General features: G+C 50.8%; 87 protein-coding genes, 1 tRNA gene and 3 pseudogenes (1 of these 91 running past the window's edge). 28 read left to right on the forward strand and 63 right to left on the reverse strand.

The window, feature by feature from the left end; all coding sequences use genetic code 11:
- From M3087_RS01485 to M3087_RS01510, 6 genes are all read left to right on the forward strand, one after another.
- Positions 1–663 (forward strand): protein kinase family protein (locus M3087_RS01485; protein WP_249093251.1); only part of this gene is annotated, 663 nt, incomplete at its 5' end.
- A 3-nt stretch (positions 664–666) separates the two neighbouring features.
- The gene (locus M3087_RS01490) at positions 667–2,937 is read left to right on the forward strand and encodes a DEAD/DEAH box helicase family protein (RefSeq protein ID WP_249093253.1); all 2,271 of its coding nucleotides are present in this window, start codon (positions 667–669) and stop codon (positions 2,935–2,937) included.
- 7 nt (positions 2,938–2,944) lie between these two features.
- Positions 2,945–3,178: a hypothetical protein gene (locus tag M3087_RS01495; protein ID WP_084135282.1), complete on the forward strand. Its 234-nt coding sequence runs from the start codon at positions 2,945–2,947 to the stop codon at positions 3,176–3,178.
- Positions 3,175–5,349, forward strand: coding sequence for an AAA family ATPase (locus tag M3087_RS01500; protein ID WP_249093256.1), 2,175 nt, complete (start codon positions 3,175–3,177; stop codon positions 5,347–5,349). Before M3087_RS01495 ends, M3087_RS01500 begins: the two co-directional genes overlap by 4 nt.
- Positions 5,350–5,922, forward strand: coding sequence for a glycoside hydrolase family 15 (locus M3087_RS01505; protein ID WP_394801734.1), 573 nt, complete (start codon positions 5,350–5,352; stop codon positions 5,920–5,922).
- Between the two features lie 288 nt (positions 5,923–6,210).
- Positions 6,211–6,519 (forward strand): hypothetical protein, encoded by a 309-nt coding sequence (locus tag M3087_RS01510; RefSeq protein WP_249093258.1) that lies wholly within the window; start codon positions 6,211–6,213, stop codon positions 6,517–6,519.
- A gap of 489 nt (positions 6,520–7,008) precedes the next feature.
- Here the strand turns inward: M3087_RS01510 and M3087_RS01515 are convergent, their stop codons facing one another.
- The 12 genes and pseudogenes from M3087_RS01515 to M3087_RS01570 form a co-directional block, all read right to left on the reverse strand.
- Positions 7,009–8,217, reverse strand: coding sequence for a relaxase (locus tag M3087_RS01515; protein WP_249093261.1), 1,209 nt, complete (start codon positions 8,215–8,217; stop codon positions 7,009–7,011).
- A complete protein-coding gene (locus tag M3087_RS01520) occupies positions 8,217–8,633 on the reverse strand; it encodes a plasmid mobilization protein (RefSeq protein WP_249093263.1) in 417 nt (138 codons plus the stop codon). Before M3087_RS01520 ends, M3087_RS01515 begins: the two co-directional genes overlap by 1 nt.
- 316 nt (positions 8,634–8,949) lie before the next feature.
- Positions 8,950–10,020 (reverse strand): AAA family ATPase, encoded by a 1,071-nt coding sequence (locus tag M3087_RS01525; protein WP_249093604.1) that lies wholly within the window; start codon positions 10,018–10,020, stop codon positions 8,950–8,952.
- A 2-nt stretch (positions 10,021–10,022) separates the two neighbouring features.
- Positions 10,023–10,397, reverse strand: coding sequence for a helix-turn-helix domain-containing protein (locus M3087_RS01530; protein WP_021891432.1), 375 nt, complete (start codon positions 10,395–10,397; stop codon positions 10,023–10,025).
- 101 nt (positions 10,398–10,498) lie between these two features.
- Positions 10,499–11,341: a hypothetical protein gene (locus M3087_RS01535; RefSeq protein WP_249093265.1), complete on the reverse strand. Its 843-nt coding sequence runs from the start codon at positions 11,339–11,341 to the stop codon at positions 10,499–10,501.
- 168 nt (positions 11,342–11,509) lie between these two features.
- Positions 11,510–12,627 (reverse strand): annotated as a pseudogene (locus M3087_RS01540) (tyrosine-type recombinase/integrase).
- A gap of 117 nt (positions 12,628–12,744) precedes the next feature.
- Positions 12,745–13,623, reverse strand: coding sequence for a helix-turn-helix domain-containing protein (locus M3087_RS01545; protein ID WP_249093268.1), 879 nt, complete (start codon positions 13,621–13,623; stop codon positions 12,745–12,747).
- A 270-nt stretch (positions 13,624–13,893) separates the two neighbouring features.
- Positions 13,894–15,279: a tRNA uridine-5-carboxymethylaminomethyl(34) synthesis GTPase MnmE gene (gene mnmE / locus M3087_RS01550; RefSeq protein WP_249093607.1), complete on the reverse strand. Its 1,386-nt coding sequence runs from the start codon at positions 15,277–15,279 to the stop codon at positions 13,894–13,896.
- 26 nt (positions 15,280–15,305) lie between these two features.
- Entirely contained in the window at positions 15,306–16,619 is a 1,314-nt protein-coding gene (locus M3087_RS01555; protein WP_022385445.1) for a UDP-glucose dehydrogenase family protein, read from the reverse strand.
- Positions 16,620–16,726: 107 nt separating this feature from the next.
- The gene (locus M3087_RS01560; protein WP_249093271.1) at positions 16,727–17,119 is read right to left on the reverse strand and encodes a hypothetical protein; all 393 of its coding nucleotides are present in this window, start codon (positions 17,117–17,119) and stop codon (positions 16,727–16,729) included.
- A gap of 948 nt (positions 17,120–18,067) precedes the next feature.
- Positions 18,068–19,492 carry an ATP-binding protein gene (locus tag M3087_RS01565; protein WP_234395735.1) on the reverse strand — a complete coding sequence of 475 codons (1,425 nt, stop codon included), beginning with the start codon at positions 19,490–19,492 and terminating at the stop codon, positions 18,068–18,070.
- 24 nt (positions 19,493–19,516) lie between these two features.
- Positions 19,517–20,203, reverse strand: coding sequence for a response regulator transcription factor (locus M3087_RS01570; RefSeq protein ID WP_106484879.1), 687 nt, complete (start codon positions 20,201–20,203; stop codon positions 19,517–19,519).
- 360 nt (positions 20,204–20,563) lie between these two features.
- Here M3087_RS01570 and M3087_RS01575 point away from each other — a divergent pair, with 360 nt between their 5' ends.
- From M3087_RS01575 to recA, 3 genes are all read left to right on the forward strand, one after another.
- Positions 20,564–21,757 carry a saccharopine dehydrogenase family protein gene (locus M3087_RS01575; RefSeq protein ID WP_022385592.1) on the forward strand — a complete coding sequence of 398 codons (1,194 nt, stop codon included), beginning with the start codon at positions 20,564–20,566 and terminating at the stop codon, positions 21,755–21,757.
- 64 nt (positions 21,758–21,821) lie between these two features.
- Entirely contained in the window at positions 21,822–22,274 is a 453-nt protein-coding gene (gene bcp / locus M3087_RS01580) for a thioredoxin-dependent thiol peroxidase (RefSeq protein WP_249093274.1), read from the forward strand.
- Between the two features lie 11 nt (positions 22,275–22,285).
- The gene (gene recA, locus M3087_RS01585) at positions 22,286–23,314 is read left to right on the forward strand and encodes a recombinase RecA (RefSeq protein ID WP_249093276.1); all 1,029 of its coding nucleotides are present in this window, start codon (positions 22,286–22,288) and stop codon (positions 23,312–23,314) included.
- A gap of 119 nt (positions 23,315–23,433) precedes the next feature.
- Here recA and M3087_RS01590 read toward each other — a convergent pair whose 3' ends face one another.
- Complete coding sequence (locus M3087_RS01590; protein WP_022384609.1) at positions 23,434–23,889, reverse strand: hypothetical protein; 456 nt, start codon at positions 23,887–23,889, stop codon at positions 23,434–23,436.
- A 137-nt stretch (positions 23,890–24,026) separates the two neighbouring features.
- Complete coding sequence (locus M3087_RS01595) at positions 24,027–25,610, reverse strand: glycoside hydrolase family 28 protein (protein ID WP_249093279.1); 1,584 nt, start codon at positions 25,608–25,610, stop codon at positions 24,027–24,029.
- Positions 25,611–25,741: 131 nt separating this feature from the next.
- Here M3087_RS01595 and M3087_RS01600 point away from each other — a divergent pair, with 131 nt between their 5' ends.
- Positions 25,742–26,656 (forward strand): dihydrodipicolinate synthase family protein, encoded by a 915-nt coding sequence (locus tag M3087_RS01600; RefSeq protein WP_022384607.1) that lies wholly within the window; start codon positions 25,742–25,744, stop codon positions 26,654–26,656.
- 21 nt (positions 26,657–26,677) lie between these two features.
- Positions 26,678–28,123 carry a sodium:solute symporter gene (locus M3087_RS01605; protein WP_249093282.1) on the forward strand — a complete coding sequence of 482 codons (1,446 nt, stop codon included), beginning with the start codon at positions 26,678–26,680 and terminating at the stop codon, positions 28,121–28,123.
- 114 nt (positions 28,124–28,237) lie between these two features.
- Here M3087_RS01605 and nudC read toward each other — a convergent pair whose 3' ends face one another.
- Positions 28,238–29,011 (reverse strand): NAD(+) diphosphatase, encoded by a 774-nt coding sequence (gene nudC / locus M3087_RS01610; protein WP_022384605.1) that lies wholly within the window; start codon positions 29,009–29,011, stop codon positions 28,238–28,240.
- A gap of 215 nt (positions 29,012–29,226) precedes the next feature.
- Here nudC and M3087_RS01615 point away from each other — a divergent pair, with 215 nt between their 5' ends.
- From M3087_RS01615 to M3087_RS01635, 5 genes are read left to right on the forward strand one after another with little or no spacing between them, the layout of a single operon-like run.
- Complete coding sequence (locus tag M3087_RS01615; protein WP_022384604.1) at positions 29,227–30,423, forward strand: clostripain-related cysteine peptidase; 1,197 nt, start codon at positions 29,227–29,229, stop codon at positions 30,421–30,423.
- A 20-nt stretch (positions 30,424–30,443) separates the two neighbouring features.
- Positions 30,444–32,117 carry a bifunctional metallophosphatase/5'-nucleotidase gene (locus M3087_RS01620; protein ID WP_249093284.1) on the forward strand — a complete coding sequence of 558 codons (1,674 nt, stop codon included), beginning with the start codon at positions 30,444–30,446 and terminating at the stop codon, positions 32,115–32,117.
- Between the two features lie 38 nt (positions 32,118–32,155).
- The gene (locus tag M3087_RS01625) at positions 32,156–33,970 is read left to right on the forward strand and encodes a WG repeat-containing protein (RefSeq protein ID WP_249093285.1); all 1,815 of its coding nucleotides are present in this window, start codon (positions 32,156–32,158) and stop codon (positions 33,968–33,970) included.
- Entirely contained in the window at positions 33,967–34,926 is a 960-nt protein-coding gene (locus M3087_RS01630; RefSeq protein ID WP_249093287.1) for a hypothetical protein, read from the forward strand. Before M3087_RS01625 ends, M3087_RS01630 begins: the two co-directional genes overlap by 4 nt.
- 3 nt (positions 34,927–34,929) lie before the next feature.
- Positions 34,930–36,558 carry a leucine-rich repeat protein gene (locus M3087_RS01635; RefSeq protein WP_249093290.1) on the forward strand — a complete coding sequence of 543 codons (1,629 nt, stop codon included), beginning with the start codon at positions 34,930–34,932 and terminating at the stop codon, positions 36,556–36,558.
- Here M3087_RS01635 and M3087_RS01640 read toward each other — a convergent pair.
- From M3087_RS01640 to purU, 10 genes and pseudogenes are all read right to left on the reverse strand, one after another.
- On the reverse strand, positions 36,555–37,673 hold the full coding sequence (locus M3087_RS01640; RefSeq protein WP_022384599.1) for a serine/threonine protein kinase: 1,119 nt from the start codon (positions 37,671–37,673) through the stop codon (positions 36,555–36,557). The two genes, M3087_RS01635 and M3087_RS01640, sit on opposite strands and share 4 nt — an antisense overlap.
- Positions 37,660–38,244 carry a hypothetical protein gene (locus tag M3087_RS01645; RefSeq protein ID WP_022384598.1) on the reverse strand — a complete coding sequence of 195 codons (585 nt, stop codon included), beginning with the start codon at positions 38,242–38,244 and terminating at the stop codon, positions 37,660–37,662. The genes M3087_RS01640 and M3087_RS01645 overlap by 14 nt, the downstream gene beginning before the upstream one ends.
- Before the next feature lie 213 nt (positions 38,245–38,457).
- Positions 38,458–39,621, reverse strand: coding sequence for a diaminopimelate decarboxylase (gene lysA, locus M3087_RS01650; RefSeq protein ID WP_022384597.1), 1,164 nt, complete (start codon positions 39,619–39,621; stop codon positions 38,458–38,460).
- A 20-nt stretch (positions 39,622–39,641) separates the two neighbouring features.
- Positions 39,642–40,958, reverse strand: coding sequence for an aspartate kinase (locus M3087_RS01655; RefSeq protein ID WP_022384596.1), 1,317 nt, complete (start codon positions 40,956–40,958; stop codon positions 39,642–39,644).
- 16 nt (positions 40,959–40,974) lie between these two features.
- On the reverse strand, positions 40,975–41,670 hold the full coding sequence (locus M3087_RS01660; protein WP_022384595.1) for a cell division ATP-binding protein FtsE: 696 nt from the start codon (positions 41,668–41,670) through the stop codon (positions 40,975–40,977).
- A gap of 110 nt (positions 41,671–41,780) precedes the next feature.
- Positions 41,781–42,386 (reverse strand): annotated as a pseudogene (gene hisIE, locus M3087_RS01665) (bifunctional phosphoribosyl-AMP cyclohydrolase/phosphoribosyl-ATP diphosphatase HisIE); the annotation flags it as partial.
- Positions 42,387–42,393: 7 nt separating this feature from the next.
- Entirely contained in the window at positions 42,394–43,152 is a 759-nt protein-coding gene (gene hisF, locus M3087_RS01670; RefSeq protein ID WP_022384593.1) for an imidazole glycerol phosphate synthase subunit HisF, read from the reverse strand.
- Positions 43,146–43,913, reverse strand: coding sequence for a 1-(5-phosphoribosyl)-5-[(5-phosphoribosylamino)methylideneamino]imidazole-4-carboxamide isomerase (hisA, locus tag M3087_RS01675; RefSeq protein ID WP_022384592.1), 768 nt, complete (start codon positions 43,911–43,913; stop codon positions 43,146–43,148). The genes hisF and hisA overlap by 7 nt, the downstream gene beginning before the upstream one ends.
- A 38-nt stretch (positions 43,914–43,951) precedes the next feature.
- The gene (gene hisH, locus M3087_RS01680) at positions 43,952–44,542 is read right to left on the reverse strand and encodes an imidazole glycerol phosphate synthase subunit HisH (RefSeq protein ID WP_022384591.1); all 591 of its coding nucleotides are present in this window, start codon (positions 44,540–44,542) and stop codon (positions 43,952–43,954) included.
- A gap of 16 nt (positions 44,543–44,558) precedes the next feature.
- Positions 44,559–45,416 (reverse strand): formyltetrahydrofolate deformylase, encoded by an 858-nt coding sequence (purU, locus tag M3087_RS01685; protein ID WP_022384590.1) that lies wholly within the window; start codon positions 45,414–45,416, stop codon positions 44,559–44,561.
- A 132-nt stretch (positions 45,417–45,548) separates the two neighbouring features.
- Here purU and M3087_RS01690 point away from each other — a divergent pair.
- Positions 45,549–45,622 (forward strand) — tRNA-Asp (locus M3087_RS01690).
- Positions 45,623–45,821: 199 nt separating this feature from the next.
- Here M3087_RS01690 and M3087_RS01695 read toward each other — a convergent pair.
- From M3087_RS01695 to fucO, 20 genes and pseudogenes are all read right to left on the reverse strand, one after another.
- Positions 45,822–46,643 carry a hypothetical protein gene (locus M3087_RS01695; RefSeq protein WP_018452794.1) on the reverse strand — a complete coding sequence of 274 codons (822 nt, stop codon included), beginning with the start codon at positions 46,641–46,643 and terminating at the stop codon, positions 45,822–45,824.
- Between the two features lie 9 nt (positions 46,644–46,652).
- A complete protein-coding gene (locus M3087_RS01700) occupies positions 46,653–47,474 on the reverse strand; it encodes a DUF4377 domain-containing protein (RefSeq protein WP_071150056.1) in 822 nt (273 codons plus the stop codon).
- Positions 47,475–47,786: 312 nt separating this feature from the next.
- Positions 47,787–49,190 carry a mobilization protein gene (locus M3087_RS01705; RefSeq protein ID WP_249093293.1) on the reverse strand — a complete coding sequence of 468 codons (1,404 nt, stop codon included), beginning with the start codon at positions 49,188–49,190 and terminating at the stop codon, positions 47,787–47,789.
- 226 nt (positions 49,191–49,416) lie between these two features.
- A complete protein-coding gene (locus M3087_RS01710; RefSeq protein ID WP_249093295.1) occupies positions 49,417–50,376 on the reverse strand; it encodes a toprim domain-containing protein in 960 nt (319 codons plus the stop codon).
- Between the two features lie 205 nt (positions 50,377–50,581).
- Positions 50,582–51,658 (reverse strand): AAA family ATPase, encoded by a 1,077-nt coding sequence (locus M3087_RS01715; protein ID WP_249093297.1) that lies wholly within the window; start codon positions 51,656–51,658, stop codon positions 50,582–50,584.
- A gap of 14 nt (positions 51,659–51,672) precedes the next feature.
- Positions 51,673–51,981: a DUF3853 family protein gene (locus M3087_RS01720; protein ID WP_025066904.1), complete on the reverse strand. Its 309-nt coding sequence runs from the start codon at positions 51,979–51,981 to the stop codon at positions 51,673–51,675.
- A gap of 220 nt (positions 51,982–52,201) precedes the next feature.
- Positions 52,202–53,221 (reverse strand): hypothetical protein, encoded by a 1,020-nt coding sequence (locus M3087_RS01725; RefSeq protein WP_154043675.1) that lies wholly within the window; start codon positions 53,219–53,221, stop codon positions 52,202–52,204.
- Between the two features lie 7 nt (positions 53,222–53,228).
- The gene (locus M3087_RS01730; protein WP_249093299.1) at positions 53,229–54,524 is read right to left on the reverse strand and encodes a YhcG family protein; all 1,296 of its coding nucleotides are present in this window, start codon (positions 54,522–54,524) and stop codon (positions 53,229–53,231) included.
- A gap of 70 nt (positions 54,525–54,594) precedes the next feature.
- A pseudogene (locus M3087_RS01735) lies at positions 54,595–55,936 on the reverse strand (phage integrase SAM-like domain-containing protein).
- A 427-nt stretch (positions 55,937–56,363) separates the two neighbouring features.
- The gene (locus tag M3087_RS01740; RefSeq protein ID WP_022384589.1) at positions 56,364–57,098 is read right to left on the reverse strand and encodes a lysophospholipid acyltransferase family protein; all 735 of its coding nucleotides are present in this window, start codon (positions 57,096–57,098) and stop codon (positions 56,364–56,366) included.
- Between the two features lie 35 nt (positions 57,099–57,133).
- The gene (locus tag M3087_RS01745) at positions 57,134–58,303 is read right to left on the reverse strand and encodes a metallophosphoesterase (RefSeq protein ID WP_249093302.1); all 1,170 of its coding nucleotides are present in this window, start codon (positions 58,301–58,303) and stop codon (positions 57,134–57,136) included.
- Positions 58,304–58,344: 41 nt separating this feature from the next.
- The gene (locus tag M3087_RS01750) at positions 58,345–59,238 is read right to left on the reverse strand and encodes a vitamin B12 dependent-methionine synthase activation domain-containing protein (protein ID WP_249093304.1); all 894 of its coding nucleotides are present in this window, start codon (positions 59,236–59,238) and stop codon (positions 58,345–58,347) included.
- A 38-nt stretch (positions 59,239–59,276) separates the two neighbouring features.
- Positions 59,277–60,620: a dihydroorotase gene (locus M3087_RS01755; RefSeq protein WP_249093306.1), complete on the reverse strand. Its 1,344-nt coding sequence runs from the start codon at positions 60,618–60,620 to the stop codon at positions 59,277–59,279.
- A gap of 5 nt (positions 60,621–60,625) precedes the next feature.
- Complete coding sequence (locus M3087_RS01760) at positions 60,626–61,375, reverse strand: polyprenol monophosphomannose synthase (RefSeq protein WP_249093308.1); 750 nt, start codon at positions 61,373–61,375, stop codon at positions 60,626–60,628.
- Positions 61,376–61,479: 104 nt separating this feature from the next.
- A complete protein-coding gene (gene ccsA, locus M3087_RS01765) occupies positions 61,480–63,729 on the reverse strand; it encodes a cytochrome c biogenesis protein CcsA (protein ID WP_249093310.1) in 2,250 nt (749 codons plus the stop codon).
- 73 nt (positions 63,730–63,802) lie between these two features.
- Entirely contained in the window at positions 63,803–65,491 is a 1,689-nt protein-coding gene (locus tag M3087_RS01770; protein WP_249093311.1) for a di-heme oxidoredictase family protein, read from the reverse strand.
- A 21-nt stretch (positions 65,492–65,512) separates the two neighbouring features.
- Positions 65,513–66,748, reverse strand: a complete 1,236-nt coding sequence (locus M3087_RS01775; protein ID WP_022384582.1) for an imelysin family protein — start codon at positions 66,746–66,748, stop codon at positions 65,513–65,515.
- Positions 66,749–66,802: 54 nt separating this feature from the next.
- Entirely contained in the window at positions 66,803–68,152 is a 1,350-nt protein-coding gene (locus M3087_RS01780; RefSeq protein ID WP_262918857.1) for a hypothetical protein, read from the reverse strand.
- Between the two features lie 421 nt (positions 68,153–68,573).
- Positions 68,574–69,176: a nitroreductase family protein gene (locus M3087_RS01785; protein WP_249093313.1), complete on the reverse strand. Its 603-nt coding sequence runs from the start codon at positions 69,174–69,176 to the stop codon at positions 68,574–68,576.
- A gap of 100 nt (positions 69,177–69,276) precedes the next feature.
- Positions 69,277–70,431, reverse strand: coding sequence for a lactaldehyde reductase (fucO, locus tag M3087_RS01790; protein WP_106484973.1), 1,155 nt, complete (start codon positions 70,429–70,431; stop codon positions 69,277–69,279).
- 293 nt (positions 70,432–70,724) lie between these two features.
- On the opposite strand from fucO, the gene M3087_RS01795 reads away from it, so the two are divergent.
- From M3087_RS01795 to mfd, 3 genes are all read left to right on the forward strand, one after another.
- The gene (locus tag M3087_RS01795; protein WP_410796777.1) at positions 70,725–73,718 is read left to right on the forward strand and encodes a SusC/RagA family TonB-linked outer membrane protein; all 2,994 of its coding nucleotides are present in this window, start codon (positions 70,725–70,727) and stop codon (positions 73,716–73,718) included.
- 26 nt (positions 73,719–73,744) lie between these two features.
- Positions 73,745–75,355: a RagB/SusD family nutrient uptake outer membrane protein gene (locus M3087_RS01800; RefSeq protein WP_249093315.1), complete on the forward strand. Its 1,611-nt coding sequence runs from the start codon at positions 73,745–73,747 to the stop codon at positions 75,353–75,355.
- Positions 75,356–76,027: 672 nt separating this feature from the next.
- Positions 76,028–79,405, forward strand: coding sequence for a transcription-repair coupling factor (mfd, locus tag M3087_RS01805; protein WP_249093317.1), 3,378 nt, complete (start codon positions 76,028–76,030; stop codon positions 79,403–79,405).
- A 102-nt stretch (positions 79,406–79,507) separates the two neighbouring features.
- On the opposite strand, the gene M3087_RS01810 is transcribed toward mfd, so the two are convergent.
- The 3 genes from M3087_RS01810 to M3087_RS01820 are packed head-to-tail and all read right to left on the reverse strand — an operon-like array spanning position 79,508 to position 82,121.
- Positions 79,508–79,999 (reverse strand): pyridoxamine 5'-phosphate oxidase family protein, encoded by a 492-nt coding sequence (locus M3087_RS01810; protein ID WP_249093319.1) that lies wholly within the window; start codon positions 79,997–79,999, stop codon positions 79,508–79,510.
- A gap of 3 nt (positions 80,000–80,002) precedes the next feature.
- Entirely contained in the window at positions 80,003–81,127 is a 1,125-nt protein-coding gene (locus M3087_RS01815; protein ID WP_249093321.1) for a DUF4421 domain-containing protein, read from the reverse strand.
- A gap of 19 nt (positions 81,128–81,146) precedes the next feature.
- Positions 81,147–82,121, reverse strand: a complete 975-nt coding sequence (locus tag M3087_RS01820; protein ID WP_106484969.1) for a Gfo/Idh/MocA family protein — start codon at positions 82,119–82,121, stop codon at positions 81,147–81,149.
- A 123-nt stretch (positions 82,122–82,244) separates the two neighbouring features.
- Between M3087_RS01820 and M3087_RS01825 the strand changes: the two genes are divergently transcribed.
- A complete protein-coding gene (locus M3087_RS01825) occupies positions 82,245–83,270 on the forward strand; it encodes a hypothetical protein (RefSeq protein ID WP_249093323.1) in 1,026 nt (341 codons plus the stop codon).
- A gap of 432 nt (positions 83,271–83,702) precedes the next feature.
- On the opposite strand, the gene M3087_RS01830 is transcribed toward M3087_RS01825, so the two are convergent.
- The 7 genes from M3087_RS01830 to M3087_RS01860 form a co-directional block, all read right to left on the reverse strand.
- Complete coding sequence (locus M3087_RS01830) at positions 83,703–84,869, reverse strand: FecR family protein (RefSeq protein WP_249093325.1); 1,167 nt, start codon at positions 84,867–84,869, stop codon at positions 83,703–83,705.
- Between the two features lie 80 nt (positions 84,870–84,949).
- Positions 84,950–85,486 carry an RNA polymerase sigma-70 factor gene (locus M3087_RS01835; protein WP_022384570.1) on the reverse strand — a complete coding sequence of 179 codons (537 nt, stop codon included), beginning with the start codon at positions 85,484–85,486 and terminating at the stop codon, positions 84,950–84,952.
- A 49-nt stretch (positions 85,487–85,535) separates the two neighbouring features.
- Positions 85,536–87,449: a YgiQ family radical SAM protein gene (locus M3087_RS01840; RefSeq protein ID WP_022384569.1), complete on the reverse strand. Its 1,914-nt coding sequence runs from the start codon at positions 87,447–87,449 to the stop codon at positions 85,536–85,538.
- Positions 87,450–87,504: 55 nt separating this feature from the next.
- Positions 87,505–87,825: a hypothetical protein gene (locus tag M3087_RS01845; RefSeq protein ID WP_106484965.1), complete on the reverse strand. Its 321-nt coding sequence runs from the start codon at positions 87,823–87,825 to the stop codon at positions 87,505–87,507.
- 121 nt (positions 87,826–87,946) lie between these two features.
- Positions 87,947–90,238: a bifunctional dihydroorotate dehydrogenase B NAD binding subunit/NADPH-dependent glutamate synthase gene (locus M3087_RS01850; RefSeq protein ID WP_249093328.1), complete on the reverse strand. Its 2,292-nt coding sequence runs from the start codon at positions 90,236–90,238 to the stop codon at positions 87,947–87,949.
- A gap of 428 nt (positions 90,239–90,666) precedes the next feature.
- A complete protein-coding gene (locus tag M3087_RS01855) occupies positions 90,667–90,993 on the reverse strand; it encodes an L-rhamnose mutarotase (RefSeq protein ID WP_106484963.1) in 327 nt (108 codons plus the stop codon).
- Between the two features lie 33 nt (positions 90,994–91,026).
- Positions 91,027–91,914 (reverse strand): glucosaminidase domain-containing protein, encoded by an 888-nt coding sequence (locus M3087_RS01860; protein WP_249093330.1) that lies wholly within the window; start codon positions 91,912–91,914, stop codon positions 91,027–91,029.
- Positions 91,915–92,085: 171 nt separating this feature from the next.
- Between M3087_RS01860 and M3087_RS01865 the strand changes: the two genes are divergently transcribed.
- Positions 92,086–92,553 (forward strand): cytidine deaminase, encoded by a 468-nt coding sequence (locus M3087_RS01865; RefSeq protein ID WP_249093333.1) that lies wholly within the window; start codon positions 92,086–92,088, stop codon positions 92,551–92,553.
- Positions 92,554–92,715: 162 nt separating this feature from the next.
- Here M3087_RS01865 and M3087_RS01870 read toward each other — a convergent pair whose 3' ends face one another.
- A complete protein-coding gene (locus tag M3087_RS01870) occupies positions 92,716–94,236 on the reverse strand; it encodes a DUF4301 family protein (protein ID WP_249093336.1) in 1,521 nt (506 codons plus the stop codon).
- Positions 94,237–94,375: 139 nt separating this feature from the next.
- Here M3087_RS01870 and M3087_RS01875 point away from each other — a divergent pair, with 139 nt between their 5' ends.
- The 3 genes from M3087_RS01875 (at position 94,376) to M3087_RS01885 (ending at position 97,668) form a co-directional block, all read left to right on the forward strand.
- Entirely contained in the window at positions 94,376–96,592 is a 2,217-nt protein-coding gene (locus M3087_RS01875; RefSeq protein ID WP_106484960.1) for a RelA/SpoT family protein, read from the forward strand.
- A 98-nt stretch (positions 96,593–96,690) separates the two neighbouring features.
- Positions 96,691–97,230 carry a nitroreductase family protein gene (locus M3087_RS01880; RefSeq protein WP_022384561.1) on the forward strand — a complete coding sequence of 180 codons (540 nt, stop codon included), beginning with the start codon at positions 96,691–96,693 and terminating at the stop codon, positions 97,228–97,230.
- A 36-nt stretch (positions 97,231–97,266) separates the two neighbouring features.
- Complete coding sequence (locus M3087_RS01885; RefSeq protein ID WP_249093339.1) at positions 97,267–97,668, forward strand: DUF1573 domain-containing protein; 402 nt, start codon at positions 97,267–97,269, stop codon at positions 97,666–97,668.
- Positions 97,669–98,018: 350 nt separating this feature from the next.
- Here the strand turns inward: M3087_RS01885 and M3087_RS01890 are convergent, their stop codons facing one another.
- From M3087_RS01890 to M3087_RS01915, 6 genes are all read right to left on the reverse strand, one after another.
- Entirely contained in the window at positions 98,019–100,664 is a 2,646-nt protein-coding gene (locus M3087_RS01890; RefSeq protein WP_249093343.1) for a transglutaminase domain-containing protein, read from the reverse strand.
- Between the two features lie 124 nt (positions 100,665–100,788).
- Positions 100,789–101,616 carry a transporter substrate-binding domain-containing protein gene (locus M3087_RS01895; protein ID WP_249093345.1) on the reverse strand — a complete coding sequence of 276 codons (828 nt, stop codon included), beginning with the start codon at positions 101,614–101,616 and terminating at the stop codon, positions 100,789–100,791.
- A gap of 18 nt (positions 101,617–101,634) precedes the next feature.
- Entirely contained in the window at positions 101,635–103,701 is a 2,067-nt protein-coding gene (locus M3087_RS01900; RefSeq protein WP_249093347.1) for a putative porin, read from the reverse strand.
- A 186-nt stretch (positions 103,702–103,887) separates the two neighbouring features.
- Positions 103,888–104,628 (reverse strand): hypothetical protein, encoded by a 741-nt coding sequence (locus M3087_RS01905; protein ID WP_249093349.1) that lies wholly within the window; start codon positions 104,626–104,628, stop codon positions 103,888–103,890.
- A gap of 89 nt (positions 104,629–104,717) precedes the next feature.
- Entirely contained in the window at positions 104,718–108,263 is a 3,546-nt protein-coding gene (nifJ, locus tag M3087_RS01910) for a pyruvate:ferredoxin (flavodoxin) oxidoreductase (protein WP_022384555.1), read from the reverse strand.
- Between the two features lie 57 nt (positions 108,264–108,320).
- Positions 108,321–109,505, reverse strand: a complete 1,185-nt coding sequence (locus M3087_RS01915; protein ID WP_022384554.1) for an ATP-binding protein — start codon at positions 109,503–109,505, stop codon at positions 108,321–108,323.
- A gap of 827 nt (positions 109,506–110,332) precedes the next feature.
- Here M3087_RS01915 and M3087_RS01920 point away from each other — a divergent pair.
- Positions 110,333–111,544, forward strand: a complete 1,212-nt coding sequence (locus M3087_RS01920; protein ID WP_249093351.1) for a hypothetical protein — start codon at positions 110,333–110,335, stop codon at positions 111,542–111,544.
- On the opposite strand, the gene M3087_RS01925 is transcribed toward M3087_RS01920, so the two are convergent.
- On the reverse strand, positions 111,527–113,254 hold the full coding sequence (locus M3087_RS01925) for a family 10 glycosylhydrolase (RefSeq protein WP_410796780.1): 1,728 nt from the start codon (positions 113,252–113,254) through the stop codon (positions 111,527–111,529). The two genes, M3087_RS01920 and M3087_RS01925, sit on opposite strands and share 18 nt — an antisense overlap.
- A 95-nt stretch (positions 113,255–113,349) precedes the next feature.
- Between M3087_RS01925 and M3087_RS01930 the strand changes: the two genes are divergently transcribed.
- Together M3087_RS01930 and M3087_RS01935 are read left to right on the forward strand one after the other, a co-directional pair.
- Entirely contained in the window at positions 113,350–113,601 is a 252-nt protein-coding gene (locus M3087_RS01930; protein ID WP_249093354.1) for a hypothetical protein, read from the forward strand.
- A gap of 198 nt (positions 113,602–113,799) precedes the next feature.
- Positions 113,800–115,343 carry the 5' portion of a thiamine pyrophosphate-dependent enzyme gene (locus M3087_RS01935; protein ID WP_249093357.1) on the forward strand. The gene runs 55 nt beyond the window's last position, so only the first 1,544 of its 1,599 coding nucleotides appear in the window; the start codon lies at positions 113,800–113,802; its stop codon lies off the right edge, out of view.

Below are 115,343 nucleotides of genomic sequence, written 5' to 3' on the forward strand. Positions count from 1 at the left end.
AAACAGCATCATGTCGCAAATGTAATTACAATTTATTCTTCAGGGCAATTAAGTTGCATAGGAAAAAATAGATATGGTAAAGAAATTGAATATTATTTCCCATTCTATGTTATGGATTGCGCTACATGTGATTTGAAGAAATACTTAGAAAATAATCAAATTTCATATGCAGAGAGAATTTATTTATGTTTACAAATAGCAGAAGGTCTTAAGGGCTTAAATGAACTTGGATGCTATCACCGTGATTTAAAACCTGATAATATTCTCATGTTTGATAATGTTTGGCAAATAGGAGATCTTGGGTTAGTGGCATTTCGAGATGAAGATGAACTATATGATAAGAAAAATGAATTCATTGGCCCCAAAGGTTGGCTTTCTCCTGAAGCCATGAATAAATATCTTAGTTATGATGATAGCATGTATAAGTTTGATTGCAAAATAGATCATCAATCAGATATTTTTCAATTGGGTAAAATATTTTGGTATATTCTCCAAGGGAATGTTCCTATTGGAGGTATTAGTAGATCCGATTTTTTTGACAGGCGAGAAGAGGTCTATAGTTTACTAAAATATATGCTTAATCATTCAAAAAAGAAAAGGCCTTTAACCATTGATTATGTTATCAATGATTTAAAACATATAATACAGAAATATTCACTTTAGTATATGCTTAAGTCAGATATAATATGGCCTGAACATCGGCGATACAAATCGCGTACAGAGTGGGAACCGATAGGTTTCTTCTCAGATTGTTTGTGCAATACGACGTATTTTGATCTTATGCTTGGGTTCTTTTCTTCATCTGCGATAAGCGTGCTCGCTAATGGATTTGCAGTATTCCTTTATAATGGAGGAAGGATGAGGCTTATAGTTAATGATATCTTAACTGAAGAAGATAAGAATGCTATTGCAGATGGGACTGGTGATGTTGAAATACCTTATTTTGATGTGTCAGACATTCGAAAGATTAAAGAAACATTGTCAGAAAGAGATAATCATTTCTTCAACTGTTTAGCATGGCTCATACGGCATAATCGTCTTGATATTAAAATTATAGCACCTAAGAATGGTATTGGTATATCGCATACCAAATCAGGCATATTCTCTGATGGTATTAATGATGTTGGATTTGATGGTTCGTGTAATTTTTCTCGGACTGCATTGGTGGATAATATAGAAAGTCTGACCGTTTCATGTGATTGGGACGGCGATGTAGATGTTGCTAAGATCAAATATATAAAGGATGATTTTGAGAAAGTCTTTCAAGAGAGAGATGACACTGTAGTTTATTTATCGGCAGACAAGATTAAGACTCATATTACAGAGAATTATCCAGATAAATCTATATCCGAACTGCTTGAATCCGAATACAATATTTTAAGGAATCAATATTCACAAAATATCTCTAAACGTATTGCCAAAGCTTTAGATAATGCCAAAGAGCGATTGGAGGTAATTCTTGATAAGCTCAAGGATGGAAAATACAAAGTAGATGTTTTGAAAAACCACGAGCCACATTTCCCATATCCATCTGGACCAAGAGACTATCAAGTACAGGCTTTTGTGAACTGGAAAGACAACAAACAGAAAGGATTATTTGCTATGGCAACAGGTACAGGCAAAACTATTACATCCTTAAACTGTCTACTTGAAATTTATAAGAAACTAGGTTATTATAAAGCACTTATATTAGTTCCAACTATTACACTTGTTGAACAGTGGGAAAAAGAATGTGAAAAATTTAATTTTGGCAATGTAATCAAAGTCTGCTCCAAATACGGAGGGTGGCAGACCTCGCTGGCAAACATACGCATGTTGGAGTTGTCAGATCCAAACAACAAATTATCGTATGTGATTATTTCTACATATGCATCTTTTATTCGACCGGCCAATTTTTTGGAATTAAATCAATTCCCAAAGGCTAAATTGTTGCTTATTGCTGACGAGGCTCATAACATGGGAGGAGGGCTTGTTGCAAAACGATTGAATGATATTAAATATTTGCGACGGATAGGACTGTCTGCTACACCTGAGCGACAGTTTGATGAAGAAGGAAATTTGCGATTAATGTCATTCTTTGGATGCGATAAAGAATTTACTTTTGAGTACTCAATGGCAGAGGCCATTAGAAACAAAGCATTGTGTAAATATTATTATTATCCTCATCTAGTGGAATTGACTCAAGATGAAATGAGCCAGTACATTGAGCTGTCGAAGAAAATTGCAAAAATCATTAATAGGACCGATGACGATAGTCGAGAAATCTTAAAACGACTTTTGCTGAAACGAAAGCAAATTATACATAAAGCAGAAAATAAGAAAATAGAATTTGAAACAATATTAAAAGATCATCTAAATAAAACCGGTTCTTTAAAATATACGTTAGTATATGTTCCTGAGGGGAACCAATTAGATGATCAAACCGCAGATATTTTCGATACGGTAGAAGGAATTAAGGATGATGAAGATACACTGCATCTTATTGATGAATATACGCGTATCGTAAGAGATATTGACCCGCATATAGTTGTACGTCAATTTACATCAGAATCCATTGACCGTGATTCAATGTTGTTTGATTTTGCGAATGGGAATATTGATGTTTTAACGTCAATGAAGTGTTTGGACGAAGGTGTTGACGTACCACGTAGCGAATTAGCAATCTTTTGTGCCAGCACGGGAAATCCTAGACAGTTTATTCAGCGCCGAGGCCGTGTGCTGAGAACACATAAAGATAAACGATATGCTGTTATTCATGATCTTGTAGTAATCCCAGGTGTGAATTTCGATCCGGAATGCTATGAGTTGGAAAAGAGTTTAGTCTCAACCGAAGTAAAACGAGTCCGAGATTTTGCACTCCTTTCCGAGAATTGTAATGACACACTAAATATTTTAGATGATGTATTAAATCGATATCAAATATCACTTTTTAATTGATACTACTATGGCTACTCATTACACAAATGGAGACAGAATACTGCAAGCAGTATTGGCCGATCCTAAACTTGCCGAATTGGGCGAGTATACACCAACTGGAGATGAAACAGTTGCAGACGCTCTTGATTCTGAAAATGCCACAATACGTGCTGTTGCCATGATTATTGATGGGAATGAGAATCAATATACCCCTAAAGAAATATATACTCAGGTGTCTAATTATCTTACCTCTAGCATATGAAACTAAATAAAATTATTATAAAGAATTTCCGCAGCTATTACGGTGAAAATTGTTTTGAACTGTCGGATGGCTTAACCCTTGTTATTGGAGATAATGGTGACGGCAAAACAACCTTCTTCGAAGCTTTAGAGTGGTTATTTGATACTAGTAAGGATAATAAAAGCGAAAGTAATATATCCGAGATGCGCAAAGCCGAGATGGGGATTGGCGATAGTGATGAGGTATCTGTAACTATGACTTTTGACCATCGTGGAGAAAAGGAAATTTGTAAAAAATTCATTTTCGAAAAAGATACTAATGGATCTGTTAGAACAAGAGATTTTTCTTTTGTTGGATATGAGATTGTGGGAGCAGAAAGGTATAAGCGAGACGGAAAGATATTATTAGAATCCTGTTTTGATACTGTAATACGCCGATATTGCTTATTCAAAGGGGAGCGAGAGTTAAATGTTTTTGATAATAATACTGCTCTCAAGACATTGGTTGACACATTTTCTGGAATCAAACAATTCGATAATCTTGTTGAGTTGACTACGTATTTTGAGCAACAATCTGATAACTTAGTTACCAAAGAGTTAAAAAAAGATAAAAAGCAGGAGGAGGTTATTAAACGACTTGAATATGAATTGAGTAAAGTGCAATCTGATATTTCTGATGTTCGCCATGATATTAGTATCAAAGAGAAGGCTGTATCAGACTATGAGACCAGATTAAGAGTTCTGGAGGAGAACCAGGATGCTTGTGAGAATTTACAGGATATAAATGCTCGAATTGAGCAGAAAAAAATAGAACAGCGTAGACTGATGGGTTATATCAATCTAGACTATAATGCCATGCTACTGGATGATATGTGGATTCTTAGAGCATTTCCTTCTATTTTAAGCGAATATCAGAAAAAAGTTTCATCTCTTAGTCGTGAGAAGAGAAAATTACAAAAGGCAGAGGACGAAAGAATTGCTGTTGAGAAGGGGAAACAAGAAGCAATAAAGGAAATCCAGAAATTGGCCAATGATGCTACACCTCTCCCGTGGAATCTTCCTGATAAGGAGACTATGCAGGAGATGATCGATGATGAAATATGCAAAGTTTGCGGGCGGCCTGCAGAAAAGGGAAGTGACGCATATAACTTTATGGTTAATAAACTTAATGAGTATCTTGATCATATTCGTAAAGAATCAGAGGCTGCTCAACAGCAAGAGACTCCAATTAAGCCTCTCTTTGAGAACACATACATAAATGAGCTGCATACACGTAGCATTCAGTTGAGTGGTGATACAGAGCAGGAATTGATGGGGTTGGCAACCGCTATTGCCGATAGGTTATCTTTTGTGCAAAGCAGAAAGCAGGATTTGGAGAGAGTAAATAAAGACCTTACAGAGGCAGAAGATGCAAAAATGCAGCTCCTTATTCAGACCCCTGATCTTACGGAAGAGATGCTTATCAAGAACTTTAAGGATTTTAAAGGCCTTTCTGATAGCAGCAAGCGAGCATCATTAGATCTTCAAGAATTGAATCATGAGCTTGAAGTGTTAGAGGCCCAAAAGCAGGAACTAAAAGAACGACAAAATCAGATAGTCCCATCAAATGGAATCGTAAGAGTTTATCAGAAAGTCCATATTACGCTTGAACGAATCATGAAAGCGTTTGAGGCGGCAAAGAATAGAAATGTAGAAGAATTTATTCAAACCCTTGAGGAGCAGGCTAACATATATCTCAAGAAGCTCAATGCTGATGATTTTCGTGGCGTTATTAAGATAAAAAGAACCGCAGACGGTTCAGCACGAATAAACCTATATAGCTCTAATGATACCTTGATAGCTAATCCAGGTGGTGCTCAAAAGACCACGATGTACATGTCTGTCCTTTTTGCTATATCAAAGATTACTACTCTTAAGAGGGATGAAGATTATCCGTTGATTTTTGATGCTCCGACTTCATCGTTTGGAGAATTCAAAGAGGATATATTCTATAATATTATTGATAATATTGATAAGCAATGTGTTATCTTTACGAAAGATCTGTTGAGATATGATAGGGACACGGAAAAGCGAGAACTTGATTTTGATAAGATAAATCAGCTTTCTTGCTCTGTTTATCGTATACAGAAAGCTCCAGGATATGATGAAGAAGATTTGTCAACTATTAGAACAATAACCGAAAGAATTAAATAGATCATGGCAGAGAAACTATATGATTTATGGGCAAAACGTAATCCTAATTGGGAGAAACGTTTTGAAGACTCTATCATTAAGAACTTCAGTGATTATGGTAAGGGTGTAACCACGTTAGGAGAGGCTAAGGGAAAACTGTTTGGTGCTGGTTACGAAGTTTTCATCATAGCATTTTTTATTGGTCTGTATTACAACCAAAGACGGAAACTCATAGATGATAGCACGAAAATTAAATCGTTAGGACAACCTATTCAATATTGGGGTAATATTGATTCGGTAAAAGGAAGAAAAGCCTATCCTAAATTGAAGGAGTTTATTTTTACAGCATTAGTTGCTAAAACCGATTTTGATTTTATAGCGCTTGATAAAGGTCTAGTAACACCTCGTAAAGCGGTTGATGCCTTAATGCAAACAATGGAAGAGTATGCTAATTGGGGCTTCCATTTTATGGAAGACAAATTGATGGATAACCCTAATTACTTTTATAGAGAAACAGCTTTTCTTGAGGTTTTTTTAACTTTTGACGCAAGTACAACAGAGTCGGCCGAAGATGAACCAGAGTCATTAGACTAGAATGTAATATACAGACTATCAAAACTTCTGTTCGCTTCAAAGACTTGTTGTAAGGTCAGGAACGAAGATGTAGTATTGCTATTTATGGGGCTAAAAATAAAGAAAGTAAACTCAATCAATAGAGCAATCCATATCTTTGAATTGTTTTAGATTTTTAAATGAGATATAAATCGCAGTATGCCTGATATTATATCTGTGATACCCCAAAATATATGTTGTAACGTATATAAATAATGAAATTAATAAAAAACAATTAGATTAAAAGTTGAATTTTAAACTATGGATGTTATGAAGGTACAAGAAGCAATACAGATCATAAAAGAACAAATATTGCAGTGTGAACGAGATGGTGAAATGTTCGATTTGCCAAAAATAGAAAATACAAAAGTAGAAATAAACGATTTGCCTAATGAGGGAGCAGATTTACTCCATCGGGAATATAAAATAAATTTTCCTGATGGCGAGTATATTCATATAGACTATCATTCAAAAGATAAATGTCGCACATTCCAGATTAATCCGGATCGTAGCGTGATACTGGTAAAATGTTCTTTACCTGAATTGGATTTTACCTGCTCATGGGATGAAAAATATTAATATTTAATGATTATGAGTTACTATAGAGAAATTAAGTGCCCAAAATGTGGTACATTAGTAGGCATTAAGGAAGTTAATGTCATAATGCCATATAAGACTGTAGAGACAGCCGAGTGTCCTGTCTGTGGAGAAACTATCTTTAGACACAATAGTAGAGGTGACTTTGAATCCGAAATCATTTTAACCGAAAACACAATCGAGCCATATAAATCAAATAATGTTTATAGAGATTGATTCAATTGATATTATTGCTTTTCTTAGAAAAGAATGCTTTTCGTTATGATTTTGAGATTCTGCCCTCTAAGATTCTTTATTTAACAAAAGCAATAGAATCAGAGAACGATATGCTGTTCTCCAAAGTGAGTCTGATATAGGAATAATAAAGAAATTTACCAGATTTATAAAGTAATTTCTCCCATATCCGGCAAGACCGGCGGACTATTAGCGGTCGCACGAGGCGGCCGCTTTTTGTATGCTTGTTTCATGACTTTATCGTCTTAATCCTGTTCTCGGTTTCTTGCCCAATAGGAGGGTAGCAGCACGTGCACAGCGGCGGGCCCATTGCAGGTCGTCATCGTCCTTGTCCCGCCAGGGAAGATCGCTCTGCGAACCTCCGCCACCACCTCCGGTAGACACGGCGGGCGTATCGAGCATTCCGACAAAGAGTGCTACGGCTATGTCGGTCAGATCACTGCTGTTGGCAACCTCTCGGTAGTCAAACTCTTCATTGAAATAGTCAAGTACCCGCTCCGGAATATAGAAACGCTGTTCCCTTCCGCTATTGGAAGAAAGCGTGTAGGACACCGAGCCGGAACGATAATGAGTATAGTCTATATCGACTGCCGGTCTTTGAACAGGTTCTGGCCTATGGATTTGAGAAGTATTGACCCGAGCGGCAAGCCTCTCCCGGTAGTGGAGTTTTTGCCAGGTTCGGGGAAGTTTGGAAATCATCAGGTTACGGGCCACTCCCAGTTCGGAGGCCTTGTATTTAGCATGTCCTTTGAGGATCGCATATCCATGGAGAACATCTTTCTTGTCTTTCCGTTCATATACGGAATAGCCTCTCCGGGCAAGTGCCTTCTTGTATTCTTCCCATGACCACGATGGCATGGTTCTTAATACCTCCATACACTCTCTGCTTACTTCCGGAATGTTGCGACTTCTGATTTCTTCCGCAGCCTTCCAGCCACGTTTCACTGCAACTCGTTCGGCTGCACGTTGTGCCCGAAGATGAATGTTATGGTCATTGTTGATGTTCCCGTTTTCATCAAAGCGGCAAATTGCGGCATGGAGATGGGGAACTTTCCCTTTGGATTCCATGTGCAGGTAAACCGTGTATTTGCTGTTTGCCAGATTGGTTGGGCAGGAACGTACTTTCCCATCCTTACCGGTAATCGTTTGTTTGTCGAACTCTTCGGCGAACTCGTGCCAGAGCTTCTGCCAGTCCTCAATGTCATAGAAACTGGTATGCTCTGGCGATGGACTCAACTCTATTCTGATAATGGAATTCTTTATCGGCCGATGCTGGGCAAGGGTCAACTGCATGGAGTTCCATATTCCCATAGCGTCCAGTTCTGGGGGCAACAGATTGTCCAATACCCGATATATTTTTTCCGGATGCTTCTTGTGTTTTGATTTGCCAGTAATATAACGAAGGTCATTGATTCCGTAAGATATGGCTTTGGCTTTTGCAATCATTATTCTTCGGATTGAGGGTTGGACGGAATTCTGTTTTTCTCCTTAACGGCTTCCAGGAATTGGCAGACGCCTTCGGCAACATTGGAAAGTTCTCCGAGCCAGCCGACCATGAACGGAATCTGATTGAACATTACCATCCGCTGCTTTGTGGACATTCCGTGAAGTGCGGAGGTATATTTTACGAGATCAGATCGACAATTGTCCAGATTCTGCAACAGTGCCGCCTCTTCTTTCGTGAGCCTCGCTTTGGGCTTGAAGTTATACGCACATGACAATATGTAGTCGCTTACGGTCATGCCGCATTGTTCGGCCAGTGATTTTATATGGTCTCTCTGGCTGGGTGTGACTTTTGCCCCGACAAAGACACTTCTTGTTTCTTTCGGGGTAGTTGATGTATTGACAATATTTTCTTTCATTTGAATCGTTGTTATAATGGTTGAAAAGGTGCGAGCTTGCGAGTACCGTACTGGCGAAGGAACTGAGCAGTCAAGAGCGCCAATGTACAACCGTAACGCAGTGAGGTTATACCTTGGCATATCTCGAAACAGTTACCTGTTTATCCTTCCCCGCAAGCCATATCGGATGCGTATAATGAATTGGCACTTGGACAAGGAAATGCAGGATATCATTATCCACTAAAAGAGGGGAGAAAATGAGTATCTCACATGATGATTTCCTGCCGACTTTGCTTTATTCTAATATATACGCCCCTGCAATAAAGTAAAGTTGTACTCAGTAATGGAATTCCGGATTGAGAATATAATTTTTCCCCTCCTTTATGACCATTCGCTTGTTGCCCAGAAAGGTGGCTACTTTGACAGCTTTGTTGTAACCGAGCTTTACATTGTGCAATCCGTAAGTTTCCTTCAGACGTTCCAGGTAGTCATCATAACTGCCGATATTGCCATTAGCAAAAGCGGCATCCACTGCAGCACGATGTACAGTCTCCGGAATCTCCCTCTCCGGATCGAACGGTTCTTTGGTTGGTCGCCCGCTCTTCTTCTCTTTGGACAGATATGGTTCTACCAGTTCGGGCAGGACGTCTTCGTTTATGCGGAAAGCGAAAGGTTCAAAGTCCCGGTCCCGGATGTGCACGGCCTCGACCACACTTATGGCTTTGTCCTCCTTGTCCACTTCTACCTGCAGTATGGTTTCCGCTTTGTTGTTGAGTTCCGTGCCGATGTGACCACGCGCATGTTCATCATTCTTGTTCTGATGCAGGACAGTATGGATATGGATTTGTTTGTCGTCCGTCCACTGCATGAATTTCGAGATAACTTCGGTAGATTCACTGGATGAATTGATGTCGTAAAGGAAATCACGGATGCCATCTATAATGACCAGACCCAAATCAGGCGTGGTGCCGATAGCTTCTTCGACTATCAATAGGCGCACTCTTGGTGCAAACTTGCGCAGAGACAGCATGATCAGATTTTCCGGCACCTTGTCATCCGGCATTTCAGCCAAACGCAGGATGCGCTTCAGTACCTGTTGACAATGATGGCGTCCCTGCTCCGTGTCGATATACAGAATCTTCCTCTTGTTCTCGGGGAACATGGAACGGTAACGAAGAACAGTGCGGCCACTCAATGCTGATGCGGCAATGGCCGAAACGTTGAAAGTCTTCTTGCTTTTGGCTTTCCCAATGGAAGCGCTGAAATTCCCCAACGTGCCTATAACAGCATCATCCACCATCAACACTGCCGGCGCCTCTTCATAGTTATTCGTGACGTTCACGGCTGCTTCCTCTATAAAAACTGCCAGGTCCTCACGTGAAGGTATCGTTTCGTCCGTCTTCTCCATCATTACCAGTTTTTAAGGTTAGGTTTACGGCGATGGGAAGCGAGCATGGCTTCGTTCTCTTCCTCGAAAGTTTGCGGAGCCGGATTCTTTCGGGAGGATTCCAGCCATTTGTCCAGTTCATCCCGGTAAATGTATAGATGTTTCCCTTGCTTGATGACTGGAATATCATCTTTTTTGACCTTGTAATAAAATGTCGATAACGGCATTTTGAGATAGGCGCAAGCTTCCTGCACGGTCATGGGAACGTGCGTGTTTTCTTTTACTTCATGCTGCTTGGACAATTTTTCCGTCAGCAGATTCTCCATGCTTGCAATCCGGTCGCAAAGTTCGCCGACTACTGCCGGCAAGTCATTGAATGTAAGTTGGTCTGTTTTCATATTATAACTTTTTAATCGTTTAACATGCTGCGAACCAACCCAATGAAGCTTTGCAGAACAATACAGACCGGATTAATTATTTCATCTGCATACGTTTTTTGTTACGACTCATCGTTATCTGTTTCCAAATGGAAGCGATAGTCTCCCTTTTCAGGTACATCAATTGGAATCTGACTAGCTACCTGATCCCGCAAATTAAGCCTGAGATATTCAAGACTCGCGTTTTCTAGTTCGTATGGAAATGATTCTTTGATAAAGACGGCTCTTTTCGCCAATGGTACTCTCAATCGTTCACCTACATTCCACGCCAGATGACGAAGTCCCGGTGAACGTAGCGGATTGTCAATATTGGAACGAATCGGTTTGTAGAGCTCCGGCTGATCACAGGCCATGTACTCAATATTGGAAATGAGAGTCGCTATAGCCTCTTTGGAGAGATAGGGGGCAGTCTTGATGGTTACATATTCCCGAATCGCATCCATAACCTTTACTTGTCTTTTCAGTTCTTTCTCTTTGAGTTCTTCCAGAATGGAATCATACTTTTCCAAATGAGATTCATTGGAACAATCGGGGACGACAGGCTCTTGATTTGACTGTAGAGTTGGAGCATACTCCTGTTCAGAAGAATCCGCCGGTTGTTCGGTAGAGAGTGTTTCGGCAATACAAACAGGCTCTGTGGTGCTCTCTGATTCTATAATAGGAGAGGATTGTTCACCAAAAGAGAAGTGGATGGGATTTTTCGTCAGCCAATTATAGAAAAATTTCTGCAGGACTCCACACAATATGATGGACATCGCCAGTCCGAGAATTACAGGAGTTGTTATGCGCATGATGTTGATGTCATGGCAAAGGGTAAAATAAGTGGCTATGGCCGCAAAAATGATAACGGATAGCGCAAGGATAAAACTTATTTTCTTAGTTCGGATTTGTTCTGTATTTGTCATCTTCTATCACTATTTGGAATTACTGTACGTCAAAGTTATGTGCGTTATTCCAGATACTGATAAATAATGAGTTATAATCGTCCGATTTTACACAAAAATTACGGATATAGTCCGATTTTTCGCTCAAAATCAAACTATATCCGCTAAAACAGGTGGTCAAAATGCCTGTCAGTCTTTCCGCATCAGGGTGATTTTCTTGCTGGCTTCACGCTTGTTGCTGTCCACTACTTTCATGTACCTTTGGGTTGTGGTTATACTTTTGTGAGCCATCATGCTTTGTATGGTGCGGATGTCCGTTCCGGCAGCCGCTTGCAGCGTAGCGAATGTTCTACGATAGGAGTGGAATGTGATCTTCTTGGTGATTCCAGCCGAACGGATCCACCCTTTCATGTAAGTCTGGGTCCAACAACGCTGTAACCCCTTGAATACCATTCCCCGCTTGTCGGGGCTGTAGCCGATAAGGTCCAGAGCTTCCTCGCTGATGGGGATGATGTCCTCGGAGCGGTTCTTCTTGGTGATGATGTGTACGCACTTGCCACCGGCCGAATAGTCCACGATGTCCTCCCAGCAAAGGGCGAGGATGTCGCTGATGCGCAGACTGGTCATGCACGAGAAGAGCGATGCTGTCTTCAGCACGGGCTTCTTGCAGGGTGTCTCGGCCAGCTTGTAGAGTTCTTCCACTGAAAGATAATCCTTGACTACATCCTCGGTCTCGATCTTTTCGAGGAAGTCGTTGACGTTGTTACGGATCAGCCCGTTACGGTAGAGGATTTTCAGAAGTCCCCTGAATGTAGACCAATATCCCGATGCGGAGTTTCGTGTGATGTGTCCGTTACGCTTGAGTTTCTTTGCCGTCAACAGGTACTCACGGAACTTGTTGCAGAGATCAATGTCGAGTTCCTCAAAAGTACATTTCCCATGCACGAAGTTGCTGAAATGGAGATAGACAAATTCCCACTTTGGGTCATGTTTACGGAGCTGATTACGAAAATACTCCAGGAAATCAGCCTTGAGTTTGTACTTGTCGAAGAAATCATACCGTTCATTCACTACCGACTCGAACCTGCGGCAACGGATGGCTTCAGCCTTCTCAGCCATTACCTCGTTGAAGTCCTGTTCCCGCTTGTTCTTCGGATTGGCATATATATATAGATGCCAAGCGATTCATGACGGATAACTTTCATTGTTTCCTTGTCTCTATACCCAGGATAATAATCCAGATAAAACGACAGCATCCTGTTTTTCAAAGGACGTGTTCTTAATGTTACGGTTTTACAATCGTTCATAATGTTATATTTTTTATGGTTGTTATTAATTCGCTGGCAAATCACTGTAATGTAACCATGCAGACCACCTTCAGTGACGATTAATTTTGGAATAATTTACGGTAGCCTATAATCAGGTCACTTACGGACACCCATAACCCGGTCAAAGTCCACTTTCAGGAAGCGGACGAAGCGCCCGTTCTTCTCTCGGGGAATCTGATGGAATTGCAGGATATTATAAACCGAGTCTCGGGAGAGTTTGAATTTTTCCATAGCCTCCTTGACGGTGTAGTATTCGGCCTTGCTCTCCTCCGCAGAGTTTTTCGAGAGGTCGAAGTGGAGTTTGGAATAGAATATTTGCCCGTGTTCTTTCTTTGAGGGAATGTTGTTACGGTAGACGTGCGAACGAATGGCGACACGTGTCATGCCGTATTTCTCCTGAATATCTTCGGGAGTGTACCATTCCGTCAGGTCGGAGTCCACCTCATATTTGGCAAAAGCGGCATCAATATGTTTCTTGCTGTAATAGTTGAACTGGCGGATTCTCACTTTCGGGACCTTGTGCTGTCGTGTATAAGTCCATACCCATTTGGCATTGACCTTATATTTCTGCGCAATCTCCTCTGCGGTGTAATACTCGGTGATGTCAAAGTCGTTTTTTGCTACCAGCCGTTCATAAGGTTTGCTTTTAAGCATGAGTTCGATGTCGGCTTTCCGTATCAACGACATCTTTCCGCTGAGCCGGGATGCACGGAGTTTCTCTTCCTTTACCAGTTTGTAGATGTACTGGCGGCTTACACCCATCAGACGTGCTGCCTGCGAAAAAGTGAAGTATTCCTGCTTTTCCAGCGACGAGCGCAATTCCTGCATCTCCTGCATATGGCGCAGCTCCATCTTCCGCTCCATCATGCGGTGTTTGTAACCCCGTTTCGAGCATTGCGGGCTGCAATAACAAGTAGTTGTTTTCTGTGCGATGAACGGTTTTCCGCACCATTGACAAATTCTTTTTACTTCCATATTTTCGTCCTATTTTCTGCCATTTTACATGAATTTTAATTTCCCTTTTTGTCCACACATGTAAACCATTGTCAACACACGTCAACTAATGCGTCACTGTGATATTTGGGCAAACCATGAATTTCTGTCACGGTAGAAATACGTATGAAAAATATGGATAAAAACCGTTACTTCCAAATACTGTCTGGAAAGTATATAAAAACAAAAGTCGCTGATATACAGCGACTTTATTCTAAATGATTATGGTTGGTTATGGCTGTTTACAAGCCGTCATTTGCCGATGCAAAACTTCCTGAATATATTCCCCAACACTTCATCATTCGTTACTTCTCCCAAGATATCATTAAGATAGAAGATACATTCGCGAATATCCTGGGATAAGAAATCACCTGATAAACGAGCAGATAAACCATCTTGAACACGACGGATGGCATCGAGAGCATGGGAGAGGGCCTCGAAGTGTCGGATGTTGGTGACGATGACGTCGCTCTGTGAAATTTCTGGGAGAGAAGCGTCCTTTACCAAGAGGGATTGTAGTGCATCGGTGTTTTCGTGCTGCTTGGCTGAAATGAATAGAGTGTCTCCTTCATCAAGAGGCAGATAGGAAAGGGCCGTTTGTGCTTCTGGTGAAAGAAGGTCGGACTTGTTGAAGAGACGGATGAGCTTCTTGCCTTTGCAATGGGGAAGAATCTTCTGAGCCAATGAGGCATATTGCGTCTGGGCGGTGGTACTGTCTATAACCCATAGGACGATGCTGGCTTGCTCTAACTTTTGGAATGTACGTTCGATGCCGAGACTTTCAATTCTGTCACTTGTCTCACGGATGCCGGCAGTATCAATAAAGCGGAAGGTAATACCGCGTAAGTTAATCGTGTCCTCAATGACATCACGGGTCGTCCCGTGAATATCACTGACGATGGCACGCTCTTCATTCACCAGCAGATTGAGAAGGGTCGATTTGCCGGCATTCGTTTCACCGATAATTGCTACGGGGATGCCGTTCTTTACTGCATTTCCCACGCTGAAGGAATGTACCAGGTGGGCAATGATGCTTTCTATCTGCGTTGCCAGCGTACATAATTGGCTGCGGTCAGCAAATTCTACATCCTCCTCGCTGAAGTCTAACTCCAGTTCGATGAGGGAAGTGAAGTCCAACAGACGAGTCCTTAGAGCGCGAAGCTCATTGCTGAAGCCTCCACGCATCTGGTTCATCGCCAGACGGTGGGTTGCTGCGTTCGAGGAGGCTATCAGGTCGGCTACTGCCTCAGCCTGGCTAAGGTCCATTTTGCCATTCAGGAAGGCACGTTGGGTATATTCTCCGGGGTTGGCACTGCGACATCCGTTGGCAATGAGCAGTTGCATGACTTGCTGGAGGATGTACGATGAGCCATGGCACATGATTTCCGTAGCATCTTCGCCGGTGTAGGAGTGAGGACCGCGAAACAGACTTACCAGGACCTCATCAATCAGTTCACCGGTATCTGCGCATATTTGTCCGTAAGCCAGTGTGTGCGACTTGCGTTCTGACAGGGCTGCACCTGTTGCCGGCGTGAATATGCGCTCCGTGATTTCAATGGCGCGACTGCCGGAGACGCGGATGACACCTATGGCACCTCCTTGTGCCGTGGCAATGGCACAGATAGTATCTTCGTTGATAAGTTGCATAAGCTTTTTAGAGAGGGTTAACGTCCTATACAAGTGTACTCAAAGCCGAAATTCTTGATTTCGTTGGCATCATAGATGTTACGTCCGTCAATGATAAACGGACGGTTCATCAGCTTGCGCACGACATTCCAGCTGGGCAGACGGAATTGCTTCCATTCGGTGATGACCAGCAGCGCATCGGCATTCAAGGTGGCGTCGTACATGTCTGCGGCATATTCCACACGGTCACCGATACGCCGACGGCATTCATCCATGGCGACAGGGTCAAATACACGCACCTTGCAGCCGGCGTCCAATAGGAGTTTGATGGTGACCAGTGAGGTGGCTTCACGCATGTCGTCAGTCTCAGCTTTAAAAGCCAATCCCCAAATGGCAACCGTCTTGTCGTTGAGCACACCGCCATAGTGGGCACTGAGCTTACGGAAAAGGATGGACTTCTGTCGCTCATTGACTTCCTCTACGGCTTTGAGTACCCGCATGTCATATCCATTCTGTTCAGCGGTTTTGATGAGAGCCTTTACATCTTTGGGGAAACAGCTTCCGCCATACCCACAACCGGCATAAAGGAATTTGCTGCCAATGCGGGTATCTGCCCCGATGCCCTTGCGTACCATGTTGACATCAGCTCCTACCAGTTCACAGAGGTTGGCAATGTCATTCATGAAGCTGATGCGGGTAGCCAGCATCGAATTGGCTGCATATTTGATCATTTCGGCGGACGGAATGTCGGTGAAGATAACCCGGAAGTTGTTCAGGAGGAAAGGACGATAGAGTCGGGTCATCAACTCCTTGGCCTTATCTGATTCTACACCGACGACTACGCGGTCAGGGCTCATGAAGTCCTTGATGGCAGCTCCTTCCTTGAGGAACTCCGGGTTGGATGCCACGTCGAAGGGGATATTAACTCCACGTTTGGCTTGCTCTTCCAGGATGACGGCTTTTACCTTGCGGGCGGTCCCGACGGGGACGGTTGATTTCGTGACCAGCAATACATAGTGTTGCATCTCACGTCCCACAGTGCGTGCCACTTCCAGTACGTAGCTTAGGTCGGCGCTTCCGTCTTCGTCAGGGGGAGTACCTACTGCACTGAAGACAATCTCCACGTCATTGAGGCAACTCGTCAGGTCAGTTGTAAAATGCAGGCGTCCCTCACGTTGATTGCGGAGCACCATTTCGTCCAGTCCAGGCTCATAGATAGGCACTTGACCCTGTTGCAGGTTATATATCTTTTGTTGGTCTACGTCGACACACGTTACATTGACTCCCATTTCGGCAAAGCATGTTCCGCTAACGAGTCCTACGTAGCCGGTTCCTACGATTGCGATGTTCATATCTTTTGGTTCTAGTTGCTGATTGGTGAGCAAAGGTACAAACTTCGCACCATATACAGTGGTATGGAGTTGAAATTCTTCATCTACTCCCACTCAACGCAGCAGAATCACTTCATGATCCTCCCACCCGGGAAGAACACTTCGCCATCTCCGCTGACGTCGAAAAGGCCTACGCCGTATTTGTCGGCAAGAGCCTTGGCACATTCGAAGGCTTCGCCGGCAACGGACCATCCGAAAGCCACATAGATGACGTGATGTCCGATGGCATAATCCGCCAGGTGCTTGTCACCCGGGTCAATGTCGGGGAGGAGGGGGAGGTTCATGTTCGGGAAGGTCTGGACCATTTCACCATACCAGCCCTGCAGACTGTCCGAAGCCAGAGAGGGATTGTTGTAGTCATGTTCACCATTCCATTCGGTCTGTTCGTCGTACCAACGTAAAAAGTCCTTGTATTTCTTAGGTGCTTTGTCGCTTTCAAAAGCCATCAGGTCGTAACTCATAATATTCAAATATTTTTTGTGGTTAAAGAACTAGGTTGCCGGTTTTATTACCGTGAAAAACTCATGCCCGAAAGTTTGGAGACTGCTAGGGCGGGGGACTGGATGTCGGTACTTTCATGGTCATGCTTCGATTGGTTCAGGTGTTTACTATTATTATTGCTGACGGAAGCTTTCATACGGACGGGATTCCGATAAATATACCTCTTGGTCTGTCAAACGGATTTGATAACCGTTGGCTTGTCGTTGGCAACTTGTTCGTCAAAGGTAAGATAAACTGCTGAAAATACAAATGTTTGTCTCTGATATTTTTGTTGGAGAGTGAATCCGGTTGGACGTCCTGCGGATGACAAAAAGAAATTGATAAGGCGGATGGGCTATACAAGTTTGTCCAAATCTTCTTTTTCTGCTAACTCATGCTTTTTGAAAATCCGATAATCTGGAGATGAAACGTGAATGATTGCAAACGAAACGTCCGAAAAAAGCCTTTGATTTTAGAAAACTATACATTCTGTCTTCGAAAAACAGACAAAACGTGCCCGGAAAAATATTGTTTCGCGAGCCAAACAATATAGTTTGGGGCGTCAAACAATATAGTTTCCCCTCCCAAACACAATTGTTTCGTGCCCGAAAGTCAAATCTTTGGAAAATGGAAGCGAAAAATTCCGAGTTTCGCACTCCAGAAGGTGGGCTGTGTCAACAAATCGGAAGGTAACGTGGAAGAGGGAGTGTGGGGCTTGGGATAGTCGTAATGGGAGATTGTGTGTCTGTCATGCATCAAAATGATGCTGCCTGACGTGAACCGGCAGCAATGTGTATTTTGCGAATCGCCTGAGAAGGCCTTCGGAATCCACCGGACTGTATTTTGGTGCGAGGAAAGGCATTCTCAGGCGGTTCATTTGACATTTTGACAGTCTGCTACGCTTGTCCTATCAGGGCGTGGAGTCGCTGTCAACGTTTCGAGATGGTGAAGATGAACTCCAGTCCTCCGGTGGAGGCTATGCGGGCAAAGATGGTACCCCCGTGGAGGATGACGGCATTTTTCACAATGGCGAGTCCCAGTCCCGTGCCACCCAACTTTCGCGAGCGTCCCTTGTCTACACGGTAGAAGCGTTCGAATATGTGGTCCAAGTGCTCGGGGGCGACGCCGACCCCGTTGTCGGCAAAGCTGAAGCGGTAATATTCGGGAGTCTCCATGACACATTTGATGGTGATGGTCACGTTCGGCCCTGCATAGGCAATGGCGTTGTCGGTGAGGTTACGGAAAATGGAGTAGAGCATGGAGGGATTGCCTTGTACCTTCATGGGCGGATGGACCAGTTGCAGGAAGCGCATCCCTCTCTCGTTCAGCTGCAAGGCGACATCGGCGTGCACATTGGCAATGATGTGGCACAAGTCGACTTCCTCCATGGCGATTGATTGTGACGCTTCATCCATGCGGGTCAGCAGGGAGATGTCACGCAGGAGGCTGGACAGGCGGTTGCTTTGTGCATAGCAGCGTTCCATGAACTGGTTACGCTGTGTCTTGTCCATATCCGGGTTGGAGATGATGGTTTCCAGGTAGCCTTGTATGCTGCTCACCGGGGTCTTCAGTTCGTGGGCGATGTTTTGGGTCAACTGACGTTTGAGGCGCACTTTGTCCTCTTCGCTCCGCTTCACCTGGGTGTAGAGTTGCACGATGTGGTGGGAGATTTCGCCCAGTTCGTTGTTGGGGAACTCGAAATGGAACTGTGCCAGGTCTTCGTCGTTTTCCGCCTGCTGGGCAAAGCGGCGCAGCTGACTGATGGTCTTCCCAAGGTTGCTGGTGTACTTGTAGTAGATGTATCCCAGGACGAGGATTAATGCCAGGGAGAACCACAGGTAGCGCCAGTCGATGGACAGCTCGTCGATGAGGTCGGCACTGTTGTAGGGCAGTGCGGTGCGGACAATGAGTCCCTTCTCCTTGAAGTAGGTGGCGGAATAGAAGAAATCGTTGTTGAGTGTATGGGATTTGCGCTGGATGGAGTAGCCGCTTCCTTTTTCCAGCGCCTGTTTCACTTCCGTCCGGTCACGGTGGTTCGTGGTTTGGGCGGCATCCTTTTCGTTGTCAAACAGGACCGTCCCATCCGTCTTGATGACCGTCACCCGCAAGTCCGGCATGGTGTGGAACCGGGTGTAACGCGTCAGTAGGGAATCGTTCCAGGGTTTCTCGGTTTCGGTCAGGTGCTCGTACATCTGCACGTTGTAGGCTTGCAGACGTGTGTTCAGCACTTCGATGCGGTAGGACTTCTCCCGTTGATACTGGTAGATGAGGAAGCATGCCGCAAAGGAGAGGAACAGCAGCAGAACAGACAGGAACAGACGCTGGCTGAATGAAATCATTCGGGTGATGGACATGGTTATGAAAGGAACGGTTTAAGTTTATTTTTCATCGAAACAGTATCCGTAGCCAAGGCGGGTGATGATGTGTTTCCCGTAGTCGCCGATTTTTTTACGCAGACGGGTGATGTTCACGTCGACGGTGCGGTCGAGTACGTAGACTTCATCACTCCAGATTTTGGCAAGGATGTCTTCGCGGGAGAATACCTTTCCCGGTGATTTGAGCAGGAGTTTCAGGATTTCGAATTCCTTTTTCGTGAGAGCCACGTCTTCTCCATTGATGGTCACGCGTTTCTGGGCGATGTCCATGCTCAGTCCGTGGTAGGTCAGTATGTCGGGTTGTGCCGCTTGGGTTTCAGCGGTACGTCGGAGAACCGCCTTGACACGTGCCACGACTTCGCGCAGGGAGAACGGTTTGGAGATGTAGTCGTCTCCCCCGAGGTTGAAGCCTGTGACGGTGTCGTTTTCCGTGTCCCGGGCTGTGATGAAGATGATGGGGATGGAAGCCGTGTTTTTGTCCTTTTTCAGCATACTTGCCATTTTGAAACCGGAAATCTCGCCCATCATCACGTCCAGAAGCAGGAGGTTGTAGCGGGTCAGGTCCAGTTTGAGGGCTTCTTCCGCCGAGTTGGCGGTGTCGACCCAGAACCCTTCATTTTCCAAGTTGAACTTCAAGATCTCACACAAGTCTTCTTCGTCGTCGACGACCAAAATTCGAATATCGTTCATACCTATTTCTTTTAATGTTGCGAACACATTTCTCTGGATGCAAAGGTCCAGCATCTTTGTTACGAAGATATAATATCCATGTTACGATTTTATGACAGATTCTGTATTTGTTGTCCTCTATTAATAAGGATATACAAAAGTAAACTTTTTCGTATGAAATAAGTGTGACAATCGACAATTTTATGGCATTCCGCTAAAAAATAACGGCGGAAAGTAGCTCTCTCCTTCACAAATTATATTATTTTTGTCGACGTTAGCACGGGAGTGCATTTGTTTCCGTCACCTGGGCGGAAGCAGACTGTCGCGCTGGCACCCAATCAGAGAATAATCAATAACACTTTAAAATTAGATAAAAACAGAATGGGTAGAGTTTTAATTATTGGCGCAGGTGGTGTTGGAACCGTTGTGGCGCACAAAGTAGCACAGAATCCTGACGTGTTTACAGACGTGATGATTGCAAGCCGTACGAAGGCAAAGTGTGACAACATTGTGAAGGCTATCGGTAATCCGAACATCAAGACTGCGCAGGTGGATGCCGACAATGTAGACGAACTGGTGGCTTTGTTCAATGAGTTCAAGCCGGAGATTGTCATCAATGTGGCACTCCCGTATCAGGACCTGACCATTATGGAAGCCTGTCTGAAGGCAGGTGTGAATTACCTGGACACTGCCAACTATGAGCCGAAGGATGTGGCACATTTCGAATACAGTTGGCAGTGGGCTTACAAGCAGCGTTTTGAGGAGGCCGGTCTGACAGCCATCCTGGGTTGTGGCTTTGACCCGGGAGTGAGTGGCATTTATACGGCTTATGCAGCCAAGCACCATTTTGACGAGATCCAGTATCTCGATATCGTGGACTGCAACGCCGGAAACCACCACAAGGCTTTTGCCACCAACTTCAATCCGGAAATCAACATCCGCGAAATCACGCAGAACGGACGCTACTATGAAAATGGCAAGTGGGTGACCACCCAGCCGTTGGAAATCCATAAGTCGTTGACTTATCCGAACATCGGTCCGAGGGATTCCTACCTGCTTTACCATGAGGAGCTGGAGTCGCTGGTGAAGAACTACCCGACCATCAAGCGTGCACGTTTCTGGATGACATTCGGACAGGAATATCTGACTCACCTGCGGGTCATTCAGAACATCGGTATGGCACGCATCGATGAGGTGGACTACAACGGAGTGAAAATCGTGCCGCTGCAATTCCTGAAGGCCGTTCTTCCCAATCCGCAGGATTTGGGTGAGAACTACGATGGCGAGACTTCCATCGGGTGCCGCATCCGTGGTTTGAAGGACGGCAAGGAACGTACCTATTATGTATATAACAATTGCAGTCACCATGCCGCTTACCTGGAGACCGGAATGCAAGGCGTCAGCTACACGACCGGTGTGCCTGCGATGATTGGTGCCATGATGTTTCTCAAAGGGTTGTGGAAAAAGCCGGGTGTCTTCAACGTGGAAGAGTTTGACCCGGATCCCTTCATGGAGCAGCTGAACAAACAGGGATTGCCCTGGCACGAAGTGTTCGACGGCGATTTGGAACTTTAAAAAATAACCTTCGGATGAGGGAGGGGGGAAGCCTCGTCCTTCATCCTTAATTTATTCGCTTGATATGATGAATGTAGGAGATAAGGCCCCGGAGGTCCTGGGGCTGAATGAGAACGGTGAAGAAGTGCGTCTGAGTGCCTATAAGGGCAAGAAAGTGGTGCTCTATTTCTATCCGAAGGATAACACTTCGGGTTGCACGGCACAGGCATGCAGCTTGCGCGATGGGTATGAAGACCTTCGTAAAGCCGGTTATGAAGTGATTGGTGTCAGTGTAGACAGTGCAGCTTCCCATCAGAAGTTCATTGCCAAAAACAATCTGCCCTTTACGTTGATCGCGGATACCGATAAGAAACTGGTGGAGCAATTCGGCGTGTGGGGTGAGAAGAAGATGTATGGACGTGCCTATATGGGAACGTTCCGTACGACATTTATTATTAACGAAGAAGGAATCATTGAGCGTATCATCACTCCCAAGGAGGTGAAGACCAAGGAGCATGCGCAACAGATTCTGAAATAAACAAGAGTGATATGGCTAAAAAAGATAATGGAGAACTGGAGTTTGAAGGCAGCGACAAGATGAAAGCCTTGCAAGCTGCCATGGATAAGATAGAGAAGAACTTCGGTAAAGGCTCTATCATGAAACTGGGTGACGAGAACATACAGGAGGTAGAGGTGATTCCGACCGGTTCCATCGGGTTGAATGCCGCATTGGGCGTCGGTGGATATCCGAAGGGAAGAATCATTGAAATCTTCGGTCCGGAATCGTCCGGTAAGACGACACTTGCCATTCATGCCATTGCTGAGGCACAGAAGCGTGGCGGCATCGCTGCTTTCATCGATGCGGAACATGCGTTCGACCGTTTCTATGCAGCCAAGTTGGGTGTCGACATTGACAATTTGTGGATTTCCCAACCCGACAGCGGAGAGCAGGCACTGGAGATTGCCGAACAGCTGATCCGTTCATCGGCTATTGATATCATTGTCATCGACTCGGTAGCGGCTTTGACTCCGAAAGCCGAGTTGGAGGGTGACATGGGTGAGAATAAGGTCGGGTTGCAGGCACGTCTGATGTCACAGGCACTGCGTAAGCTGACGTCGACCATCAGCAAGACCAACACCACTTGTATTTTCATCAACCAGTTGCGTGAGAAGATTGGTGTCATGTTTGGCAATCCGGAGACGACCACGGGTGGTAATGCCTTGAAGTTCTATGCTTCGGTGCGTCTGGACATCCGCCCGGGACAGCCCATCAAAGACGGTGAGGAGGTCATCGGAAAGCAGACCCGTGTGAAGGTGGTGAAGAACAAGGTGGCTCCTCCCTTCCGCAGAGCGGAGTTCGATATCATGTTCGGGGAAGGTATATCCCGCACCGGGGAGATTGTCGACCTGGGTACCGACATGGGCATCATCAAGAAGAGCGGTTCATGGTACAGCTACAATGACACCAAGTTGGGACAAGGACGTGATGCTGCCAAACAGTGCATTGCCGACAATCCCGAATTGGCAGAAGAGCTGGAAGGGCTGATTTTCCAAAAGCTGAAAGATAACAAAGACTAAAGGAACAGCTGCTTTTGCAGGTGCTCCGGATATGGAAAGAGGAGAGGACGTATCCCCTATGTGGAAATGTCCTCTCCTCTTTCTTTGTTTGAAGGTTTGTCGTTTGTCATTGTTACCGGTTAGGGCTCGGGCTGAGGCTCAGCCGGAGTGAGCTGGCTCTTGTCGAGTGCCTCATGCAGTTTGAGGTAGTCGCCCTGCAAAGTCGCTCCACCGGAACAGTAGTAGTAGAGCAGGCTCGGGTCGTCCGATGAAATGGACAAGGTGTCTCCACGGAGGGTGAAGAAGATGTGGCTGCCCTCTTTGGCTACGACCAGGGTGTCTCCGTTGTGTGTCAGTGTACCGTCGCCGTCGAATGTGCAGGTCGGATTCTTCACGTCAGCTCTCGAACGGATGCTGATGTGGGCTGTCGTATCCGAAGCAGCTGTGATGCTGACGGCTGTCCAGTCATACCCTTCGGCACGTTGTGCATACTCTTCTGTTACGAAGTCGCCGGGGAAGGCTGATTCTCCCAATGTTTTCCGTTCGGTCTGTTCTGCCGGCTTGTTCCCGCACGATGCGAGAATTCCCAATGCCATTAAAAATGCTAGTCTCTTTATAATCTTCAGTTAGTTGGATTTAGAGTAAATGTTCATTTTACCGTTTTATCGGTTGGGCAAAAGTAACAATAAATTCCGAAAACCTATAAACAGGACTCACATAACTTGCCCTTCCGTCACTTCTGAGGGCGCATCAGGCAGCGGATGAATTCCGGGTCACGGCTGAGCTCTCCTTCCTTCTCCAATGAAACTTTTCCCTCCGGCAGGATGAAGTGTACCTGCTCAAAGCGGATGCCTCGTCCGTCGACCAACCTGATGAGCGAGTCGGGACACTCGATGCTGACATTCTTCAACGTCATTCCGTTGACATCCTGGAAGAGCATGAGTTTGTCGGTCCGGGCGGTGACATTCTCAATCCGTACATTCTCCACCGGTGTCTCGGGGATGCCTTGTGCCTTGATGAACTGTGTGCCCGACTCCACGATGATGTCGCGTGCCGTGATGTTTCTGAACGAGGGGGTGAGTGGAGTGATGTCGCGTGCCGGCAGACGGATGGCAAGGTCGCCTACGAATGTTTTGCTGCCCAGCATATCCCAGACGAAAGGTTGTCCGCTGAGACGCATGCGGATGCGTTCGTAGGTCAGGTTCTCACCGCCACCACCACGGTTACGGCGGGTCTTGAAGCGAAGTCCTGTCCCGGTTCCGTCGAACACGCAGTCGTGTACATAAAGGTTGCGTATCATGCCGGCCGTCTCGCTGCCGCAAGTGATGCCTCCATGCCCCTTTTCCGCCAGGCAATGGCGCACGACAATGTTTTCCGAGGGCTTGTTCACGCGCAGACCGTCCTCACAGCGTCCTGCCTTCATGGTGAAGCAGTCGTCGCCACAACTCAGTGTGCTGTATTCGATGAGTACGTTTCGGGTGGATTCGATGTCGATGCCGTCGCCACGGGGTATACCTACGGAGTGTACGGTGATGCCCCGGATGATGACGCTGTCGCAATAGACAGGCACTACGTTCCAGAATGGTGTACTTTCCAACGATACTCCTTCGATGAGTACGTTCCGGCAATTGGTCGGTGATACGAACATGGGAAGGAATACCGACTTGCCTCTCTTCCCGTCGTAGATACGTTTCTCGACCGGTGTGTTGACATCAATGTAAGTCTCGATGACCCCTCCGCGCATCTGGCGTTGCTGGATTTCGCAGTCCTGTGGCGGACCTACCAGTTTCCCTTTGCCGGTCAGGGCGATGTTGCGTTGTCCGTTGGCGTACACCAAGGCCCCGAGTGAATAAAGTTCCACCCCTTCGTTGCGGGTGAAGACGGCAGGCTGGTAGTCCTTGATGTTGCCGCTGAAGTGCAGTTCGGCACCTTCTGCCAGGTGGAGGTTGACATCGCTTTTCAGTTCGATGCGACCGGTGTTCCATACGCCGGCAGGCACGAGGACCGTACCGCCTCCCTGGCGGTTCATGCGGTCGATGGCCTTCTGGATGGCACGTGTTGCCATCTTACCTTCCTTGGCACCGGTTTGGGTAATGGAGAGTGTGTCGGCTTTGAATTGCGGACGAGTGAGCCGGGGCATGTCAAACGGAGCCTCGATGGGGGCGATGTCGGCAGGCAGATTGAGTGCGCCTACCTGGTCCCGTGTCGGGATGCCGTCGGTCTTTACCTGGGCAAGGAGCACTGTCGGCGATGCGGCGAACAGCCCTACGGCAAGGCAGACTGTGCTGAGCAGGGTGGGGAAGTGTTTGTGGTTCATAATGATTGGGTGTTAAGTAAAAATCAAGGCAAATTTAAAGAAATATGACGGTCAGGACGTCCGTTTTACAGATATTTTATAGATTTGTAGACATAAACTTATGTTCGACCTTAATTTTAAATTGTAACATTATGGAAAACCTTTTGAAAAGCCCCCTTAGTGGTATCATCCCACCCTTGGTCACTCCGCTGAAAAGCAACGACACGCTGGACATTGCCGGTCTGGAACGTTTGATCGAACACCTCATTGCCGGAGGCGTGCACGGCTTGTTTATTCTCGGGACTACCGGGGAAGAGCAGAGCCTGAGCTATCACCTGCGTCACGCCATGATTCGCGAAACCTGCCGCATCAACAACGGACGGTTGCCTGTCCTGGTATGCATCACCGACACTTCTATCGTTGAGAGTATCCGTATGGCGAAGATTGCAGCGGACTGTGGAGCAGCCGCAGTCGTGTCGGCTCCGCCTTACTATTTTGCACCCGGGCAACCGGAGTTGGCGGAGTTCTATGAAGACCTGGTTCCGCAGCTGCCTCTTCCCGTATTCCTTTATAATATGCCTTCGCATGTGAAGGTCAGCTTTGCACCCGTCACGGTACACCGCATCGCACAGAACCCCCGTGTCATCGGATTCAAGGACAGTTCGGCAAACGGAGTCTACTTCCAGTCGGTCATGCACATGATGAAGGAACGTCCTGATTTTGCCATGCTTGTCGGTCCGGAAGAGATGACAGCGGAATGTGTGCTGATGGGTGCTCATGGAGGTATCAATGGCGGAGCCAACATGTTCCCCAAACTCTATGTGGACATGTACAATGCCGCAAAAGCTGGTGACCTGGAGACGTTGAAGCGCCTGCAACCCATCATCATGCAGATCAGCTCCACCATCTATACCATCGGACAGCACGGGTCAAGTTACCTGAAAGGGTTGAAATGCGCCCTGTCCATATTGGGCATCTGCGACGACTTCGTGGCAGCTCCCTTCCACAAATTCAATGCACCCGAGCGTGAGCGTGTCCGTATGGCTTTGGAGGCATTGCCCTTGTAACCTTTAAACTTCCCGAACGCTATGCATATTATAGACCTGATTGTATTCCTCGTGTTTACCGGTGGCGTGATGCTGCTGGGATGTTCCTTCTTCAAGAAGAAGACCTCTTCGGATGAATTTACTTCTGCCGGACGCAGCCTGCCCGGATGGGTAGTCGGTATGTCCATCTTTGCCACATACGTGAGTAGCATCAGTTACCTGGGTTATCCCGGAAAAGCATTTGCCGGCGACTGGAATGCCTTTGTGTTCAGTATTTCCATCCCCGTGGCATCTTATTTTGCCGCAAAATATTTCGTTCCTTTCTATCGGAACATCGGGAGTGTGTCAGCCTACAGCTTCCTGGAAGAGCGTTTCGGAGTGTGGGCGCGGCTCTATGCCTCGATGTGTTACCTTCTGACTCAGATTGCCCGTATGGGAGCCATCCTGTTCCTGCTGGCATTGCCGATGAACAGCCTGATGGGGTGGAACATTCAGTTGGTCATCATAGTGACCAGCATTGCCATTATCATCTACTCGATGATGGGAGGCATGAAAGGGGTGATATGGACGGAAGCCATTCAGGGTTTCATCCTGATTGGTGGTGCTCTGGTGTGTCTGGCTGTCCTCTTGTTCAAGATGCCGGAAGGTCCGATGCAGACCTTTGAGATTGCTGCACAGGACAACAAGTTCTATCTGGGCGACCTCTCGCTGGACATCAGTTCCTCCACATTCTGGGTATGTCTGATTTACGGCATCTTTATCAACCTGCAGAACTACGGTATCGACCAGAACTACGTGCAGCGCTACCATACAGCCAAGAGTGAGCGTGAAGCCAAGTTCTCGGCACTCTTCGGAGGTTACCTGTTCATCCCCGTTTCTGCCATCTTCTTCCTGATTGGTACGGCGCTCTATGCTTATTATAAGGTATATCCTGATTTACTGCCGGCAGACATCTTGGCAAAGGCGGATTACGTGTTCCCCTTCTTTATTGTTCAGGAATTGCCGGTGGGAGTGACGGGACTGCTCATTGCCTCCATTTTTGCTGCCGGAATGAGTACGGTGGCAACCAGCGTGACCAGTTCGTCGACCATCATCCTGACCGACTATTACAAGCGTTTCCGCAAGCAGGCTTCCGATAAGGAACAACTGCTGGTCCTGAAGATTGGCAGCTTGGCGATAGGTGTGCTCGGCATCCTCGTTGCCATCGCTTTCCTGAATGTCAACAGTGCGCTGGATGCCTGGTGGATGTTGTCATCCATCTTCAGTGGCGGTATGCTCGGACTGTTCCTGCTGGGGTATCTTTCGCGGAAGTTTGTCCGCAATTTCGATGCCATCCTGGGTGTCGTCTGTGGCGTCATCCTCGTGGCATGGATTACCATCAGCCCGCTGGTGCATGACAACCTTGCCATCGTCTTTGGCACCTTGCTCATCTTCTGTGTTGGTTTCCTGAGCGCAAGTATCTGCAATCGCTTCCGGAAAAAGGCATGAATCCCTGAAACTGTCTTGTCAAGATTAAAATAGTCCACCGGGCAGCCGTACAGAACTCCCATCAGCTCAGGTTCTCGTTCTGTACGGCTGTCCCCGGTGGACTGTTTTTTTCTATCATTTGCCAATCCAGTGGTCAATCAGCTTGCGGGCAAGACTCACCTTGCCGGGGATGTTGGGCAAATGGTCTTTGTGAAAGAAGTCCCCGGCGCTGAGTTCGGAATCCTGCAACTTGATGGTTCCGCTTTCATATTCAGCCGTGAAACCCACCATCAGTCCGAAGGGGTAGGGCCACGCCTGGCTCGCAAAATAGCGGATGTTGCGGATACGCAAGCCCGTTTCCTCCATGACTTCCCGTTCAACGCACTCTTCCAGCGTCTCTCCGGTTTCCACAAAACCTGCTACCAGTCCGTAGTAGTCCCCCTTGAAGTTGCGGGCATGCACCATGAGTGCTTCGTCACCCCGGGTTATCAGGACAATGATGGCGGTCGACACCGTCGGCCATATCTCCTTACCACAGCCCGAGCAGCATTTGCTGATGTTGGTATGCCAGTCCATTGGCATGCCGCATGACGGGCAGAAGCGGGAATTTCTGTCCCAGTAAATCAGTTCCTGAGCCTTTCCGGCTTTTTGGTATTGGCTGGGGAGCAGCACCTCAAACGAGGCCCGCAGCCCCATCATGATGAACCGCTCGTTTTCGAGAACCGGTGACGGGAGGGCATACGCGTTGAAGATTTCGCCGTCGAACATCGAAAGTTCGTGGATGTGCGTCCATGCAGCCACCGGAGTTGGAGGCTCGTTCTGATAAGGTATTGTCAGTTTGCCGTCTTTCTTCTCCAGCAGCAGCTGGTCGTTGAAGAAGACGAACCAAAGTCTTTTCTCGTTGTCCATAGTTTGTCGTTTGTTTCTTCGATAAATTCACGCAAAGTTATATGAATCTCCGCAAAGCACTCCCCTTGCAGGGAGGTAAGTTGTGAAAATCTTCCGGCTTTCACCCGTCTGTCTGAACCCGAAGGTGGAGAAAGTCACCAAGAGATGCCCGGGCTTTGCATGGGGTGTGGCGTATTTTTCTTATCTTTGGCCGTTCAAAATAAAAAACTGAATATATGGTATTTCGTAGACTGATAAATTGTCTGGCTTTCGGCCTGATTGTAATTATCGGACTGTCGGTTTCAGGCTGTGATGATAAGGTGGACACGGATCGGCTCGCCGAGAAGACTCTCTTCATGTATTTCCCCTGGTCGAATAACCTGACCGGTTATTTCCGGACAAATATCTCCGATATGGAGCAAGCCATCAGCCAGCGTGGGCTGGAGAATGAACATGTGATAGTCTTCTTTTCGACGGCTCCGGATGAGGCCGAGCTGTATGAGATTGTATGCAAGAAAGGCAAGTGCGAGCACAATATCCTGAAACGTTATACGGATCCTGCTTTTACCACATCGCAGGGGATTACGGGCATCCTGAACGATGTCAAGTCCTTTGCGCCCGCCCGGACGTATGCCATGACCATCGGTTGTCACGGCATGGGCTGGATTCCGGTATACAACAGCCGGGCACGTTCGTTGGTTCCCTTCAAATACCATTGGGATGTGGACGGTGCTCCTCTGACGCGTTTCTTCGGCGGTACGGAGAAAGCTTATCAGACGGATGTCACGGCGTTGGCAGACGGCATTGCCAATGCCGGCATGACCATGGAGTTTATCCTGTTTGACGATTGTTACATGGCATCCGTGGAGGTAGCATACGATTTGCGTCACGTGACCGGTCATCTCATTGCTTCCACATGCGAGATGATGGCTTACGGTCTTCCGTATGCCCGAATAGGAGCTTACCTGTTGGGAACACCCGATTATCAGGCGATTTGCGACCACTTCTATGAGTTCTATTCTGCCTACAATCTGCCTTATGGCACACTTTCGGTCATTGACTGTTCCCAGCTGGATGCCCTGGCTGAAGTGATGAATGAAATCAATGCCCGGTATACGTTTGACACCTCTCTACTAGGCTATCTTCAAAGGCTAGACGGTTATAGTCCAACAATCTTTTACGATATGGGCGATTATGTCTCCACGTTGAATCGGGGAGAGCACTTGCAGGAGCTTTTTGAGGAACAGCTGGCACGGACGGTTATCTATTCGGTGCACACCGACGAATATTATACCACCCTTTCGCAACCGAACGTACGGCCCATCCATTCCTTCTCAGGGCTGACCATTTCGGACCCGAGCACCAGTTCGGAGGCTGTAGCCAAGACCAACACCGCCTGGTGGAAAGCTACGCACCGTTCCACCACCTATTAACCAACCTTACACGCTGCATCTTGAAGACGAAAGAAATCCATCTGAAGCTCATTGAGACGAGCGACATACACGGGAACTTCTTCCCCTACAACTTCGTTACCGACCAACCGTCAGAAGGGAGCCTGGCGAGAGTATGCGCGTTGCTGGAGAAGTTGAGGGAGAAGTGGGGCGATCGCCTGGTGTATATCGATAACGGAGACATTCTTCAGGGACAGCCTACTGCCTACTACTATGACTTTGTCGATACGCAGTCGGAACATCTGGCGGCCTCCATGCTCAACTACCTGCACTGTGATGTGGGCAACATGGGAAACCATGACATCGAAGGGGGACATGCTGTCTACGACCGTTGGGTACGTGACTGCCGTTTCCCCGTCCTGGGAGCCAACGTCATCGATGTACGCACCGGGAAGCCTTATCTGACGCCGTATGTAATGCTTGAACGTGCCGGAGTCCACATCGCCGTGTTCGGTATGATTACGCCTGCCATTCCCATGTGGCTACCCGAGAATCTGTGGAGTGGCCTGCATTTTGAGGACATGGAGGAGTGTGCCCGTCAGTGGGTGCCTTATATTCTCGAACGCGAGAAGCCAGATGTCCTCGTCGGCGTGTTCCATGCCGGCAGGGAGTCGGTGCGTCAGATTGATTTCTACAACGAAGACGCCACGCTCGACATTGCCCGCAATGTGCCGGGATTCGATGTCATTCTCATCGGCCATGACCACCGCCGTTTCTGCGACACGGTGACCAATACGGAAGGGCGTCCCGTGTGGATTGTCAATCCTGCCCACAACGGCGTGATGGTGGGAGAAGTGGACATACGGGTGTCGAAACTGGAAGACCGCGTGGTGTACAAGAAGGTCAGTGCCAAGCTGACCCGCACGGGATTCTACGGCGTCAGTGAGGCGTTCATGCAGCATTTTGCCGACGCCTACGAAACGGTGAAAGCCTTTGTCTCCCGACGGATAGGAACCGTGGCGGAGACACTGAAGACAGAGCCTGCCTACTTCGGGCCGTCCGCTTTCATCGATTTCATTCACCGCATGCAGCTGGAGCTGACACATGCCGACATCTCTTTCTGTGCCCCGCTGTCCTATGACGCGATTATCCGTGCCGGGGACGTTTACATGCGCGACATGTTTAATCTATACCGTTACGAGAACATGCTCTATACGATGCTTCTCACCGGACGGGAGGTGAAAGACTACCTGGAGTATTCCTATACCTTGTGGACCAACCGGATGCAGACCCCTGCCGACCACATCATGCTGCTGGCTCCGCTGGATAATGCGGGAACACGTTACGGCTTCCGGAATTTTGCCTTCAACTTCGATTCGGCTGCCGGCATCTGCTATACGGTGGATGTCACCCGTCCACAAGGCGAGAAGATTACCATCACTTCGATGGCAGACGGACGTCCTTTTGACACGGCTGCCACCTACCGGGTTGCCATCAATTCGTACCGGGGCAATGGGGGAGGAGAGCTGCTCACCATCGGCGCAGGCATACCGAAGGAGGAACTGGCGACACGCATCGTGGAGATCACACCGAAGGATTTACGCTATTACCTGATGAAATACATCGAACGGCAAGGAACCGTCAGCCCGAAGCCGCTGAATCAATGGAAGTTCATCCCGGAGGCATGGACCGGGCCTGCCATCGAGCGCGACCGCAAACTGCTGTTTGGAAAGTAAGTCGTCCATCGGGCAACAGATTAAGAATAAGGAAACTGATGAACCGTAGTTTGAGAAATATCGGATGGTTGGGAATTGTCTTATGGCTCCTGTTCGGGTGTGTACACAAGCCGCAGGAAACGGTGGATGCATTGCCCTATTGTGAGGAGGACACGACTGCATGGGGGCTGCTGACCACCGACGGCACTGTGGCTGCTCCTTCCGGAACGTGGGGGCAGGCACCGTCTGCCGTAGTCAACGGACGGTTCACGGCGATAGATACGGACGGTCGGGTACACCTTTACGGACTGGAACAGCCGGACCGTCCGTTGAGCCACACCGGCGGCTACTATCGGATAGGATACTTCTTCGACCGGGTCACTGTGGCGCAGCATTCCCCGGACATGCCCTTTGTCTTGCTGGATCGTGATGGAGAGACGGTTGCCGTCGTGGATAACTCCGTCCGGATGATGCATAACTTCTCGTGTGCCCGTGCCTTGGTCTATACGGACACAGGACATTATGGTTACATGGATTTGCAGGGACGACTTGTCCTCCCCGCAGTGTATGATTATGCCGCCGACTTTGCAGACGGTGTCGCTCTCGTGGGACGCCTGGATGCTGACGGACGGATGGGCTATGCCTTCATTGATGAGAACGGAGAGGTGGCAACCCTGCCCGGAACCTCTTCCCGGTTGTTGGGCGTACGCTACAGCGACGGGCTGTTGAACTGCCGTGAGCTGGATAGCGGACGCTGTGTCTATATGGATCGGAAGGGACGCGATGCCCTGTTCCTGTCCGACACCATCGTGGAGTCTTTCCCTTTCCGGAATGGTCGAGCCGTGGTGCAGTCGGAGCAGGGACGTGGAGTGATTGACCGACAGGGACGGTCGGTGGTGGCGTCCGTGTATACCGATATTTATCTGTCCGGGAAAGACCGCATGGCACTGTGCCGTGCCGGACAGTGGCAGCTGGCCGATGCCGAAGGGAATCCGCTGTCCCCGGCACGCTATGAGGCTGTCTCCCCGTTTCTGCCTTCGGATGCCCTTGTCGTGCGGAAGGCGGGCAGGATGGCCCTGCTGAATGCAGATGGTCATACCGCAGCAGTCGGCTGGGTGGACTCCATTGCCTGTGACCCGGTGGCGTTGAGGCTAATACCGCAGGTCTTCGTGCGTAGCGAGAAAGCAACGTCTCATGCCGCGGACAAGGTTATGGAGAAGGATTCCGTGAAGAAGGCCGACGAACCGTTGAAGCCGGAACGGGAAGTACCCGTCCGTGTGACACACCGCACCGCCCCCGATTGGAGGACCGTCGGTAAGGACAACCCCTTCTATGCGGAAGCCGTGAAAGTAGTATCCGGCAGGTTGGAGGAAGACGATGCCGAACGCCGCCGCATCATCCTGAACTATGTGGAGCATCTGCGTACGGCTTATACGACCAAGGACGTTGATTTCCTGGAGCAGCTGTTCAGTGAACGTGCCCTGATTGTCGTCGGGACGGTCATCCGCGCTTCCTCCCAGGAGTCTGAAGGCTATCTGTCTCCCCGTCAGGTGGTCTATAACATCAAGAGTAAACAGGAGTATCTCGGACGACTCAAGGAACTGTTCCGTGCCAACAAACATATAGACTTGCAGTTCAGTGGCTTCAAGATTATGCGTCATCCGACGGCCGAAGGAATCTATGGCGTCAGTCTGCGCCAGGCCTACCGTTCGGACCTCTATTCCGATGACGGCTATCTGTTCCTGTTATGGGACTTCCGCAACCCAGCCATGCCACAGATCCATGTGCGCACGTGGCAGCACGCTTTTCCGGACGGACATACCCCGTTGCCTGAGGATGAGATACTCGACATACGTAACTTTAATTTGCAATGAGGATGAAACGTCTGATGATTTATCTCGCAGCCTGCTTGTGTTGCCTCACGATGGCGGCACAGAAGTTTGGAGTGGCACGTTTCCGGGTGATGCCGAACGACATCTCTGCCTACATCCATCCCGTGCGCGACCTGAACGGAGAGGCTTGCGCACTCATCAAGGTGGTGGGCAGCAAGGATTTCGCATTCTCTACACCACTGGGCATCGTAAAACGGGTCGATGAGGTGGGGGAGGTCTGGCTCTATGTGCCGCACGGGACCCGTCTACTCACGGTGAAACATCCCCGGTGGGGCGTCCTGCGCGACTATTGTCTGGACCCTGCGGCAGAATCGCGGTTGACCTATGAGCTGGTGCTTGCAGAGCCCTTGCCGGATGCCAATGGATGGGGTGTTCCTTTTCCTGAAATGCACCCCGTAGCTGTATGGAGAGTGGCGTCGGATATTCCACAACCGGAACCGGTCAGCTGGAAAGCACGCCGGGCGAAAGAATCCTGGAGGATGGTAGCATTGGTTGGTACAGGCATCAGTGACGGAGTCTCTGCGGGATTGCGGTTGGGAGTGATGCGCAGGCACGGTGCCTATGTCTATGGACAAACTAATTTTACGTCTCTCCCCTCTACGGTCGGTACATGTGACGACGAGGGTTATACGGCAGACGGTTCCCTCCCTTATTATACCGGACGTACGGAAGATGCCCGCTGGCTCTTGACTGCCGGAGCCATGCACCGCCTGTTCGGTACCTTTTACCTGTATGAAGGTTTGGGATATGGCAAGCGTACGTTGGTGTGGCAGACCATCGAAGATACCTATCTGCGCCATGCACCCCGTTCAGTGGAAGGACTCTCTGCCGAACTGGGAGCCATGTATCGTTGGCGTATGCTGATGCTGTCCGCCGGTGTCACAACGATTGCTGCGGACTGGTGGGAAATGAATGTAGGAATAGGAATAAGCTTTTGAACCATGGAACTCAAATACATCTTGATTCTTTTGATCGGACTAGGTGTTGTCTCGCTGGTCTCTTGTGTCCATGACAATGCACCTTCCAACCGGCCGCCGACGCTGACTGTCGATTCGGTGGTAGGAGTGACACGCACGTCAGCCATCTTGGCAGGAACCCTTTATATCCCCGAACGGAGCCGGGTGGACTTCTGCCGGTTCTGTTATGGGACGAGTCCCGAAAGCATCGTTTCTGTCGATTGTCCGGTGAAGCAAGGTGTGGTCTACGCTCGTCTGGAAGGGCTGCGTCCCGGAACGACCTATCTTTATTACCTGGAGGCAGGTACGGAGGCACAGCGTGTGATGAGCGACTCAAGGGCTTTCCGCACCTTGCCCAATGAAGTGCCTACGTTGGGACGTGTGACCATTGATGCCCAAGGACCGTTCAGCGCCATGCTCCGTTGCCGGGTGTTGGAAGATGGAGGTGAGGTATTGACCCATACGGGGTTTGAGTATGTGCTGAACGGGGAGGAAGAAACTGTTCGGGTCGAGATGGTGGACAGCTGTCTGGCCACACGCATTGGAGGACTGGTTCCCCACGCGGTCTATACGGTTCGGGCTTTTGCTGAGAATGCCGTCGGAAGGGCTTACAGTGAGCCGTTGACTCTCACAACCAGTGATGCCTTCGTCTGGCAGCAGCCTGGTGACCTGGTGGTGCTGGTTGAGGATGCTGAAAAATACAAGGTGGAGACCATGACGCTGGCGGGACCACTTGACGGGGCAGACCTTCGTCTGCTGCGTGATATGGCAGGACGGGACGCGGAAGGCAGGCAGACCGCCGGTCGGTTGGCTCGTCTTGATATGACCGACTCCCGGATTGTCGAGGGTGGATTGTCTTATGACGGTTCCCATTATACCGAGGCTGACGTGGTCGGGAACGGACTCTTCAAGCATTGCCTGTCCTTGCAGGAGGTACACTTGCCTTCTGGTGCCAAGCGGATGGATACGGATGCCTTCACCGGTTGTCATGCCTTGCGCAGGCTGATGATTCCCGAGTCTCTTTGTACGTTGGTTCCTTCTGCCGATTGTCCGTCCCTGACTGAAATCGAGGTGTCGGCAGCCAATCCGGAGTTGAGCAGTCTTCAGGGTGTGTTATATGATAAGGAGGGGACAAGCCTTCTGTGGTTCCCACCGGGAAAAGATGATGCGGAACTGGAGCTTTCTCCTACGTTGGTCCGGTTGGGTGACTATGCCTTGCAAGGTTGCAGGATACAGTCTGTCCAATTGCCCTCTTCGGTGCGTGAGCTGGGTATAGGAGTTTTCCATAATGCCAAGTCACTGAAGCAGGTCACCCTGTCTGAAGGTGTAGTGAGGGTGCCGACAGCTCTCTTTCAAGGTTGTGATTCTTTGCGAACGGTGACCCTCGGGAAGAATACGGAGTATGTCGGTGAATCTTGCTTCGATGGATGCACTGCCCTGAGCGAACTTCGGGTTGAGGCTGCTGTACCGCCGGTCTGCACGGAAGCGTCCTTCCTAGGTGCGGGAGAAGTGTACACCCGTTGCATCCTGCGCGTGCCTGCCACATCTGTAGTGACCTATCGCAGTCATGCCGTATGGGGAAAGTTCAAGTATGTAAAGCGGATTGAAAACTAACGGGAGCTAGAATCGTTGGGCGAGGTTCCTGCCTGTTCGGGCAGGCTCCATCCCTTCATCTCTTCCCGGTAGGCAGCCGATTGCTGCTGTTCCTCCAGTGGATAACGCTGGTCGAGCACTTGCCTCAACTGACGTCGCAGGTGCGTGCTGTCTGGTTGAGGACGCAGCTGTTCATCTCCAAGGATGCGCCGGTATTCGTTCGGCAGTACAATACTGCCATTAGCAGGGAATATGGGAGTGAATGCGTCGGAAGGCAAGTCTTGCCGGAAACTGTGCAGAAAGAACCATCCACCGATGATGCCGCAAAGCAGGGCGGCTGTCACAAGCAGGTTCCGGGACACCGGACGGCGATGCCGTTCCGTCTGTCGGAGTGCGGCAAGCATCTCTTCTGCAGAGCCATAACGGCACTCACGTTCAGGATGAGCACAGCGTTGTGCGATGCGCAACAGCCGTTTGTCTCCTGTCAACGAAACCATCTCCTTCATGATAACTCCGAGCGAGTAAAGGTCGCAGCGTACATCCCAGGCCGCGTTCGGGTGGAAAAGTTCGGGAGCCATATAGCGGCGTGTCCCGGCAGGTATCTTCAGCAGGTAAGTGTCATCACAATCGGACAGGCTGAAATCGATTATTTTGCAATTGTTTCCATTGTGGGTCACGAGGATGTTCTCGGGCTTCAGGTCCCGGTGGACAATCTGTTTGCTGTGTATGTATGCCAGTGCTTCTCCAAGTTCGGTGAGAAGTTTCTGTGTCAGTTCGCGAGTCAGCATCCCCCGTTCCATCACTTCACGCAGGGTGATGCCGTCCACATACTCCATCAGGATGCAGTTGCCCAGTCCTTCGACCATCTCCCATCCCAATGTACGGCAGATGTGAGGGTGGTCCAGCCGATAGCCGATGGTGAATTCCTTTTGCAGGAGCTTTTGGTACAGCGGATTGTCGCAACAATCTTCTTTTAAGGTCTTCAGAATACGCAACCTGCCGAAGTAACGGATGCAGAAGAGGCGTGTATATCCTTCGGGGGAGACATAGAGCTCTGTCATGCGACCGCTCTCTGTGTCCCCTGTGGCAGGCAGTTCTTCGAGAAATCCGGAATTATCCCAATCAGACTTGTTCATGGGAGTGAGTGTTTAACAGCGTCAGTCCACCGTTACGTCCCGCAACAAAGGCTCCGGTGCGGAAACCGTCGCGGAGGATATAAGGAATGGTGAGCGGTTGTCCGAGGACAAAGCCGGACACTTCGAAACGGTCGCCGATGCGTAGTTTCGATTGCAAGACCTCCGTCACTTCGTAGATAAAGTTGCCGCAGTAGGTGAGGCAGACATAGCGGTTGGGTGCCCATCCCAGCTCGACCTCGGCACCGACATCCAGTTCATCTGAAGAGATGGAAGGTGTGGAAAAGAAGGCGGAACACTCGAACCCTCCGGTTGGTCGCCCGTTGCAGAAAGCCTGGAAGTCTGCATACCCAAGGAAATGAGAGAGACTGTCAAGTGTCTGCATGCGGGGATGGTGTGGATAGGTCACGTAGCCCCACAACCGCTTCAAGGTGGATGGAGAGATAAATTCACCACATCGGTGCTTCAGGAAGAGTGAGAAGATGTTGAAGTCGTTGCTCGTCTTGAGCGGCTTGGCATACTTCTGCTCTACACGGCGTAAGAGTTTGATGATTTCTGTTTGATAGTTATCCATGTCTCAGCGGTTTAATCATAAGTGTGGGTTAGTGTTCCCTTTATTAGGAAAGCAAAGATAGTGAAAAGAGTATAAACAGGACACTATCTGCCACTAATTCCTGAAAGAAACATCCACATGCAGGAGGAACTGCGTCCCGGTGTGCCTGCATGTGGATGTCTATCAGATGATCGTCCGTTCTGAACGGTACCCCATTTGTGTGACGGTTGTTGGTTAATCCCGCAGCTCGTCCGAGGTATACCCCTGGGGCAATGCACGGCAATTGTATCCGGACGCCATGATCTCACCGTAAGCTCCGGCGGAACGCAGGACCAGCAGGTCATGACGGGTCACTCCGTTGAGGTCAACAGCCTTGCCGAATACGTCGGACGATTCACAGATTGGTCCCACAACGTCGTAAGTTTCTACCGGACGTTCGGAAGTGAGGTTCTCAATCTTGTGATAAGCCTGATAAAGGGCAGGGCGGATGAGGTCGGTCATACCGGCATCGACAATGGCAAACTGCTTGTGGGTTCCCTGCTTGACATAGAGTACTTGCGTGATGAGTGAGCCACACTGACCGACAATGGACCGCCCCAGTTCGAAATGGATGGTTTGTTGTCCGTAGCGGCGCAGGTGCTTGTGGTAGCACGCAAAGTATGCAGCAAAATCGGGAACAGGCTGGCGGTTGGGATGCTGGTAGTCGATGCCCAGACCACCCCCTACGTTGATATGTTCCACGAGGATGCGGCGTGCTGCAAGGCGTGCCTGCAGCTCATTGATACGATTGCAGAGAGCGGCGAAGTCACCCATATCGAGAATTTGTGACCCGATGTGGAAGTGCAGTCCGATGAAGCGTACATTGCTCATGCCGAGTGCCAAGTCGATGACACGGTCCATATCATCCATGCTGATTCCGAACTTGTTTTCTGCCAGTCCGGTTGTGATATGTGCATGAGTGTGTGCACCGACATTGGGGTTGATGCGGAAGGCCACACGAGCCACTTTACCTTTGGCGGCAGCCAACGCATTGATTACTTCCAGCTCGGGGACAGATTCCACGTTGAAACAAAAGATATCATTGTCCAGTCCCAGCTCTATTTCCCAGTCGGCTTTTCCCACACCGGCATAGACAATCTTTCCGGCAGGGAAGCCGGCTTGAAGAGCGGCACGTATCTCGCCTCCGCTCACACAGTCGGCACCCATTCCACTATCGCGGATGACGGCGAGGATTTTCGCGTTGGCATTTGCCTTGACGGCATAGTGTACCTGAAAGTTCTCGTAGCGTTCCGCTTCGCGGTTGATGACGTTTAGTGTATTGCGTAGTAAATCTGTATCGTAATAATAAAAAGGTGTTTGCAGGTTCCTGAATTTTTCGATAGGGAAGATGCCTTTCATGCTGTGAGGATAATTGATGATTAGTGGTTGAACAGAGATTTGCTTAATGCTTGCAGAGCACGTTTCTTGTCTTCTTCCTTGATGAGGAAAGAGATGTTGTAATTGCTGCCACCGTAAGAAATCATGCGTACGGGAATCTCACTCATGGCTGCCACAGCCTTAGCCTCGAAACCTACATTGTTCCAGCTCAAGTCGCCCACAACACAGACAATACACATGTTGTGGTCAACTGTTACCGTACCGTATTTCTTCAAATCATCGACAATCTCATGCAGGTGCTTGGTGTTGTCAATGGACATGGACACACCGACCTCTGAAGTACAAATCATGTCGATGGAAGTCTGGTAGCTCTCGAAAATCTCGAAGACTTTCCGAAGGAAACCGTGCGCAAGGAGCATACGGCTTGACTTGATCTTGATTGCTGTGATGTTGTCCTTGGCAGCTACAGCCTTGATTTTTCCACTTTCCGACTCGTTGGAGATGAGCGTACCGGGTGCCTGCGGTTCCATGGTGTTGAGCAGACGTACGGGAATGTTGGCATATTTAGCCGGCTGTATGCAGGTCGGGTGAAGAATCTTCGCGCCGAAGTAGGCCAACTCGGCAGCTTCTTCAAACTGCAATTGACGGACGGGAGCCGTCTTGTCGACTACACGCGGGTCATTGTCATGCATACCGTCGATGTCTGTCCATATCTGAATCTCACTGGCATTGACAGCAGCTCCGATGAGTGATGCCGTATAGTCGCTTCCGCCGCGTTGCAGGTTATCAACCTCACCGTAGGCATTGCGGCAGATATATCCTTGTGTGATATAGATGTCAGCTTCGGGGAGTTTGGCCAGCTGTTGTGCGAGCTTCTCCTTGATGTAGTTCAAGTCCGGTTCGGCATTCTTGTCCGTCCGCATGTAATCGAGTGCCGGGATAAGAACTGCATTGATGCCCTGTTCGAGCAGGTAGTTGGTCATCATGTTGGTTGAGATGATTTCTCCTTGTGCCAGGATAATCTTTTCTTCAAACAGGGTGAACAGGTCCTTGGTATAAGAGCGGATGAAGTTAAATTCGTCTTTCAGGAAAGCGAGTGTCTTCTGCTTGTATTCATCTGTCGAATAAAGCTCATCCACATGCTTTCTGTAAGCAGTTTCGAGGTTGTTGATGATTTCGTTGGCACCCTCTGGATTCTTTTTGTAGAGATAGTCCGAAATCTCAACCAATGTGTTTGTAGTCCCCGACATGGCCGAAAGCACTACGATTTTCTTCTCTCCGTCTGTAATCAGCTTGGCAACATCCTTCATGCGCTGGGCTGAACCGACAGACGTTCCTCCGAATTTTAAAACTTTCATTGTCTATATCTTATGATTAGTTGTTAATTGATTGTTGTTGATAAAATGTCTGTGTGATTTCTTCGACGTGGTGTTCCCGACATTGGTAGACGATGCCCGGATAGTCTCGTACGATTTTCAAGTTGTGTGTGGTCATGACGACTGCCGCTCCCTTTGAACTTATCTCGTGGAGAAGCTTGACTATCTGACAACCGGTTTCTTCGTCCAGATTGCCTGTTGGCTCGTCTGCCAGAATAATCTTCGGCCGATTGAGAATTGCCCTGGCGAGAACAATGCGTTGCTGTTCTCCACCCGACAACTCATGGGGTAACTTATATCCCTTGTTGCTCATTCCCACCCGTGACAGCACCTCCTCGATGCGTGTATCCATTTCGTGCCGGTCTTTCCAGCCGGTGGCTTTCAATACAAAAGCGAGATTGTCATATACAGTCCGGTCAGTGAGTAGCTGGAAGTCCTGAAAGACAATGCCTAGCTGACGGCGCAACCGGGGAATATGTTTGCGTTTGAGTGAGTTCATGTCGCATTCTAATACTCGGGCGTTACCTGCAGCAATACTCAATTCCCCATAGATGGTTTTGAGCAGACTGGTCTTGCCTGTTCCGACTTTGCCTATGATATAGACAAACTCCCCTTCGTTCACTTGGAAGTTGACCTCCGACAGAACGAAATGTTCCTGTTGGTTGATTTCCACCTGTTGGTAATCGATGAGCATGTTGTTTTCCTTTCGTTGACGAGTTAAGAAGTAGACGGGCGGGGAAACCGACAGGTAAAGGCAGTATCCTCAGCCTTCTTGCTTATCGGTTCCCTCATTTTCTTTCGGTTTTATTTATGTCTTTTTTGCAGTTCCCGGGCAAGATCCTCGATGCGCATTCCCTTGGAAGTGAGAAGGACAATGAGGTGATAGAGCAGGTCAGACGCTTCGTAAATCAGTCGTTCGTCTGTTCCGTTCGTTGCTTCGATGACTGTTTCCACAGCTTCTTCACCTACCTTTTGTGCCATGCGGTTCACTCCGGCCTGGAAGAGCGATGTCGTGTACGATTTCTCGGGCATTTCCTGGTGTCGCTTTTCAATAAAGTCCTGCAGGTAACTGAGGAAGAAGATATCAGCGTCGTTTTTCTCTCCCCAACATGTGTCAGCTCCCGTATGGCAGACAGGACCGTCAGGATGTACCTTGACAAGCAACGTGTCCTGGTCGCAGTCGACCTTGATGGAGACAACATGGAGGAAATTTCCACTGGTCTCGCCTTTCGTCCACAATGTCTGGCGTGAACGGCTGAAGAAGGTCACTTTCCCCGTCTCCACAGTCTTGTCGTATGCCCCCTTGTTCATGAAACCAAGCATAAGCACCTTGCCGGTGCAATCGTCTTGGATGATGGCAGGAATAAGCCCATTCATTTTGTCAAAATCTAATTCCATGTGTGTACTGTTGGTTAGTTTATCTTAATCGTACATTTACATTGTGCGCACAAAGATACTGTTTTAATTTCGAAATATTTATTTCTCCGAAGTGAAAAACACTAGCTGCAAGCGCAGCGTCGGCTTTTCCTATCAAAAATGCATCCCTGAAGTGTTCCATAGCACCGGCTCCTCCTGAAGCGATGACAGGAATGGGAAGGGCGTCCGCCAGCTTCGCCAACGCTTCGTTGGCATATCCCGTTTTTACCCCGTCATGATTCATGCTGGTGAAAAGAATTTCGCCTGCTCCTCTGTCCGCGGCTTCATGGGCCCATTCGAAAAGTCCCCGTCCAGTCTCGATGCGCCCTCCATTGAGATAACACTTCCAACCGTCTGGCGTTTCTTTGGCATCGATGGCAACGACGCAGACTTGTGAGCCAAAGTGTGAAGCAATCTCATCAATGAGTTGAGGATTACGCAAGGCGGACGAATTGACCGAGACTTTGTCAGCACCCGCTTGCAGCAGGCGTTCCACATCGCTCAGTTCGTGGATGCCGCCTCCCACGGTAAAGGGAATATTGATATTGGCTGCAACTCGCTCGACAAGCTCGGTGAAGGTCTTCCGTTTTTCATGGCTGGCGGTGATGTCAAGAAACACTAGTTCATCCGCACCTTCCTGTGAGTAGAAGCGGCCGAGTTCGACTGGATCTCCGGCTTCTCGGAGATTGACAAAGTTAGTTCCTTTGACCGTCTGTCCATCCTTGATGTCCAGGCAAGGTATGATTCGTTTGGCTAACATGGCAGGTCCTCCTGTGCTGATGCTTGCACTTTACCGTTGTTGGCGATAAAGCGGTTGATGTCCTGAAGATTGATTCGGTTCTCATAGATGGCTTTCCCCACAACTACGGCCGGTATGCCGGCTGCATTGAGCTGCCGGAGGTCTTCCAGGGAACTGACTCCTCCACTGGCGATGAGATAAAGTCCCGGAAGTTGGGTGAGTATGTTCTGATAGAGTGGAAGTGAGGTTCCTTGCAACATGCCATCTTTGCTGATGTCGGTGCAGAGCACTTGCCTGACGCCCTGCCGGTGATAGTTGCTGAGATAGGGCAGGAGTTCGATTTGGCTGTCTTCCAACCAGCCATTGACGGCAATGACCCCATCTTTGGCGTCGGCACCCAGGATGATACGTTCCGCACCGAAACGCTCCATCCAGGCTGAGAACAGTTCCGGTTGTGTCGCGGCGATACTGCCTATGGTGACCATCTGCGCTCCGCAGGAAAAGGCCGTCTCCAGGTCCTGGTCGCTCTTGATGCCGCCGCCAAAATCAATAATCAGCGATGTATGGGTGGCAATCTCCTCCAGCACCTTGTGATTGACGATGTGTTTAGACTTGGCACCATCCAAGTCTACCAGATGCAGTCGGCGGATGCCATTGTCTTCAAAAGCCTTGGCTACATCCAGTGGACAGTCGGCGTATACCTTCCGGCTACTGTAGTTCCCCTGTGAGAGTCGGACACATTGTCCGTCCATCAGGTCGATTGCAGGAATTATGTCGATCATTGTGTGTACAGTTATAGAGTAAATAGATATTCCTGACATTACAGAGCCAGGAAGTTCCTTAAAATCCGTTCCCCCACGCTTCCGCTTTTCTCGGGATGGAACTGCGTGGCATAAAAGTTGTCTTTCTGCAGGGCGGCACTGAATGGAAGGATATAATCCGTTTGTGCTGCGGTATCCGGGCATATCGGTGCGTAGTAGCTATGGACAAAGTAGACGAATTCTTCGTTGGTGAAGCCTTTGAACAGTTCCCCTTGGGTATGGCTTAACGTATTCCAGCCCATGTGAGGAACTTTGTCGTCATGATTCCGGGGCTGGAAGCGGAGGATGTTGACGTCGAAGATTCCCAGCCCGTCCACATCTCCTTCTTCAGAATGCTTGCAAAGCAGCTGCATGCCAAGGCAGATGCCCAACAAGGGTTGGCGAAGCGAGCAGATAAGCTTGTCCAATCCCGTTTGTTGCAGATGGCGCATGGTGTTAGCCGCTTCGCCTACTCCGGGAAAGATTACTTTGTCCGCTGCCAGAAGAATTTGCGGATCAGCCGTGATGCAAGGCTCAACGCCTAACCGTTTCAGCGCATGACTGACAGAGTAGATGTTTCCCGCATTGTATTTTACGATAGCTACATTCATACTATATAATAAGGTGTTAGTTGAAAATGACCGTTTTGTTGTGATATGCCAATATTTTCTGTTCGATATGTTTCTGGACTGCTCGGGAGAGAACAATCTTTTCCAGGTCTTTCCCCTTGTTGATCAGGTCCTCCAACGTATCTTTATGCGTGATTCTCACCACATCCTGTTCGATGATGGGGCCGGCGTCCAGCTCGTTGGTGACATAGTGACTGGTGGCTCCGATGATTTTCACTCCCCGTTCGAAGGCTGCATGGTAAGGGCGTGCCCCGATGAATGCCGGCAGGAAGGAATGGTGGATATTGATGATACGCTGTGGATACGCCTTGATCATGCGGTCAGAGATGACCTGCATGTAGCGTGCCAATACGATGAAGTTGACATTATATTCCTCCAACAGTTGCAGTTCCGCCTTTTCCTGTTCCATCTTGTTTTCTTTGGTAATGGGGAACACGTAAAAAGGAATGCCGAAGCGTTCAGCCACCGGCTTAAGGTCAGGATGGTTGCTGATGATGAGCGGAATATCTACATGCAGCTCTCCCGCAGTATACCGTGCCAGAATATCAAACAGACAGTGTGACATCTTCGACACAAAGATAGCCATTTTAGGCTTTATGTCTGAGAAATGGAGCTGGAATTCCATCGCGTACTTTTGTGCATACAATGTCTGGAAATAATCGTGTATCTTTTCCTTGGGGATAAGAAAATTCTCCAAATCCCATTCGATACGCATAAAAAATGCACATTCAGCGTGGTCGACATATTGATCGAGGTAGATGATGTTGCCTTGATTGATGGTAATAAAGTTGGTCACTTCGGCTAGGATACCCTGTTTGTCCGGGCAATGTAACAGTAATCTCGCAGTTGTAGTCATACGTATTTTTCTCTTGTCTATTTTTGTAACGGCACAAAAGTATGAAAAAAATGTGAGTCATTGCATTTTATTTCTTCAAAACCTTCTTGCATATTCGAAAAAGTATTTATATTTGCACCCGTAATCCAACAAGGTGCGTTAGTTCAGTTGGTTAGAATACATGCCTGTCACGCATGGGGTCACGGGTTCGAGTCCCGTACGCACCGCAATAAACATTGAAAATCAATGTTTTACAGAACAAACACCCGACTTTACACCCAAGAATGTAAAGTCGGGTGTTTTTTTGTATTATTTAATTTATCATCTTTGTGGTAGAGGATAAAAATAAAGCAAACGAAAAGAACAACCAAGTTTTCTTCATTTGCTTTATATGATATGCAGGCTTATCTGCTTAATATATCATTATCAATTCAGGATGTATTCAGGAATGGATGCTGTTGCAAATGCTCCTATTATTTCATAGTCTGTTTCGGGAACGGTCAGTATCATGGTGTAGTCTCTTGGGGGAACGCTTTTTGTCGTGGCATTGCTGATAAGTTCCACCCAATCCACATCCAAATAGCTTTTGATAATTTCCAGTACTGCTTGAGAATCACTAAACGATAGGGCGAAGTCGTGGATTTCCATTGGAGCATTTTGTGCAAAGTTTCCGGATGGATCGGCTGAATAACTCAGACGCAAATAAGAAACTGTTTCCTCTCCATTCTGCTTGACAAAGAACTCATAAGTGCCTTCGGCAAGTGGTGTATTATTCAATTGGTGCTGCATATTGTCCATTGTAAAAAAATAGCAATCCCGCGCTTTATTGTTAACCAGATAGAGCATAAGGTTTGAAGTCAGCGTGGGATGATTGCTTTCAGCAATGCCGTATGCAATGTAGCAGTCTGTGACTTTCACTTCGACTGTTTCCTTGTCGCCTGTCACATTGTCCGTCAGAGTAAGCGTAGTAGTTCCTTTCTGTTTGCCTTGCAAGGCAACATAGGTACTTCCTCCTTCATTCTGAACCTTGTTGGCTTCTACTATCGTTTCGTCCGCTACGGACAGGCTGATGTCGCCGCTTCCATTGGTAATGGGAATCTCAGTGATGCCGCGCCACAATCTTACTTCATAATAGGTCTTTTCAAGGCTGAACGGGGACATTGGTTCATTTTCATTATTGTCATCGTTACATGCAGAGATAAATAGACTGATGATAATAAAAAAGGGAGCGATAAGTTTATTCATCATGACTATGTGTTATTGTTTTTTTATGGTAAATTCCACCTTTTGAAGTCCCTTTTTATAAACATTGGCAAGGATGAGTGCGTAACGAACTTCTTCGCCGGACTGCATGGATTGTGTAATGTGGGTAAACTCATCTTCGGGTACAACATCTTTGAACATCGGACCGTGTGATTCGTTGCGTACCAAACGAATTTCATCTGTAAACGGAGACAGAACAAACGAATAAATAGCCATGTAAGGCACGGACTCAAATTTCACCCAATTCGGGTCTTCTTTGTCAAGGACATCTTCCAGCCATATACGCGCTGAACTGTAGGATGGCAGCATTGAATCATACCCATCGTCATAGACTATTTTACCATTCTCATCAACAATATACCCTTTGCTGATGGCATATTTCTCAAAAGGACACAAATCTTGATATTCAATATCTTCTTCGGATGTTATCTCCTCATCGACCGGAATTTCCGGTTCTGTCACAAGTCTGTCTTGGAGAATACGGATAAGCGAATACGTACGGTCGGAACCATCCGCAGGTGGATTGGCGAGAATTGTCCGCTTTACCGATAGATAGTATTCGTGTCCTTTTATGTAAGTAAAGCCCTCAATGCTGTTGAATCCGAGAGGTTGCCATTCTTCGGAATCACCTTCCGTCTTGACGAGCATGCACTCTATGGGATTCTCCTTTTTGTCGTCGCCCCATGCATACATTACGCCTGTTTCTGCTGAAACCAGCATTCTAATCTCTTTGACTGAATCTTGGGGCTCATCATCACTGCAAGCTGATAACAGAAAAACTGTGATGAACAGAAATGAAGTGATAAGTTTATTCATATTCTGACTGTTATGTTCTTGATTGACCCTGTCAAGATGTTAAGTTAATAATAGCAGAAAACGTGAGCCAACTATGCTACGTCTTAACTTGAAGGTCGTAGGAAACCATAGATGCAGATGTAACAATAGCAGCCCACGCTATAGCGTGAGAACCACTATGCTATCCTTGCATCTAATTTGAAAATTTCCTACGTTTTCAAGTACAAGATAAGCATAACGCTTCTTCTTTTTCTCTTATGTCTTGGAAAGAGTTGCCTCAATCCGTTTGCAAAAATACAGAATTTTATTGAAATCCAATCAAGTACCATCGAATTACATCCTAAATCCTCTACTTTTTCTTGGCTCTTCTGCTGATTTACGTAAACTATGCCGTAATTTATCAAACTGTTCTTTGAACCATTCGCCAATCGGCTGTCTGTTTATGGTCAGTACCAGTTTGCTGTCATCTGTCGGATTCCTTTCTACCTTGAAAATATCATTCTTGATATCAAACTTCCGCCTGTGTTCTTCGGAATAAATCCTGCCATTGCACCTGATAGCTTCTTTCTTTGTCAGGAGGCTCTCTATCATTTCTTTGGTGAAGCCGATGGCAGCGCACAACTTTTCCATTCTCAACATCTCCCTGAGCATCGGAAACCACTTGAAAGCCTTTTCAAGCAGGGTATTCAACCGTGATATTTCCTTGTCTTTGGCTTCAAGTTCCTGATTGTGTATTCCTTGCAGGTTGCGTATCTGCTTGCCGTGCTGTTCCTGCATACGTTGCATTTGGGCTTTCAAGTCATCAATGCCCTTGTCCCGTTTGGCAATTTCCTGACGCAATTCTTCATTGGATTGTTCCAGTTTCTTCATTTTCCCGCTGCCGAAGAGAGAACCCACTCCGCTTGCTATAACCGTAGCGGCATCGGTGGCTGCACTTTTGAGCTTGTCCGTGCGTATCTCCGATTTCACCTGTCTGAGTTCCTGTTCGGCAAGATTCACCTGTTGCTCCTTATGCCGCTTTACGGCTTCTATGCGTTGCAGTTCGGCTTTCTGTTTTTCAATGATGAAATCGTTCCGTTCCAGATGTTCTTTGCCTGTTACGGCTTTTGACTTACCACGCTCCATCAGAAGGATGTCGGATGCCAAGGTCTGCATCTGCATCATGTCATCGTCATTGAGCTTGCGGCTCTTGCCTGTATCGTGGTTCATCCAGTCGAATACGATATGCGCATGGTAATTCGGCTTGAACCACCTTTCGCCTACCTTGAAACTCTCCCTGTCCTCCGGGTCAGGCTGTCCGTTCAGCCAATGCCCTTCGTCCTTGTGCAGGAAGATTTGGAGCGGTGTGATGCCCCAGCGTCTTTGGCACTCCTCGCCAAACTTATGCACATCTGCCAGTGTGGTGTCAGGTCTGATGAGCAACACTCCCTCACGTATGGGTGAACATCCTGCCACTTTGATAATCTTGCCGTTCTTGCCTTTGCGCTCACGTTCTTTTTCCTGCATGGCACGACCTGTCTTTTCCTTGACCATCCGTTTGATGTCCTCATAGTGCGCCTGCAATTCGGGACTACCGAAGTCCGGGTTTATCCACTGCTCGTTATTTGCAGAGAGTTCGGATACCACATATACTTTGGATTTTCCGATGTTGCGCATATACTCGGCAGTTCTCCGGTTATGAGCCTCGCTTGATGCCACGTTGCAAGGCTTGATATGTATGCTTGATTTTGTTGCCATCTATTCAATTTTTAATTTGATTGTTTACTAAATCTGTTTGTTGCTTTCCGCACATATCCGCAAGGGGTTCTTAGGGGTGCAACCCATGAGCGGAGTTTCCAAAGAGAGGGTCACTCTTTGGTCGGGTTGCATAGGGCTGAAAGCCCTTGCCGGGTTCTTAGGGCAGCGTCCTAAGCCCCTCGGGAGAGCCCACAACTACGAAAGCGAAGCGTGTAGTTATAGTGGGCTATAACCGGAAGCCTTTCGGTTTCTTGGGTAACGCATCATTCCTCTTTTTGACGAATTGCATTTGCTCTTTTCTATCCGCCATGCGTTTCTGCAAATACTCGTTCAGGTCTTTGCATCCGCTGTAGATTTGTGAAGCGTCCCGTATATGCCGGGTGCTGTCGTATTCCTTGCGGATTTGCTGAAGGGCTTCCATTCCTGCACGGTCATTGTCAAAAAAACAGTGGATTCGCTCATAGCTTCCCAATGGATAAAGTGCTTTGGAAACATTGGCAACAGAGTTCAGAACCATGTAATCCTGCCTGTCGAATTCAGGGTATTGCGGACAGCTTTCGAGCCGTAGGGTCAGAAATGAGAGGTAGTCCATAAATCCCTCGAAAACGAAACACGTGACCTTTGGCTCTCCCGACTGTCTGATGTGGGATATTTCCTTCGGTGCGATACAGCCCTTGAAATATCGGTTGCGGATTTCATAGCCGCCCGACATGTTGGGAAACGCAATGGCGAAGTACCGTTTGCCGTTGTGCGTAAACCGCGCTTCCTTACATTCTTTTTTCGCCAGTGCCGGATTTATCCCCCTTTCCTGCAAGTAAGCGAGCAAGGCAGGGGAAGAAAGCGGCACGATTTCCAACTGTTGGAAACTCGGCTCTGTAAATGACTGCTTGCGAAAAGAGAAAGAAACGGGGTGCACGTGCGGTGCTTGTTCCTCTATGCGTTTCAAAAGGTACGGCACGCTGTCCGTTGCATAGAGGTGCGAAGCCAGCGCAATGATGTTGCCGCCCTTGCCGAGCGCAAAATCATACCATTGGTTCCGCTCGGTGTTCACCTTGAACGAGGCTTCGGTTTCTTCCCTGAACGGTGATTTGTACCAAAGATTGATGCCCTGCCGCTTCACCGGGCTATATCCCAAGCTGTGAAGGTATTCTTCCAGCCTGATTTGTTTTGCTGTCTGTATGTCCATAAATGATTGTCTTTATCGGTTATTGTTTGTTTTTCTTTTCGCCAGTATCTGTTTATAGGTTACTGGCTGTATAACCACTTCACTTTATTGTCGTATATATAGGATACGGCTTAAAGTGAAGCGGTTTGATGCGCTCCTGCAACCACTTCGCTTTATCCTAATATATAGACCCGGAGAATAAAGTGAAGTGATTGCAGGAAGCGTGTCAATAGTGGAAATCCGGTTCGTATCTGTACTTCCTGCCATTTTCCTGCACTATCATCCGCTTGTTCTTCAACACTGTGATGAGCTTAACCAGCTTGTTGTCGCTTAACGGAACACCCACCAAGGCATACGACTCTTTCAATGCTTTGCTCAGTTCCTTATATCCGTATTCGTCCTGCAACGAAAATGCTGCTTCCAGTGCTATCCGGTGTTGTTGCTCGGAAATGTCCTTGCAGGCATCAAACCTTTCGCCTTGGGGTCTGCCGGGCGCTTTGGCTTCTGTCTGGTAATCCTCCATCAGTTCAGGCAATGCCCTTTCATTGATGCGGAAGGCAAACGGCTCGAAGTCCATCGCACGGATGTGCATGGCGGAAACCTTGCTGATGTCCCCGTTGCTTTTGTCCTTTTCAACGAGCAGTACGGTTTCAGCCTTGTTGTTCAGTTCCGTGCCGATATGTCCCCTTGCGTTCTCATCCCCCTTGTTCTGGTGGAGTATCGTGTGGATATGTATCTGCCTGTCGTCCGTCCACTGCATCAGTTTCGATATGATGCGTGTCGATTCGCTGGGGCTGTTGATGTCATACACCATGTCACGGATACCGTCTATCACCACCAGGCCAAGGTTCGGCGTATGGTAGATTGCCTGTTCGACAATCCTTATGCGCTGCTCCGGCGTGTATTTCCGCAGGGCAAGGAACTCAAGGTTTTCGTTGTCCTTGTCATCGGGCAGCCCTGCCATACGCATGATGCGCTCCATCACATTCAGACAGTGGTGGGGGCTTTGCTCCGTATCGACATAAAGCACTTTCCGTTTGGCTTCGGGAAGTTCAGCCGCATACCTGAGCACCGTTCCGTTCTTCAATGCCGCCGCCACGATAGCTGACACATTGAATGTCTTCTTGCTTTTGGCTTTGCCGATGGATGCGCTGAAATTTCCCAATGTACCTATTACAGAACCTTTCACACTGAGGATTTCGGGGGCTCTCTCGTATTTTCCCGACAGGCTCAACCGTGAGGCTTGCCAGAGGATTACCGCCTGTTCGTCCGATATTTCCCGGATGTCTTTCATATAGTCCATAGCGATTCCCCCCGTTACTTGCGTCCGCCTGTTTTCTTCCCTGCCAGTTCAAGGGCAAGTTCCGCATCCACGATAATCTTGCGCCCTATCTGGGTGATAGCCTTGTCTATTTTTCCGCTTTTCTTTATGCGGTTGGCGGTGGGCAGGCTGCATCCGAACAGTCTGGCTATGCCGGGTATTCCATACACATACTTTCTGTTTGTGTCCGTTACGGGCTGTGGCTGCGCTTCCGTCTGAACGGAAGCGTGTCTGCTTAACATGATGAACTCTTCGCCTGTCATCTGCCAGACGGGTTTGGATAATAATTCTTGTAGATTTTGCATAGTTCTACTTTTTTGATTCAACAATCAGCCCTGCGCACTGGCTGTTATTTCTGTTCTCGAACGGTGCAAAATTAGGTAGGGTTATGGGTGGTAAGGATGGGGACGGTATAATCCGAGCATCGCTGTATCTTATTGAATATCAGAAAATAAAAATACCACTCAAAAATTAATTTGAGTGGTAAAAGTGGAACTTTCGTAAAATATCAGGATATGTCACCGATTATCTGAATATATGCTCCATTTCTTTGGCGAATTTCTGGTTGCTGTCACTGGGGAAATCAGAAACTGGCTCCTTGTACTTGGACTTGTAGTAGCTGTCATCAATATCCAGCAGTTTCAGTATCCCGGCTTTCCATTTGTCCTTGTCCTGTTTGGAGAGTTTTTCGCTCATGAGGAATATCAGATAGCATACACGTATCTTCTCTCTCGGTTTAATTCTCAACTTGCAGTTGCAGGGGTGCAAGTTCATATTGGCATAAAAATCCGGTGCGGAAATTTCCTCGAACTGTTCTCCAACACATACCTCATGAATGAGCGAAAGCAATTTCATGCTGAAATACTCTTGTTGTTCATCCGCCGTTTCCTGCTGACTGATTGGCTTGCCCGGCTCGTCCTGTCGTTTCCCGTCAGGAATGTATTTCTTCAATATATCCAGAAAAAGGCAGCTTTGACGGTACATGTCCGCACAACGGTTCTTCATATATTGGAATGCCTCTTTCCTTGCTGCCTTTTGCTGGTCATAGAGTTCATTCAGTTTGGCTCTTTCCTTGTCATATTCAGCCTTGCAGCGTTCATATTCTTTTTCAGCCTGTTTTTCCTCTTCGGCAGTATGTTCCCTGTAGCCAATGGAATCATACCTGTTGTTGGCTTCATTCAGCGGCTTGCTTAGGCTCCTTGTTACATCCTGTTGGGCTTCAATTTCAAGGGAATACCTTTCCATGTGTCGATAGCAAGCACGCTCTACGGCACTATCACTCAACGGGCACACCTCATAAGCCTGTATGCTCTTTTCTATTTCGGTTTTCAGGCTGTTGAGTATCAAGGTGTATTGTTCTTTTTGCCTGTCAAGCACCAGTTCAAGGATAGCAGCCTCAAAAGACTTCATGTCATTGTATTCCTGACAGAAATCGGAAATGAATTTTTGTCTGTCAAAAGAGAAAACGCGATTGTCTATATAGTCCCTGTATATTCTGTTGAGTTCCCCGTATCGGGGAATCATCGTCTGTATCTTGTCTGCCATAGGTGTCCTACTTTTGTCTGTTCTTTTCATTGTCAAGAAGCATCGTCAGTTCTTCTTCCACCTGTTCTATACTTGGCAACGCTGATTTCAGGTTCTCCGGCACAGCCTTGCTGAGCTGGTAATCGCTGATGCCGATAGGCTGGTCATAGCCTGTCAGTGCATATTGCGCGACAATCTCATCCTTGCCCTTGCACAACAGCAGCCCGATGGTCTTGTTGTCATTCTCTCCCCTCAGTTTGTCATCCACCACATTGATGTAGAAGTTCAACTGTCCGGCGTATTCCGGTTTGAACGGGGTAGCTTTCAGTTCCACAACTACGTATGCATGGAGCTTTATGTTGTACAGAATCAGGTCGGCATAGAAATCGCTGTCGCCTATCTGGAAATGTTTCTGCCTTGCGACAAAGGCGAATCCGTTGCCCATCTCCAGCAGATAACGGGTAATGTGCTTTACCAGTTGTTCTTCTATGTCCCTTTCGTCCGCACGTTCTTTGGCTCCTGCCAAGTCGAAGATATACGGGTCTTTTAACAGGTAGTTGGCAAGATCGCTTTGGGGCGCAGGAAGCGTGGCGGTAAAATTATTGACTTTACGGCTGTTGATTTGCCGTTCATACAGTTTGCTTTCAATCTGCATTTTCAGGACATTGCTGCTCCAGCCCATTTCCACGGATTGTTTCATATACCAGTACTCCACGCCCAACGGAAGAGAACTGTTCAACAGAATCACATGGCTTGCCCAATTGATTCTTGCGACAGGTGATGCCAGGAACAGTTTTTCCATGTCCTCAATCGGTACTTGATAAACGGAGGCTACTGTTTGGACTACATCCTGAATTTGTGCAAGAGGTTCTTGCACAATTGCAATTTCCTTATTGTCTGATGATTGAATTTGCGCAAGAGGTTCTTGCGTAAATGTCATATTGTTCAGGCTTTGAAGTTCATCCGTGATTTTCTGCACACTTGGAGCAAGTAATTTCGCATCGGTTTCTATAAAACTCCGTAATGCGCCCAATGGATAGGAGCGTGCGAACTGGCACATATAAGCCAAGTTCCTGACCGAATATCCTTTCTTTTCAGGATAACTGAACCGTATCGCCTGCGCCAGTCTTTTGATGACCTTGCCGCCCCAGCCTTGTCGGTTCTGGTGGTACAGGATATAATTGCCCATCTTCCAATAGTGGAACAGCATCTGCGCATTGGCTGCACTGATGAGCCGGACTTGCGCCTGCTCTATTTCTGACCCGATGGCATTGACAAAAGCCTCGAAACTTCTTTTCTCTATATTGTTATCGTTGTTGCTCATTGTTGTATGTATTGAAAGTTACAAAGATAAGCCCAATAACAGGCATCCCGTGAAACTTGATGATTGTTTTTTATAGTTGGTTGAATTTGTTCATCGCATTGGCTTTCACATCATCAGCAATGTCGATGTAGGGTTTCATAGCCTTGTAGTCACTATGTCCTGTCCATTTCATCACTACCTGTGCCGGAATACCGAGAGCCAAAGCGTTACAGATGAAAGTCCTCCTTCCGGCATGGGTGCCCAGCAATGCGTATTTGGGCGTAATGGTGTCTATACGCTTACTGCCTTTGTAATAGGTTTCACTTACAGGCTCGTTGATTTCGGCAAGCTCGCCCAACTCCTTTAAGTAATCGTTCATCTTCTGGTTGCTGATGACGGGGAGAGCCTTATGCCCCTCGAATTCCACATCCTTGTATTTGTCGAGTATTGCCTTGCTGTGGTTGTTAAGCTCGATGATGAGCCTTTCTGCGGTCTTTACGGTAGTTATTTCTATATATCCGTCCCTGATGTCGCTTTTCTTCAGGTTATGCACATCCGAATACCGGAGTCCGGTAAAGCAGCAGAACAGAAAGACATCCCTCACCCGTTCAAGATATTGCTTTGTTTCGGGTATCTGATAGTTTTTGAGTTTGTTCAGTTCTTCCCAAGTGAGGAATATCACCTTTTTCGGTGTGCTTCGCAATTTGGGGTTGAAATCTTCATAGGCATTGTTCATGCAATACCCTTTCTTGGTACACCAGCGCAGGAACCATTTCAGATAAGCAACCTGTTTCATGATGGACGTGTTCCGCATATCTTCGGTGTCTTTCAGGAAATTCACATACTTTGTTAGCTTGGGTTCATCCAACGATTCAAAAGTCAGTCCCTTGTCAAACTTTTCAAGATGCTTCCTGACTGCGGCAAATTTCTCATAGGTGGCATCAGACCAGCCGTTTTGCGTACCGCACTCCTTGATGAACTCATCAAACACCTCCAAAGGCAGAAATACGACCGGAGCCTGTTCCTCATCTTCCTTTTTTCCATTGTGCAATCTGTTGAACGCGTCCTTTACCTGCTCGGTAGTCGGCATAAATCCCTGCACCTCGAACTCCTTAAAGATGTTCTGTATTTCAGTGTAGTATTTCAGCAAGTCCGCATTGATTTCCGATGCACTTTGCTTCAGCTTGTTGGTGCATCCGTTCTTCACACGCTGCTTGTCGGCATCCCATTTGGCAACATCAATGCGGTAGCCTGTTGTGAACTCGATGCGGTGGCTGTCAAAAACAACACGCATACGGATAGGGACATTCTCCACGATTGGCACTCCGTTCTTCTTGCGGCTTTCCAATGAAAAGATGATGTTTCTCTTGATGTTCATAGCTGGGTGTATTAAAATCAACACCCAAATATACACCCAATAATTGAAACAACAAAAGGTATTTAATGATATTTAGTAATATAGTTGATTTGTAATAACTTGATTATTATCAACATATTGCAGCTTTGTGAGATTTCTTGATTGTGTAAGTTAAAGTCCCGTACGCACCGCCAGTTACAAAGTAAGATTAGGAAAAGCTCTGATTCCCAACGGGATTGGAGCTTTTTTATTTTTGGGAAACCTGTTATAAGGGCTCCGTTTTTATGGCTTTGAATCGGATAGGAATTGGGATAGAGAGCAGGCTTAACTGAAAAGTATGAGAGTTATTGAGAACGAGCAGGAGGGAAAGCGATGGATGCCATTGGTGCAATCCACGAATTGTGTATGTCAATCCTTTTGGAAAGAAAGATTCCAATACTTCTGCGAAAGTTATGGAGGCTTTCGGCGGAAGTATTGGAATGATATAGAACGCGTATTTGATTTTAATCCTTATAGCATTCAGGCAGACGGCTTTGTACGGCTGAATAAGCTTTTTCCATGGTAATTTTGATATCTTCCGGTCCTTGTCCCTGTGGATAGATTGGATCATGCATGGTGAGAATCATGCGGTGACGTCTGATGAAACCTCCGGTACGTGGCAATACCTCGAATGAACCGTCGATGGTTAGGGGGACAATGGGTAGCTGGAGCTCATCTGCCAATTGGAAAGCACCTTTTTTGAATGGTTTCATTTTCCCATTGAAAGTGCGGCTGCCTTCCGGAAATACGACCAGCGAAGTTCCGTCAATCAATGTATGGCGTGCTTGTTCAATCGTCTCCTGTATCTTCTTGGGACCGGATTTATCAACAAAGATATGCCCGGCGGACTGGCATGCCTTTCCAACAAAAGGAATGCTGCGGAGCGATTTCTTCATCATCCATTTGAAGTTACGTCCCAAAAAGCCATATATCAGGAAGATGTCAAACGAACCTTGATGGTTGGCTACAAAGATGTACGATTGGTTGGTTTTGACCAGCTGGTTGTTGTTGACCTTAATCGGGAGTAACAGGATACGGCAAATCAGTTGGGACCAGATCTTACCGGGGTAATACCCCCAAAAGTGCGCACTTCCGATGAATGAACCGACGATGGTGGTCAAAGCCGTCAGTAGAGTGAGGACTAGCAAGATTGGCAATGCAATGCATAGTTGATAAACGCGATATACTATTTTTCCCATGATTATGATATTCGATTTGGCTGCAAAGGTAATGGTTATTTCTGTTTTTTGTGTAGAGTTATTACAGTAATTTCGGGCCATGCGCCAAAGCGGAAGGGAAGCATAACTTCACCTGCGCCGATGTTGACGTAAAGGCCGCGTTCGTTTTCCAGATACATTCCACGATTCTCAGGGTAAAACCAGGAGGCAGGTGTAAATCCGAAAAGCAGGAACTGCATGGCATGGGTATGTCCGGCAAGCATCAGCTGTATATCGGTGTCGGGCAATACTTCACGACGCCAGTGGGTCGGATCGTGACTGAGTAGGACCTTGAACATTCCTTCCGTACCTTTCATCGCTTTGGGGAGATCACCTCTTTCCGGGAATGGAGGATAACCTTGATTCTCGACACCGATCAAAGCGATGCAGGTATCTCCCCGATGAATCAGTGCATGGGCATTGTTCAGCATTTTCCATCCCATTCGGGCCTGACGTTGTTTGAGCTCTTCCAGATTGGCTGCCCGCTCACGGGGACTGTTCCATCGGATGTAGGTGCTATAGTCGTGATTGCCCAGTACGGAGAAAACACCGTCGGGAGCATGGAGCTGCTTGAGTATGTTTTCGACACCGTCCAATTCCGTGGCGCGGTGATTGACCAGGTCTCCCGTAAAGACAATGAGATCGCCTTGTTGTCGGTTCATGAGATCGACGAGCTCCTGGACACGACGGGGATAACCGGCAATGGTTCCGATGTGCAAGTCCGAGAACTGTACGATGCGGTAACCGTCGAAGGCTTCAGGGAGGTCAGCCGATTCAAACGAGACTTCTTTGACCTCATAGCGATGCCATCCGCAAATAGTGCCGTAAAGTACCATTGCCATGCTGGACAGAGCGACAAACAAACCGGAGGCTGTACCAACTGTAGCTGCGGGTTTCCATAACCGTCGGAATGCTCTGCCAAGGAGAGAGAAGAGGCAGAACAATCCTTTGGGAATGGTAAATGCCATATAGACGATGACGAACAATCCTGTCAGATGGGTCTGTCGTGCACTGTAATCTTCGTGGGTGACAAGGATGACCAGTGTCACAAGCAGGACAAGTGACGGCAGGAAGTAGAGTAACCGGAGCCACCATCGTCGGGTGAGATGGTGGATGTAAGCTGCATAGATGTACCAATCGGATAACACCATGCAGATTAATAAGAAGAGGGTGATTCGTTGAAGCATGATATTAGATTTACAGGTTATTTCTTTTCGCAATCCAGGGACTACTCACTTAAATTGGCGGCAAGGAACTTCCGCATCTCTTCAAGGCTCTTGCCTCGGCGGGATGCATAGTCGGCAAGCTGGTCTTCTCCAATCTTTCCTACGGCAAAGTAATGGGATTGCGGATGAGCGAACATGAGTCCGCAAACTGAAGCACGGGGATCCATCATACCGTTTTCCGTCAAGTGGATACCGATTTGCTTCATGTCCAGCAATGCATCGAGCAGGAAGGTGACGGATTGGTCGGGCAGGGAAGGATAGCCGACTGCCGGGCGTATGCCCTGATATTCTTCCTTCAGCAGTTGGGGAATGGTGAGCCGTTCATCCTTGGCATAGCCCCAGAACTCTTTGCGTATCTGCTCATGCAACCGTTCAGCTGCTGCTTCAGCCAGGCGTTCGGCAAGAACATGCACCAGCATGCGTTTGTACGGGTCGTTTTCGTAGAGTTCTTCCATTTCCCGGTCTACGGTTGTGGCAAACAATCCTACGGTGTCGGCGACTCCTTGTTCCATCGGACGGACAAAGTCGCTCAGGCAGAGACAGGGGTCTCCGGGCTTTTTAACTGTCTGCTGACGTAAGAGGGGGAATACCGTATCATCGTCAAGTATCAGGTTATCTCCCTTGCTGTTGGCTTTACAAAGGCGGAATACACCGTGAACCTTGTAGTCTTCATCCAACTGCCAGAGCATGCGTTGGGCTTCTTTGAAAAGCTGCATGGCTTCGGCTGCCTTGGGACGGTCTTCTTCCGGAAAGTCCGTCAGCCACATGGCGCGGCAGGCATCACATCCATGTACGTTGCCAATTTCGGCAAAGCGGGGTTGAAATCCCCAGGCATGGAAGAAATAGATCCAGTTGATGTAGTCGGTCAGTTCGTGGATTCTGTAAGTGATAGTCATAGTTGTAAATGTTGAGGTTGGGTTAAAAATAAATCGTATCAGTTTCGCTGGAAGCGGAGGGCTTGTCCGCGGCAGTCGTCGTCAATCTGTCCGTGGTTGTATACTTGCCGTCCGTTGACAAAAGTGCGTTCCACTCTCCATTGGAAAGTGTGCCCTTCCAACGGACTCCAGCCGCATTTGCTCAGGATGGTATTGCTATCGACCGTCCACGGGCTGTTCGGACGCACCAGAACCAGGTCTGCCTGGTATCCCGGACGGATGTAACCGCGTCCTTCGATGGCAAACAGGCGGGCCGGTGCATGACACATCTTTTCCACGACGTCTTCCGGACGCAAGATGCCGGCATCCGCCATTTCGAGCATGGTGACGAGGGAGAATTGCAGCATGGGCATTCCGGAGACGGCTTTCAGCGCTCCTCCCTCTTTTTCTTTCAGCAGGTGGGGAGCATGGTCTGTAGCAATGACATCAATCCGTCCGTCGGTCAGTGCACGGCGCAGTGCATCCCGGTCGGCAGCACTTTTGATGGCCGGGTTGCATTTGATGCGTGTGCCCAATGTCGCGTAATCATCTTGTGTGAAATAGAGGTGTGCGACGCAGGCTTCGGCGGTAATGGCTTTCTGCTCCATGGGGGCGCTGCTGAAAAGTTCCAGTTCTCGTGCAGTGCTGACATGGGCAATGTGCAGACGGGCTCCGGTCTCTTTAGCCAACCGGACTGCCAGGGAGGAAGAGCGGTAGCAGGCTTCGGCATCTCGTATTTCCGGATGGAACCGGATATCCGGGTCATCCCCGTAAAGTGCTTTATAGCGACGGGTATTTTCCGAAATGATGGACTGGTCCTCACAGTGTGCCACGATAATCATGCCTGCTTCCCGGAAGATTGTGCGTAAAGCTTCCATACGGTCCACCAGCATATTGCCTGTGCTGGAACCCATGAACAGCTTGACGCCGCAGACCTGATTCCTGTCCAGCTCTTTCAGCAGGGGGGCATTGTTGTTGGTCGCTCCAAAATAGAACGAATAGTTCACCCGGCTTTTGAGGGCAGCATCCCGGAATTTGTTTTCCAGGGCTTCCAGGGTGGTCGTCTGCGGATTGGTATTGGGCATGTCCATGAATGAGGTGACGCCACCGGCAGCTGCGGCACGACTTTCGCTCACCATGTCTGCCTTATGCGTCAGCCCCGGGTCACGGAAATGTACATGGTCGTCGATGACTCCGGGCATCAGGCAGGCACCTGAACCGTCGATGACGGTGTCGCATGCAGCACGGGGCTTCTCTCCGGAACGGAGTACTTCGGAAATCTTTTCGCCTTCGATGACGACGGCTCCGTCAAAGGTCTGTCCCTCATTGATGATGCGGACGTGGTCGATGAGTAATCTGTTCATAGGGCTTAGGATTGTTTACGTTTGGGATAATGTTTGAACCAGCTGTCTAGCTTCAGTTGGATGACGCCCAGCATGGCCTCACCAAAGATGCCTCCGCTCATTTTGGATGTTCCAAGTTCGCGGTTGATGAAGATGACCGGCACTTCCTTGATTTTGAATCCGCATTTGTAGGCGGTGAACTTCATTTCAATCTGGAAGGCATAACCCTTGAAACGGATGTGGTCGAGCGGTATGGTTTCCAAGACTTCGCGTCGGTAACATTTGAAGCCGGCTGTAGTATCATGTATCTTCAGTCCGGTAACGAAACGCACGTATTTCGAAGCGAAGTAGGACATCAGGACACGCCCCATGGGCCAGTTCACAACGTTGACCCCGCTGATGTAGCGGGAACCGATGGCAACATCGTACCCTTCTTTTGCACAGGCATCATAGAGACGGGGCAGGTCGTTGGGGTTGTGCGAAAAGTCTGCGTCCATCTCGAATATATAATCATAGCGGTGCTCGATGGCCCACTTGAATCCGGTGATATAGGCGGTGCCCAATCCCAGCTTCCCTTTGCGCTCGATCATGAACAGGCGCTCGGGAAACTCACCTTGCAGGCGGCGCACGATGGCTGCTGTTCCGTCGGGTGAACCGTCCTCGATGACCAGAATGTGGAACTCTTTCTCCAGGCCGAAGACGGCACGGATGATGTTTTCGATGTTCTCCTTCTCATTATAGGTCGGGATAATAACAATGCTGTCTGCTGTTTGCATGTGACTTCTATAAATAAATATATGTGTTGCAAAGGTAGTATAATCTCCAAAAATCATACACGGCAGACTGCTTTTTCTTTCTTGAGAGTGTCCTTGTTTCTCCCTTATGCATAGCTGTGCATGCCGCCGAGGAAATAATTCACCCCAATGTAGGTCATCAGGACGGTCAGGAAAGCGCCTGTCATATAGAGGTGGTAGTTCAGCGGACGTCTGAACCAAGGCAGCGAAGTGCCGTGAAGGGCGACTGCATAGCACAGGAAGCTGATGAGAGCCCAAACTTCTTTAGGGTCCCAGCCCCAGTAGCGTCCCCATGAGATATTTGCCCAAATGGCACCAACAAATATACCGATGCCCAGCAGTGCCAATGCGGGATAGAGAAACAGTCGGGAGATGACATGGAGTGCCTGTATGTGTTCGGCATGTAGTGGTTGGTTGGGACGGAAGAATTGCAATGTCAGGGCAACGATACCACAGAGGAAAGTGAAGGCAAACAAAGCGTATGCCATCATAATGAGCGAAACGTGCAGGCTCAGCAGCGGGGATGACAGTACCGGGACGAGAGGGGTAATCTGGGGATCCATCTGTCCGATGGAAGACACCAGCAAGAAGAAGCCGGCAAGCAGGAAACCGAAAGACAGCAGAAAGGGGAGGCGTTTGATGACCAGCAGGGTAATCAGTTGCACACACCAGGCAAGCACCAGCATTGTCTCATAGCCATTGCCCATGGGGATGCGTTGGCTGATGATGCCTCTGAGTATCAGGCAGGCGGTCAGGGCAAGGAATGAGAGGAGCAACACTCCGGCAGCGGCATGTTGCAGGTACCTGCCTTTGCGTTCCGTGGGCGTGGTTTTGTGTAGCAGACGGATGAGATATAGAATGAGCAAGACCAGTCCGACTGTCAGATTGATTTTGTAGAGAAGGTCTGAAAAGGGGATATGGTTATACAGACGTTCTGCTTTCAGACGGTGTTCAGAAGGCAATGAATGACCGCCGTATTTCTGTTGGTAACGGTCTACCTTTCCGACGATTTCCTTAAATCCATCTTCCTGACCGGGGACAATACCGAGCAGATAGATGAGGTTGAATGCCTGATTGACAAAGAGGGCTTGTCCGCTTTCTGTTTCGAGGGGTAGTGGGTCGACGGGGCTGTACCAACGGACGTTCCCTTTCGTATCGGTGGCAGGAAACATGCGGAGACATTCTTTGCGGCGCAGGGACATGATGAGTTGCAGGCGGTCATCCATGTCGGTGGCAGCCTTTTCTTCCGGAGTGTTTTTCCTTGGGTCGTAGTTTCCAATGAGGTCTCCCAATAGATAGCCTTGACTTGAGGAAAAGAAGTCATCGACGGAGGCCCATTCTTTCAGTCCGGTAGCTTTGCGGAGGGCACGGCTTTTGACATGAATCAGCGGGACGTGGTCCCAGTCGCGTGTATAGAAGATAAAGCCTGTCAGTACTTGTTCGGCGGAATAGTGCTTGAAGGAGCGTTTGCCGCTAAGTTTCTTGGTGAAATCGATGGCAAATGTCTGGAGTGGGCATACCCGTCCATTGTATTCGATCAGCAGTTCACCAAGTTGTCGGGCTTGTTCCTCCGTCAGGGTGCGTGGCTTTTCTTCCTGTGCGTTGACAAGGCAGGGAAAAGCTGCAGCGAACAGGAGGAAGGCGCCCTTGCGCAAGACGGGATGTCGAAGCAGTTTGCGGAAGCTGCCTTTCGGGTCGGCGAGCATACCGAGCAGGGAAGCAAAGAGCAGGAAATAGCCGAGGTAGGTCACGGTTACGCCCCAAGGGTCTTTGTTCAGAGTCAGATAGCTGCCCCGTTCGTCGGAATCGTAGGAGGACTGATAGAAACGGATGTTCCGATAGGTGTAGACCCGGTTCATGGCAACCATGCCTTGTACGGTCGTTTGTCGTTGCGTATCATTCAGGGTAAAGTGGCTGCGGTAGTCGGCGGGAGCATTCGTCCCACTGTGGTAAGTCACTTGGAAGCGGTCCAGAGTCAGGGTGAACGGGAGGGGACGGACGCGCTGTCCGTTGTCGGTCTCTTCCAGGTAATTGCTGACCGGAATTCCTTCGCGCAGGTGGACAATTCCCCGACGTGCCGTGAGGGAAGTGAGCAGAGCGCCAAGCAGGATGATTACCAGAGACAGGTGCAAGGACAGACTGTACATCCGGTGGCGTTTGTGGCGGAAAAAGCAGAGCATGCCGGTGAGTGCCAGTATGCCCCAAAGCAGGGCAAACCACCACGAACCGTAGAAATGTTCCAGAACGAAGGGAGTGCCCCGGCTCTTTTCGACAAAAGTAATGATGCTCAACAGGAGGATGAGCAGGTACAGGAGGAAGAAGGCTATGCGTTTCATACAGGGTCAGGTCAGGAGGTAATATAAAAGGTTGACGGGCAGACAACGGTATTCGCCTGCCCGTCAACGGTAATCAGATAGCCCGGATGAAGGCTACGACGGCGTCGCGGTCTTCCTTGGGCAGGTTATAGAATTTTTCTGCGGAACGGAAGGCATCGCTCTCACGGCTGTAGCCATGCCACATGATGGCTTCCACTTCGTTGCGGGCACGGCAGTCGTGCAAACGGTCTTCGGCTCCGGTATTGGCTTTGGAGAGGCCGCGTCCCCAAAGTGGAGTCGTGCGGCACCAGGCTCCGCGGATGTCATTCTTCATGAACAGACGGTGCTGGATGAAGTCGGAGTAAGGCCAGATGGTCTGGTTGGCGTACTTGGGTAGTTCGCCTTGTCCCTTGACGACGGTGTCTGCCCAATAGTTGTCGCTGCCGGTCTTCCAGGAGGGACGGTGACAGGCGGTACATCCCATTTGGTAGAACAGTTCCTTGCCACGTTGCACCTGTTCACTGTGCAGGTTGCGGGCACGGGGAACAGCCAGTCCGCGATGCCACACCATGAGCTCGTAGTAGTTGTCATCCTGCATCTCCGGCTTGAAGTTGTATACGTCATTGTCAAACTGGTTGGTGTTCGGCGACAGCAGGGTCGCCACAGCCTTGGCTATGCCTTCGCGGGTGCCGTCGGCATAGTAGGGATGGAGCAACGACTCTTCGTCCTTGCCTTCTTTCAGGATAGTATTGATGACCTCTTCGTTCTCTGACATGGCTTTTGCCCAGGCGTCCGTCGTGTAGAGCTTCGGACGGTCGGAACGGGTCACATTGGTGATGTTCCAGATGGCATTGGCTCCCGGACCGTCTTGCAGGGTGGCACGGGTCAGTGCGTAGGTGTAACGCTTGATGTGCGGAGTACGGTCGGTTGCATTGGTCGGATAGCCTGTGTACCATGCCGTCGAGGCCCAGTCGTTGGCGGTCGCATCCCACATGGCAGGATTGAGTGTGGCACCTGCGGAAGCTTCCGTCTGATATTGTTTCTTCAGCTCCTCTTCCGGGATGGCATCGATGAGTCCGGTCCCGTAAATACCGATGGTGGACTCCAGACGCACCTCGTAGTTTGTCGGTTTCGGATTGGTGTTGAAGGCTTCCTGGTCGATGGTGATTTCCGGATAAATCAGCTCGTACGTTTCTCCGTCGGGAAAGGTCGTGGGCAGGGCGCCGTCCGTCGCAGTCTTCCATTCGAGATGGATGCCGCTCTCGTCAATCGGCGGAAGGAACGGATAGGAGGCACGGGTCTGGGGCATTCCTGTCACTTCGGTGATGTATCCTTGTGTGTCGGGATGGTAGACGACGAGCAGGTAGCCGTTGCCGTATTCGTTGGCGTTGTAGCTGGTCACACGTTTCCCGTGACCGTATCCGGGATGGCAGGTGAGGCAGGCGTCGCGCGTCCATGCCGGACCCAGTCCGTTGAACGGCTTGGTGGTGGAGTTGAAGGTGCGCTCGAAGAAGGATTCTCCGAACTTGAACAGGTTCGACAGCCCCTGGTTGGTGACAGCCGGCGTCTCGTCTTCGTACGAGTTGGACGCGATGTTGTCGGTCGTCCCCAGTTCACCGCCGGGATACCACTCTTCGGCTGTGAAGTTGCCTACTGCCTTGCCTACGTACGAATAGTCGTCGTGGGTGACAGACGGCTCGTTTCCGGGTGTGTTGTCATCGTCGCTGCATGAGGCGAGGGCGAGGGCCAGGCAGCAACTGTAGAAGAAATACTTTTTGTTCATGGCTAGTCGTAGTTAGGATGTTTAGTTCGCCAGGATATAGTTGTTGATATCCTGGGTCACATTGCTCAGCTCGTTGCAAGCCTCGATGGCGGCTTGTCCGGCCGTGCGGTCGGTCTGTTCCTGGATGTAGGAGACGAACGGGTGGGGGATTGCCTGGATTTTGGCTTTCGCATTCTGGATGGCATTCAGCATGCGCGTGTCCAGCGTCGGATTGTACTTCTGCATCAATGCGTGGAGCGACTTGCTCTCGTCGCGGAGCTCCTCGCGGCCGCCCATGTAGGAGTTCTCGATGCTGACGATGTTGTCGGTAAAGTCGTCGAGCGACTTGTGGCTGTAAGGCGACTCAATGTAGTTCACGTCATCGCCACTGACCGGTTTGCCCAGTTTCGTGTTGCCCACTTCGTCGGAGATATTGATGCAGCCTGCCACGAGGATTTCGCTGATAGCCTCTTTCCAGGAAGCGAATCCATAGCCCGGCTTGTTGACGTTCAGCATCTTGTCCGTATAGGTATAGTCCTGGTCGACGACAGAGGCAGACCACTCGCACACGTTCTCCACGATGTCGATGTGGCTTTGGGGAGCTTGCGCATTCCAGGCACATTCCATGTGGAAGCAACTGTTGCGCAGGTCGCGTGCCACCGACGTGGCATACACGATTTCATTGTAGCCGCTCAGGTTGTTCAGGTCCGGGTCGTTCCCTTTCAGTGCCTCGGCGGTACGGGGTTCTCCGTCACGGAAGAGTACGTATTCGATGCCGTGGAACCCCAGCAAGGTAGTGGCAAGCGAATTGGCATACATTCCGGTTTCGTCAGCCTCCATCTTGGCAAAGAGCAGGGTGTTGCTGAGCTGGGTCTTGAGTTCGTCCACATCGAGGGGCCAGGAGTCAATGTGCGGGTCGATGCCGTAGTCGCTGGCTGCACCGAAGAGGAATGCTTCACTGGTTTCGTAGTAAGAGCGGGCGCGCAGGAAGATGTCGCACACGTTTTTGATTTCGGCATCGGTCACCGTGCCGTTCTTCACTTTGTCGCGGAGGTCGGCAAGGCTGTTGGCGAGGCTTTCGGTCTCTGCGGCGAGCAGTTTGTAAGTCGGGTTGACGGTGGCATCGACGTACTGTTGCACGATGGTCTGCAATTCGTTGTCGGAAATCAGTCCGTCGGTAGAAGAGACCTTGTTGTCGTCGTCGCTACAGGCACTGAAACTGAAGATGCCTGCAAATCCCATCATCAGATAGAGGGGGAGTTTTGCTAATCTGTTCATGATGCTTTAGGTTTTATTGGATGTTTAACTTGGTTTGACGTGAGGATACTCTTGTCAGAGGAAGAAGCCCATGTAGGCGATGCCGAGCGACACGGAAGGTTCGTCGTTGTAGGCATGGGTAAAGAAGCGTTTGGCAAACTGCCCCTTGACCACAATCTGCTCGATGGGGTGGTAGTTGAAGCCGAAGGTCATGCATTGGCGCCGGGTATAGTCATAGCGTGTCTGTGTGGCCTCCGGAATGCAGGAATCGTAGTAGTCATAGCGGCCGAAGACATACAGCTTCTGCTCTTTGTCCTTCAGTTTGTGCCACTGGGAGAAAAGGTCATAACCTGCCTCGATACCGATGGCTACCGCATTCTTTCCGACCGAAGTCTTGTCGTAAGGGGAGTTGTTCGAGCTGACGCCACGCTTGGCACGGGTGATTTCTGCGGCATCGCCCAGGTAACCGTAGTCGGCATTGCCGCGGACAATCCAGTTGTGGTCGTTGTACGTGAAGTCGAATGCACCGATGAGCACTTCTCCCTTCACTTTGTCATAGGGTTTGCCTGCACCTTCCTGGTCGTGCGGCTGCGTGTTGTGCATCGAGTAGCCGTAATAGCCGCTCAAGCCCATGCGCAGGCCTTTGACGGAATAGTTGTCCACCCGGGCGGCAACGGCATACTTGTTGGCAACCTTGAATTCGAAGGTCGAGTGGTTGCCGTTCTGTATCCAGTTGTCGCGCGAGAACAGGAAGGCATCCAGTCCGGCGGTCATCTGCACTTCGTAGCGCCAGTCCTTGGCACGTCCCCACAGGCTGACGCCCGTCTCGTGCCAGGTGCAGGGGAAGATGGTGGCTTCGCCTTCGGGGCGATAGACCGTGAAGAAGTTCAGTGGCTCGTGGTAGGCATTGGTCAGGCCGACGGGGACGATGATGTGTCCGGCACGGATGTTGAATGCGTCGCAGAACGACTTCTCAATCCAGAACTGTTCCAGCTCCACTTCGCCGCCTTTCTCCACTTCCTGTTCCCATTCGCCCGCCTCCTCGAATTCCTGTTCGTGAGAGCCGCCGCTGCCGCCATGTTCAAACTCGATTTCCGTTGACACCTTCCATCCTTTGCCAAAGTCATAGGACAGGTAGATGACGGCATGCGGGATGTCGAAACGTCCGTGGCTGGGGTCGTTTTTGTAATCCCCGGGTCGTGTGTAGCGGTAGACATTGTCGCTGTAGAAGTTCCGTGAATAGACGGCTTCACCATAGCCTCCGATGCGGAGGCGCGATGTTTTCCGGGGACTCTCTTCTTTGGGATTGCTCGATGAGGCTTCCGTCTTCGCTTCGTCGGTCTTCCCGTCGGTTACGTCCGACGGATGGGCTGATGCCGACAGGGCACACAGAAGGCAGGAAGCAAACAGCATACTGGTTTTCATAATCGTGGTTTCTACTTTTGTTGAACTTTTCGGTTGCAAAAGTAGTGCGTCGGAAGGCTAGGGGACAATACCTAAAAGTTGGTAATTTATGAATCAAAATGATAACAAATGGGTATTGGAAAAATGAAACGAAAGGCAAGGAAATGAATGAATATAGCTTTGTAAAATAGATTTTTATGGAAATGCTCATCCCGTGAGGGAGAGGAGGACTTCATCGCAACGGAAGCGTCCGTGAAAACAACAATTAGCTAAATAAATGTTGCGTGAAGGGAATGGATGATAATGATTTATGTAAAATAAAACGAACGCATGTTCTCCTCCTGAAGGGGATGGAAAAAGAAGAAGCCTCCCGACGGGTGGCGACTGTGCCGTGGGACACGTCTGCCAGGCATCGGGAGGCATCTCTCGGGGAGAGCGGACCTTATTCGAACATCTTCAGACGTCCGTCCAGCGGGAGGAAGGTCTTTTCGTCGGGTTTGCACTCGGGGCTGCCGAAAGGCATCTGTGCCGTGAGCTTCCACGATGCCGGCAACTGCCATTCGCGGGCTACGGCCTCATCGATGAGCGGATTGTAGTGTTGCAGCGAGGCACCCAGTCCGGCATCCTCCAGCATCGTCCATACGGCAAACTGATGCATGGCGGTGCTGTGTTCGGAGAACGTCGGGAAGTTATCCTTGTACAGAGGGAACTGTTCCTGGAGCTGCTTCACGGTGTCCTGGTCTTCGTAGAACAACACCGTGCCGTAACCCGAGGCAAAAGCCTGGTCGATTTTCTCTTCCGTCTTGACAAAGGCATCGGCGGGAACAAGGGGACGCAACGTGTCCTTGACAATCTGCCAAAGGCGGTCGTGCTGTTCGCCCAACAGGAGGACGAGGCGTGCCGACTGTGAATTGAAGGCGGAGGGTACATGCAACAGGGCGGCCTCCATCAGCTTGTGCAATTCCTGATGCGATAAAATTTCACGTTTGCCCAGCCGGTAATACGTCCGGCGGTGGGTCATTGCTTCTCTAAAATTTCTTTCCATACGTTATGTGGGTTAAAGTCGGCGGAAAGATAGACAAAAAAGAAGTGCAGACAAGACCGGGACCCTGACTGCACTTCTCTTTTTAAGTTATGAAAGCGTATTATAATACTTTCTTATATAAATCCAGGATGATTTCTTCCGTCACCTCACGCGGATTGCCCGGCGTGCAGACATCCTTGATGGCAGAAGCGGCAAGTTTGGGAAGGTCTTCCGCCTTGATGCCCAATTCGGATAAATGTTGAGGAATGCCCACCTTGACGGACAGGGCTTTCACTGCATCGACGGCTGCGCGGGCGGCTTCCTCGCGGGTCATGCCGTCCTTGTAGACCTGCATCGCCTTGGCAATGTCGACATACTTGTCGAGGGCTGCGGGAGCGTTGAATTCCATGATGGTCGGCAACAACAAGGCATTTGCTACGCCGTGGGGGATGTCGAAGATGGCACCCAGGGGATGGGCCATGCCGTGGACTACGCCCAGACCGACGTTGGAGAATGCCATGCCGGCGATGTACTGTGCCACCGCCATACCGTTGCGTGCTTCGGCGTTGGTCGGTTCGAAGACGGCGGTTTCGAGGTAGCGGGCAATCATTTCGATAGCCTTGATTTCAAACATGTCGCTCATTTCCCACGCGCCCTTTGTGATGAGGCCTTCGATGGCATGCGTCAGCGCGTCGAGTCCGGTTGCGGCGGTGAGGCTCTTGGGAAGCGTGTACATCAGCTCGGCATCCACGATGGCAATGGCGGGGATGTCGTTCGGGTCGACACAAACCATCTTCTTTTCGTTCGCCTCGTCCGTGATGACGTAGTTGATGGTGACTTCGGCAGCCGTGCCGGCCGTAGTCGGGAGCGCAATGATGGGGACGGACTTCTTCTTCGTCGGGGCAACACCCTCCAGCGAAACCACGTCACTGAACTCCGGGTTGTTCGTGATGATGCCAATCGCCTTCGACGTGTCGATGGACGAGCCGCCGCCGATGGCAAGGATGAAGTCCGCACCCGACTCGGCAAAGGCTTTCACGCCTGCCTTCACGTTGGCAACCGTCGGGTTGGGCTTGATGTCGCTGAACACGACATAGGGGATGCCTGCCTGTTCGAGCACCTTCAGTACCTTGTCTGCCACGCCGAACTTTATCAGGTCTTTGTCGGTTGACACGAAGGCTTTGTGCAGTCCCAGACGTTCGATTTCCTGCGGCAACACCTCACGGGCACCCGGACCGAAGTAAGAGACTTCATTCAAGATAAATCGGTTAATCATGTTTTGTTGGGTTTTATAGATGTGAATAAATCAGGTTCCAGCAAAGGTTTGTGCCGCAAAGGAACGAAAAAAGATTGGGTTGCCCAACAGTTGTTGGGATTTATGTGTGCGGTGTGAATGGTTGTTGTGTGGATTTCTTACACAGATTCCACACCGACGGCGGGGGAACTGCCGGATGCGCGGAATGTGTAAGCAGCGGAAAATGCGCCGGTTATCCTCTCCGGTCGTGCGGAGCCTGCGCTTTTGGTACGTCCTTTGCCCGACGTTTCCCGGAACTATCTAAAATCAGTATCATGAAAAAGAATCACAAATGGGTTTTGTTCAGCCTCTTGGTGGCGGCTTCGCCTGTGGCACTCCATGCCCAGGGTGAAATGCCGGCACCCGGGAAATCCTATGAAGTGGAAGAAATCTTGCAGAACGGGAAAAAGCGTGTCACGGGACTGGTCACCGACAAGCATGGAGAGAGCATCATCGGTGCATCCATCACCGTGAAGGGCGACCCGAAAACCGGAACTACAAGCGACCTCGACGGACGGTTCACCCTCGATGTGCCTCCACGGTCAACGCTTGTGGTTTCGTACATTGGCTACACGACCCGCGAAATCCGTGTGCACCGGCGCCTCAACAATTATCCCGTTGTCCTGGAGGAAGACAACCAGCTGCTCGACGAAGTGGTGGTCGTGGGTTACGGCACGGTGAAGAAGAGCGACCTGACCGGCTCGGTCTCTACCGTCGGAGCGCGTCAGTTTGAAGAACAGCCTGTCAAGAATGTGGCGGACATCCTGCAGGGGCGTACCGCCGGCGTCGAAGTGACGTCAAGCAGTGGTATGCCGGGTGCAGGCGCCAAGGTGCGCATCCGCGGAACAACCTCCATCAACAAGAGCAGCGACCCGCTCTATGTCATCGACGGCATCATCTCGTCCAGCGGACTGGACGGCTTGAACCCGCAGGACATCCAGTCGATGGAGGTCCTGAAGGACGCATCGTCCACCGCCATCTACGGTTCGCGGGGAGCGAACGGCGTCATCCTGGTGACCACGCGCAGCGGACGGGAGGGACGTGCCCGCATCACCTTTGATGGCAAATGGGGCATCTCGAAGGTGAGGAAGAACTACGAACTGCTCAGTGCCTACGAGTATGCACAGGCACTGAACGACATACGAGGCTCGCAGACGATTCCTGCCGAGGACCTGGAAGCCTACAGGAACGGCACGAAGGGCATCGACTGGCTCAACCTCATGACGCAGACCGCGCTGACACAGGACTACAGCCTCGGCATATCGGGCGGCAGCGAGAAGGTGCGTTACCTGCTGTCGGGCAACCTGCTCGACCAGGAGGCGGTCACCATCAACTCCACCTACAAGCGGTACGGCTTCCGTGCCAACGTGGATGCCGACGTGCGGTCCTGGCTGACCGTGTCCGCAAAGCTCAACGGTGCCGTCATCCACCAGGCGAACGGGGCGCCCAGCTGGTTCCACATCCTCAGCTTCTCGCCGACGATGGAGATGAAGGACCCCGAAACAGGGGTTTACAACCGAGACCCATACAACCTGGCAAACGCCAACAATCCCTACGGCGTGGCGATGGAGAATTACAGTGACTCCTACAGCTACAACCTCAATGCGAACCTTTCTTTGCTTTTCAAGATAGCCAAGGGGCTGACCCTCTCCGTGCAGGGAGGATATGACTACGACCACAGCCCCTCGTACTCCTTCTCCTCGAAACTCATTGCGCCGGGAGCCATCAACAGCATGAACAACACCAGCAACATGCACCGCTACTGGCAGAACACCAACAACCTGACCTATCAGGGAACCTTCGGGGACCACACCCTCTCGGCAACCGCTGTCTGGGAGCTGAGCCAGACCATCGACACCGGATTGCAGGCAGGAGGCTCGAACCTGAACAACGAGAGCGTCGGTTACTGGAACATCGGCAATGCCGCCGTCCGCAACGAGAGCAATTCCTACTTCGAATCGTCGCTCGCCTCGGGCATCGTCCGTGCCAGCTACGATTACAAGAAACGTTATTTCCTTACAGCCGCCCTGCGCGCCGATGGTTCGTCGAAATTCCAGAAGGACCATCGGTGGGGCTGGTTTCCCTCGGTGGCACTGGCGTGGGACGTGGCACGCGAACCTTTCATGCAACGGCAGAACCTCGTGGAGCAACTGAAGCTCCGCGCCAGCTACGGCGTCACCGGAAACCAGGCAATCTCCTCCTACAGCACCCTCGGCATGCTGTCATCCACCTCGTATGGCTGGGGCAGCACCTCGGGATACACCGGATACTGGGGCAATCAGTTCGCCACACCCGACCTGACGTGGGAGAAGACCTACCAGTATGACGTCGGACTGGACGTCAGCCTCGGCGGAGTCAACCTCTCGCTGGACTGGTTCAAGAAGCGGACGGTCGACCTGCTCTTCCAGAAACAGGTGCCGCGCTACAACGGAGGAGGAACCTACTGGGTGAATCAGGGCAAGCTCGACAACACCGGCGTGGAACTGTCCGTGAACACCTTCCCCGTGAAGCGGAGCGTCGTCTGGGAAACCAACTTCAATGCAGCCTTTGTGAAGAACGAGGTCATCGACCTTGCCGGAAACGACTTCGTCCTCAACGCCAACTACAGCGACCTGGGCGGATACATGCAAATCATGAAGCCCGGATACCCCTTGGGCTCCTTCTACGTCTACCGCTGGAAGGGATTCGACGAGAAGGGGGCGAACCTCTACCAGAAACAGGACGGGACGCTCACCACCACACCGACCTCCGACGACCTCGTCGTCAAGGGGCAGGCGAGTCCCGCGTGGACCTTCGGCTGGAACAACAACATGACCTGGCGCAACTGGACACTCAACGTCTTTTTCACCGCAGCCACCGGATACGAGCGGTTGAACATCAGCCGCTTCATGACCTCCTCCATGACGGGCGTCACACGCTTCATCCGTCTGCATGACGCCTACTTCAAAGGGTGGGACTACGTGCAGGACAAGGCGGACGCACGTTACCCCAGCCTGACGAACCCTGACAATAAGAACTATGCCAACTCCGACTTCTGGCTGGAGGATGCCTCGTTCATCAAGCTGAAGAACATCAGCCTGTCCTACCACATCCCGCGCAAGTTCACACGGATTGCAGCCATCCAGCTCTCGGTCAGCGCACAGGATGTCTTCACCATCACCGGATACAAGGGCATGGACCCCGAGGTCTATGCGGGATACGACGGACTGGACTATGGCGCCTATCCCGTGCCGCGGACCGTCACCTTCGGTGTGAAACTCAGCTTCTGATTGACTAACCCAAACACGAATCCATCATGAAAAAGATTTACCGACATACAGGCAGCCTCCTGCTGCTGGCAGCCCTCGCCGCAGGCATGCCCGCGTGCAGCGATTTCCTCACCGAAGACCCCAAGGGGCAGATGACCACCGGCGGATTCTTCACCGGAAAGGAGGACCTCGACGCCTCCCTCAACGCACTCTACTCCGTCATCGCCGTCTCGCAGGGACAGAACAACTACTGCGGGACCAACTTCCTCGCGGGCGACGACATCTCCACCCACCCGGCAAGCAACAAGCAGCCCTTGCGCGAACATGACCAGTACAGCGTCACCGACAACAACTCCTGGCTCGTGAGCATGTGGGAACAACGCTACAAGGTCATCAAGGCGGCAAACTTCATCATCAACAACGCCGCCCGCACGCCCGGCGTGGCAGAGGAAACCATCCGCCAGGCCATCGCGCAGGCACACTACTGGCGCGCGTACTCCTACTTCTACCTCGTGACCACCTGGGGCGAAGTGCCCGTGATGCTCGAAGAGGAAATCAACTACGAGGCGCCCCTCTCGTCGGTGGAAGACGTCTACGCGCTCATCGTCTCCGACCTGAAGACCGCTGAAGAAGGCTGCCCGGTGATGTACACCTCCGAGCCTTACGCCCGCAACGGCATCAACATCGCCGTCAGCCGGGGAGCTGTCCAGGCAACCCTCTCGTACGTCTACATGTGCATGGCAGGATGGCCCCTCAACAAGGGCGCGGAGTATTACCGCCTCGCAGCCGACAAGGCGGAGGAGGTCATCGACGGCGTGGAGGACGGCACGTACTATTACCGTCTGCTGGACGACTTCAGCCAGGTGCACTCGATGGCGTACAACGCCAACAACCCGGAGGTCATCCTCGGCATCTACTACAACCGCGACCGCACGGCACAGGCGATTCCGCAGACCGACATCCTCCAGGACATGATGCAGAACGGCTGGGGCGACACGAACGGCGAAATCAAGTTCTGGAAGGACTTCCCCGACGGTCCGCGCAAGGATGCGACCTATTTCCCCAAAATCATGCTCACCGACGGCGAACTCCACGACTGGTGGTATGACACCGACCCGCCCTCGCGCGAAGTCGTGGCGCCCGTGTTCATGAAGTCCGTGGAGTCGCCCGAACGCGGAACGGAATTTGACTATACCAACCCGCAAATCCTGTCATCCAACGGCGAGAAGACCGTGCAGGTCATCCGCCTGGCGCAAGTCTACTGCTGGTTTGCCGAGGCGACGGGGCGGGCCGGCGAGGTGACCACCAAGGCGGTGGAGATGCTCAACCGCGTGCGCAACCGTGCCGACGGGAAGGCTTCCAACCTTTACACCACGGCAATGACCCCCGAGGAACTCGCCGAAGCGGGATACAACGAACACGGGTGGGAGATAGCCGGCTATTACTGGGGCGGACTGGCATCGCGGGCACGCGACATGTTCCGCATGTACCGCTTCAAGGAGCATTTCGAGTTCCGCAAGCAGAACCCCGAGATTGAAGTCGCTCCGGGCGTCTTCCGCAAGGAGGCGGTCCCCGTGACCGGCAGCTGGGATGACAGCCGGATGTATTCGCCCTATCCGTACGAAGATGCCATCCTGAATCCGAATCTCCACCGTTGAGCGTCCGTCGGCTGGACCCCCTCCCCGAGGCGGACAACCCGGATGCAACCGAACACAGCCCCTATTCTTTTCATTCTGGTCCCGGAAACAGCCTTTCCTGCGTCTCCCGAAATCGTCGGATGCAGGAAACAGCGTTTCCGGGACCTTTTCATCGGTTGGGACGCAGGAAATGCCGTATCCAGCGTCTCACAAAACATTTTGGCGCTGGAAATGCCGTATCTTTAACCTTTCAAAACATTTTGGCGTTAGATACGACGCATCTTTAACCTTTTGAAATGTTTTAAAGTTGGATACGTCGTATCTTTAACCTTTGAAAATGTTTTGGCGCAGGATATAACATATTCTTAACGTTTAGAAACATTTTGGCGTTGGAAATGCCCTTTCCGGCGTCTCGCAACATCAGTTGGCGCCGGAAATGCCGTATCCCGGACCATCCGAGCGCATTTGCCCCCGTCGACGTGTGTTTCCGGCTTCTCCCGGACGTCGGGGACACGGAAGCGGACGATTCCGGGCCCTTCCGCGTCCGTGAGTGCCCCCTGCACGCCGTCTCCCGCCCCGGGGTGTTCAGCGGAAGTCGCCTGCCGCGTTGCCTTACGGGTTCATTCACACCGCGCTCCAGGTGCAGGAAGCCGATTTTTTGCTTAATTTTGCGGCGCATTTAGAATCGAGCTGATGAATATACAGGAATTACAAGCTGTTTATGAGAGCCATTCGAACACGAAGGCTTTCGCCGCACTATGCGAGAAAGCGTCCGCACGGACCATTTACCTGGAGGGACTCTGCGCCTCGGCGGCTCCCTTGTTTCTATCATCCTTCATACGCCGGAAACGGGACTACATCGTCTGCATCCTCAACGATCTCGAGGAGGCGGGCTACTTCTACCACGACCTGACGCAGATAAACGGCGATGCGGACGTGCTCTTCTTCCCGTCCGCCTACCGCCGCGCCATCAAATACGGGCAGAAGGATTCCGCCAACGAAATCCTGCGCACCGAGGCGCTGAGCCGCCTGGGCAAGGGGGCGTCGCCCGTCTGCATCGTCACCTATCCCGAGGCGCTGGCAGAGAAGGTCGTCTCGATGCAGGCCCTGTCGGCACGGACGCTGCTGCTGGAGACGGGTGGGAAGTATGACCCCGTGGAGGTGGAGAAGACCTTGTCGGATTTCGGCTTCGAGCGCGTGGATTACGTCTACGAGCCCGGTCAGTTTGCCGTCCGCGGAAGCATCGTCGACGTCTTCTCCTTCTCGTCGGAGTACCCCTACCGCGTGGACTTCTTCGGCGACGAGGTGGACAGCATCCGCACGTTCGAGGTGGACAGCCAGCTGTCGAAGGAGAAGAAAGACCGCATCGCCATCGTCCCGGAACTGACGGGCGGAGGTGCAGGCGAGGTGCAGCTGCTCGACTTCCTGCCCGAAGGCTCGATGCTGTGGATAAAGGACTTCCACTGGGCGTGCGAGAAGGTCGAGTCGGTTCACGGCGAGGCGGTCTCCCCGCAGGCAGCCGTCGCCCTGGCGGAAGAGGAGGGCGTGGACCACGTGGTGCTGCCCTCGACCGTCACCGGCGAGGAGTTTGCCCGGCGGACGCTCGACTTCCGGCGCGTGGAGTTCGGCAGCAAGCCGACGGGGACACCCGACGCCACCCTGCACTTCTCGACCGAGATGCAACCCATCTTCCACAAGAACTTCGACCTCGTGGCGTCGGTCCTGAAGGAGCTGCTCGCCAAGGACTACCGCCTCTACATCCTCTCGGACAGTGTCAAGCAGACGGACCGCATCCGTGCCATCTTCGAGGAGCGCGGCGACGACATCCCCTTCACGCCCGTCGACCGGACGCTGCATGAAGGCTTCACCGACCACACCCTCCGCACGTGTTTTTTCACCGACCACCAGATATTCGACCGTTTCCACAAGTACAATCTCAAGAGCGACAAGGCGCGCAGCGGCAAGGTGGCGCTCACGCTGAAGGAGCTCAACCAGTTCGAGCCGGGCGACTACGTGGTGCACATCGACCACGGCATCGGGCGGTTCGCCGGACTGGTGCGCATCCCCAACGGCGACAGCACGCAGGAGGTCATCAAGCTGGTCTATCAGAATGACGATGTGGTGTTCGTCTCCATCCACGCGCTGCACAAGATTTCCAAGTACAAGGGGAAGGAGGGCGAGCCGCCGCGCCTGAACAAGCTCGGCACGGGCGCCTGGGAGAAGCTGAAGGAGAAGACGAAGAGCAAAATCAAGGACATTGCCCGCGACCTCATCCGTCTCTACGCCCGCCGGCGAGAGGAGAAGGGCTTCAGCTTCAGCCCCGACTCCTTCCTGCAGCACGAGCTGGAGGCGAGCTTCCTCTATGAGGACACGCCCGACCAGCTGAAGGCGACACAGGAGGTGAAGGCTGACATGGAGAAGGACCGTCCGATGGACCGCCTTGTCTGCGGTGACGTGGGCTTTGGCAAGACCGAAGTCGCCATCCGTGCCGCCTTCAAGGCCGTGTGCGACAACAAGCAGGTGGCGGTGCTCGTGCCGACGACCGTGCTGGCATACCAACATTACTGCACGTTCCGCGACCGGCTGAAGGACTTCCCCTGCCGGGTGGATTACCTGAGCCGCGCCCGCAAGCCGTCCGATGTGCGCCGCATCCTGAAGGAGCTGAAGGAGGGCGAGGTGAACATCCTCGTGGGCACGCACCGCATCATCGGCAAGGACGTCAAGTTCAAGGACCTGGGGCTGCTGGTCATCGACGAGGAGCAGAAGTTCGGCGTCGCGGTGAAGGAGAAGCTCAAGCAGCTGAAGGTGAACGTCGACACGCTGACGATGACTGCCACGCCCATCCCGCGCACGCTGCAGTTCTCCCTGATGGGTGCGCGCGACATGTCCGTCATCCAGACGCCGCCTCCCAACCGCTATCCGGTGCAGACGGAGGTGCACACGTTCAACGAGGAAATCATTGCCGAGGCAATCAACTTCGAGATGAGCCGCAACGGGCAGGTGTTCTTCGTGAACAACCGCATCAACAACCTCGAGGAGCTGAAAGCCATGATTCTCCGCCTGGTGCCCGACGCCCGCGTCTGCATCGGTCACGGACAGATGGCTCCCGAGGAGCTGGAGCAGGTCATCCTAGGTTTTGCCAACTATGACTACGATGTCCTGGTGGCGACGACCATCATCGAAAGCGGTATCGACATCCCCAACGCCAACACCATCATCATCAACCAGGCACAGAACTTCGGCCTGAGCGACTTGCACCAGATGCGCGGCCGCGTGGGGCGCAGCAACAAGAAGGCGTTCTGCTATCTGATGGCTCCGCCCTTGTCGTCCCTGCCCACGGAGTCCCGCCGTCGTCTGCAGGCCATCGAGAACTTCTCGGACCTGGGCAGCGGCATCCACATCGCCATGCAGGACCTCGACATACGCGGTGCGGGCAATCTGCTGGGAGCGGAGCAGAGCGGCTTCATCGCCGACCTGGGCTACGAGACGTACCAGAAGATTCTGGCGGAAGCCATCACGGAACTGAAGAACGACGAGTTCGCCTCGCTCTATGAGAACGGCGACGGTCAGGTGGCAGCCGGCGAGGAGAAGCTCAGCGGGGAGGAGTTCGTGTCGGAGTGTACGGTGGAGAGCGACCTGGAGCTGTTGTTCCCCGACGAATATGTGCCCAGCAGCAGCGAACGCATGTTGCTCTACCGCGAGCTGGACGGGCTGGAGCTCGACAAGGATGTGGAGGCATACCGCCAACGCCTGGAGGACCGCTTCGGCAAACTGCCCCAGGAGAGCGAGGAGCTGCTGAAGATTGTCCCCCTGCGCCGCCTGGGCAAGCGGTTGGGCATCGAGAAAATCTTCCTGAAGGCAGGGCGCATGAGCCTCTACTTCGTGAGCAACCCCGACAGCCCCTACTACCAGAGCGAGGCATTCGGCAAAGTCATTGCATACATGGGGAAATATCCGCGTCAGTGCAACCTGCGCGAACAGAACGGCAAGCGCAGCATGGTGGTGCGCGATGTGGAGAGTGTGGAGCATGCCGTCCTGATATTGAAGGAAATGTTCAGCCTGAGCTGCTGAGCCCGGAGACGTCGGCAGGACGTCCACCGCGGGATACGGACAGAGGCACAAGGTGCGGCGGAAGAATCACGCTGCCTCCTTGTGCCTCTGTCCTGTCTTTATTCAGCGGACCACCTTGCACTTGCCGCTGGCGGAGCGGATGTCCAGGCGGATGATTTCCGTGCGGTGGAACGACTTCTCGGTGTACTTCAAGCCGACGGTCTTGTCGTCGGGCGCATATTTGTCGAGGATGAGTTCGAGCGCCTTCATGCGTTCCTCGGCGGGCAGTCCGGTGTGAGCGGTGCAGGCGAGGACGACGCTCTCATAGTTGGTGGTAAACCTGGATGGGACGACTCCCGTCCGTCCGATGATGGTGAATGTCACGAGTGGCTGGTGTGCCAGGCAGGTGAGCTTCCTCCCTTGCGGTGCACAGTGGATGTACAGCGCGTTGAGGTTTTCGTCCCACACGTAATTGACGGGGATGCCGTATCCCTCGCCTTCCGGTGTGACCATCGACAGCACTCCATATTCTCCTTTTCTGACCAGTTCGTCTGCCAGGTTCTCGTCGAGCAACCGGTCTTGCCGACGCACCTGTTCGTTGGTGTAATTCTTCATTGTCTATCTTTTTTTGTTGAAGTTGAATCCTACGTAGAATTGCAGGATGCCATAGGTATTGTTTATCCAGAAACGTTTGCGGTGGTAGTCGTACGTGTGCGCCAGAAGGGATGCCCCGACGTAGTACTTCGTGTTGTTGTAGACGACGGCGGCACGCGTGATGACGTCGAAGTTGATGTTGTGGTCGGTCTCGTTGTACGCCCCGTTCTCAAAGCAGATGTCGGACGCCTTGTACCCGACGGCAGGCGTCACGGAGAGGTTCGCCAAGCAGTTCTTGGCGAAGACCCAGTTGTAGCCGTAGCCGAAGTTCAGGCTGTAGTCGATGTAGCGTATCTTGCGGAAGCGCATGTTGTCCTCCAGCTGTCCGCTGATGCCCTCGGGCAGTTGTCCGGGGTCGAAGAGGAACTTGTGGCGGGAGTAGGAGAAGCCTGCAATGAGCGAGCCGGCACTTTTGCGCTGGTTGGTCGACTGGCTGTAGGCGGCAGGGTAGGAGAAGCGTCGGTTGTTGAAGATGTAGTAGAGATTGATGCCCTTCATCTCCGACTTCAGTCCGTCGAAACGGAAAGTCTGCCGGCTGTCTATGTGGTCGAATCCCGAGACATTCTTCACCTTGAAGTTGTTGCTGCTCTTCAGGTAGTAGATGTCGGCTCCCAGCTTGGCGCTGTAGAGGCTGAGGTTGAATTCGCTTTTCTGGCTCCGGTGGCTGTCCTTGCCGAAGAGGTCGTGCACGTCGACGGACCATCCGAGGAAAATCCAGCGCCACCCGAAGTATGCGCCGATGCGCCATGAAGGGGTGGGGACAAAGGTGAGGCTCTGTTCCTTCTCCGAGGAGCTGGCGATGCGGTAGTGCTCGTACGAGCTGGTCGTGTTGAGCATGAAGGTGAAGTTGTAGAGGTTCGGGGTGATGTAGCGCGGGTCGGGATTGTTGAAATCGATCCATTGCACCATGCGCGTGAACCAGGACTTGCGTTTCTCCTTGCCGACGACGGAATCGGTCGCCAGGCTGTCAGCCGGCGTGTCCGTACGGACTGGCAGCGTACGTGTGAGGGACGGTCCCCCTTGCGCATGCAGGAGCAGGCAGGACGTCAGTAAGAGAAAAGCGATGCAGAAGGTCAGGCGGAATGGCATGTATGAGGTGTTTGACAGATTACAGTTTGTGCAGGATGCGGTCCATGACCCAGTTGGTCGGTGTGGCACTTACGCCGTCGCACGTGCAGATGGTTTTGTTCTGCAGATGCTCCACGACCGCCTTGATGAGCGGGTATTGGATGTTCTCCGGGTTCTCGAAGGTGAATTCCTCCCGTCCGCGTTCCGTATGCAGGGCGATGGGGGCGAACGAGAATACCGAGAAGCAGATCATCCCCTTGTCGCCGATGATTTCGATGCGGTCTTCCTTCGCCGATTCGTGCGCGACAAAGCACCACGAGCCGGAGCCGGGCAACCCGTTCTGGAACTTGAAGCAGGCGCTGACGGAATCCTCTGCCGAGTAGAGTCCCCCGCGGTTGCTGCTGACGCCTTCGGCCTCCAGGATGCATCCGAACATGTCCTGCAGGATGTCAATCTGATGCGGAGCGAGGTCGTAGAAATATCCGCCTCCGGCAATGGTGGCATTCAGTCGCCACGGCTGGTCGGTCTTGCTGTTGTCCAGTGCTCCGGGCGGCTGTGCGAAGCGGATTTGTACATTGATGACCTTCCCGATGGCCCCCTCCTTGACGAGTTGCTTCACCTTCTGGAAGTAGGGTAGGTAGCGCCGGTAGTACGCCACGAAACACGGCACGCCGGTCTCCTCCGAGATGCGGTTGATGCGTGTACAGTCTTCATAGCTTGCCGCCATGGGCTTCTCGATGTAGACCGGTTTCCCGGCTTTCATCGCCATGATGGCGAAGGTGGCGTGCGACGACGGGGGCGTGGCGATGTACACGGCATTCACTTCCGGGTCATCGACCAGTTCCTGCGGGTCGGTATACCAGCGCGATACGTTGTGCCGTTGTGCATAGGACCGAGCCCTCTCGGCATTCCGGCTCATCACGGCAACCACTTTAGACCCTTCGACTTTGTTGAAAGCCGGTCCGCTCTTCTTCTCGGTTACATCTCCGCAACCAATAAAGCCCCATTTAATCATAGTGTCTCTTGTTTTTTGTTGGATTGTAAAGCTTAACTTAAAAAATATACATCTGTGAATTGCAAAGTTATCCAATTTACTTACTTTTGCCACACATATCACCGATTTTTAATAGTATAAATTATGGAAAACATAGAGCATTTAAGTACCTTTTATAAGCGTCGGGGCTTCTCGGGACGCTTGTCCGGTGGCTATAAGTTTCTGGAGAAGAATTTACAGACCATATTGCGTGTCGGTTCGTTTATCCTGATTCCGTATGCTGTCATACTGGCATTTGCCATGACCTGGCTGATGGATATTGTCCAGCAGATGGAAGCGACGGCGGATGTGACCGCCCTGATGGTATCTCCCGGTGCACTTGCCGACTTTTATTCTTCGTTGGCATTGCGTCTGCTGGTGTGCGGTGTGGTAGCCCTGTTGGGGACGTGTTGCTGGAAAGCTTTGGTCTTCGGCATCTTCCGCAAGTATGTTGATTTGGGATATGTGCCTTCCATGAAGCTCGGTTCCTGGTGGTCATGGATGCAGCGGGATGTCTGGCGCTATTTCCTGTATGCCTTGTTCATCCTGTTCTTCTGGCTGATTGTCGCCGCCATCTTCTATATGCTCATCACGCTGACTCCCTGGTTGGGCTTGCTGCTCATTCCGGTATTGTTGTATTGCGGTGTCATCTTCAAGCTCTTTCCTTATTATTATATGGTGGAACGTGAGTCGTTGTGGGATGCTTTTCTGCACGCTTTCCGCAAGGGGACTCCCAACTGGGGTTCGACCTTTGCCATTGTGGTACTGGCAGGCATCATCACCGGTGTGTTCTGCTTCATCTGTTCGTTGCCGACGTCCATTACCTGGTTGGTTGACGGGATGGTTGCCCGGGGCAATGTGGATGGCGTTGCAGCCGATTTGCCGGGTTACTATGTTGGCTTGAAAGTAGCGTTCTGGGCTATCAGCCTGTATGCTTCTGCCTTGGCTACGCTGTTGACCGACGCACCGATGCTGTTCCAATATGGTACGCTGATGTCGGGTGAAAAAGAGAAGATGCTGGCAGATGCACGTGCCGAGCAGGAACGTCTCAAAGTCGAGCGCATGCGTCAGGCTGTTGAACAAGAGCGCGAGGCTGCCCGTCGGGATGGTTCGGCATATCGTCCGTGGTAAGACAGGAACAGGATGCTTGCTTTCTTTCTGCCAAGTGAAAAGCCGATATTTGGGTGTAGTTTGAACAAACTTATTACTCTTAAACATTTTTTCTAGGTTCTACCTTTCTTTTTGAAGAAATATCCATTATCTTTGCAGCGCAATTGAGAAGGAAGGAGGTCCTCAACGAAAGAACGATTTCTTCCGCACTCAATCTTCAAATTGCATTTTTCTCTCTCTATATATAAATTAATTGTAATATCCTGTCCGGGCTTGTGAAAGTCTGGACAGGATTCTTTTTAAGGGTATGCTTCGCTTCCCGTGGCATGAAGGACCACAGCCTGATGCATGCGGGCTAAAAATATCCCCTGCTTGTAAGGCTCGCTAGCCGACAAGCAGGGGATTCGTGTAAGAAGAGTATGTGATGAAAAGAGAGTTGTGCAATCCTTGTTTTCAGGGGATGCCAAACAAGAGCTTGCCATCTTTGACCGCTACGTTTACCAGTCCGGTGCGTTGCAACATGTTGATGATGGTCTTCATGTTGTCATACCGACTCAGGTAAGCGCCGAAGCGTACATCCCTGGCAGCCTGATCGGCAAAATCATAGTCAAAGCTATACCAGCGGGAGAGGGTGCGAAGAATATCCTCCAGGCGTTCGTTCCGGAAGAGGAAGTGCCCTTCATGCCATGCCACAAACTCTTTCGTATCAACGGCATGTACCGTCAATTCATGCGATTTCCTGTCGTATACGATTTGTTCTCCGGGTCGGATACGGGTCCCATCCATTTCCAACGCACCGCTTTCCAATGTAATCTGCATCAAGTCTTCGTCCGGATAGGCATGTACGTTGAAGGAAGTCCCCAGCACTTGCAGCCGTTTGTCTCCCAGCTCAATGACGAAAGGATGTTTGCTGTCTTTGGCTACTTCAAAATAAGCTTCGCCCTCAAACTTCACCAGACGCTCCTTGCCACGGAAAGCCAAGGGATGAGTCAGCGTACTCTGGGCATTCATGAAGATTTTTGTCCCTTCGCCCAAGGTGATGTGGTATTCCATGCCTTGCAGCGTCCGGATTTGGTTGTAGATAAGTGTGTCGGGGATATCTTTTTGCGGAAGGAACTTGACTCCGTCAGATTCCTGGACGATCTGAACGCCTTTCAGTTCGTTGTAGATACATTTGCTGTCGGAATTTAAATAAATGATTTCGTTGTTGCTCAATACCAGTTGTGCAGAGTGTGTTCCGGCGGGGACGTCCAATGCGGCAAGTTGTATGCCTTCTCCCGCTGTATGTCGGTAATGGTAATAGATGCTTCCCGCTGCAAGCACCAGCAAAACGGCTGCGGCAGCAGCTGCAATCCATCTTCGGGTGGCAAAAGGTGAACGATGGTTTTGTTTCCGGATTGTCTGTTCCACCTGCTCCCAGCGTTCAGCGGGCGGGAACTGTTCCAGTTCCTGTTGATGGACCAGGTAGTCTTTTTCGTCCGTCAGTTTGTCTGCCAGCTCCTGATGCCGGCGGTCGGCCAGTCTCCACTCATCCAGCTGTTTGTTCTCCTCCGGTGTGATGGAGCCGGTCAGTTTCTTTGCCAGCAGGCGAGCGATATCTATACATTTCTGTATGTCCATGGTTCGGTATTTACGGTCTTTATGGGTATAACAACCGGCAGTGGCAAATGGGGTAGTCACTGCAGTATTATTTTTAGTTTCTAAATGAACAACAATAGAAAGAAGTGTTCTTTCAAAATGATACGCAGTTTCTTGTAAGCCGTCTTCTTGAGCGAATGTACGGTACCTTCTGAGATAGAAAGAATCCGGGCTATCTCGCTGTTGCGTTTTCCGGACATACTCAAGCGGATGATGCGCTGCATCTGTCCGGGCAGGCTTTCCACGGAACGCCGCACTTGCAGGTAGGTCTCCTGACGGATAATCCGGTCCTCCAGCACCTCATCGGCGATGATATCCGGCATGGAGGCTGATTCATCCTTAAACTGTTCATGCTTGAGCACATTCAGACTTTTGTTGCGTGTGGTGATGTAGAGGAAGCTTTTCACCTGACGGATGTCATCAAATCGTTCACGAAGCTCCCAGTAAGTGAGCAGCGCATCTTGCGCGATGTCCTTGCAACACTCTCTGTCGGCAATGTATTGGTGTGCCAGGGCACAGAGCATCGGGTAGTAGTCGTTGAAGAGCTGCCTGAATGCCTGGATTCGGTTATTTCGTATGTCTTTGATGAGATCGCTCATTCGTCAGAGGCTGTAAGTGTAGTGTTTAGAGGAAATCTCCTGTTGTCGGTCAACGCATCTTCCTTCCACCCGGATGCCGTTGCTTCTTGCTTGTCGGATTGTTTTTGTCTCTTGTGTAGAGTTTGTCAATCAGGTCACTTCTCCCGATACGGCGCAATTCAGCCATGATGTTGGCACGTTCTTCGGGTTTATACCAGAAGAAGAACATGCGTTGGGCAAGTTTCTCGCGCGGTGTCTTGGCAGAGAATACCGGTTCAAGCGTGTAAGGATGAACCCCTGTATACCATGCCTCCGTACTGACTGTCATCGGAGTCGGTGTGAAATCCTGCACCTGTTCCAGATGGAAGTCCAGCTGTTTCGTGAGTACGGCCAGTTCTGCCATGTCGGCTTCCGTGCACCCGGGATGGCTGGATATGAAGTAGGGGATGATTTGCTGCCTCAATCCGAATTGCCGGTTGACGGTATCAAAGATACGCTTGAAGGCATAGAACTGTTCAAACGACGGCTTGCGCATCAGTCGAAGTACATGGGGACTGGTATGTTCCGGAGCCACCTTCAGGCGTCCGCTTACATGATTCTGTATCAGTTCCCGGGTATATTCATCAGCACTCCGGTCGATGGACTCATCTCCACTGCGGTGCAGCAGCAAGTCGTAACGTACCCCACTGCCGATGAAGCTCTTTTTGATGCCGGGAAGTGCATCGACGGCATGGTAGATTTCCAGCAACGGACGATGGTCGGTATTCAGGTTGGGGCAGATTTGCGGATGGATGCAGGAAGGACGTTTGCACCGGTGGCAACGGCTCTGGTCGCGTCCGCCCATGGCATACATGTTGGCTGAGGGACCTCCCAAATCAGACAGATAGCCTTTAAAGTCCGGTTGCTCGACAATCGCCTTCACTTCCCTGAGTATGCTTTCCTTGCTCCGGCTCATGATGAACTTTCCCTGATGGGCGGATATCGTACAGAACGCACATCCGCCGAAACATCCACGATGGATATTGACAGAGAACTTGATCATGTCGTATGCGGGAATACGTTTCCCCTTGTATTTCGGATGGGGCATGCGGGTATAAGGCAGGTCGAATGAGTGGTCCAGTTCCTGTTGGGTCAGGGGAGGGAAAGGAGGATTGACCACGACCATGCGGTTGTCGACAGCCTGAAGGATGCGTTGTGCCTCATATTTGTTGGATTCTTCCTCAATATGACGGAAGTTGATTGCCTGTTTCTTCTTGTCTGCCAGACATTCCTCGTGGGAGTACAGGCAGATGTCGGTGTCGGTAATGCCTCCCGGGACTTCCTGCGGACGGACGAGGAATGCGGTCTGGCGAACATCTTGTGGGAGATGATGACGGCTGACAGAGAATTCCCTTTCGTCTGCGCCGAGCATGGCTTCCATTTTCCGGCAAAGCTCCACGACCGGTTTCTCTCCCATGCCGTAAATGAGCATGTCGGCTCCTGAATCGACAAGGATGCACTTCTTCAGTCGCTCCTGCCAATAGTCATAGTGGGACAAGCGTCGCAGAGAGGCCTCAATGCCTCCCAAGACAACGGGTACATCGGGGTACAAGCGTTTCAACGCCTGTGTGTAAACGATGGTCGGGTATTCCGGACGTAAGTCATGCCGTCCGTCGGGCGTATAAGCATCTTCTGAACGGAGACGGCGGTTTGCAGTATACTTGTTGACCATGGAATCCATACATCCGGGTGCCACTCCAAAGAACAGGCGGGGACGTCCCAGTTTCTTGAAATCGCGCAGGTCGTCACGCCAGTTGGGTTGGGTCACGATGGCAACACGCAATCCTTCCGCTTCAAGAATCCGTCCGATGACAGCTGTCCCGAATGAAGGATGGTCCACATAGGCATCGGCACTGAAGAGGATGACATCAAGTGTATCCCAACCACGAAGTTCGACTTCCTTCTTGGTGGTGGGTAACCAATCGGTGAGTTTATATTCACGCATGTTGTAAGGTTTCTGTATGGATAGGGTTCAAACAGGAGGGGAAAGGGGATTGGGTTTATTCTTCTTTCTCCGCCGGAGCAGGATGTTCCGTGTTCCAGGTCTTGTAAAGGTTCACCAAGGCATTCAGACCGAAAGCTTTCATGTTGTTGTGATAAATCACGTCGATGCAGAGGTCCAGCAAATCCTTGCAGTTGCATTCAGCGGAAGCTATCAGGGAACGGACGTTGAGCTTCAGCTTGTCAAGCACACTTTCGTCGACAATCCCGTTGCTGTCGATGAGGTGTTCAAATAACGCATATTTGCGGATGGTCTGTAGATGTTCTTCGGAAATCTCCAGGTTTCGGGTTCCTGTCGGGTTGGTCTGTATGGTATACATAGCTTATAGGGGTTTGGTTTGGTGTGACAAATGTATAAAATTCCTCCGAGAGCGTCGGATTCTCGGAGGAATTATTTAGTGCTGGCAGATGTAGCTGCCCGATGGTATCCGGTACAGGATGTCAGTTGCCGGAGAGCTGTTTGTGCATGGCTGCAGCAGCCCGCCGTCCGTCGCCCATGGCCAGGATGACGGTTGCTCCACCGCGTACGATGTCACCGCCGGCATAAATGGTCGGGATGGATGACTGCATGTCCTCATTGACAGCGATTGTGCCTTTGCGACCCAGCTCAAGTCCCGGGATGGAGTGGGGGACAATGGGATTGGGCGATACGCCGACACTGACGATAGCCATGTCGATGTCTATCGTTTCGGTAGCTCCGGGGATGGGCACCGGACTGCGACGTCCGGAAGCGTCGGGCTCTCCCAGTTCCATCTTCTGCAGAACGACCTGCTTGACGGCACCCCGTTCGTCGGCAATGTATTCGATGGGGTTATGAAGCGTGATGAATTCCACTCCTTCCTCTTTCGCATGTTTGACTTCCTCCAGACGGGCGGGCATCTCCTGCTCCGAGCGTCGGTAGATAATCATGGCACGTTCCGCTCCCAATCGGCGGGCCGTACGTACCGAGTCCATGGCGGTATTGCCTCCTCCAATGACGGCGACGCGCTTGCCAAACGTCACAGGCGTGTCACTGTCTTCGCTGGCAGCATCCATCAGGTTTACGCGGGTCAGGTATTCATTGGAGGACATGATATTGATGGAGTTCTCTCCGGGGATATTCATGAAATTGGGAAGTCCGGCACCCGATGCCACAAAGAATCCTTTGAATCCGGCTTCTTTCAGTTCGTCGACACTGAGTGTTTTGCCGATGATGCAGTCTTTTACGAAGTGTACACCCATCTTGCTCAGATTCTCGATTTCCACGTCGACAATCTTGTTCGGCAGACGGAACTCGGGTATACCATATTTCAATACACCGCCAATCTCATGCAGTGCTTCAAACACCGTGACGTCGTAGCCCAGTTTCACCATGTCTCCGGCAAAAGACAATCCGGCAGGTCCGGACCCGATGACTCCCACCTTGATTCCGTTCTTTTCGGCTACACGAGGCAGTGCAATGTGTCCGCTTTCACGTTCATAGTCGGCGGCAAAGCGTTCCAGGTAACCGATGGCTACAGCAGGTTCGCCCATCTTGAGGTGGATACATTTCGATTCACATTGTTTCTCCTGCGGACACACACGACCGCATACAGCCGGCAGGGCGCTGGTCTCTTTCAATACACGGGCGGCTTCGAGGAATTCTCCACGTTCAATGTTCTTGATAAAGCCCGGGATGTTGATACCTACAGGACATCCCGTCATGCAAGTCGGATTGGCGCAGTCAAGGCAGCGTTGGGCTTCCACAACGGCCTGTTCGGCACTCAACCCACGGTTCACCTCTTCCTTGCGGCTGTGTGAACGGTACTCGGGATCCAACTCAGGCATGACAACCCGTTTGATAGCTGTACGTTCCTTGGGCTTCATGTTTTTACGCAATGCCACGCGCCATTCGGCATCGCGGCTGTCACGGTCTATCTCGGCCTGGCATTCATGTTCACCCTGGAAACGTTGCATCTCTTCCTGTTCTGCCTTTTTGAAAGCTCCCATCCGCTTGAGCATTTCGTCAAAGTCCACCTGATGTCCGTCGAATTCAGGACCATCGACACAGACGAACTTGGTCTTTCCCCCTACGGTGATGCGGCAGGCGCCACACATGCCTGTTCCGTCGACCATGATGGTGTTCAGGGAAACGTCAGTCGGAATGTTGTATTTCTTTGTCAGTATGCACACGAACTTCATCATGATGGCAGGGCCGATGGCAAAGCACTTGTCGACCTTTTCACGTTGGATGACACTTTCGATACCTTCCGTCACAAGTCCCTTGCGCCCGTAAGAACCATCATCCGTCATGATGATAACTTCGTCAGAACTCTTTCGCACTTCGTCTTCCAGAATAATGAGGTCTTTGCTACGTCCTGCCAACACGGAGATGACACGGTTTCCTGCTGCCTTCAATGCCTGGATAATGGGGAGCATGGGAGCGACGCCTACACCACCTCCGGCACATACTACCGTTCCGAAGTGTTCGATGTGCGTAGCTTGTCCGAGCGGTCCCACGATATCGGTGACCTCGTCGCCGACGTTCAGTTCGCAGAGTCGGGTGGACGACAGACCCACTTTCTGAACTACGAGTGTAATAGTGCCTTTTACGGGGTCCGCTTCTGCAATTGTCAGCGGCATGCGTTCTCCTTTTTCTCCCACACGTACGATGACAAAGTGTCCTGCTTTACGTGATTTTGCAATCAGAGGAGCTTCGACTTCTATTTTGAAGACTTTCTCTGAAAATTGTTCTTTCGAAATGATCTTATTCATGTTTGTTCTAGTGCTTTAAGTATCTATCTAAAAAAGTTGGCGTATAGAAACTTCGCAAAGATAGTGGCTTTTGACGTATTGCCCAAAAGTATCTTCCTAAAATGCTCTGCCGAGACAGGCGTCAGCTAGCAAATTGTTATTGAATGGAACCGGTTTGAAACGTAATATCGGGCAGTAATGCCTGTTGGAATGAATCAGACGAGGGAATAGGTTGTCAGAAGGTAAGAGATGCAGAGACGATAACATTCTTTCGTATTGTCAATGAATCTTGGGTTCCGGTGAATGATTGATGCCGGAAAGAGATAATGGATGTGCATGTGTCAAGTCTCCGTCGCAGCAAACGAAAGTCCTGCATGGCATATTTTCGGAAGATAGAGCTCTTGTCGGATGCCATTCAGGACTTCATGGACGGGTGCCTGATGCGAGGGTCAATCCAGATGGAATACTTCCTCCATGGTCGCCCACCATTCTCCTTCCGCCCGGCTTTCGAGAGGCTGCTGGCACGGCTCGCAGAAGGTCCACCAGCGTTGCGTCTCGGGGTCAGCTGCCATCTTGGCCATGTCGGCAGCATAATCGTTGCCGGTATATTCGTAGTAGCTGAACAGATAGCCGTCCTTGTAGTAGATGCTATAGTTCTGCAGGTTGCACTCTTTGATCATTTTCTTTACCGAGTCCCAAACGGCAGCGTGTAACCGCTTGTACTCTTCCAGGCGGCCCGGAGCCACCTTGATTACACTTCCATAACGTTGTACCATGGTGATTAGTTTTTATAGTTTTCAGGTTCTTGTTCATCGCAGCCGCAGGTAGTCACCTACCCGGGGCATATAGTCTTCGTCTTTATCGTTCAGTTTATACAGGGATTTCAGGCGCATGCCATAAGTCTGGGCGATGGAATACATCGATTCTCCTTGTTTCACCCGGTGGATGATATGTGGTTTGGGAGCCTTCCGGTGTTTCTTCTCCAGGTAGACAATATCTCCGTCGCGAAAGCGATAGTCCTTGTAGAGGTCATTGTATTTACGTAGCTTGCGCTTGGATATTTCAAACTCGTTAGAAAGCGATTCGAAGGTGTCTCCATCGCGTGCTATCACATAGAGAAGACCGTTGGCGAGGAGCGGTTCGTGGACGAAACGTACCGGTTGGTCATACTTGCTTCGTCCTTTTTTGGTATCCAGCTCATCCAATTCATACAACTCAATGATGGAAATCAGCTGGTCGGCATAACGTGGGTTCGTGGCATAGCCTGCCTTCTTCAATCCCCGTGCCCAGCCTTTGTAGTCGGTGGTCTTCAGCTTGAACAGGAACGAGTAGCGTCCCCGTGTGGTGAGAAACCGTGAATGGTCCTCGTAGGATTCCCGGACTGATTTGTACGCACGGAAACATTCTCCCCGGGCATCATCGTCGTGGTAGACGGTACGGCCATTCCAGTTGCCGCCACATTTGATGCCGAAGTGGTTGTTCGATTGCCTTGCCAGCTGGCTGCGTCCGGCCGCGCTCTCCAGCAGTGCTTGTGACATGGTGATGCTTGCCGGAATCCGATAGCGCGACATCTGTTCGACGGCGAGGTCCTTGTATTTATGGATATAGTCCTCGTAGAGCTTAGTCCTGGTCTGTGCAGTCATGGTCAGGACTGTGCCCAGGCAGGCCATCCCCGCTAACCAATATCTGAGTTGCATACGTCAATTCGTTTTGAGTTTGTGCATTACTTGAATGGATAATCACTTTTGACGCAAAGTTAATGGAATCTGTATGTCACGTATCTATCTGATGGAAATTCTTGTGTAAACAAAACATTTCTTTGGGCTTTTTGTCTATTTTTGTAGGCAACCAACATTCAGTCTGTGATTATGCAAAAGCTAGAAATCATTTGTCCCGTCCAGGTGTTGTCTGAAGAGGAATTGGCTGTTGCCGATTTGCAACTGGTGCGTGCCGCCTGTGAGGCAACTTCGCGCAGCTATGCTCCCTATTCCTCCTTCTCGGTAGGAGCAGCCTTGCGTCTGGCTGACGGGATAGTCATCCAGGGAAACAACCAGGAGAATGCAGCTTATCCGTCGGGATTGTGTGCCGAACGGACGGCGATGTTTTATGCGCATGCCGCACATCCGGAACTTGCCTTTGACACGCTGGCGATTGCGGCTCATGACGGGAAAGGCTTTACCGCCCGTCCGGTCACTCCCTGCGGAGCTTGTCGTCAGGTGATGACGGAGATGGCAAAAGCCTCCGGGCATGCCTTTCGGGTGCTGCTGTATGGCACGGAGTGTATCTATCTCCTGGAGGATGCCCGTATGCTCCTTCCACTCTCCTTTGACCTTTGAACCAATCAGCCACGGTGAATTGCCGAACAGCTTTCTTTATGTTCCAAACGCCAGAGACTCTTTGGGCGTCGGTGCCGATACGGGTGATACGAAGAGAAGGTGTATCAGAATTGGATTTTCCATTTTGATACACCTTCTTGGGTATGTATTCAGTCTGAAGGACTATTGATGCTGCTCACGGAGGAGATCATTGACGGTCTTCACCGGATTGAACGTGCTGAGAGGTACTTCCACAAAGACGGTGTTCCAGTCGCTCATGGAGCCGTTCCACAAACCGGGGAGTTCGAGAGCCTTCAGGTCTTTGCCATTCTTCGATTTGTAAGAGATGAAGCCGGTGTTGGGGTCTACATACTTGGTCAAGTCAAACTTGTTGCCCTTGTAGTCGCGTACGGCACAAACCAAGTCTACGGGATTGAAATGGGTCCCTTTTTCAAACATGGCTTTCTTCGCCGGATCCTTCATGTCAATCTGTGAGCTTTCGAGGATTTGCAGCGATACGGTGCCGTCTTGGTTGTATGCCAGGAACGGACCACCACCCGGTTCGCCTACATTCTTTACCATACCGCAGACGCGCATCGGACGGTTCAACTTCGATTTCAGGTAGAGCACGAGGTCTGCATCTTCCAGGTTCTTGATGTCCGAACGGCGGCAATACAGCTCCTGCTGAACGAAGCGAATCATTTCTTCAATCTGCTCGTGAGTATATTTGCCACTGTCAATGAGGCGCAGATACTCGAAGGCGCGTTCCTGCAACGTTACCAGGACGCCTGCAATCAATTGTTTGTAGGTCACGGTGTCATCTTTCAGACGGTCGGGAACCACATTGTCGATATTCTTGACAAAAATGATATCTGAATCCAGATCGTTCAGGTTTTCGATGAGTGCTCCGTGACCACCGGGGCGGAAGACGAGACGGCCCTTCTCATCGCGGAACGGATGGTTGTCCATGTCGGCTGCCACCGTGTCAGTGCTGGGCTTTTGTTCCGAGAATGATACGTGGTAGGTTACTCCGTACTTGGCTGCGTATTTTTCGGCTTTCTCCGCCACCAGTTTCTCGAAGAGGGCGCGATGCTCGGGGGACACCGTGAAGTGGACGTTCACCTGTCCGTCGGCACCGGCTGCATAGAGGGCACCTTCCACCAGGTGCTCTTCCAGAGGGGTACGTGCTCCGTCTTCGTATTTATGGAACTTCAGCAAGCCTTTGGGAAGCGCACCGTAATTCAGTCCTGCTGCTTCGAGCAGGTTGGCTGCAACTGCCTTGTACTCGCCGGCGGCAAGTAAGGCAGGAATATCCTTGCCCTGGTTGCGGAGGCATGCCTCGTTCAGGTCGTTGTAGAAAGCGAAGTGCTCTATCTGGGAGAAGAACTTCTTCTCGAAGTCGGTCTGAGGTTCGTTGTGGTCGCCGCCCAAAAATTCAAACATATTCTTGAACATGCGGCTGGCGGCACCCGATGCGGGGACAAATTTTGTGACCTTGTGTCCTGCTTTCTTGTAGTTCTCCCAGGCACGGACATAACCGTCCAGTGAACATGCGTCAGTAGCCATGATACCGTTGCCGATGGAAGCGGCTGCTTCCAGCTTCAAATAGGGGAACCCTTTCTCAAAACAAGCCAGCTGGGCAGCAATTTGTGCCTCGCTGATGCCTTTCTGTGCCAATAAGGCTTTATCGTCTTGTGTTAACATTATATATGGAGAATTTAAAGTTAATGCAAGTAATTGTTGACAAAATACCTAATTTTTCTGCCAAAAATATAAATATTTCCGAAGAGTAAAGCACAAAATGGATAAAAAAAGTACCTTTACATGCAAAATTTCTATTGCTATGGAAGAAAACGTTTTTTTCACTCCTGAGGAACACAAGAAACTATGCTTACTCTATAAGAAGCTTCTTCGGCTCTCTGACGACATGCTCCGTGAGGACGACTGCAAGAAGCTCAAAGGCATCCTGATTGAGGCTGCCCGCAACCAGTCACTCCGGCGCGATGTCTTCGGACTGAACCCCATCATCAAGGATATGGAAACAACTGTCATCGTGGCAGAGGAAATCGGCATGCAGCGTGCTTCCATCCTGGGCATCATGCTCCATGAGAGTGTGCGTGGGGGCTTTTACACGCCTGAACGGGTACAGGAAGAGTTCGGGGAGGACGTGGCAGGCATCATTCGCGGACTGATACGCATCAATGAACTTTATGCCAAGAGTCCGACCATTGAGTCGGAGAACTTCCGCAACCTGCTTATCTCTTTTGCCGAAGATATCCGCGTCATCCTGATTATGATTGCCGACCGTCTCAACGTGATGCGGCAAATCAAGGACTCACCCAACGACGAGGCGCGTGTCAAGGTGGCAAACGAGGCCGCTTACCTCTATGCTCCGCTGGCACACAAGCTTGGACTCTACAAACTCAAGTCGGAGCTGGAAGACCTCTCACTGAAGTATACTCAGCATGACATCTACTATCACATCAAGGAGAAGCTCAACGAGACCAAGGCGTCACGTGACCGTTACATAGCTGCCTTCATCGAGCCGATACGCAAGAAGCTGGAGGAGGCGGGACTGAAGTTCCACATGAAGGGGCGCACCAAGTCCATCCACTCCATTGCGCAGAAGATGAAGAAGCAGCATACGACTTTTGAGGGCATTTATGATCTCTTTGCCATCCGCATCATCCTGGATTCTCCGCTCGACAAGGAGAAGCAGGAGTGCTGGCAGGCTTACTCCATCGTCACCGACATGTACCAGCCCAACCCCAAGCGACTGCGTGACTGGCTGTCCATCCCCAAGAGCAACGGGTATGAATCGCTCCACATCACGGTGATGGGGCCTGAAGGCAAATGGGTCGAAGTGCAGATACGTACGGAGCGGATGGACGAGATTGCCGAACGCGGACTGGCTGCTCACTGGCGCTACAAGGGGGTCAAGGGGGAAGGAGGACTCGACGAGTGGCTGAACTCCATCCGCGAAGCACTGGAGAACAGCGACAACGACATCCAGGCAATGGACCAGTTCAAGATGGAGCTGTATGAAGACGAGGTGTTCATCTTCTCGCCCAAGGGAGACCTCTACAAGTTGCCCAAGGGGGCTACGGTGCTCGATTTTGCGTTCCACATCCATTCGAACCTGGGCTGCAAGTGCATCGGGGCGAAGGTGAACGGACGCAACGTCCCCATCCGGCACAAGCTCCAGAGCGGCGACCAGGTCGAAATTCTTACGTCGAGCACACAGACCCCCAAGCAGGATTGGATCAACATCGTTACCACTTCGAAAGCACGCACCAAGATACGGCAGACGCTCAAGGAGGTTGCCTCCCGTCAGGCTGCCTTTGCCAAAGAGACACTGGAACGCAAGTTCAAGAACCGCAAGCTGGATTATGACGAAGCGGTGATGATGCGGCTCATCAAGAAGGAGGGCTTCAAGGAAGTGACCGACTTCTACCAGAGCATTGCCGACGAGACGGTCGATGTGAACGACTTTATTGACAAATACGTCGCCATGCTCCGGCGTGAGAATGAGCAGCCTGCCGAACTCCCCCTGCGCAGTGCCGAGAACTATAACATCCAGCTTCCGGTTGAAGAATATACCAACACGAACAACGATGTACTGGTCATCGACCAGAATCTCAAGGGCATAGACTTCAGCCTGGCAAAATGTTGCAACCCGATTTACGGCGACGAGGTCTTCGGCTTCATCACCGTCAACGGCGGAATCAAGGTACACCGTTGCGACTGTCCCAATGCACCGCAGCTGCGTTCCCGCTTCGGCTACCGCATCGTCAAGGCGCGTTGGGCAGGCAAGAGCAAAGGACAGCTTTATCCCATAACCCTGACGGTGGTCGGACATGACGACATCGGCATCGTGAACAACATCACTTCGATTATCTCCAAGGAACCCGACATCCAGCTCCGTTCCATCGGCATCAGCTCCAACGACGGACTGTTCTCGGGCAACCTGACGGTGATGGTCGATGACACCTCGAAGCTCGAATCGCTCATACGCAAGTTGCGGACCGTGAAAGGGGTGAAGCAAATCAAGCGGAACTGACCGCATTCGAGAAGCATTTAAACAGCATTTGAACAACCGTTAAACGGCAAAATAACCGGGCGGCATCAGGCTGCCTTCCTTAAAAAACAAAGACTCAAATGGATTTCCTACAACTGACACAACTGAGACATTCCGTGCGACACTATGCCACACGACCCGTTGAACCCGAAAAGATTGACTACATTCTGGAGTGTGCCCGTCTGGCACCTTCCGCCGTCAACAAGCAACCGTGGCGCTTCATCCTGGTGCGCAGTGAAGAGGCACGCGCCAAGGTGCAGCGTTGCTATCCGCGCGAATGGTTTGCGGAAGCTCCCCTATACATTATTATATGTGCCGTAGAGACGGAAGCCTGGGTACGTCCGTGCGACAGCAAGAACCATGCGGACATCGATGCCGCTATTGCGACCGAGCACATCTGTCTGGCAGCTGCCGACCGGGGACTGGGCAGTTGCTGGGTATGCAATTTCGACAAGAGCATGTTGCAGGAACTTTTCCAGGTTCCTTCCGGTGCCCATCCCGTAGCGATAGTCCCCATCGGTTATCCGGCAGAAACCGAACGCCCCGAGCTCCGTCGCAAGCCGATGGAGCAGTTGTGCTGTGAAGACCGCTTCCCGGTGAACACGGACGAGACGAAATGACAGACTGAAATTTAACCAACCAAGCAACATAACAAAATGAAAAAACTACTGACCATCCTGGTGTTGCTCTTTGCAACGACCACCGTGCTTCTGGCACAGAACAACGACGCAAACAAGCCTGAAATGACTTTTGAAAAGACAACATACGATTTCGGTTCCTTCAAAGAGTCCGACGGACCCGTCACGTGTGTGTTCAAATTTACCAATACCGGTAAGGGCCTGCTGGTCATTCATCAGGCAATCGCTACCTGTGGCTGTACGACTCCCATCTATCCCAAGGAGCCGATTAAGCCCGGGGAGAGCGGTGAAATCAAGGTGACCTACAACGGAAAAGGACGTCGTGCCGGAGAGTTCGAGAAGTCCATTACCATCCGTTCCAACACAAAGGCACAGATTCATCGTCTGAAAATCAAGGGAAGCATGATTGCGGACAATTGACAATCCTCCCACCTCCGGCGGTGCAGACCGACATGAAGGGTTCTGCAGATGCCGGACGATAAAAGCAAACGAAGGCACAGAGCAGTCCATCGGTGAGTAGACACGATGGCTCTCTGTGCCTTCGTCGTTTGACGGGTCCGGGCTGTATGTCATACATGCCCGGGATAGATGGGATATAAGTACGGCTTAGATGGACCAAAGTATTATACTTAGACCCCCTAAGTATAATACTTAGCCTGCCTAAGTATAATACTTTGGTCCATCTAAGCCGGGGGTTGTCTGCGTCTGTCCCTGGGGTGGGAACGGTACAAGTGCCGCTTTCCCGACCCAGGCACAGGCAGACGGTCTGGTTAGAGCTTGTGAATCGTCTTCATGAGTTGCTCACCCAGTCCGATGGTGTAGCCTTGGGAGACAAATACCACCCGGTTGAAGGTGTCGGCAACCAGGAAGATGGGCAGCCCCTTGGACGCATCCAGCTTCATTTCGCGGATGATTTCCGCGCGTATCTTTCCATCCGGGTCCGTTCCCCAGGTCACGGTGGAGGGGAGTGGCGGGAAGTCTGACAGACGGAGCTTGTTCAATTCCTGCTTGTCCGGGCACAGGAATATCAGGGAGCGTCCCCATTTCTCGAAGTCCTCTTTCAGGGCAGCGATGTCACGCAGGGCATGGTTCGTCGGTTCCTGACCGACGCCCAGCAGCCCGACTACGTAGTAGCCCCGTCCGGTGGTAGAGAGCAGGGAGACAGCCGCTCCGCCTTGTGCAGGCAGGTAGAGGTTCTCCGAGTTGAAATTGCCGATGACCTGCACCTCGTCCTTACTCTCGCGCATGGTCAGGTCGACGAGACATTCCTCATCGGGGCGGATGGTGAAGAACTTCAGGTGTGCCAGCACGCTGCCGTTTGCCATGCGTGTTCCCGTGACGAGTGCATAGATGCCTTCATCGAGCGGTGTTCCCTCTTTCAGCAGGCTCTTCCAGGAAGTGCCGTTCTCCGGATAGTTCAGCAGACGGAGGCTGCCGCCTTCCAGCTTGGAGAGGGTGAAGTGGTTGTAGTACTTCGGGTCGTCCAGCCAGGAGGAGGGTGTGTAGGCGGCTTTCAGTGTGCCTTGGCGGGCGGTGGTAGCCTGGCTCTCTCCGGTCAGGTCGACATCTACCGGACGTTCCCCTTCGAAATATTGCACTTTCCCGGTCACCTCGTCGATGCGTGCCGGGACACCCAGGCTGCGTGCTGCCGCCACGTAGAAGATTTGCAGCGAATAGTCGTCGGCTACCCGTGCACGGCAGACACCGGCAGGTGAGAGGGGGATGCGTTGCGGGTTCCATTCGTTATGGAGTTGCACGTGCTCCCGGCACCAGTCGGCGAGGAGGGAGGGCTGCTGACGGATGGCTTCGGCTTCTTCCTCCGTGAAGGCTTGACGGATGACCTCTTTGTAGGGAAGCAGCATTTCGTTGGCTATGCGCGGGTTCAGCAGGTAAGGGTCGTAGATGGCAGGTGCGCAGTCGGAATCCTTGATGCGCAGACGGAAGTGCTCGTCAAGGGCGGCGGGTTCCACATCGCGCAAGTCTTTTTCCGACAGCATCTGCAACAGGCGGATGGCAGTGGAAGCTTCGTCCGGTGATACGTCGGCAAGGAAAGACTGGAGGGTGGCGTAGTTGCCGCGCGACCGGGTCAGCAAGGGGACCACGAGGCGGGCATCCAGTCCGTGTGCTTCAGCGAATGCCCGGGAGTCTTCCTCTGTCGGGAAAGTGGCGATGTAGGCATGGCGGACGGAGTCTTCGTAAGCGAAGCGGCGGTCGTTCTCGGCACGTTGCTCCGGCGTGACTTCCGGGATGCGTGGCTTCTCAGCCGGAGGGACGATGTCCAGGTCGATGTCGGTCTGCAGCTGTCCGGCGGACTGGTCAAGCGTGAGGACGAGTTCCCGGTCTTTCCCGAACGAACATTTCCGGTAGCCGAAGCGTCCGTCAGCTGAAGCCCAGACCAGCATGTCGCCCAGCCCTGCCGTCTGTGTCACCTTCCCTTCCCGGTCCGTCGTCTTGCGGGCGACGGTATAGAACTCCGCATAGTTGTAGAGCTTGAATTCCACCACGGCCCCTTCCACGGGCTGTCCTTCCGTGTCGCGGACGGTCACTGTCGCAGTCGCCGTGTCGGCATAGTTGCTGATGACATTGATTTCGGTATAGTTGTCATTCATCTCCATGACCTCCTCCGGTCCGTAGTAGTGGCCGAAGACCTTGGTGTGCATCAGCATGCCCCGGCTGGCAGGAGCGTTGAACCATGCCAGGTCGAGCACCGGTTCCGGTTCACAGGCACCCAGGAAGTGCCACTGTCCGTCGACCCACACTTCCACCCAGGCATGGTTGTCGTCGGTGTGAGCCCACCGGGGCGTGTAGACCTGACGGGCAGGAATACACATGGCGCGGAAGGCTGCTACGGCAAAGGTGGATTCCTCCCCACATCGTCCATAGGCGGTGCGGACGCTCGCCAGGGGAGCGCTGGTGCGCATGTCCGACGGCGTATAGGCTACCTTCTCATGGCACCAGTGGTTGATTTCCAGCACGGCTTCCCGGAGTGTGAGGTGCTGCAGCCGCGGTTGCAGCTCTCGGTAGAACACCGTACGGGCTGAATCGAGGTTTTCGTTGTTGACGCGATAGGGCAGGACAAAGTGGCGGAACTCCCGTTCGGGGATGTCCTTTCCCCAGGGCATTTCTTCCTGTGCCTTCAGGGCGGCACGCACCTGTTGCAGGTGGAAGTCGCCGGAGTAGTCGGTCAGGTCGCCCAGTGGCATGTAGGCATACATGAACTGCATGGCTTCCTGCTCCCGGGCAGTCATTGTCTCGGAAAAGACCTGGAAGATGTCGGTGTGTTGCAAGGCATTCTGCCGCTCTTCAAAGAAGTGTCGGGCTTCCTGCCGTTCGTTGGTGTCGCTGATGAAGTGCTGTTGGCAGGCTGTCAGCAGCAGGAGGATGAGTGTTCCCCACGCATACGGAATACGGTTCATAAGTCTGTTGTTGTTTTTTAATGGTAGGACATAAGGTGAAAGCCATCCGGCTTTCGCTGCCAAAGTTAAGAAAGTGTAGACAAGGAAACAAGTTGACAAGGGGACAAGTTGACGGGGCGGTGCGTCAGTCGGCTACATATCTCTTTACCAGCCGTTGGAAGGCCTTTGTTTTCATGAACCCTTTCAGCCAGGTGTTGAGCGTGTCGCGCAGGGCTTGTGACTCCTTGCTGACGCCCCACCCGTAGAACTGGTTGAAGCTGATGGCTGTGTCGATGTCCAGTTGAGGGAACTGGCCGATGAGCTTGCGGGCGATGCTCTCTTCACAGATGGCATAGTCGATGTCTCCGTGTGCCACCAGGGCGAGCAGCTGCTCGCTGCCGTACCTGGGTACTTCCTCGATACGGATGGTGTCGGCAATCTCCATGGCAAGATTCCGGATGCGGTATTGGACGGGTGAACCTTCCGGTACGTAGACGGTCTTACCGCCCAGGTCCAGCTGGGTGCGGATGTAGAGACTGTCGTCTTCCGACTGAGGCTTGCGCTGTACCAGGACCTGCTTGTTGCGCAGGATGGGGACCGTAAAGAGCAGGAGCGAGTCTTTCTGTTCGCTGGTGATGAGCAGGCTCCCGGCAATCAGGTCGAAGGTGCCGTGGTTGATGCCCTCCATCTGTGTTTCCAGCTCCATCTCCGGCTTGATGTCCGCCTTCAGCCCTTTGGCACGTGCGAAAGCCCGGAGCAGTTCGTAATGGAATCCGGTAAGCGTGTCGTCCTCCACGAAGTAGCCGATGGAGTTGTATTCCGTCGTGGCACGCAGGACACCCGAACGGATGATGTCTTCATAGGAGCGGGGGCTGCCGGAATCAGCCGCAGGTGCCGCCGGCCAGAGAAAGGCGACAGCCAGTGCCAGGACGCCTCCGGCAATGAAACACGGTGTCAGGAATTTCTTCTTCATGGCATGGCGGCAGGCTGGTTAGTTGAAGAAGTTCCACGAAAGACCGAACTTGAACCACATCGGGTTGAGCGGGTAGTGCGGTGCCAGGAAGTAGTTCGACTTGCCCATGCCTTCCGACACGTGATACATCATGGCATAGATGCGTGTGTGTTTCAAGTGGAGGTTGACGTAGGCATTCACGATGGGGTAGTTGCCGATTTCGATGCGGTCGTTCGGGTTTTGCAGGTAGAACTGTCCGATGGCAGGCGCATAGTCCGGAGCGTAATACTTCGTGAAGTAGCGGACGTCGGCTCCCAGCTCTACGGACAGTACTTTCTTGGCAAGCTTGAACTTCAGGTAGAGGTTGCTGTAGAGCGACAGGTCGGGCAGGGGCAATACATCCTGATTGCTGCTCTTCTGATAGGTGATTTCATTGTCCCAATGGAAGATGCCCAGTGCCAGGTCTTTCTTCAGCGAAGCGGTCAGCACCTGTATGTTGTCGCCACACTGGCTGACGCGTACATTGTGCCGGTAGGCGGTTGCCCCGTTGTTGTCATAACCTTCGGCAGCGTTGTCGAAGTACGTATAGTTGCTGATGTTCTCCACTCCGACACTGAGCAGGATGTCTGCCTTCTTGGAGCGGAGCTCGCCCTGGATGCGTGTACGCAACTCCTTGCTCAGGTCGTTGTCCCACCACAAGTGGCGCGAGTGGTAGTGGCGGTAGTAGAACGACGGATTGATGCGGCGGGTGTACGCCATGGCTGCCAGCTGGATGGTGTCCTTGAAGAGGCGGAAATTCAGGTCGGCATGTCCTGTCAGGTTGAACGTACCGATGTCTTCTCCCGTCAGGGCGGTCTCTCCGTAGACGCGGTAGTGCAGCGTCTTGCCCTGCTCTTTCAGCAGTTCACCACCGACACTCAGGATGTTCTCAGTATATTTCCGGTCGTAACGGTCGGTAGCTGCAGTGAGGGTGTCGACCAGGTGATAGCTGCGCATCTCGTAGTTGACGAAAGCGGTCAGTCCGGCTTTTGCCCACTTGTTGAAGCCTTCGCGCAGGGCGATGGCGAACGTATTCTTCAAGGATGTGTGGCGGGTGACGTCACGCTGGTACTCACTGCCGAAGAAGTCGTTGGCATAGTAGTCGGCAGGTGTGTTGTAAGCAATGAACTGCCGTTCGTAGTTGCTGTATTGGAGGGTATGGATGAAGCTGGTCACCGGGATGAAGTTGTCATAGTGTTGAGACGTATCCTCCGGAGCTTCATAGAATCCCAGGTTGTAGCGGTGGTTGAAATAGACGTGGAAGTTGTCGTTGCGGTTCCAGGTCTGCTCCAGGTTGGTCGGGATGTCCGACGGTGTGTAGGAGCTGGAGTTGGGGAGGTCTTCCGGATTGGTGATGTATGTATCGTCGGCAATACCGCCATTCTCTGCCATCTTCATGTGGTTCTTGCTGAAGAGGAAGTGGTAGTCGTACTTGTCTCCCTGGTAGGACGAGAAGAGCGTCCCGTTGAACAGCGAGGTTGCCTGGTTGTTGTACATGCCCCGCCCGTATACGTAGTCAAAGCGGAAGCCGAAGTTCAGCTTTCGGTTGGCGTTTACACCAAAGTAAGCCGTGAAGCGGTCTTCACCGTTCTGCTGGTTACCTCCCGAAAAGTAGGAAAGGTTGGCGAAGGGAGACTTGGTGTTGAGGAAGCGGAACTGGTCCACCGGCACGATGAAGTAATCGTACGGGTCGGTGAAGACGAACTGGGAAGCCTCCTGCCGATGAAAGAAGATGCGCGAGAGTCTGGGCGAACCGATGTTTCCCAGGTAGTTGTACTCACCGTTCAGTCCGTCGGTGAACTGCACGTTCTGGAACTGGTGCATCAGTGTGTCGACCTCTACCTCCGTCGTGTTGCCGAAGCGGGGGTCGATGGTCCACATCTTGAGTCCGATGGGTACGGTTTTCGAGTCGACCGTCGTCGTATCTTCGTGCTGGCGGTCTCCGTTCTCGTTGATATAGCGCGGACCGTCCGGTGTCTGTTCATACAGTTGGTTATAGTTTTGTGCAGCCAGGTCATTTCCGAACATGCCTGCCAACAGGGCTAATATAAAGAGTATTCTTTTCATAATCGGCTGCAAAGTTAACTAAAAAAGTAGGATAGCAACGAGGCGGTAGTGAAGATTCCTGCCGTTTTGGAGTATTTAACCCAAAACACTCCTTATCCCGTGTCAGTCAAACTCTTCGGGCTTAAGGAGGGTAGGATCGTGTCCAATCTTTGGATTCGTCTGCCGGATGGCGAGGGGCGGGTGACTTTACCGATGAAACTTCCCTTTATCCTTGATTAAGATGACTTTCAGTTGAGGGTCGTTCAGCATTTTCCAGCCGATGGGAGTGAGGAAGAACTCGAATTGCGTGGTGCGGTGCTTCCACGTCAGCAGGTCTATCGGGCGGTGCAGGTACTTCTTGAGGACCGGGTACCACCACCCCGGGAAGGACAAGGCACGGACGGCATGACTGTCGGCCACCTTGCGCAGTTCCATGATGCAATTTTTAACTTCTGAACGTTCCAGATCGGAAGGCTTGTCGTAGGGAACGTAGCAGGAGGTGTAGTATCCCCGTCGGGTAAAAAGGCTGAGTGAACGCCAGTCGGGACTTTCCAGGATAAATTGCTTGGGGGAGACGTTGTAGGTCGTGCAGAGTCTTTCCATTTCCGACAGGACCTGTCGTCTGTTGGTTGCATCCAGGTTCTTGATATCCAGCCAGAAGTTCCCACCTCCCCTGCGAAGGCTTTCTGCAAGGATGGAGTCGAGAGTCAGCCCGAATGTGGTGTCGATGTCGTGTGTCACGTCAAAGCGCTGGTTGTCCCGGAACACGAGATCGATTTCCACGTTCGGATAACGCGGATGTTTCTCCCTGTATTTCTCTACCGAGTTGCAACGGTGCAGCCAGATTTTTCCCGGATAATTGTCAATGTGAAGGACCGAATTGAGACAACAACCTCCTGCCACGAGCAGCAGTATGAAGCCTGCAATCCGGAGGATTTTCTGTATCATATAAAAGGTCGATTGGTTTGTGTCGGGTATAAAAAAGGGGTGCATCGGTTATCGACACACCCCTTCATTCAGATTATGCAGGATTGGGATTATTCGCTCCAATTCATTTCAGCCATACGCTTGTAGGAAGCATAGCGTTTCTTTGCCATGTCTTCGCAAGCGGCGAACAAGTCAGCAGCTTCTTGCGGATATTGCTTCATGACAGAAGCGAAACGAACCTCACCCTTCAGGTAGTCTTGGAAAGCATCCCAGTTCGGCTCTTTGGAGTCGAGTGAGAACGGATTCTTGCCTTCGGCTTCCAATTCGGGGTTGAAGCGCCACAAGTGCCAGTAACCGCATTCAACGGCCTTAGCCTCTTCAGCTTGCGACTTACCCATACCGGCCTTCAAACCGTGGTTGATACACGGAGCGTAAGCGATAACCAACGAAGGTCCGTGGTATGCTTCTGCCTCGCGGATTGCTTTCAGGGTCTGAGCCTGGTCGGCACCCATAGCGATTTGAGCCACGTAAACATAGCCGTAAGTAGTAGCAATCAGACCAAGGTCTTTCTTGCGAACACGCTTACCGGAAGCAGCAAACTTGGCGATGGCGCCGAGCGGAGTTGCTTTCGAAGCCTGACCACCGGTGTTGGAGTAAACCTCCGTATCGAGTACGAGGATGTTGACATCTTCGCCGGATGCGATGACGTGGTCGAGACCTCCGTAACCGATATCGTAAGAAGCACCGTCACCACCGATAATCCACTGGCTACGCTTGATGAGGTAATCCTGGAACTCGGCAATGGTCTTGCAGAATTCACATTTATCCTTGGCAGCTTCTACCAACGGAACAATCTTGGCAGCAGCAGCCTTGCTCTTGTCGGCATCATCCTTACCGTCGAGCCACTCCTGGAAGGCCTCTTTGTATTCAGCCGGAGTGCCTTCAGCAGCAATAGCAGCTTGCATGGCTTCTACCAGACGGCTGCGGAGCTTCTTGTTGGCAAGTTCCATACCCAAACCGAATTCGCAGAAGTCCTCGAACAGAGAGTTTGCCCATGCAGGACCCTGACCCTTCTCGTTGGTTGTATACGGGGTAGAAGGAACAGAACCGGAGTAGATGGAAGAACATCCTGTTGCGTTGGCAACCATTTCGCGGTCACCGAAGAGCTGGGAAATCAACTTCACATACGGAGTCTCACCACAGCCGGAGCAAGCACCTGAGAACTCAAACAACGGAGTAGCGAACTGAGAGTTCTTCACGTTTGCCTTGATGTCTACCAAGTGTTGTTTGCTCTTCACATTGTCGGCGCAGTAAGTCCAGTTGGCAGCCTGATCCAATTGGCTTTCGAGGTGCTTCATGGTCAAAGCCTTGCCACCCTTCTTCGGGTTGCCCGGACAAACGTCGGCACAGTTACCGCAACCCAGACAGTCGAGTACGTCAACCTGGATACGGAAGGTCATGCCGTCGAATTGCTTGCCGACAGCCTTCAGCATCGGGAAGCTTGCACCCTTCTGCTCGTCAGCGTCGAGAACGAACGGACGGATGGAAGCGTGAGGACAAACATAAGCACACTTGTTACACTGGATACAGTTCTCAGGATTCCATTCAGGAACGAAGGCAGCCACACCACGTTTTTCGTATTTGGCTGTTCCCTGATGCCAGGTACCGTCCTCGATGCCCTTGAATGCGGAAACGGGCAGCAGGTCGCCATCCTGTGCGTTGATCGGACGAACCACTTCGTTGATGAATGCCGGGTCGTTGTTCTCAACCTTGGCATCGTCGGGAAGGTTAGCCCATGCCGGGTCAACAGTCAACTGCTTGTATTCACCACCACGGTCAACGGCAGCATAGTTCTTGTTAACCACGTCTTCACCCTTCTTGCCGTAAGACTTCACGATGAACTTCTTCATCTGTTCTACAGCCAGGTCAACAGGGATTACCTGTGTGATGCGGAAGAATGCAGACTGGAGGATGGTGTTTGTACGGTTACCCAAACCGATTTCCTGAGCAATCTGGGTAGCGTTGATATAGTAAACGGTGATGTTGTTCTTTGCGAAGTACTTCTTCACGCGGGTCGGCAGGTTCTTTGCCAACTCTTCGCCTTCCCAGATGGTGTTCAACAGGAACGTACCGTTCTTGCGCAGACCGCGGGTCACATCGTACATGTGCAGGTAAGCCTGTACGTGGCAAGCCACAAAGTTCGGAGTGTTCACCAAATAGGTAGAGCGGATGGGGTGGTTACCGAAACGCAAGTGAGAGCAAGTGAAACCACCGGACTTCTTGGAGTCGTAAGAGAAGTATGCCTGGCAATATTTATCGGTATTGTCGCCGATAATCTTTACAGAGTTCTTGTTGGCACCTACAGTACCGTCAGCACCCAAGCCGTAGAACTTGGCTTCGAACATGCCTTCGCCACCCAAAGCGATTTCCTCTTTCTGAGGCAGAGAAGTGAAGGTTACATCATCAACGATACCGATGGTGAAGTGGTCTTTCGGCATCGGCAATGCCAGGTTCTCATATACGGACAGAATCTGAGCAGGAGTCGTATCCTTAGAACCCAAACCGTAGCGTCCGCCTACGATAACGGGGGCATTCTCTTGACCGTAGAAGCACTCTTTTACGTCCAGGTAAAGAGGTTCGCCGATGGCACCCGGTTCCTTCGTACGATCGAGTACGGCAATGCGTTTTGCAGTCTTGGGAACGGCAGCCAGGAAGTGTTTGGCTGAGAACGGACGATAGAGGTGAACAGACACCATACCGACTTTCTCACCGTTGGCAACCAAGTGGTCGATAGCCTCACGGGTTGCTTCGGTAGCGGAACCCATCAGGATGATGACGCGTTCAGCATCTTCAGCACCGTAGTAGTCGAACAAGTGATAACGACGGCCGGTAATCTTGTAGATTTCGTCCATGTAGCTTTCAACTACTTCAGGAACGCTCTCGTAGAAGGTGTTGCCGGCTTCTCTGTGCTGGAAGAAGTGGTCGGGGTTCTCAGCCATACCGCGTGCTACCGGCTTGTTCGGAGTCAACTTGCGGTTGCGGAACTCAGCCAACGCCTGCTGGTCAATCAGCGGAGCGAGGTCTTCGTTGTCCAGTCTTTCAATCTTCTGGATTTCGTGAGAAGTACGGAAACCGTCGAAGAAATTCAGGAACGGAACACGGGTCTTGATAGAAGCCAGGTGAGCTACACCTGCAAGGTCCATCACTTCCTGTACGGAGCCTTCGCACAACATGGCAAATCCGGTCTGACGGCAAGACATCACGTCCTGATGGTCACCGAAGATACAGAGTGCGTGAGAAGCCAGTGTACGGGCTGAAACGTGGAAGACACAAGGCAAGAACTCACCAGAGATCTTATACATATTAGGAATCATCAGCAAGAGACCTTGTGACGCCGTGTAAGTGGTAGTCAAGGCACCGGCCTGCAGAGAACCGTGAACGGCTCCGGCTGCACCGGCTTCTGACTGCATCTCTTCCACTAAGACTGTCTCGCCGAAGATGTTCTTACGACCAGCCGCAGCCCATTCGTCCACATGCTCAGCCATGGTAGACGACGGAGTGATGGGGTAGATTGCTGCTACTTCTGTGAACATATACGAGATATGTGCAGCAGCCTCATTACCATCACAGGTGATAAATTTCTTTTGTTTAGTCATAACAGTTAAATTATTAGTAAAAAATCTCAGTTTAATTATCTTGTTTTTCAGTGGTTGCTAGTATACGAACCCAAAGAGCCAAAGCGGAATCTGATTGTCATGCCCCACCTCCGTGTGATGCATGGCATATACCACATTCGGGTTATTCTTGAATTTACATCCTTTGTTGCAAATGCGGAACGGTTGCTCGCCATCTACCAGAAAGGAGATACCCTTGTCGCCTTTATAAAGCTTATGGTCTTTATACATAGTATTAAGAAAAAAGGTTTCCAGTACATCCTGTTCCTCGACTTTGACCGGGTAGATGGAATACATCAGATTGGTGTTGTGCATCATGATCTTGCTGGGTTTCTTGGGGAAGGATTCTCCCTTCGGATAAACCATGTTGATGAGTCGTGCATCTGCCAGATACTTGATGTAATTCATGACTGTCGCCCTTGAAGTCTGTATGTCCGCAGCCAGTTGGCTGACATTCGGAACAGATGGACCGTCTACAGCGAGCAAATATAGCAATTTCTTGATTTTGGAGAGATATTTTAACTCAATTTGTTTTATGAGAAGGATATCCACCTCAATCATCATGTTCATGGTCTTTAACAAATTCTCCGAGAAGTTACGCTTCTCCAAGAAGAATGGATAGAAGCCATGATGTAAATAATCTTGGAAATAGTTGAGTGGACGTACCTTGGGCAATATCTCTTTTACTATGTGCTCGTGATTGGCGAGGATGTCATCGAGTGTATATACTGGAAAATGATTCCCTGTCTGAAGGTTGAGGAACTCCCTGAAGGAAAAACCTCGCAGGTTATAAGATTTGACAATATCAACAAGTGCCGGATTCTCTTCCTTGCTCTTGAGTCTCATTACGGACGAACCCGTAAAGACGATTTTCAATCCCGGATAGAGGTCGTAGCACTGACGCAACTCTTCACTCCATCCCGGCTGCTTGAATACTTGGTCGATCAACAGCACCTTGCCTCCATTTCGATAAAAATCTCCGGCAAACTGAACAAGACTTGCACCTTGAAAATAGAAATTGTTCATGTTGACGTACAAACATGAACGGTCACTCCCGAAATATTCTTTGGCATATTGCAGGAGGAAGGTTGTCTTGCCTACGCCGCGCGTGCCTTTGATGCCAATGAGGCGATCGTTCCAGTTAATCTCATCCATGAGAGTGCGACGAACCGGGGCATTTGTATGTTCCACCAAGTAGGCATGCGTTTGGTAAAAGGCTTCCATTCCCTTGCTTAATTAGTTTGTTGCAAAGGTAATACATATTTCAAGAATTGCAAAGTGGAGATTGCAAAAAAAAATCTGTGAAACTGCGAATGCTTCCGATAGGCTTTCGTACGTTAGAGAGCCTGCCGACACAGAGGATGGAGCGGACTTCCCGGATTCCCGAATCAGGGTAAACTGGTGTATCCGGATAAAGTGTCAGAATGTCAAATGAAAGCCTCCAGAATGGCAATTTTCGGCGCAAAGGACGATCCGATTCCCAAAATAGGCCTTCTCAGGCGATTCGCAAAATACACATTTCCATTGGTTATGCTCTAATGCTTTCATCCTGGAGGAATACTACCCTGCAAATCTCTATTTGGGATACTTTATGCCTGAGACATGATGCTTTATGATACCTTCCGATTTGTTGACTTCGCACTCCTTCCAGAGAATGAAACTCACGATTCTTCATTTCTATTTTCCAAAGATTTGACTTCTGGGCACGAAACAATAGTGTTTGGGGCATGAAACTAATGTGTTTGACGCGGCAAACAATATTGTTTGGCTCGCGAAACAATATTGTTCCGGGCACGTTTTGTCTGTTTTTCGAAAATGAAATGTTTAGTTTTCTAAAATAACACGTCTTTACAGGCGTATCTGTTAAGCTTATTTAGTAGTTGAACGCTGGTTGGTGTCGATATCGACAAATGCCGGTTAGCGGGAAGAGGCGATTTAAGCAATTCTGTCAAGCAAACGGGCTGGAATGATTTCTTTTTGATTTTGTCGAAACCGGAGAGTCTGTATTCTTTGCGTATATTTGCCTTTGCAATCATGAAACCTGTAAGAAGATGAATCTTTATTTGTTCAATCCGGACCATGATATGGCGTTGGGCAACAACAGCGCCTACTATCAGGCCCCGGCATCAGCCTTGAAAATGGCAAATGACCTGTCCTGGCTACCGGCATGGGTGGTGCCGGACGCCGATTCGTTTGTGGCCCTTCCTTCTACCGGAAGGCTTGAAGAATGGGTACAGACCCTGCCGGTATGTCCGCGTGCAGAGTGGGGATGTCTGACGGACGGATGGGGCCGTTGCCGGGAGATACATCCTTGGGGGTGGAATCGTGCGCTGGTTCATCGGTTGAAGGAACAGGGAGTAGCGGATGCCTTGTTGCCTGGGGACATACTTCTGGAGGAACGTCGGTTCCTGGCTTCCCGCTTGCGGGCCGTGGAACTTCTTTCCGAATTGGCAGATGCGCCGGGGAGGTGTGGAGTCTCCCGGGCTTGTCGTTCGTTGGAAGAAATCAATGAAGAGCTGAAACCTTCCTATGAGGGGTGCCCGACGCCGCGGAAGTTACTGAAGGCTCCCTGGTCCGGGAGTGGAAAAGGGCTGCGTCGTTTGGACAGCGGAAAGTTGGAGGAGCCTGTGGCAAACTGGTGCAGCCGGATACTGTACGCGCAAGGAGCTGTCGTCGTGGAACCCTACTATCAGAAGGTGGCAGATTTTGCCATGGAGTTCTACGCCGACGGGGCAGGCAAGGTGTCCTTTCAGGGTTATTCCTTATTTAACACGGATGCCAACGGAGCCTATAAAGGAAACGTCCTGAAGTCGGATGCACGGATTGTTGCAGCACTGTCCGGCTATGTTCCCGCAGCGCTGTTGGCAGAGGTACAGCAGGAATTGTGTGTCAGGCTGGCGGCGATGTTAGGACAATCCTATGTCGGCTATTTGGGAGTAGATATGATGGTTTGTGCCTTTGAACAGGCTCCATTTTATCGCCTTCACCCTTGTGTGGAGATAAACCTGCGGATGAATATGGGGATGGTGGCTCATCGGTTGTATACCCGCTGGCTTTCTCCCCGAAGTGAAGGAATATTCCGGGTAGACTGTTTCAAGACTCCTTCGGATTTGCAGGAAGACCATCGCCGACAAGAGAAAGCCCATCCTCCGGTCGTGAAGGATGGGCGTATGGAGTCCGGTTATTTGTCATTGACTCCCATTGGGGCAGGCACCTGTTACCGCGCCGCCCTTTGGGCAATTCCTTTATCGGGTAAACTGTAGTCTTTGCAGGGTTCTCTGCGCTTTATCCTGAATCAGCACATAGTAGACTCCCGGAGCGAAGCGTCCGATGGATAGTTCCCGTGTGTAAGGCTCCTGCCATATGATTCTTCCATACAGGTCTGTAACCGTCAGATGGGTGGCCTGGGGGAGTGCCGGCAGCTCCAGAGGAGACACTTTCGAGGGGAGATGGGCCTTTATCGGATGATGGGTGGGAGGAAGGATACTCTCATTTCCGTAGGCATCTACTGCAGTAACTGTGAAATGCAGTCCTTGCACCTGCCTGAGAGGTAGGGCATAGCGTGTGCCATAGATATAGGGCTGAAGCAGGTTACGTGTATCCTCGATATCTATTTCCCGCTCTTTGCTCCCATATAGATTATAGCGTACAGGACCCTCCGGACGTCCGTCGGTCTGCGGGTCGGTAGAAGCATTCCAGGAGAGTATCAGGCTGTCTCCCTGTACCTCCGTCCGAAGGCCCGTCGGTGCGACAGGCGGAATGCTGTCCAGCCAGCTCATGGGGGGAGTCAGGGCCGGATGAGTATAGATATTCCGCTTGATTTCGTCAAACACTCCTTGGGTGTTGTCCAGCAAAAAACGGGACCTGAAATACGCTTGTCCGGGAACACGTGCACAGCGTGTGAAATAGATTTGCTGCAACACGTCCTGCAACCGCCAGTTGCCTTCGCTCGGGTCAAGGAAATAAATGCCCAGTCCCGGTGCAACGGTACGTCCGTTGCCGTTTTCCTGCCAGTCAAGGACAAAAGGATAGAAATTATCTTCGCGAAAGTAGACCATGGGGAACATCACGTCCTGGATGCCTTCCTTTACCCATTGCTGCGCATCCTGAAAGACTTCGTTGCGAGCATTCCAGCCGCGTGAGGAATAGCGTGCCACATCTTCATACTTCCCAATGGGGGAGCTGCCCACTTTGACCCAGGGCTTGATGGATTTCACGGTGTGATAGATGCTGCGGACAATCTCCGTGATGTTGTCACGGCGCCATTGACTCAGGCTTTTCCCGTTACCGTATTTCCGGAAGGAACGCTGGTCGGGAAAGCCTTTGGGACGATCGGGATAGCGGATATAGTCCAGGTTGATACCGTCAACCTCGTAGTTGGTAACAATCTCCCGCACAATCCCGGACAGATGCTCTTTGGTCTGTGGATGTCCCGGGTCCAGGTACCAGTTCTTTCGGAAACGGATGCACATTTCCGGATGCTTCTTGACAAAAGAGCGTTCGCCCAATTCTTTTGCCTGCCGGTCACTTCCCAAAGGGATTGCTACGACCCAGGCATGCAGTTCCATTCCACGCTTATGGCATTCACGAATGGCAAACGCCAAGGGATCGTATCCCGGAGACTGTCCCGGCGTCCCGGTCAGGACATCCGTAAAAACCTCCTGCCGGGAAGGGTAGAGCGCATTGTCGCGTGAACGGACCTGGAAAAGAATGGTATTGAAATTGGCAGCCTTCAAGGAGTCGAGTTGGCGACACAACTCTTCTTGCTGAAGTCGCATGCTGGCTGGGGAAGTTGCTTTGATGCGTGGCCAGTCCAGTCCCGCAAGCGTCGTGATCCATACTGCACGCGTCTCATATTTTGGGCGGCATGACGCTTCTGTCAGCGAGAATACCTCCGACTGGGCCTTGACAGGATGTAGCGGCAATAACGCAGGGAAAAGCGAGGAGAGGGCGTATAGGCAAAGACGTTTCATACAATGTGACATAATATCTTCAAACTAAATTGGCGCAAAGGTACGTTTTATTTGCTACTTTTGCCCCGTCATTTTTACTATAAAAATCTATGCGAATGAAAAGAAAGTATAAGAAATCCCGGGTTTTGCCTCTTATCTTGTTTGTGTACACGACTGCCATGGCGATTTATTTCCTTCCCCAAAATACGGAGATCAGCCAACTGGAAAAGTGGTGTACGGTGGTTGCCTCTTACCTTATTATATTATTGTTGGGATATGTGCTGCGGAAGAAAGAGCAGCTGGCTGCGAAGCGGGAGCAGGAACTGGCAGAACAGAAGCAGACCAACCGCCTGAAGGAAGAGGAGTAGGATTGGCTGCCAATAGATGGACAGGATGACTTTTTGATAAAATTTTAGTCTTATGCGGCGGCATAAGATACATAAGGCGGACGAAAAGATGTAGTATTATGTATTTTTAATAGAAATATGTCTAATGCTTTTCTCCGTCTTGTTGGAATCTCCGAAAAGAAAAGCTACATTTGTGGCATCATGAAAAAACACAAGATTATGAATGATAAACACCTTCTTCTAGGAGATGAAGCCGTGGCGTTGGGTGCAATCCATGCCGGGCTTTCCGGAGTCTATGCCTATCCGGGTACTCCTTCTACTGAAATCACAGAGTTTATTCAAGGACATCCGTTGGCTGCCGAAAGGAATATCCACCGTCAGTGGTCCACGAACGAGAAAACTGCGATGGAAGCTGCGTTGGGTATGTCCTATATGGGAAAACGTGCCATGGTCTGCATGAAGCATGTAGGCATGAATGTGGCCGCAGATGCATTTGTAAACTCTGCCATGACAGGGACCAATGGCGGACTGATTGTCGTTGCAGCTGATGACCCCTCCATGCACTCCTCCCAGAACGAGCAGGATTCACGCTTTTATGGAAAGTTTGCCATGATTCCGGTCTTCGAACCTTCCTCACAACAGGAGGCTTATGACATGATGGGGTATGCCTTTGATTACTCCGAACGTCATAAAGTGCCCGTGCTGATGCGTCTGGTGACCCGCATGGCTCATTCCCGTGCCGTGGTGACGACGGGGGAAGTGCGTGAACCGAATCCGATGAGTTTTCCTTCCAACCCGGGTGACTGGGTGCTGATGCCCATTGTGGCACGCAAACGTAACGAAACATTGATTGCGCAACAGGCTGACTTCCTCGCCGACGCGGAGAATTCCATTTATAACAGATATACTGATGGTTCGGACCATTCGTTGGGTGTGATTGCCTGTGGTATCGCTTATAATTACCTGATGGAACATTTTAAGGACGGTTGTCCTTTCCCGGTTCTGAAGGTATCCCAATATCCGCTTCCCGTAGCATTGGTACGTCGCATGGCTGCCTCCTGCGATACATTGCTGGTACTGGAAGATGGCCAGCCTGTGGTAGAAGAGATGATTCGTGGTGTGCTTGACAACGGCAAGACCATCAAAGGACGGTTAACCGGAGAAGTACCTCGTACGGGTGAACTGACGCCGGATAATATCATTGCTGCGCTGGGGCTGAAGGACGAGGAAGTCTATCCGCCCAGTGAACTGGTAGTCCCCCGTCCGCCTGCCCTGTGCAAAGGTTGTGGCCACCGCGATATGTACGCCGCCTTGAATGAGGTGTTGCGTGAATATGAGAACAGCCGTGTATTCAGTGATATCGGCTGCTATACGCTTGGTTTCCTGCCTCCTTACCGTGCCATTCATTCAGTCGTTGACATGGGAGCTTCCATCACGATGGCGAAAGGTGCAGCAGATGCCGGGCAGTTCCCTTCAGTAGCTGTCATCGGCGACTCAACCTTCACCCATTCGGGCATGACCGGTTTGCTGGATGCGGTCAATGAGAACTCCAACATCACGATTGTCATTTCTGATAACCTGACGACAGGTATGACCGGCGGACAGGATTCTGCCGGAACGGGACGTTTGGAACAGATTTGCCAAGGTATCGGTGTGGCTCCGGAACATATCCGGGTGGTTGTACCCCTTCCGAAAAACATGGAGGAGATGAAGAATATCATCCGGGAAGAAATAGAGTATTGTGGAGTGAGCGTCATCATCCC

The organism is Mediterranea sp. ET5, assembly GCF_023337025.1.
Classification (GTDB): domain Bacteria; phylum Bacteroidota; class Bacteroidia; order Bacteroidales; family Bacteroidaceae; genus Phocaeicola_A.

Coding starts and splice junctions, on each gene's coding strand:
- M3087_RS01695 (WP_018452794.1), bottom strand. CDS start 46,643: ATGATGAATAAACTTATCGCTCCCTTTTTTATTATCATCAGTCTATTT.
- M3087_RS01855 (WP_106484963.1), bottom strand. CDS start 90,993: ATGGTACAACGTTATGGAAGTGTAATCAAGGTGGCTCCGGGCCGCCTG.
- M3087_RS01745 (WP_249093302.1), bottom strand. CDS start 58,303: ATGCTTCAACGAATCACCCTCTTCTTATTAATCTGCATGGTGTTATCC.
- M3087_RS01510 (WP_249093258.1), top strand. CDS start 6,211: ATGAAGGTACAAGAAGCAATACAGATCATAAAAGAACAAATATTGCAG.
- M3087_RS01825 (WP_249093323.1), top strand. CDS start 82,245: ATGGAAAACATAGAGCATTTAAGTACCTTTTATAAGCGTCGGGGCTTC.
- mfd (WP_249093317.1), top strand. CDS start 76,028: ATGAATATACAGGAATTACAAGCTGTTTATGAGAGCCATTCGAACACG.
- M3087_RS01645 (WP_022384598.1), bottom strand. CDS start 38,244: ATGGATAACTATCAAACAGAAATCATCAAACTCTTACGCCGTGTAGAG.
- M3087_RS01630 (WP_249093287.1), top strand. CDS start 33,967: ATGAGGATGAAACGTCTGATGATTTATCTCGCAGCCTGCTTGTGTTGC.
- M3087_RS01780 (WP_262918857.1), bottom strand. CDS start 68,152: ATGAAAACCAGTATGCTGTTTGCTTCCTGCCTTCTGTGTGCCCTGTCG.
- M3087_RS01755 (WP_249093306.1), bottom strand. CDS start 60,620: ATGAACAGATTACTCATCGACCACGTCCGCATCATCAATGAGGGACAG.
- M3087_RS01520 (WP_249093263.1), bottom strand. CDS start 8,633: ATGAAAGAAAATATTGTCAATACATCAACTACCCCGAAAGAAACAAGA.
- M3087_RS01525 (WP_249093604.1), bottom strand. CDS start 10,020: ATGGAGAAGACGGACGAAACGATACCTTCACGTGAGGACCTGGCAGTT.
- M3087_RS01740 (WP_022384589.1), bottom strand. CDS start 57,098: ATGGGAAAAATAGTATATCGCGTTTATCAACTATGCATTGCATTGCCA.
- bcp (WP_249093274.1), top strand. CDS start 21,822: ATGATGAATGTAGGAGATAAGGCCCCGGAGGTCCTGGGGCTGAATGAG.
- M3087_RS01775 (WP_022384582.1), bottom strand. CDS start 66,748: ATGAACAGATTAGCAAAACTCCCCCTCTATCTGATGATGGGATTTGCA.
- M3087_RS01880 (WP_022384561.1), top strand. CDS start 96,691: ATGGATTTCCTACAACTGACACAACTGAGACATTCCGTGCGACACTAT.
- M3087_RS01590 (WP_022384609.1), bottom strand. CDS start 23,889: ATGGCATTGGGAATTCTCGCATCGTGCGGGAACAAGCCGGCAGAACAG.
- M3087_RS01545 (WP_249093268.1), bottom strand. CDS start 13,623: ATGGAAGTAAAAAGAATTTGTCAATGGTGCGGAAAACCGTTCATCGCA.
- M3087_RS01810 (WP_249093319.1), bottom strand. CDS start 79,999: ATGAAGAATTACACCAACGAACAGGTGCGTCGGCAAGACCGGTTGCTC.
- M3087_RS01920 (WP_249093351.1), top strand. CDS start 110,333: ATGAATCTTTATTTGTTCAATCCGGACCATGATATGGCGTTGGGCAAC.
- M3087_RS01795 (WP_410796777.1), top strand. CDS start 70,725: ATGAAAAAGAATCACAAATGGGTTTTGTTCAGCCTCTTGGTGGCGGCT.
- M3087_RS01720 (WP_025066904.1), bottom strand. CDS start 51,981: ATGCAAAATCTACAAGAATTATTATCCAAACCCGTCTGGCAGATGACA.
- M3087_RS01655 (WP_022384596.1), bottom strand. CDS start 40,958: ATGAAAGTTTTAAAATTCGGAGGAACGTCTGTCGGTTCAGCCCAGCGC.
- purU (WP_022384590.1), bottom strand. CDS start 45,416: ATGACTACAACTGCGAGATTACTGTTACATTGCCCGGACAAACAGGGT.
- ccsA (WP_249093310.1), bottom strand. CDS start 63,729: ATGAAACGCATAGCCTTCTTCCTCCTGTACCTGCTCATCCTCCTGTTG.
- M3087_RS01500 (WP_249093256.1), top strand. CDS start 3,175: ATGAAACTAAATAAAATTATTATAAAGAATTTCCGCAGCTATTACGGT.
- recA (WP_249093276.1), top strand. CDS start 22,286: ATGGCTAAAAAAGATAATGGAGAACTGGAGTTTGAAGGCAGCGACAAG.
- M3087_RS01640 (WP_022384599.1), bottom strand. CDS start 37,673: ATGAACAAGTCTGATTGGGATAATTCCGGATTTCTCGAAGAACTGCCT.
- M3087_RS01915 (WP_022384554.1), bottom strand. CDS start 109,505: ATGGAAGCCTTTTACCAAACGCATGCCTACTTGGTGGAACATACAAAT.
- fucO (WP_106484973.1), bottom strand. CDS start 70,431: ATGATTAACCGATTTATCTTGAATGAAGTCTCTTACTTCGGTCCGGGT.
- M3087_RS01605 (WP_249093282.1), top strand. CDS start 26,678: ATGCATATTATAGACCTGATTGTATTCCTCGTGTTTACCGGTGGCGTG.
- M3087_RS01885 (WP_249093339.1), top strand. CDS start 97,267: ATGAAAAAACTACTGACCATCCTGGTGTTGCTCTTTGCAACGACCACC.
- M3087_RS01845 (WP_106484965.1), bottom strand. CDS start 87,825: ATGTATACCATACAGACCAACCCGACAGGAACCCGAAACCTGGAGATT.
- M3087_RS01900 (WP_249093347.1), bottom strand. CDS start 103,701: ATGAAAAGAATACTCTTTATATTAGCCCTGTTGGCAGGCATGTTCGGA.
- M3087_RS01905 (WP_249093349.1), bottom strand. CDS start 104,628: ATGATACAGAAAATCCTCCGGATTGCAGGCTTCATACTGCTGCTCGTG.
- M3087_RS01570 (WP_106484879.1), bottom strand. CDS start 20,203: ATGAACGATATTCGAATTTTGGTCGTCGACGACGAAGAAGACTTGTGT.
- M3087_RS01705 (WP_249093293.1), bottom strand. CDS start 49,190: ATGGCAACAAAATCAAGCATACATATCAAGCCTTGCAACGTGGCATCA.
- hisF (WP_022384593.1), bottom strand. CDS start 43,152: ATGTTAGCCAAACGAATCATACCTTGCCTGGACATCAAGGATGGACAG.
- M3087_RS01535 (WP_249093265.1), bottom strand. CDS start 11,341: ATGACAAATACAGAACAAATCCGAACTAAGAAAATAAGTTTTATCCTT.
- M3087_RS01930 (WP_249093354.1), top strand. CDS start 113,350: ATGAAAAGAAAGTATAAGAAATCCCGGGTTTTGCCTCTTATCTTGTTT.
- M3087_RS01870 (WP_249093336.1), bottom strand. CDS start 94,236: ATGTTAACACAAGACGATAAAGCCTTATTGGCACAGAAAGGCATCAGC.
- M3087_RS01495 (WP_084135282.1), top strand. CDS start 2,945: ATGGCTACTCATTACACAAATGGAGACAGAATACTGCAAGCAGTATTG.
- nifJ (WP_022384555.1), bottom strand. CDS start 108,263: ATGACTAAACAAAAGAAATTTATCACCTGTGATGGTAATGAGGCTGCT.
- M3087_RS01750 (WP_249093304.1), bottom strand. CDS start 59,238: ATGACTATCACTTACAGAATCCACGAACTGACCGACTACATCAACTGG.
- M3087_RS01625 (WP_249093285.1), top strand. CDS start 32,156: ATGAACCGTAGTTTGAGAAATATCGGATGGTTGGGAATTGTCTTATGG.
- M3087_RS01815 (WP_249093321.1), bottom strand. CDS start 81,127: ATGCCATTCCGCCTGACCTTCTGCATCGCTTTTCTCTTACTGACGTCC.
- M3087_RS01820 (WP_106484969.1), bottom strand. CDS start 82,121: ATGATTAAATGGGGCTTTATTGGTTGCGGAGATGTAACCGAGAAGAAG.
- M3087_RS01725 (WP_154043675.1), bottom strand. CDS start 53,221: ATGGCAGACAAGATACAGACGATGATTCCCCGATACGGGGAACTCAAC.
- M3087_RS01800 (WP_249093315.1), top strand. CDS start 73,745: ATGAAAAAGATTTACCGACATACAGGCAGCCTCCTGCTGCTGGCAGCC.
- M3087_RS01835 (WP_022384570.1), bottom strand. CDS start 85,486: ATGAGCGATCTCATCAAAGACATACGAAATAACCGAATCCAGGCATTC.
- M3087_RS01600 (WP_022384607.1), top strand. CDS start 25,742: ATGGAAAACCTTTTGAAAAGCCCCCTTAGTGGTATCATCCCACCCTTG.
- M3087_RS01865 (WP_249093333.1), top strand. CDS start 92,086: ATGCAAAAGCTAGAAATCATTTGTCCCGTCCAGGTGTTGTCTGAAGAG.
- M3087_RS01770 (WP_249093311.1), bottom strand. CDS start 65,491: ATGAACAAAAAGTATTTCTTCTACAGTTGCTGCCTGGCCCTCGCCCTC.
- M3087_RS01595 (WP_249093279.1), bottom strand. CDS start 25,610: ATGAACCACAAACACTTCCCCACCCTGCTCAGCACAGTCTGCCTTGCC.
- M3087_RS01895 (WP_249093345.1), bottom strand. CDS start 101,616: ATGAAGAAGAAATTCCTGACACCGTGTTTCATTGCCGGAGGCGTCCTG.
- lysA (WP_022384597.1), bottom strand. CDS start 39,621: ATGAAAGGCATCTTCCCTATCGAAAAATTCAGGAACCTGCAAACACCT.
- M3087_RS01785 (WP_249093313.1), bottom strand. CDS start 69,176: ATGGAAAGAAATTTTAGAGAAGCAATGACCCACCGCCGGACGTATTAC.
- M3087_RS01515 (WP_249093261.1), bottom strand. CDS start 8,217: ATGATTGCAAAAGCCAAAGCCATATCTTACGGAATCAATGACCTTCGT.
- M3087_RS01830 (WP_249093325.1), bottom strand. CDS start 84,869: ATGGACATACAGAAATGTATAGATATCGCTCGCCTGCTGGCAAAGAAA.
- M3087_RS01730 (WP_249093299.1), bottom strand. CDS start 54,524: ATGAGCAACAACGATAACAATATAGAGAAAAGAAGTTTCGAGGCTTTT.
- hisH (WP_022384591.1), bottom strand. CDS start 44,542: ATGAATGTAGCTATCGTAAAATACAATGCGGGAAACATCTACTCTGTC.
- nudC (WP_022384605.1), bottom strand. CDS start 29,011: ATGGACAACGAGAAAAGACTTTGGTTCGTCTTCTTCAACGACCAGCTG.
- M3087_RS01760 (WP_249093308.1), bottom strand. CDS start 61,375: ATGCAAACAGCAGACAGCATTGTTATTATCCCGACCTATAATGAGAAG.
- M3087_RS01925 (WP_410796780.1), bottom strand. CDS start 113,254: ATGAAACGTCTTTGCCTATACGCCCTCTCCTCGCTTTTCCCTGCGTTA.
- M3087_RS01850 (WP_249093328.1), bottom strand. CDS start 90,238: ATGAATAAGATCATTTCGAAAGAACAATTTTCAGAGAAAGTCTTCAAA.
- hisA (WP_022384592.1), bottom strand. CDS start 43,913: ATGATCGACATAATTCCTGCAATCGACCTGATGGACGGACAATGTGTC.
- M3087_RS01555 (WP_022385445.1), bottom strand. CDS start 16,619: ATGAACATCGCAATCGTAGGAACCGGCTACGTAGGACTCGTTAGCGGA.
- M3087_RS01860 (WP_249093330.1), bottom strand. CDS start 91,914: ATGCAACTCAGATATTGGTTAGCGGGGATGGCCTGCCTGGGCACAGTC.
- M3087_RS01700 (WP_071150056.1), bottom strand. CDS start 47,474: ATGAATAAACTTATCACTTCATTTCTGTTCATCACAGTTTTTCTGTTA.
- M3087_RS01575 (WP_022385592.1), top strand. CDS start 20,564: ATGGGTAGAGTTTTAATTATTGGCGCAGGTGGTGTTGGAACCGTTGTG.
- M3087_RS01565 (WP_234395735.1), bottom strand. CDS start 19,492: ATGTCCATCACCCGAATGATTTCATTCAGCCAGCGTCTGTTCCTGTCT.
- M3087_RS01875 (WP_106484960.1), top strand. CDS start 94,376: ATGGAAGAAAACGTTTTTTTCACTCCTGAGGAACACAAGAAACTATGC.
- M3087_RS01660 (WP_022384595.1), bottom strand. CDS start 41,670: ATGCTCATCGATTACCAACAGGTGGAAATCAACCAACAGGAACATTTC.
- M3087_RS01715 (WP_249093297.1), bottom strand. CDS start 51,658: ATGGACTATATGAAAGACATCCGGGAAATATCGGACGAACAGGCGGTA.
- M3087_RS01490 (WP_249093253.1), top strand. CDS start 667: ATGCTTAAGTCAGATATAATATGGCCTGAACATCGGCGATACAAATCG.
- M3087_RS01615 (WP_022384604.1), top strand. CDS start 29,227: ATGGTATTTCGTAGACTGATAAATTGTCTGGCTTTCGGCCTGATTGTA.
- M3087_RS01890 (WP_249093343.1), bottom strand. CDS start 100,664: ATGAACCGTATTCCGTATGCGTGGGGAACACTCATCCTCCTGCTGCTG.
- M3087_RS01635 (WP_249093290.1), top strand. CDS start 34,930: ATGGAACTCAAATACATCTTGATTCTTTTGATCGGACTAGGTGTTGTC.
- M3087_RS01840 (WP_022384569.1), bottom strand. CDS start 87,449: ATGCGTGAATATAAACTCACCGATTGGTTACCCACCACCAAGAAGGAA.
- M3087_RS01560 (WP_249093271.1), bottom strand. CDS start 17,119: ATGAGTTACGACCTGATGGCTTTTGAAAGCGACAAAGCACCTAAGAAA.
- M3087_RS01710 (WP_249093295.1), bottom strand. CDS start 50,376: ATGGACATACAGACAGCAAAACAAATCAGGCTGGAAGAATACCTTCAC.
- M3087_RS01530 (WP_021891432.1), bottom strand. CDS start 10,397: ATGAAAACAGACCAACTTACATTCAATGACTTGCCGGCAGTAGTCGGC.